Source organism: Streptococcus sp. 2_1_36FAA, assembly GCF_000161955.2.
GTDB classification, from domain to species: Bacteria; Bacillota; Bacilli; order Lactobacillales; family Streptococcaceae; genus Streptococcus; species Streptococcus gordonii.
In genome coordinates, this window is the sequence record NZ_KI391973.1 from 1 (window position 1) to 115,343 (window position 115,343).

Below are 115,343 nucleotides of genomic sequence, written 5' to 3' on the forward strand. Positions count from 1 at the left end.
CTTGTTAGAAATGAGTAGTTATTCAATTTTGAGTAGATTAGATACTCAATAGTTAAGTGACGATAGCCTAGGAGATACACCTGTACCCATGCCGAACACAGCAGTTAAGCCCTAGAACGCCGGAAGTAGTTGGGGGTTGCCCCCTGTGAGATATGGTAGTCGCTTAGCATTTATCCGGCATAGCTCAGTTGGTAGTAGCGCATGACTGTTAATCATGATGTCGTAGGTTCGAGTCCTACTGCCGGAGTTATATCTATAAGTAAGACAAGAAATTCTTGTCTTTTTATATTTATTGTGTTTTTACAATTTAACTTTTAAGTTCTTATTTAATAAAAAGCTTGAAGATTATTCTTCAAGCTTTTTATTGTTTATTAAAGAATGCTTCATAGAGGGCTTTAATAGCTGCTTTTTCTTGTTCAGAGTTTACTACGAGCATGATAGAAACTTCGCTAGATCCTTGAGAGATCATTTGAATATTAATTTTGCTGTCTGATAGAGCCTTTGTAGCAGTAGCAGTCAGACCGATATGGCTTTTCATTTGCTCACCTACAATCATGATGATTGACAAGCCGTGTTCGATTTCTGCATGATCTACTTCAATTTTTTGTGTAAGTTGACGGAGAATTTCTTCTTCTTTTATTGGGGTTAATTCCCTTTCTCTTAGAATGATTGATAAATCATCGATTCCTGTCGGCATGTGTTCCCAACGAATATTCAATTCTTCCAAGATTTGGAGAACTTTGCGACCGAAACCAACTTCACGGTTCATCAAATATTTTGACATGTTTATACTAACGAAGTTGGAATCTCCTGCAATACCAACAACAGGGATAGCTTTATCAGTATGATTTAGAATAATTTTTGTCCCGGGATGATTAGGGTTATTTGTATTTTTAATAACTAAAGGAATTTTACCACGGTAAGCTGGAATAAGTGCTTCATCATGAAGGACACTAAAACCTGCATATGCAAGTTCACGCATTTCACGATAGGTTAATTCTGGAATAGAGTCTGGTTCATGAATAATACCAGGATGGGCTGCAAAAATGCCATCTACATCAGTGAAGTTTTCATATAGATCAGCTTTAACTCCGGCAGCAATGATTGATCCTGTTATGTCTGAGCCACCTCTAGAGAAAGTACAGATTTGATTGTCTTTAGTTACACCAAAGAAACCAGGTATTACAAGTACTTCTTCAAAGTTGGTTAATTCTTCAATTTTATCATAGCTAGAAGGCAAAATTCTTGCGTTCCCAGGCTCGCTACTGACAAATATTCCTGCATCTCTAGGGTGAATATAACGGGCATTAAGGCCGTTTTTATTAAAGAATGCAGCAACTAGCTTGGCATTATTGTTCTCTCCAGCTGCTAAAAAACTATCATAAAGAAATAGATTATCTTCGATTGGTAGTGTGGCTAGATTTAAAATGCTCTTTGTTATTTTTTCAAGGACAACAGGTTTGAGCTCTAATTCTTCAATCATCTGAGCATATCGATTAATGATCCATTCTTGGTGTGGAGTGACATCGCCTTCTTCAACGTATGCTCGGTAATATTTGATTAGTGCGTCTGTAACCTTTGTATCAGATTCCTCTCGTTTTCCGGGTGCTGAAACAACTACAAACTTTCGATCGGAATCAGATTTTACAATATTTAAAACTTTTTCTAATTGAGTTGCAGAGGCAAGTGAACTACCACCAAATTTGACAACTTTCATATTTTCTCCTAAAGGGTTTTGTTATTATTCAGACAATTTGTAATATTGCTTCTTTACATTATAGCAAATATCAAGCATAGTGTCAGTTTTTTTAGGAATAAAAAGTAGAAAAGCCGAACTATTGCTTTATTCTTTCAGATTTTGTTTTGAGAAAATAAAATTTTGTGCTAGAATATTTTAAAAGCAACAATTTGATATTCAAAATATTTGCATATCAAATCAAATTGCAAAGATAGAATTTGGAGAAGTGATATGACATTTACAAATATTTTCTACGAAGTTCTGGACGAAGTAGCTATTCTTACCTTTAACCGACCAGAGGTTTCTAACGGATTTAATATTCCCATGTGCCAAGAAATTTTAGAAGCAATTTCATTGGCTGGGTCAGACGATAGTGTAAAAATTTTGCTTATCAAGGCAAATGGTAAGGTTTTTTCAGTTGGAGGAGATTTAGCAGAAATGCAACGTGCTGTTGATGCTGATGATATCCAATCCTTAGTGAAGATTGCTGAGTTAGTAAATGTTATTTCCTTTGAGATGAAGAAATTACCTAAGCCTGTCATCATGAGTGTCGATGGGCCTGTTGCAGGTGCTGCTGCTAATATGGTCGTTGCTGCTGATTTTTGTATTGCAAGTGAAAAAGCTCGATTTATTCAGGCTTTCGTTGGAGTTGGATTGGCTCCTGATGCGGGAGGATTGTATCTACTAACTCGTGCTATTGGTGTGACTCGTGCAACCCACCTTGTCATGACTGGTGAGGCTTTGACAGCTGAAAAAGCTTTGGAATACGGGATCCTTTATCGACTTTGTGAATCTGAAAAGTTGGAGAAAACGACAGAGCAATTAATCAAAAAACTAAAACGTGGTTCAGGAAATTCGTATAAGGCAATGAAAGAAATGATTTGGAAAAGTCAATTTTCTGATTGGGAAGAATATGCTGAATTGGAATTGCACTTACAAAAGTCGTTAGCTTTCACCGAAGATTTTAAAGAAGGGGTCTGTGCTTATTCAGAAAAGCGTCGTCCTAAATTTCAAGGAAAATAATATTCGTTTAATTGAAATTATATAAATTGAAAAAAAGTAAATCATTTTCAAAAAGAACTTGCAAAAATATTTGGACTTTGATATAATTTGATAGTCAAATGTTTTGATGCTTGAATATTTATAAAGGGGGATGGATGATTGAATTACCAATTAGTAAATGATTATTTGACGTCGATTTTTAATAATGTATTGGTGATTGAAGAGTCCAGTTTGCGGGGCAGTCGCTTCAATGACGTCTCTATCAAAGAAATGCATACGATTGATGTTATTGGCGAAACTCCCAATGCAACTCCTAGTGACATTTCTAGAGAGCTTATGGTGACTCTAGGAACTGTGACAACGAGCTTAAATAATCTAGAGCGAAAAGGGTATGTAGAACGAACTCGTTCTGATATTGATCGTCGTGTGGTTCATTTGAGTTTGACGAAAAGTGGTCGTCTTTTGTATCGTTTGCATCGACGTTTTCATCATTCAATGCTAGACAAGATTATTGCTGGTATGAGTAGGGATGAAATTCAAGTGATGCAAAAAGGCTTGAAAAACCTATATCAGTTTCTTGAGGATTTAAAATAATGAAATTTGCAAAAATCAGTCAAGTTGCTCATTATGCACCTGAGCAAGTCGTTACGAATGACGATTTAGCCCAAATCATGGATACAAGTGATGAATGGATTTCAAGTCGGACTGGAATCAGAAAGCGTCATATTTCTCATAATGAATCGACAAGCGATTTAGCGACAAGAGTTGCCTTAGATTTACTGAAAAAGTCAGGAATTTCTGCTCAAGATCTTGATTTTATCATCGTTGCTACTATTACGCCAGATTCATTGATGCCATCAACAGCGGCTCGCGTTCAGGCTAATATTGGGGCAAAGAAAGCTTTTGCATATGATTTAATAGCTGCTTGTAGTGGCTTTGTATTTGCTCTTTCGACAGCTGAAAAACTTATATCTTCAGGTGTTTATCAGAAGGGGTTGGTTATTGGAAGTGAAACCTTATCAAAGGTTGTAGATTGGTCTGATCGAGGCACTGCGGTCTTGTTTGGTGATGGTGCGGGAGGAGTCTTGCTGGAAAGCACTTCTGATCAACATTTTCTTGCAGAAATCCAGAAAACGGATGGTTCTCGTGGAGAAAGTCTCACCTCTTGCCAAATTGGTTTGCGATCGCCTTTTGCACAGACTGAGGATGATGAAAAATATTTGACTATGGATGGTAGGGCAATTTTTGATTTTGCTATTCGAGATGTTGCTCAGTCCATTAAAGATACGATTGAAGCTAGTCCGCTGGAAGTTGATGAAATAGATTATTTCTTGCTCCATCAGGCTAATGATCGTATTTTGAATAAAATAGCGAAAAAGCTTGGTGTTTCAAGAGATAAAATTCCAGCTAATATGATGGAATATGGAAATACAAGTGCAGCTAGTATCCCTATTTTACTATCTGAGTGTGTCGAGCAAGGCCTTGTTAAGCTAGATGGAAGTCAGAAAATTTTATTATCTGGTTTCGGTGGAGGTTTGACATGGGGAACACTTATTGTTACAATTTAGTTAATCATGTGGTTTTCACATATTAAAAATATTTTTATTTTAAAGGAGTCTATCATGGCAGTATTTGAAAAAGTACAAGAAATTATTGTAGAAGAACTTGGTAAAGAACCATCAGAAGTTACTCTTGAGTCAACTTTCGATGATCTTGAAGCAGATTCACTTGACTTGTTCCAAGTTATCTCAGAAATCGAAGATGCATTTGACATCCAAATCGAAACTGAAGAAGGTTTGAACACAGTTGGTGATTTGGTTGCTTATGTAGAAGAAAAAACTAAATAAGAAAAAGTAAATGGGGCTGAGAATACGTTCTCGCCCTCTTTTAAAGAAGACGAATTTGAGGTGGCAGTCTTGACTGTCTTTTATCTCTTCTAATGTTTAAGAGGAAACAATAGGCAGAGTAAAGATTCGATGAAGTCAAGATGGCCGGGGTGGAACGAAAAAGTCTGTTTAAATGATTTTTTATCCACTCCCTCTTGTTTAGGTAATAGTTTGACTGTCAAAGTATAGAAAACATTCGTTTTTAAGAGAATCAAGCTATTACTTAAGCAATGATAAAAGGAAGGTATTATGCAAACACGAATTACAGAATTACTAAATATTAAATATCCTATTTTCCAAGGTGGAATGGCTTGGGTAGCAGATGGAGACTTAGCTGGTGCTGTTTCTAAAGCAGGTGGTTTAGGAATTATCGGTGGAGGCAACGCTCCCAAAGAAGTTGTTAAAGCAAATATTGATAAGATTAAGTCTTTGACAGATAAGCCTTTTGGGGTGAATATCATGCTTTTATCACCTTTCGTTGATGATATTGTTGATTTAGTCATTGAAGAAGGCGTAAAAGTAGTGACAACTGGTGCAGGGAATCCAAGTCGGTATATGGCTCGTTTTCACGAAGCGGGTATTACGGTCATTCCAGTAGTGCCAAGTGTTGCTCTCGCTAAGAGGATGGAAAAAATTGGTGCAGATGCTGTTATTGCTGAGGGAATGGAAGCCGGAGGTCATATTGGGAAATTGACAACGATGGCCCTTACTCGGCAAGTTGTAGAAGCGGTCAATATCCCTGTTATTGCAGCTGGAGGTATTGCAGATGGTTCAGGTGCAGCTGCTGGCTTTATGTTAGGAGCAGAAGCAGTTCAATTAGGAACTCGCTTTGTGGTTGCTAAGGAATCAAATGCTCATCAAAATTATAAAGATATGATTTTGAAGGCGCGCGATATTGATACAACAATTTCAGCTCAGCATTTTGGTCATGCAGTCCGCGCTTTGAAAAATAAGCTGACAAGAGATTTTGAAAAAGCTGAAAAAGAAGCTTTCAAACAAGAAAATCCAGATTTAACAGTATTCGAAAATCTTGGTGCGGGTGCCTTAGCAAATGCAGTTGTCCGTGGAGATGTTGAGAATGGTTCAGTCATGTCAGGACAAATTGCTGGTTTGGTCAGCAAGGAAGAGACCGTTGAAGAAATTTTGAAAGATGTTTACTATGGTGCTGCTGAAAGAATTCAGCAAGAAGCTAAACGTTGGGCAGGAGTAACTAGAAATGACTAAAAAAGCCTTTCTATTCGCTGGTCAGGGGGCACAGTACCTTGGTATGGGACGTGAGCTCTATGATCAATATGACGTGGTGAAATCAACTTTTGAGGAAGCTAGTCAAATTTTAGACTATGATGTGCGTGATTTGATTGATAATGATGAAGAAAAACTGAATCAGACCCGCTATACCCAGCCAGCAATTTTGACTACGTCTCTGGCCATTTACCGTTTGTTAATTCAAGAAGGAATTCATCCTGATATGGTTGCTGGTCTTTCTTTAGGAGAATACTCTGCTTTAGTGGCTTCTGGAGCCTTAGATTTTCAAAGCGCTCTAGCTTTGGTTGCTAAACGCGGAGCCTTCATGGAAGAAGCAGCTCCAGCAGGTTCTGGTAAAATGGTGGCAGTTCTTAATGCTGATTTAGATCTGATAGAGAATGCATGTAAAAAGGCCAGTGCGCTTGGCGTAGTGTCTCCAGCTAACTATAATACACCTAGCCAGATTGTAATTGGTGGAGAGGCTGAAGCAGTGGATAAAGCTGTAGAGCTTTTGCAAGAAGCTGGGGTAAAGAGATTGATTCCACTCAACGTATCAGGACCTTTCCACACTGCTCTATTGAAACCTGCTAGTGATTTATTAGCTGAAGCTTTAGAAAATATCAATTTTTCTGACTTTAAAGTTCCTCTGGTAGGGAATACGGAAGCCAGTGTTATGGAAAAGGAACGAATCAAGGAGCTATTAACACGTCAAGTGATGGAGCCAGTTCGCTTTTATGATAGTATTGCCAGAATGCAAGAAGCTGGTGTAACTGAGTTTATCGAGATTGGTCCAGGAAAAGTTCTGTCTGGATTTGTAAAAAAGATTGACAAGTCAGCTACTATTTATCAAGTTGAAGATCAAGCTAGTTTGACACAACTTCTGGAAAAATGAGGAAACAATATGGAATTAAAAAATAAGAACGTATTGATTACAGGTTCCACTCGGGGAATTGGTCTTGCTATTGCCCATAAATTTGCTAGTCTTGGAGCTAATATTATTTTAAATGGACGTGGAGAAGTCTCAGAAAACGTCTTGGCAGAGTTTAAAGACTATCCAGTGAAGGTTTTTGCGGTTACTGGGGATGTTTCAGATAGTGCTGATGCAAAGCGCATGGTAGAAGAAGCAGCTCTAGCTTTGGGTTCAGTAGATGTTTTGGTTAATAATGCAGGAATTACTAAAGATAAACTCATGCTTAAATTAACTGAGGAAGATTTTGAACAAGTGCTAAAGGTTAATTTGACTGGTGCATTTAACATGACACAAGCTGTTTTAAAACCAATGACTAAGGCACGTCAGGGAGCTATTATCAATATGTCCAGCGTAGTCGGTTTGACAGGGAATATCGGCCAGGCAAACTATGCAGCCTCTAAAGCAGGCTTGATTGGTTTTTCTAAGTCAGTAGCTCGTGAGGTTGCGGCTCGAAATATTCGCGTCAATGTGATTGCTCCAGGATTTATTGAATCTGATATGACTGATGGTTTGCCAGAAAAAATTAAAGAAGCTTCTTTGGCTCAAATACCAATGAAACGTTTTGGTAATACTGAGGAAGTTGCAGATGTCGCAGTCTTTCTTGCCAGTCAGGAATATGTAACAGGTCAAGTGATCACTATTGATGGTGGCTTGACAATGCAATAATTTAGTAAAAGTATAGAATAAGTTTACTTAGAATGCGTCTTATTTGCAATTTTCTAAGTTTAAATCTTACCGTAAAAAGGAGTGTTGAGATGAAACTAAATCGTGTTGTAGTAACTGGCTACGGACTAACTTCCCCAATTGGGAACACACCAGAAGAATTTTGGACTAGCCTTAAGGAAGGAAAAATTGGTATTGGGCCAATCACTAAGTTTGACCACAGTGAATTTGCTGTTCATAATGCTGCTGAGGTTCAAGATTTTCCTTTTGATAAATACTTCATTAAAAAAGATACTAACCGTTTTGATAATTATTCACTATATGCTCTGTATGCTGCTGAGGAAGCTGTAAATCATGCAGGACTTGATGTGGAAGCTATTGATAAAGATCGTTTTGGTGTTATCGTTGCTTCAGGTATCGGTGGTATTAAGGAAATTGAAGATCAAGTTATCCGCTTGCATGAAAAAGGTCCAAAACGAGTGAAACCAATGACACTTCCAAAAGCCTTGCCAAATATGGCTTCTGGGAATGTTGCCATGCGCTTTGGTGCCAATGGTGTTTGTAAATCCATTAATACAGCGTGTGCCTCATCTAACGATGCAATTGGAGATGCCTTCCGTTCTATTAAATTTGGTTTCCAAGATGTGATGTTAGTTGGTGGTTCTGAAGCTTCTATCACTCCTTTTGCGATTGCTGGTTTCCAAGCATTGACAGCTTTGTCCACAACTGAAGACCCAACTCGTGCATCTATTCCATTTGATAAAGACAGAAATGGTTTTGTTATGGGTGAAGGATCTGGAATGTTGGTGTTGGAAAGTCTAGAACATGCTGAAAAACGTGGTGCAACAATCCTTGCTGAAGTTGTTGGTTATGGAAATACTTGTGATGCTCACCACATGACCTCACCACATCCGGAAGGACTTGGTGCGATTAAAGCTATTAAACTAGCATTAGAAGAAGCCGAAATCAAGCCTGAAGATGTGGCATATGTTAATGCTCACGGAACTTCTACTCCTGCCAATGAAAAAGGAGAGAGTGGTGCGATTGTATCTGTATTGGGTAAAGATGTCCCTGTTTCTTCTACTAAATCTTTTACAGGTCATTTACTTGGAGCAGCTGGAGCGGTGGAAGCTATTGCGACTATCGAAGCAATGCGCCATAGCTTTGTGCCAAAAACTGCAGGAACTCAAGAATTGTCTGATTACATTGAAGCCAATGTCATTTTTGGCCAAGGAAAAGAGCAGGAAATCCCTTATGCTATTTCCAATACATTTGGTTTTGGTGGACATAATGCTGTTCTTGCCTTTAAACGTTGGGAGGCATAATAACTTATGAATATCAATGAAATTAAAGACTTGATGGCACAGTTTGACCAATCAAGTTTGCGGGAATTTTCATATAAAAATCAACAAGATGAACTAACATTCAGTAAAAACGAAGGAAGAATTGTACCTCAAGAGGTTAATGCAAGTCCTCTTCCTACAGCTACACCAGTAGCTCCAATTGCTCCAGCTCCTCAGGCTGAAGTAGTTGTTGAACAGCAAGAAGTGCCTGCTGAAGCAGCACCGGAACCAATCGTGGCTGAAGGTGATGTCGTGGAAAGTCCTTTGGTTGGAGTAGCCTATTTAGCAGCCGGACCAGATAAACCTGCTTTTGTGAACGTAGGTGACCAAGTGAAAAAAGGGCAAACCTTGATGATTATCGAGGCTATGAAAGTAATGAACGAAGTACCTGCTCCTAAAGATGGTATTATCACGGAAGTTTTAGTTCAAAATGAAGAAATGGTTGAATTTGGGAAAGGTCTGGTACGCATTAAATGATCGATATCAATGCAATAAAAGAGGCGCTTCCGCATCGTTATCCAATGTTGTTGGTGGATCGTGTATTAGAAGTTAGCGAAGATGAGATTGTTGCTTTAAAAAATGTGACAATTAATGAACCATTCTTTAACGGACATTTTCCACAGTATCCAGTCATGCCGGGTGTTTTGATTATGGAAGCTTTGGCTCAGACTGCGGGGGTATTGGAATTATCTAAAGAAGAAAACAAAGGCAAATTAGTCTTTTATGCGGGAATGGATAAGGTCAAATTCAAGAAACAAGTTGTTCCAGGTGATCAGCTTATCATGACTGCTAAATTTGTGAAACGTCGTGGTACCATTGCGGTTGTTGAAGCTAAAGCAGAAGTAGATGGCAAACTTGCAGCTAGTGGTACCTTGACATTTGCTATTGGCCAATAGAAAAGGGAGATTTCACCATGTTTCGTAAAATATTGATTGCTAACCGTGGGGAAATTGCGGTCAGAATTATTCGTGCAGCTCGAGAATTGGGGATTGCTACAGTGGCAGTTTATTCAACAGCTGATAAAGAAGCACTTCATACCTTGTTGGCAGACGAAGCTATTTGTATTGGGCCTGCTAAGTCTACTGATTCCTATCTCAATATGAATGCTGTGCTTTCAGCAGCTGTTCTGACAGAAGCTGAAGCTATTCACCCTGGTTTTGGATTTTTGAGTGAAAATTCTAAGTTCGCAACCATGTGTGAGGAAGTTGGTGTGAAATTCATCGGTCCTTCTGGGGCAATCATGGATATGATGGGCGATAAGATTAATGCTCGTGCTCAAATGATTAAGGCTAATGTTCCAGTTATTCCTGGATCTGACGGAGAAGTTTTTACTGCTGAAGAGGCTTTAGAAGTTGCTGAAAAAATTGGCTACCCTGTTATGCTTAAGGCTTCTGCTGGAGGTGGCGGAAAGGGAATCCGTAAGGTTGAAAAGGCTGAAGATTTGGTAGCGGCTTTTGAGTCTGCTTCTAGCGAGGCTAAGGCTGCCTTTGGGAATGGCGCTATGTATATGGAGCGTGTTATTTATCCCGCTCGTCATATTGAAGTGCAGATTTTGGCCGACCAGCATGGACATGTCGTCCATCTGGGAGAGCGTGACTGCTCGCTTCAGCGTAATAACCAAAAGGTCTTAGAAGAAGCTCCATCAGTGGCTATCGGGAAGACTCTCCGTCAAAAGATTGGAGATGCGGCTGTACGAGCAGCTCAATCAGTGGGATATGAAAATGCTGGAACAATTGAGTTTCTCTATGATGAAAATAAAGGTGAATTCTACTTTATGGAAATGAACACTCGTGTTCAAGTAGAACACCCTGTAACAGAATTTGTGACTGGCGTAGATATTGTTAAGGAACAGATTCGCATTGCTGATGGCCAAGAACTTTCTTTCACGCAGGATGATATTGAAATTCGCGGTCATGCCATCGAATGCCGGATCAATGCTGAAAATCCAGCCTTTAATTTTGCCCCAAGTCCGGGTAAGATTTCAAACCTCTATTTGCCTAGTGGTGGGGTCGGTCTTCGTGTGGACTCAGCAGTTTATCCAGGCTATACCATTCCTCCTTACTATGATAGTATGATTGCTAAAATCATTGTTCATGGGGAAAATCGGTTTGACGCTTTGATGAAGATGCAACGTGCTCTTTATGAATTGGAAATCGATGGTGTATTAACCAACAGTGAGTTTCAGTTAGACTTGATTTCAGACTCTCAGGTTATTGCAGGGGATTATGATACAGCCTTTTTAATGGAGAAATTTCTCCCTGCTTACCAAGAAAGATTAAAAGAAGATAAATAAAACCTTTCATAAAGCGAAGGAAGCTAAGCTTTTGTAAAGGGAAACTGTAGTAATAAAGGAGTAAATGATGGCTTTATTCTCCAAAAAGGATAAATATATCCGGATTAATCCTAATCGTTCATATAGGGAACTGCCTCAACAAAAACCAGAGGTACCGGATGAGCTCTTTTCGAAATGTCCTGGTTGTAAGCATACCATTTACCAAAAAGATTTAGGGAGCGATCGTGTTTGTCCTAATTGTGGTTATACCTTCCGTATTACAGCACTTGAGCGACTTGCTTTAACTGTAGATGAAGATACCTTTGAAGAATTATTTACAGGCATTGAAACAAAAGATCCATTGAATTTTCCTAATTATAAGGACAAGTTGGCCCAAATGCGTGAAAAAACTGGCTTGGATGAAGCTGTGTTAACAGGAACTGCTTCCATTAAGGGACAGAAAACTGCTTTGGGAATAATGGACTCAAACTTTATCATGGCTTCCATGGGAAGTGTAGTTGGAGAAAAAATTACACGCTTGTTTGAATATGCAACTGAACTTCGCTTACCAGTAGTCTTGTTTACAGCTTCTGGAGGGGCACGTATGCAGGAAGGGATTATCAGTCTCATGCAGATGGCCAAAATTTCAGCGGCGGTACAAAGACATTCTAAAGCAGGTTTGTTTTATCTGACGATTTTGACAGACCCTACTACTGGTGGGGTAACAGCGTCATTTGCAATGGAAGGTGACATTATTTTAGCGGAACCTCAAAGTCTTGTTGGATTCGCTGGTCGTCGAGTTATTGAATCCACTGTTCGTGAAAATTTGCCAGACGGTTTTCAAAAGGCAGAATTTCTCTTGGAACATGGTTTTGTAGATGCTATTGTGAAACGAGCAAAATTAAGAGATAAGATTGCTAAATTGTTGGAATTTCATGGAGGGCAGCAATGACAAAGATTACTCGGATTGTAAGAGAAGCGAGAGATCAGACTCGGCTGACGGCTCTTGATTTTGCCAAGGCAATTTTTGATGATTTTATTCAATTGCATGGAGATCGCTCTTTTCGAGATGATGGAGCTGTGATTGGAGGCATCGGTAGCCTAGACGGCCGTCCAGTGACTGTTATTGGAATTCAAAAAGGGAAGAATCTTCAAGATAATCTAAAACGGAATTTCGGTCAACCTCATCCTGAGGGGTATCGTAAAGCTTTGCGCCTAATGAAGCAGGCAGAAAAATTTGGTCGCCCAATCGTTACTTTTATCAATACTGCTGGAGCTTATCCAGGTGTTGGAGCAGAAGAGCGTGGGCAAGGTGAAGCTATTGCTCGAAACCTGATGGAGATGAGTGATCTTAAAGTACCTATTATTGCCATTATTATTGGTGAAGGTGGTTCTGGAGGGGCCTTGGCTCTAGGAGTGGCTAATCGAGTTTGGATGTTAGAGAATTCAATTTATGCAGTCTTGAGTCCGGAAGGCTTTGCTTCTATCTTGTGGAAGGATGGCAGTAGAGCCATGGAAGCTGCTGAGTTAATGAAAATAACATCCCACGAACTCTTGCAAATGGAGATTGTTGATAAGGTAATTGAGGAAACGGGTTTAAGCAATCAGGATTTGATTACTTCTATCAAACAAGAACTTTTAGTTGAATTAGAACAACTTTCTTCATGGAGCGTGGAAGAATTGGTCGACCAACGTTATCAGCGTTTTAGAAAATATTAAGAAGTTTATTTGAAGGCCAGGATATTCTTGTCTTGGTCTCTTTTTACAAATAGTTAGTCTACAATCTATCTTTTTCACCTTAAATCGGATAGCTTGTGCTTAGAGAAGGAGAAGTCAAATGGAAAAAAATCGTTTGTACATTATCATTGCGGTCAGTAGCAGTAATAATTGGAAGTGTTTTGCCTTGGGGGACTGTAAATCTAGGTGGATTTGGTAGTTTAAGTGTTTCAGGAATTGAAGGGGATGGGAAAATTATTATAATTTTAGCCATCGGAGCTATTGTCTTAGCTATTCTTAAAGATCGTACTCAGCCTTTGATTAAAAACTTGGCTATGGGTGTCGTGGCTTTGGGAATTATTGAGACAGCTATTTCTATTTATGCCTTGTTTCGCTTAGGCGATATGAGTGCTAATTTTGGTTATGGTGGTTATGGTATCTCAGTTGGTATAGGTTTGTACTTGACTGCAATTGCTTCAATTGCAACATTTATTTTAGGATTGATGGCTTTTTCGGGAGGAAAGATTTCAAAAGAAACATTGACAGATGCAGCCAATGTAAGTAAGGAATTTGCTCAAACTGTTGGCCGTGTAACTTCTGCAACAGTAAAAACCGCTGTAAATGAAATCAAAAAAGAAACCGATCAGCCAAAAGATGCAGAAGCACCTGCTGTAGCTGAAGAAGCTAAACAAGTAGAAGCTGACGAAAATAAAGAAGAGCCTACAAAGCTAGTAACAGAAGAGGCAGTTGAAAAACAGGTTCAGTCTGAACCAAAAGTAGAAGAGGAAAGCCTAGATCCCGTCGTTTCCAATGAAGCAGCAGAAAGTGATAAAGAGTAATCTTCTATAAGAATTGCTAATGAAAAAGTCTTTTAGTAACCATAGAGGTGAAAAAATAAAAAAAGAAGCCAGAAGGCTTCTTTTTTTGTTTAAACTTTTGTTTGATCACGATAAATTTAGGTAAAAAATTTTAGTTTGAATTACTGCATTATATTCTCTTTATAGGACTTATATAAAATATATATTATACAAGCTGTAGAACCTATGTTAAGATAGTTGCTAATTAAAAGAAAAGAGGTCATTTATGTCAGAATTTACTATCCATACAATTGAGTCCGCACCTGCTGAAGTGAGGGAAGTCCTAGAAACTGTCCAAAAAGATAACGGGGGTTACATTCCTAATCTTATCGGTCTTTTGGCCAATGCGCCAACGGCTTTGGAAACATATCGGACGGTTGGAGCCATCAATCGCCGTAACAGCCTGACACCGACTGAGCGTGAAGTAGTGCAGATTACGGCTGCAGTTACCAACGGTTGTGCTTTCTGTGTAGCGGGTCATACAGCTTTTTCAATCAAGCAGATTCAAATGAATGATGATCTTTTGGAGGCTCTACGTAATCGTACTCCGATTGATACAGATCCGAAGCTAGATACCCTTGCTAAATTTACCATTGCTGTCATCAATACCAAGGGACGGGTCGGAGATGAGGCTTTGGCAGACTTCCTAGAAGCGGGTTATACGCATGAGAATGCTCTGGATGTAGTTCTGGGTGTTAGCCTTGCGACCCTCTGCAATTATGCCAATAATCTGGCCAACACGCCAATTAATCCGGAATTGCAGCCTTATGCCTAGTCTTTGAGGAGGTGGCAAATGACATTTTTTTCAGAAGAGTTTATCAACTGGTTGGATGACCACGCTGATCAGATTGACAAAGAATCCTGTGCAGCGGGTAACCAACTGATTGAGCGTATCGCTGCTGAAGGAGCCTTTCGGGTTGGCGTTCCAGAAGAGCTGGGAGGCCGAGGTGGCAATGATACGGATGTGATAGAAGTGCTCAAGGAGCTGGCTCATCATTCCTTGACTGCATCCTTTATCTCTTGGGGACAAAGGACCTTTATTGATAACGTCTTAAAGTCTGCTAATCCCTACTTTAGAGACCACTATTTGGAGGGGCTCCTGTCAGGGGAATATGCAGGTGCTACAGCCCTGTCCAATGCCGTTAAATTCTTGTCGGACCTAGAAGAGTTAAATGTGTCTATCGTGGAGGAAGACGGACAGCTTTATCTGAAAGGGCGTCTGCCTTGGGTAACCAATGCTCGCGCGGATCGCTTCCTCAGCATATTTGTTGCCGGTTTCGAAGACGGGAGCCACCAGCCGCTGGTTCTGGCTGTGCCGTCTGATGCAGAGAATTTCTCCCGTTCAGCGGATTTAGAGTTTGTATCTTTACAAGGGGGAAATACAGCTGCCCTGACCTTTAATCATGTGCCTTTGCAAGAGGAATGGATTCTTGCACAAGATGCCCAGGCCTTTTTGGCAGAAAATCGCCCAGCTTTTCTAGGTTATCAGTTTGGTTTGGCTCTTGGCCTAGCAGAGAAATCGCTGGAGGAGGTCGAAGCTAATCTGTCAGTCCGCTCTATTTTGAGAGAGGAGTGGGAGGAGCAAGTGGCTGCTCTGACTGAAATCCAGGACCAGCTCTATAGAGGTCTTCTCCAGCCTGCTTATTTTGTTGAGCGTCCTAAGGAGCTCTTCCAGCTGCGAATTGATATAGTTGATGTAGTGGCTCAAAGTCTGCTCTTGGAGCTACAGGCTAGTGGAGGCAGAGGATACTTGAGTAATTCGACTTCTGGGTTTATCCGACGTTGGAACGAAGGAGCTTTTCTTCCCATTGTCTCACCGAGTGCAGTCCAGCTGCGGCATATTTTAGAAGTTTCATAAAAATGATAGCAAATCAGTGACTGATTTATCAGTGGAATGGACATTAAGACGATGATGCAAAAGAGTCACTTTGTAAGCAATTAAAGCTGCTCTGGTTTCTTGAATAGTCTTGATGATTTGCTTATTTCTGACACTAACGTAGCCTTGTCATCTCAAAACAATTGCAAGGATCGACATAAGCTAACATTTTTAGTGACTCTTGCTCCATATTTCAAGTCTAGTAGGCTACCTTTTATTTATTTCCTATGTGAGCTAGATATATTTTGTGAAAGTAGTTAAGTTGCTATATATCCTTTCTGACTTTTGAGTTGTCGTCTATGTCTGTTTTTACGATACAGTCTCATTGCTGGTCAGAAAGATAAGAAAAAATCCAAGATGATACTCTTTGAAAATCTGTTTTTGATTTTCTCTGAGTTGATCTCGGATTTTTTTATTTTAGTAAAATAAGTCTGTACTTAGACCTAGTGATATAGGCAAAGTATCAGGAGAATCTGCTTTTATTTTGGTGAGATGACTTCTAATCCACCCATGTACGGACGCAGAACCTCTGGGATAGTCACAGAGCCATCTTCGTTTTGGTAATTTTCTAAGATAGCAGCCACTGTGCGTCCGACAGCCAGTCCAGAACCGTTGAGAGTATGAAGGAGTTTGACCTTACCATCTGCTTCGTCACGGTAGCGAATTTGAGCTCGACGAGCTTGGAAATCTTCTGTGTTAGAGCAACTAGAGATTTCACGGTAGGTGTTCTGAGCAGGAATCCAAACTTCCAAGTCGTAGGTTTTAGCAGCTGAGAAGCCCATATCTCCAGTACAGAGTGCTACAACTCGGTAAGGTAAATTCAGCTTTTGCAGGATGTTTTCAGCGTTGGCAGTCATCTTTTCCAGCTCTTGATAAGATTCTTCTGGCTTAGCAAATTTCACCATTTCAACCTTGTGGAATTGGTGCAGACGGATGAGACCGCGCGTGTCACGACCAGCAGAGCCAGCTTCAGAGCGGAATGATGGGCTCATAGCAGTGAAGTAGATTGGCAATTCTTTTCCATCTAAAATTTCGTCTCGATAGTAGTTGGTCAGTGGAACTTCAGCAGTCGGAATCAGAACGAAGTTGGTATCGCTTAGCTCAAACGTATCTTCTTTGAACTTAGGATACTGCCCAGTCCCAAACATGGAATCATGGTTTACCATATAAGGAGTGATGACTTCGGTATAGCCTTCTTTGCCATGCTCATCCAGCATGAAGTTATAGATAGCACGCTCAAGTCTTGCTCCCAAGCCCTTATAGAAGAGGAAGCGAGCACCAGTAACTTTTGCCCCGCGCTCCCAGTCTAAGATATCCAGATCTTCACCCAAATCCCAGTGAGCCTTAGCTTCAAAGTCAAATTGGCGCGGTGTACCCCAGCGACGTACTTCGACGTTTTCGTCCTCATCTGCTCCCACAGGAACACTTTCGTGTGGAATGTTAGGTAGAGTAGTAGTGAATTCAGTCAACTTAGCATCCAGTTCAGCCAAGGTTGCGTCTAAGTTCTTGACTTCAGCAGAGAGTTTTTGCATGGCAGCAATCTTGTCATCTGCATTTTCTTTGTTGCGTTTAGCTTGAGCAATCTCAGCAGAAACAGTATTGCGCTCTGCTTTGAGTTCTTCGACCTTTACCAATAAATCCCGGCGTTCTTTGTCAATGGTTTTCATTTGGTTAAGGGTAGCAGCGTCAACACCTCGCGTAGCTAATTTTTCAGCGACAGTATCAAAGTCAGTGCGGATACGTTTTAAATCTAACATAGGTACCTCCAAAAAATAAAAGCACTTTATGAAACTGTTGGAGCGGCAGGGCCGCGGTTCCATCCAACTTCACAAAAGTGCACTTGCTTAATTATTTATTTTTAAACTAACGGTAGAATTTCCTATTTTCTCCTTATCTGCTCACAGCCACCGCAGACTTTCTGAAAAGTGCCCAATAGTACTTATCCGTTTCGACTATTATACAGGATTTTCCGGAAAATGTAAATCCCAGGATGGGAAAAATCTTGACAGAGAAAGATAACTATGTTATCTTTAGATAAAGGTAACATAGTTATCTAAAGGAGTTCTTATGGTAAAACAAACAACGCGTGACCGTATGATTGAAAAGGCAAGCCAGCTTATCAGAGAGTATGGCTATCAGAATATCCCCCTAAGGAAACTGGCATCTCTGCTGGGGGTTACGACTGGTGCTTTCTACAAGGCTTTTGAGGATAAGGAGGAACTTTACTATCAGGTCTGTCTTTTGGAAAACCAGAAGCAGCTTAAGCGTTTAGAGGAGCAGTATCTAGATGGAGTCTCTGATCCTCTGGATTGCATTTGGCAAATAGGACTCTTTCTTTTATCGGAATACAAGACCAACAGTCAGATAATGGATTTTCTCTTTTTCAGCCCTGTAGCGACAGAGGCTTACCGGAAAGGTGAGCTTCTGGAAATCGGGAATAAGACAGTGGTTTATCTGGATCTGCTACCTATTGAGAGTCAGAAAGAGAAAAAGATTCTTTTGCTCAAGCTGGACACCTTCATCACAGGCTATGGTCATTTTATTGCTAAAGGCTTGGAGCCTTTTGATGAGGAAGTCTATCGCTCAATGTTCAATGATTTACTAGGAGGTTACAAACATGATTAAAAATCTCATTGTTTATGCACATCCCTATGAGAAAAGCTTTAACCATGCTATTTTAGAGCAGGTTCAAGATTTGTTGGAGAAGAAAGGTCAGACCTATGAATTGATCGATCTCTATGAGGATGGTTTTAATCCAGTCTATACCAAGGAAGAGCTAGCACTTTTTAATAAAGGGCAGGCACTTGACCCACTGGTTTTAAAATATCAGGAAGCTCTTGCGTCCTGTGACCGCCTTATCATGATTTTTCCTATCTGGTGGGCGGATATGCCAGCTATTGTCAAGGGCTTTGAAGATAAGGTCTTTTTGAAAAATAAGATTTACGAGGAGAGCAAAACTCGCCAGTTAGTTGGTCGTCTGACCAATATTAAAGAGGTGTTGGCTATTACTACCTCTGCAGCACCAACCTTCTATCTTAAGTATTTCTGTGGTGACGTCGTCAAGAAAGCCATGTTGGGACATACCTTTAAGTCTATCGGTGCTAGACAGCGCCGTTGGTTGAATTTCGGGAATATTTCTCAGTCTACAGCTGAAAAACGTCAAGATTTTTTAGAGAAATTGGCAGAAAAGATTTGAAGAGGTAGCTATCATGATTCGTTTTAGAAGGGCAGATGAACGAGATCTTGCTGCTGCGGTCTTGCATTGATAATGTCAGCTTACCCCACCCTATTATTTCAAATGGCTGAAATAGTGCATTCTCAGATTGTTTCACTTTTCAATTTTTTTTTGCTAGCTCCATTTTGCTGATATAAGCAACTTTTGTCTTAGTCGAAAATATAAAAAATAAGGTTGAAACTTTTTCAACCCTATTTTTTCTTCTTAAAGATTCCAGCAATTTTTTGTAACAGAGTCGGCAATCTAACCACCTTGTCGTTGCCGATATGCTCCCGAGCAATTTTGAGTATCTTGCCAGAGTCTTTGGAGGCAAAGAGAAATTTTCCTTTGTCAGTCCAGATTTCAAAGTGGCGGCTGACTTTCTTGCCAGAAACATTGGCGCCGATAGCAGTGATGCTAGTCCAAGGCAGCTGAATATAATCTTCTACATTGGCATCAGCATAAAACTCAAGAGCTGTCTCGCCGATTAAAAATTTCCCAACCTTACCGCCTAATCCGAGGTAGGAAACGCCAGTGGTATTAAATTCAACTGTTTTGTTTTGTGATTGCGCCATAATTGCTCCTTCAAAGTAAATCTCTTTCTATTATACCACAAGAAAAAGAAGGCCGAAACCTTCTTTTTGATTACATAATATTGAAGTAGTGAGCAACAATACCAACAATAAATAATGCAACGATGATAATGATTGGTGAAACTTTTTTCTTCAATAACCACATACAGAGGAATGTTAAGAGTAATCCTAGCAGTCCTGGTATTAAAGAATCAAGTTGACCTTGTAGGGTATTTTGTTTTACTGGTCCAAGGTTTACACCAGGGGCTCTGTTTAATATTTCAACTAATTTCTCTCCGGTTACAGGGCCGTTAGGAATTTCAACATAAGCTTTTGGATCTGTAAGAGTTGTAGATGGCAAGGCAATTTTGAAACCAATGTTGACCCATTGTTTTACAAGAACACCAATGATAAACATACCCAAGATAGAGGCACCTTTGGTAATATCTTGGAGGATACCACCAGACATATCTTTGGTGATTTCAGAACCAGCCTTGTAGCCCAATTCTTGTGTGTACCAGAGGAAAGCCATACGAATTGCATTCCAAAGAACAAAGAAAAGTAGTGGACCGATGATATTTCCTGATGCGGCTAGAGAAGCTCCTAGTGCTCCTAAAATTGGTCGTACAGTAAACCAGAAAACAGGGTCTCCGATACCAGCAAGAGGTCCCATCATACCAATCTTAACCCCTTGGATAGCTGCATCATCAATTGACGCACCGTTTGCTTTTTCTTCTTCAAGTGCAAGTGTTACACCAAGAATAGGAGCTGCAACATATGGGTGAGTGTTGAAGAATTCCAAGTGACGCTCAAGAGCTGCAGCCTGGTCTTCCTTTTTAGTGTACAATCTTTTAATTGCTGGGATTAGTGAATAAGCCCAACCCAAGTTTTGCATGCGTTCATAGTTCCAAGAACCTTGTAAGAAAGTAGAACGCCACCAAACTTTTTGACGATCTGATTTTGTTAATTGCAGTTTTTCAGTCATGATTCGTTTCTCCTTTCTTAGTAGTCCTCTAAAATATCGCCGATTGGGTCGTTAGATGAAGCGACTGCTACACCACCATTTCCACCTTTCTTAGAAAGGTTAATGTAAATAAGAGCAAGTGCAACACCGATTGTACCAAAAGCGATGAGAGATAAACCACTAACAGCAGCAAGAGCGAAACCAATAGCGAAGAAAGGCCATACTTCACGGGTTGCCATCATGTTGATAACCATAGCATAACCGACAGCTACGACCATGCTACCGCCTACTTCCATCCCTTCTTTGAGCCAAACTGGCATTGATTGAAGAGCTGCTTTTACTGATTCCGCAGGAATCAAAAGTAAAAGAATAGCAGGGACTGCAATACGTAACCCTTGGAGGAGGAGGGCAGTATAATGTGCTCTTTCAACACCACGAATATCTCCTTTTTTAGCAGCAGAATCAGCACCATGAACTAGGGCAACTGAAGCAGTACGGACAATCATGGTCAAAAAGAGACCAGCTACTGCAAGAGGAATAGCTGTGGCTGTAGCTACTGAGATATCATCTTTTGCACCACCGCTCTGCACTAAAATAATTGCAGATGCTACGGATGCAAGAGCTACATCGGGAGCTACAGCAGCGCCGATATTTGCCCAACCAAGAGCGATTAGCTGAAGTGAACCGCCTAGCATAACACCGACAGTTAAGTTACCTGTTACCAAACCAATCAAAGTACATGCAACAATTGGTTGGTGGAATTGGAATTGGTCCAAGATACCTTCAAGACCAGCAAGGAAGGCAACAAAGACCACTAAAACCATAGAAATAATAGACATGATTTATAATTATCCTTTCATGAGATATGAGGACGTAAAATAGTCAGGCAAAACCTAGAAAGAACTGAGAGGTGTAGCTTTGCTAAACTATCTGTCCAAATTTTATTCAATTAATGTATTATTGAACGTTTGCTTTTGTAATTAAGTCAAACAAATCTTTTTTAGAATCATTTGGTACTTTACGAACGTCAAATTCAACGCCAAGATCACGGAGTTTTTCGTAAGTAGCGACATCGTCCTTGTCCATTGATAGTACATTGTTAACCATTGTTTTACCTGTTGAGTGAGCCATAGAACCTACATTGAGAGTCTTGATTGGCACACCGCCTTCAATAGCACGAAGAGCGTCTTGAGGAGTTTCAAACAGGATCAGAGCATGAGTATTACCAAAGCGTGGGTCTTTTGAAACAGCAATCAGTTTGTCGATAGGCACAACGTTTGCTTTCACATTACCTGGTGCAGCTTGTTTGATTAACTCTTTGCGAAGTTCATCCTTAGCTACTGAGTCAGAAGCTACGATAATACGGTCAGCTTTTGAATCTGGTGTCCAAGCAGTTGCGACTTGTCCATGAAGCAAACGTGTATCAATACGTGCAAGATTGATTTTGAGCTTGCCATCACCGATGACAGTACCTTCTGGAATAGCAGCTTGAGCAGTTGCTGCAACAGGAGCGCTTGTAACTTCTTCTGCTGGATTCAATTCTTCAGGCAGAGCTTTCACACCTTCTTTTGCTTCTTTGATGATATTAGCTACTACGGCATCAACACCAGCGTTAGCATCCATCATTCTTTCTGTATATGCTTGAATCAACATTGGCAGATTCAAACCTGTAATAATAGCGAACTTGCGATCTGGATTTTCACCCATTACACGGCTAGCTTGGTTGAATGGAGAACCACTCCAAAGGTCAGCCAAGACTAAGACTTCATCGTCCGCATCAAACTGTGCCACAGCGTTATTGAATTTAGCATACAAATCATCAGGGCCTTCATTTGGCATAAAAGTAACAACTTGTACTTTTTCTTGTTCGCCAAAAATCATAGAACCTGATTGATGAATGCCAGCAGCAAATTCACCATGGCTTGCAATAATGATTCCAATACTCATTATTGACATTCCCCCTTATTAAAATGTTTGACCAAACTTTAAGAAAAGTTTAAGACAACCTTATTATAAAACGTTTTCAGGAAAAAAACAAGGGGGAGGCGCCAAAATGAATCAAATTCATTCAAGGAATAAAAGTACTCTAAAATATTGCTACAAGTACATTTTTTAATATTTAAATAGTAGAAAAATATAAAAATAAAAAACCAGTTTGAAAAAGATCGGTTAATATATGAATGAAGGTGGTAGAAAATGATAGATACGAAGGAGATGTACTGGGGTGGAAAGCTTATGAGATACTTATGGTATAATAGAGTGAATTACAATGAAAGTGTGGCATATTATGAAAACTCCTTTTATCAGTCGTGAAAAGCTAGCCGAGATTACGGCTCAGTTTCCAACCCCTTTCCATCTTTATGATGAGAAGGGAATTCGGGAAAGAGCGCGTGCCCTGCATGAGGCCTTTTCTTGGAATCCAGGCTTTAAAGAGTATTTTGCCGTTAAGGCCACTCCCAATCCTGCTATTTTAAAAATCCTCAAAGAAGAAGGTTGTGGGGTGGACTGTGCCAGCTATGTCGAACTGCTCATGAGTCAAAAGCTGGGCTTTGCTGGACAGGATATCATGTTTTCGTCCAATAACACACCAGCTGAGGAATTTCAGTTTGCGCGTGACCTTGGAGCGACTATCAATCTGGATGCCTATGAAGATGTGGCTTTTTTAAAGGAGGCTGCTGGTATTCCCAAGGTCATTTCTTGCCGTTACAACCCTGGCGGTGTCTTTGAGCTGGAAACCAGCATCATGGATAATCCAGAAGAAGCCAAGTTTGGTATGACTAAGGACCAGTTGATTCAGGCTTTCAAAGAGCTCAAGGAGCTGGGAGCTGAGAAGTTTGGGATCCATGCCCTCTTGGCCTCAAATACTGTCAGCAATGACTACTATCCTGAACTGGCCCGTCAGCTTTTTGAGCTGGCTGTGGAAGTAGTGGCTGAGACAGGAGTTGAGTTGGATTTTATCAATCTATCTGGTGGTGTCGGTATCAATTACCAACCTGAAGGTGAGAAAAATGACATTGCAGTCATCGGTCAAGGAGTTCGTCAGGCCTATGAAGCTATTCTGATACCTGCTGGCCTAGGAAAGGTCAAGATTTATACAGAGCTGGGTCGCTTTATGTTGGCACCTTTTGGCCTACTTGTTACCAAGGTTACCCATAAGAAGCAGACCTACCGAACCTATCTGGGGGTGGATGCCTCAGCGGTTAATCTGCTGCGTCCAGCTATGTATGGTTCTTATCACCACATTACCAATATGGATCGACCTGAGGGTGAGACGGAGATTGTGGATGTTGTCGGTAGTCTCTGTGAGAATAATGATAAATTTGCCATTAATCGTCCGCTGCCTATCAGCCAAATCGGTGATACACTCGTAATTCACGATACAGGTGCCCATGGCTTTTCAATGGGGTATCAGTACAATGCCAAACTTCGTTCCAGCGAAATTCTCTTGGAAGAAGATGGAAATGTTCGTATGATTCGTCGAGCTGAAAGACCAGAAGATTATTTTGCGACTCTCTATGGATTTGACTTTGAAAAATAAAGAAGATTTGGTATAATGAAAGCAACGCAAAAAAGGAAATAGGAGATTTATTTTATGAGTTTATTTTTAGCAATTTTGCTGATTATTCTTGCTTTTGCAGGTGGTGTATTTGCAGGAATGTATATCCTTCGTAAGCAAGTCGAAAAAGAATTTGCTGAAAATCCGCGTTTGAATGTGGAAGCAGTTCGTACTTTGCTTGGAGCAAGTGGACAGCGTCCAAGTGAGGCAAAAGTCCAACAAGTTTATCGCCAAATTATCAACCAACAGAAATCAGCTTTAGCTAACAGCAAAAAGAAAAAATAATCATTTGATTATTAAATATCAAAAGGGGATTTGGGCTGTAGGCCCAATCCCTTATTTAGAAAGAAGATTTTATGGATAATCGACCGATTGGTTTTCTAGATTCCGGAGTGGGCGGTTTGACGGTTGTACGTGAATTGATGCGACAGCTTCCCCACGAAGAAGTCATTTATATCGGGGATTCTGCTCGTGCTCCTTATGGACCAAGACCAGCTGAGCAAATCAGAGACTATACCTGGCAACTGGTCAATTTTCTTTTGACTAAAGATGTGAAAATGATAGTTATTGCTTGTAATACAGCGACAGCTGTTGTCTGGGAAGAGATTAAAGAAAAACTAGATATTCCAGTTTTAGGAGTAATTCTACCTGGGGCTTCTGCAGCAATAAAGTCAACTCATTCAGGAAAGATTGGAGTGATTGGGACACCAATGACAGTCACTTCAGATATCTATCGCAAGAAAATTGAAGCTTTGTCACCTGAGATGGAGGTTAGTAGCTTGGCTTGTCCTAAGTTTGTTCCTCTAGTTGAGTCAAATGAGCTAACGTCCAGTGTTACAAAAAAAGTTGTCTATGAGACCTTGCTTCCGTTAGCAGGGAAGGTGGACACGCTTGTTCTGGGTTGTACACATTATCCTCTCCTGAGATCTATTATTCAAAATGTGATGGGACCGGATGTTAAACTGATTGACAGTGGGGCAGAGTGTGTAAGGGATATCTCTGTTCTTTTAAACTACTTTGAAATTAATCGTAGCCGAGAAGAACAGACTTTGCAGCATCGTTTTTATACAACAGCCAGTGCTAAGAGTTTTGCTGAGATTGCTGAACATTGGCTTGGACAGAAGGTAAGCGTGGAGCATATAGATTTATGAGTGAAAAAATATACGAATATAAGGATGACCAAGACTGGTATATCACTAAGTGGAGCGAAACGGAATCTTTTAGTAATTTTTCGCAGGTATCAGCTGAGGCTTGCAAAATTTTAGAAGATTTGCAAGTAGCTCTGAATAAGGATGGACATAATTTCCCAATTGAAGTGACGATTTTACGTTACCATTCTGCATATCGCTTATTGGTCTTTTTAGTAGACCTTATCAATGAAGAGGCTAAAAGAAAGTTAGAACTGATCCAGCGTCAAGGGGCTTTACTTGTAGTGGAGTCAGGCCAACTTTTGTATGTCTATATACCTCAAGGCGGAGTTTCATTGACTGATTTTTTGGGAGCTAAAGAAGTCAAGGATACTCTTTTAATCGCTACTCGAAATGAAGGCAAAACGAAAGAGTTTCGAAAGTTATTTGGAAAATTGGGCTACAAGGTTGAGAATCTCAATGACTACCCCGACTTGCCAGAAGTGGCTGAAACAGGAATGACCTTTGAAGAAAATGCCCGGCTCAAGGCAGAAACCATTAGCCAGCTAACTGGGAAAATGGTTTTAGCTGATGATTCGGGTTTACAAGTTGATATTCTTGGAGGACTTCCTGGAGTCTGGTCCGCTCGCTTTGCTGGAGTAGGTGCAACCGATGCGGAGAATAATATTAAGCTCTTGCATGAGTTGGCTATGGTCTTTGAATTAAAGGATCGTGCAGCTCATTTTCATACAACATTGGTCGTGGCCAGTCCTGAAAAAGAAAGTTTAGTAGTTGAGGCTGACTGGCCTGGTTATATCAATTTTGAGCCAAAAGGAGAAAATGGCTTTGGTTATGATCCTCTCTTTTTGGTTGGTGAAACAGGCAAGACATCAGCTGAGCTGACAGTAGAAGAGAAGAATGAGCAATCTCATCGCGCTCAGGCAGTGAAAAAGTTAATGGAGGTATTTCCAGCATGGCAAAGCAAACAATCATTGTAATGAGTGACTCTCATGGTGATCGCTCAATTGTCGAGGAGATAAAAAATTATTACTTAGGTAAGGTAGACGGCATTTTCCACAATGGTGACTCTGAATTGCCAAGCGATGACCCTGTTTGGGAGGGGATTCACGTTGTTGCTGGCAATATGGACTTTTATGATGGCTATCCGGATCGACTAGTGACAGATTTGAATGGGACTCGTATAGCTCAAGCTCACGGTCATTTATTCCAAATTAACTTTTCTTTTCAAAAGCTAGATTTGTGGGCCCAAGAAGAAAATGCGGATATTTGTCTTTATGGCCACCTACATATCCCGGATGCTTGGATGGAAGGGAAGACTCTCTTTTTAAATCCAGGGTCTATCAGTCAACCCCGTGGTTTGATTACGGAGCGTCTTTATGCTAAGGTTGAAATTGAAGAAGATCGTTTCAGAGTGGATTATTTCACTCGTCAGCATCAACTATACCCAAGTTTGTCAAAGGAGTTTGCTAGATGATAGCCCAGGCATTTGAAGAATATCTTGTGAAACAAGAAGGTGCTTTTCTGACACCTGCTGAAAATTTAGCAGTGTTGGTAGACAGTCACAATGTTGATCACGCTATTTTGTTGTTGAGTCAGATGACCTATTCGCGAATTCCAGTTGTGACGGATGAAAAGAAATTTGTCGGGACTATTTCTCTGACAGATATCATGGCTTATCGGATGCAGCATGATCTTCCAGAAGAAGAATTTATGGCGATGGACATCGTTCACATGACTAAAACAAATGGCTTAACTGTAGGAGTTGATTACACGATTTCAGAAGTCTTGCATAAATTGATAGATGAGTCCTTCTTGCCTGTGGTAGGAGAAGATCAGCATTTTCATGGAATTATCACGAGAAAGTCGATTCTCAAAGCAGTTAATGCCCTTTTGCATGATTTTTCAAGCAGATATGAGATGAAAGCTAAATGAAAGAAGCAATCGACCAGTTTATACAGCAAAAACAGTTATCTAAAAATTCCAGGCTTGCTTATACCTACGATTTAGAACAATTCCTTGAACAAGTTGGAACAATAAATGATACTAGTCTGCGCCTCTATCAGTCTTCTTTGCAGCCTTTAAAGCTTTCTGTGCAAAAACGGAAATTATCAGCAGTTAACCAATTTTTGTATTTTCTCTATAATAAGAAATATATAGAACATTACTACAAATTAAGTATTCCCAAGGATCAGAAAGAAAGCTCTTCACAAGGTTCGCTCCTTGATTTATCAGTTTTTTGGCAGGAGAGTCAAGTTCCTCAGGGGCGTTTAATTGCCCTTCTGATTTTAGAAAATGGTCTTTTGCCGAGTGAAATTTTGCCTATAAAAGTCACGGATATCCAGTTTGATTTTCAGATTTTAAGTGTTGAGAAAGCGGGTCAAAAGAGGATTGTCCAACTTTCTTCCAAATTGACAGAAGAATTAAGTAGGATGGCTTCAGGGACCTATTTATTTGAAAAAAAAGGAAAACCTTATTCGAGACAGTGGGCCTTTCGTCAACTAGAGGCATTTTTATCAGAAAAAGGGCAGGCAGGTTTGTCTGCTCAGAGTTTGAGAGAACAATATATTTTGCGACAGTTGAAAGATAATCGAAGCCTGCATGATATCGCTCGTGATCTAGGGTTGAAAAGTATTACTACATTAGAAAAATATAGATAATGGATATAAAAATTAAAGATTTTGAGGGACCCCTGGATTTGCTACTCCATTTAGTTTCCAAGTACCAGATGGATATTTATGATGTTCCAATTACAGAGGTTATTGAACAATATTTAGCCTATGTTGCGACCTTGCAGGCCATGCGCCTGGAGGTGGCTGGGGAATATATGGTCATGGCTAGTCAGCTTATGCTTATTAAAAGTCGCAAACTTCTACCTAAAGTAGTGGATGATGCTGACTTAGAGGAAGATTTAGAACATGACCTGTTGAGTCAAATTGAGGAGTATCGTAAATTTAAACTTCTCGGTGAGAAAATGGCGGAGCAGCACGAAGAGCGGGCTCAATATTATTCTAAGCCTAAGATTGAATTAGTTTATGAAGATGCTGAGTTGGTGCATGACCGCTCAGCCATTGATTTGTTTTTGGCCTTTTCTGGCTTATTAGCTAAAAAAAGAGAAGAATTTCGTCATAGTCATACTACCATTGTCAAAGATGAATATAAGATTGAAGACATGATGGATGTGGTCTTGGAACGCTGTAAGAGTCAAAAAAAATTGGCCTTACAGGAGTTATTTACTGAGACCAAGGACATGAACGAGGTCATCACTCTCTTTTTAGCAACCTTGGAATTAGTGAAAGTACAGGAGATTCAATTGCTCCAAGAAGAAAATTTTGGAAGTATCTATCTAATTAGGAAGTAAACATGAGTAAGTTATCAGAAATAGAAGCGCTTCTTTTTGTGGCAGGGGAAGACGGCTTGAAAGTTCGGCAGATTGCTGAAATCCTGTCCATTCCTCCTACGGGAGTTAGCCAAAGTTTAGAAAAATTGGCAGCTAAGTACGAAGCCGATGCTGACTGTAGTCTGGCTTTACTTGAAACGTCGAATACTTATAAATTAGTTACCAAACAAGCTTTTGCAGAACTCCTGCGTGCTTATTCTAAATCGCCGATCAATCAGAGTCTGTCACGCGCTGCTTTAGAAACTCTGTCAATTATTGCTTATAAACAGCCAATCACTCGAGTAGAGATTGATGATATCCGTGGGGTTAATTCTAGCGGGGCGCTTGCTAAGTTATTGGCATTTGAGCTGGTTCGAGAAGATGGTAAAAAGGAGGTCCTTGGTCGTCCTAACCTTTATGTGACAACAGATTATTTCTTAGATTACATGGGAATCAACCATTTGGACGAATTACCAGTCGTGACAGATACAGAATTGGTAGCAGAAGAAAGCCAATTATTTGGTCAAGCGACCGAATCAGAGTTAGAATAAAATGGCTGAACTGTGTATCTTGTGAAAGGATGAAAGATGAGAATTAATAAATATATTGCCCATGCAGGAGTGGCTAGTCGCCGGAAAGCAGAAGAGCTGATTAAGCAAGGCCTTGTGACAATCAATGGCCAGGTGGTTCGAGAACTGGCAACCTTGGTTAAAACAGGTGACAAAGTCGAAGTAGAAGGGCAGCCTATCTATAATGAGGAAAAGGTCTACTACCTGTTAAATAAGCCTCGTGGAGTCATTTCTAGTGTGACAGATGACAAGGGACGTAAAACGGTGGTAGACTTGTTGCCTCAAGTCAAAGAACGGATTTATCCGGTTGGTCGTCTAGACTGGGATACTTCTGGACTTCTTATCCTGACTAATGATGGCGATTTTACAGATGAGATGATTCATCCACGTAATGAGATTGACAAGGTTTATGTCGCTCGTGTAAAAGGAATCGCCAACAAAGAAAATCTTCTCCCATTGACTCGTGGTGTAGAAATTGATGGTAAAAAGACCAAACCGGCAGTTTATGAAATCATAAAAGTCGATCCTGTCAAAAATCGGTCTGTTGTTCAGCTGACCATCCATGAGGGTCGGAATCATCAAGTGAAAAAGATGTTCCAAGCGGTCGGCTTAGAGGTAGATAAGCTGTCTCGGACGCGCTTCGGACATTTGGATCTGACAGGACTTCGACCAGGTGAATCTAGACGCCTCAATAAAAAAGAAATAAGCCAGCTTCATAATTTGGCTATTACAAAGGCTGGAAAATGATTAAAAAGCTTTTAATCGCTCCAGTTCGCTTTTACCAACGTTTTATTTCACCTGCATTTCCACCTTCCTGTCGTTTTCGGCCCACCTGCTCTAATTATATGATTGAGGCTATTCAGAAGCATGGAGCCAAAGGTGTCCTGATGGGTTTGGCGCGGATTTTTCGTTGCCATCCTTGGTCTCAGCCGGGAGAAGATCCCGTACCAGACCATTTTAGCCTGAAAAGAAACGATACAAGAAAACAGTCTCACTAGATACGTATAGTTCTTTATCTCTAATCGAAAGGCTCACCATTTTTTCTAGTGCTTTTAACCACTAGAGAAAATAGAGAGCCTTCATAATGCAAAAAAAAAAACAAGTCACACAGAGAGGCTGGGCATAGGGCTCCAGTCTCTCTGTTTTTTATAGACGAAGTTGGGAAACCTTTCTTGAGTAGGAGCTTCGTCTAGGTCTTCTAGGTAACTTTTTGATGATGGAGAATTTGTTTTCACTATCGTTTTATCAGGCCTATTCTTTGCAATCAAAAAGCTCTCTCAGGCCTATAGTTATTGATCCACTACAGAAATGAGAGAGCTAACATTATTTAGTAAGACTTTTTTGATAGACCGGTATTCCCTGAATGTGTCCTATCTTCTAGACCAAGTTTTGGGTAGGAAGAGCAGGAGCATTGGATAGATTTCCAGGCGTCCAGCAATCATAGCCAAGGACAAGAGAAATTTAGAAAGGGGACTGAAAATAGAAAAGCTCTCAGTTGTTCCGATCATCGGCCCGATGTTATTAAAACAGCTTAGTACTCCACTGACAACGGTCATAAAGTTATTATTATCAAAGCTCACAATAAAAATAAGTGCCGCAATAATCATCATATAGACAACCATGTACTTTAAGACCTTGTGCTGGGTATCTTTATCTAGTACATTTCCGTTGACATGTAAGGTCAATACCCGGTTTGGAGAAAGGGTTGATAGAATCTGATTTTTTGCAATCCTCGCCAAAATCATACAACGAATGACTTTAAATCCTCCGGCGGTAGAACCTGCAGACCCTCCGATACACATTAAAAGCAAGAGGATAAACTGTGAAAAGAGAGGCCAATCAACAGTGTTTCCAAAACCAAAACCTGTTGTAGTGATGGTGTTGGAGACTTGGAAGAATGACATTTCCAAGCTGTCAGCAATATTCCCATGGAAAATATGGAGGATATTGAAGGTGATGAGGAGAGTAGAAACCCCAACGATTGTCAAGTAACCTTTTAGCTCTTCATCAGCAAAGAAAGCTTTGAATTTTCTGATCAGGAAGAAATAGTAAAGGTTAAAGTTGACCCCAAAAGTCAAGACTCCAAAGCTAACAAGATAGGTAATCAGTGGACTGTTATAGTGGGCAATACCGTCATTATAAACGGTGAATCCACCTGTACCAGCTGTTCCCATACCAATAATGAAACTGTCAAATAAAGGCATTCCTGCTAGGAAATAAAGAAAAGTGAAAATAGCAAAAAGGGCCAAGTAGATGATGTAGAGAATCTGGGCAGTGTCTTTAAGTTTGGAGACGACCTTGCCAAAGACAGGACCTGGCACTTCAGCCTTCATGACTTCCAAGTGACCGTTCTTGGCATTATCCATAATAGCTAAGGCAAAGACCAACACTCCCATACCACCAATTAAGTGGGTAAAACTACGCCAGAAAAGTAGAGAGTGGGAGAGGACACCAACATCGTTGAGAATAGTGGCACCAGTTGTGGTAAATCCTGAGCTAACTTCAAAGAAAGCATCAATAATATTTGGAATTTGTCCAGAAAAGACAAAAGGTAGAGCCCCAAAGAAGGACCAAAGAATCCAACAGAGTGCAACAATCAAGACGCCTTCCTTAGCGTAGATGTGAGCGTCTTTGGGTTTAAAGAAAACACCAACTCCACCTAAAATTAGCAAAATACCAATTGTAAGACCCAAAGATAGAAAGACTTTAGCTGGCTCCTGATAGATGACAGCTATGACAACTGGCACTAAAAGCAGGCAGGCTTCAATCAGTAACAACTTAGAGAGGAGATAACGAATCATGGATTTATTCATCTGATTACTCCTCTAACAAGTCATAAATTTTGGTGATGTTTTGCAATAAGGTTGTGACAAGAATTTTGTCTCCAGCCTTAATTTGATCGTCACCAGTTGGGAAGATGGCTTTTCCTTGACGGATGATAGCAGCCAAAAGAACTCCTTTTTTCAGTTTCAGCTGAGACAAAGGTCGATTTGTCATCTTATTTTCTTCTTTAATCTGGAATTGTAGAGTTTCAATGCGACCGTTTGCAACATGGTGCAAGGCTTCTAAGCTAGAGAATTGTGCATTGTAGCGACCGCGGATAAAGTGCATAATGGTATCTACAGCAATTCCTTTTGGTGTAACGATACTAGCAAAATCTTGACTATCAATAATTTCTAGTAGACTCGTTCGATTGATTTTTGTAATATTTTTTTGAACACCGATGCTGTTTAGGAACATAGACGCAATAATATTTTCTTCATCGACACCTGTAAGAGTAGCAACTGCATCATAATTTGGCGCACTTTCTTCTAAAAGAATATCTTTGGCAGTACCGTCACCATGAACAACGTAAATATCAGGAAATTCCTGACTGAACCATTCAGCTCTTTGACGATTAATTTCTAAGACTTTAAGATCAATTTTACTATCTTTCAGAATGTTTAAAAGATAGTAGGCGATCTTACCTGCCCCGATAATCAGCAGGCTCTTAATAACACGTGGGCGGATGTAATGGTGGAAAGCCATAATTTCTGAGCGATTTCCGGTCATGAAGATCTTATCGTTTGCCTGGATCCTGACATCTCCATCAGGAATAGTCAGTTCATTATTCCGTTCAATAGCGCAGATAATGACATTTCCATATTGTTTCCGGAAGTCAGAAATAGTTGTCTGACACAAGGGACTATTGTCCTTTACCTTGAATTCCATTAAGGCCACACGTCCATTGGCAAAATGCTCAAAAGATAGGGCGTTAGGGAAGTCAATGATATTAGCAATTGAGCGTGCAGCCAATTGTTCAGGATTGACAACTAAAGAGAAGCCAAGAATATTTTTCTCCTTAAAGAAAGGATTGGAATATTCAGGATTGCGGACGCGGACAACAGTTTCTTTAGCTCCCATTTTCTTTGCTAAAACTGCGGAAACCATATTGACTTCGTCTTGTTCAGTCATAGAGATAAAAATATCGCAAGATTCAATATTTGCTTGCTCTAAAACTTTAAAATTAGCTCCATTTCCTAGAATACCAATAATATCGTAACGTTTGGTCAAGTGGTTGAGAACAGCCTCATCCTGCTCGATAAGAACCACATCATGATTCTCAGCAACAAGCGAGCGGCAAAGGGCGCTTCCGACTTTACCACCACCAACAAGAATAATCTTCATCTTATACCTCCGAGATATGTATCTATCATACTCTATTTTGCAAAAAATTTCATCTCTTTGCTTCAATGTAGTGGTTTTGCCTGGAATAAGAGAGGATTTTTTCTAGTTGTTCCTCTATCTGTTTGAGAAATTAAAGCTCTCTTTTTATATAATTTAGAAAAAATAAAAAAATCGTTCATTTTCAAGCTCTTTAAGTTGACATGTCAAAGGAAAATGATATACTAGAAAAGTGCTATCATTGATTTACCTCAAACCTGTTGTGATGTAAGTTAATGAAGCTTTAACCACGCTGTTTGCTGAGCTTGACTCCGGGCAGTGTGGCTATTTTTTTATACAAATGACGACTAGGAAAAGAGAAAGATGCTAGAAAATCACATTGTACTATTTGAACCTCAAATCCCACAAAATACTGGGAATATAGCTCGGACTTGTGCAGCAACAAATGCTCCCTTGCATATTATTAAGCCTATGGGCTTCCCTATTGATGACCGTAAGATGAAGCGAGCTGGTCTGGATTACTGGGATAAGCTGGATATTAGTTATTATGAGAGTCTGGAAGACTTTATGGAAAAAATGGATGGCCAGCTCTACTTGGTTTCAAAGTTTGCTGAAAAGGTCTATTCTGAAGAGGATTTTTCCAAGGAGGGCAAACATTATTTTATGTTTGGCCGTGAAGACAAAGGCCTGCCAGAAGAATTCATGCGTCAGCACCCAGAAAAAGCTCTACGTATTCCCATGAATGATCAGCATGTCAGAAGCCTTAATGTTTCAAATACAGTCTGTATGATTGTTTATGAAGCCCTGCGTCAGCAGAATTTTGTTGGCCTTGAACTGGTACATGAGTATGAAGCGGATAAGCTGAAATAATTTGTATTACATCAAACAAGGAACTTGCTATTGCAGGTTCTTTTTGGTATCATAAAAGAGTCTTCAGGGCAGGGTGAAATTCCCGACCGGCGGTAATTTTTGGACTGGAAATGTTTTTTCCTCAATGCCAAATCAAGTCCGCGAGCGCAAGCTGATGTGGTGAAATTCCACAACCGACAGTATAGTCTGGATGGGAGAAGACGAAGGGCATTGAATTTATTTTGCCATTTAATCTTTATTTAAGGGCTGAGCCTTATACTAAATAATCATTAGCTGACAAGCTTTTTTCGGTAGCCTTTCCAGCTTCTCTAATTTTTATAAATTGGAGGAACCTGTGATGACAAATACTCGTAAATTGGCGATTGTAGCAGTTTTATCTGCTCTATCATTTCTACTCATGCTTTATGAGATTCCTTTGATAACCGAGTTCTTAAAGTTGGATTTTTCAATTATTCCGATTTTACTGGCTTTGGTGGTCTTGGATTTCAAAAGCTCAATGGCTGTACTCTTAATTCGCTCGGCCTTAAAGCTGGCTTTGAATAATCATGGTATAGGCACTCTTATCGGTCTCCCCATGAATATATTGGCGGTCACTGTTTTTGTTTCTGCTTTTGCACTCTTATGGAAAAAGAGGAAGAGCTTGTCTGACTATGTGAAGGCCTCTCTGGTGGCAACGCTTGGTCTAACCGTCACTATGATCGTTTTAAATGTCATTTATGCAATTCCACTCTTTGCAAGGTTTGCAGGTTTTGATATTTACAAAACATACGGTCTTTCCAAGTATCTGCTAACCATGATTGTCCCTTTTAATCTATTAGAAGGAGTGATCTGGGCTGTTGTCTTTTGGCTAATTTACACACTTTTACAGCCTGTTCTAAAACGCTATGAAAAATAAACAATCTTATCTAACAAAGGGCACTTTTGCCCTTTTACTTTTCGTTATACTCGGTTATATGGTCAAGTTTTATCCTGACCAGCTGACTCATTTTGATAACCCCATTCAGACCTGGTTGCGGGGCGATTTACCTACAGCTTTGACAACTTTTTTTAAACTTGTAACCAGTGTGATTGATCCATTGGGGATTATCATTTGGGTTTCTGCCCTTGTCCTATTTTTCCTGTATAAAAAATGGAAATTAGAAGCTGCTTTACTAGCAGGAAATCTGGTCTTACATGGAATTTTAATCAAGTTGATCAAATTTGTTTACCAAAGAAGCAGGCCTTCTATCACACATTTAGTTGAAGAGGGAGGTTATTCTTTCCCGAGCGGGCATGCCATGGCGACAGCCATTGTACTTGGGACCTTGATTATAATTGTTCAGCAACGGGTTCAGAACCAGCATATTAAGCGCTTGGTACAAGCTTTGCTCCTACTCTATATTTTCACTGTTATGGCCTCCAGAGTCTATCTGGGCGTGCACTATCCGACAGATGTAATCGGAGGAGCTTTGATGGGATTTGCCATTCTTAATATCGAATTTCCCTTTTATGACAAGCTACGCTTTCAGTGGCGTTTCAAAGGGAAGCAGAAATAAATAGAGATGAGGAAGGTTGGCTTTGCCAGCCTTTTTGTCTTGACAAAGAAAGTCTCTTTCTTTAAGATAGGAGCAAACTAGATTAGGAGGTTAGCATGTCCAATTTAAATCAAGAACTCATCGATGCTGTTTTAGCATTAGTAGATAGCATTCCCTCTGGGCGCGTGGCGACCTATGGTCAGATTGCTCGTTTAATTGGTCGGCCAAAAAACGCCCGTTTGGTGGGAAAGATCCTCAGTCAGTCGGAGCTTTATGGCGGCAAGCATCCTTGCCACCGGGTAGTCAATGCGGCAGGGCGCCTTGCACCAGGCTGGGAAGAGCAAGCGCACTTGCTTTGGGCGGAGGGAATAGACTTGAAGGCCAATGGCCGTGTGGACCTCAAGCGTTATCAGTGGGAGCCATGATTTTCTTCTTTCTTGGTGAAAGAGGAAATTTTTGTTTCTAGGCTCCTTTTTGTGGTAGAATGGAAGGTATGAAATCTTACAATTCTTTGAATGATTATTATCGAAAACTTTTTGGAGAAAAGACTTTTAAGGTACCTATTGATGCGGGCTTTGACTGTCCCAATCGGGATGGTACGGTGGCGCATGGGGGCTGTACCTTCTGTACCGTTTCGGGCTCTGGTGATGCCATTGTGGCACCAGATGCGCCCATTCGCGAGCAGTTCTACAAGGAAATTGACTTTATGCACCGCAAGTGGCCGGATGTTCGCAAGTATCTGGTCTATTTTCAGAACTTCACTAATACTCATGAGAAGCTTGAAGTAATCCGTGAGCGCTATGAACAGGCCATTAACGAGCCGGGTGTCGTTGGACTCAATATCGGAACTCGGCCCGACTGTTTGCCTGATGAGACCATCGCCTACTTGGCTGACCTGTCTGAGCGTATGCATGTGACCGTGGAGCTGGGGCTTCAAACCACTTATGAGGAAACTTCAGATCTTATCAATCGTGCCCATTCTTATGAGCTTTATGTGGAGACGGTCCAGCGCGTTCGTAAGCTAGCTCCCAAGGCGGAGATTGTCTCTCACTTGATTAACGGTCTGCCGGGAGAGACCCATGAGATGATGCTGGAGAATGTTCGCCGCTGTGTGACGGACAATGACATTCAGGGGATTAAGCTTCACCTGCTTCACTTGATGACCAATACCCGCATGCAGCGGGATTATCACGAAGGGCGGCTGCAGCTACTCAGTCAGGAGGAGTATGTCTCTATCGTCTGCGACCAGCTGGAGATTATCCCCGAGCATATCGTCATCCACCGCATCACAGGCGATGCCCCGCGAGATATGTTGATTGGCCCTATGTGGAGCCTCAATAAATGGGAAGTTCTCAATGCCATCGAGGCAGAAATGCGCCGTCGTGGCAGCAAGCAAGGCTGTAAAGCAAAGGAGCAGAAATTCGTATGTTAAGACCTTTACAGATGGCACATGCCTTTTTGGCAGAAGTCGTGACCAAGGAAGATATCGTGGTGGATGCTACTATGGGCAACGGACATGACACCCTCTTTCTGGCTCAATTGGCCAAGCAGGTCTATGCTTTTGACATTCAGGAGCAGGCTGTGGAAAAGACCCGCCAGCGCTTGGCAGAAGCTGGCTTGGACAATGCTCAGCTAATCTTGGCTGGCCATGAGACTCTGGACCAATACACAGACCATTTCAAGGCAGCTATTTTTAATCTTGGCTACTTGCCTTCGGCGGACAAGTCTGTCATTACCCGTCCTGATACGACGCTGGAAGCTTTGGAAAAGGTCTGCCACGGCTTAGAAAAATGTGGCCGAGTAGCCATCATGATTTACTATGGACATGAAGGTGGTGAAGTTGAAAAAGATGCGGTGCTAGACTTCGTCAGTCAGCTGCCCCAGCAGGACTTCACCGTTGCCCTCTACAAGACAATCAATCAGATCAACAATCCTCCTTTTCTGGTCATGATTGAGAAGTTGAGAGAAGTGCTTGGCTAAACGCCTCAGGAGGCGTTTGGTCAAGTGCCTTTTTAATTTATTGACGATTTTATTTGGAAAAATGAGCAAAAAAGCAGTAAACCTTTGTGATTTACTGTTTTAAAAATTCAACTTTCTTTCTCTCAGTGTTCCTATAAAATTATAATAAACTCTTATCGAGTGTTTAAGTTTTATAAATATTTCTCAAGCTGATCTGTTGATTTCCCTTTTCCTTTGTTCTTCCACCAATCACTCAGGTCGACTAAGGATTGAGCGGCGGAAGGGATGAGGAGCAGGACATAGATATAGACGTACTGACTCTTGGTTTCCCAGAAGAAGTGGAAGAGACCGCCTCCCAAGAGAAAGATGAAAGGATAGAGGTCAAAAGGTGTCAGCTTTCCTCTAGTGACGAAAAAATTACGCAAGATAAAGAAACAGGACAGCAGATAGATGCTGGCTAGTAGGGTCAAGAGCAGGAAATTAACAATCTGATAACCGCTTCTTTCCTCATAAATGCTGCGCAGGACAGTTGGCTTCATATATTGCTGGCGCTCAATCTGCGGTCCGGTCCAAATGGACTGAAACGTCGGCTCAGTCCAGGTAGACTTGACTTTTTCATAGAAGAATCTCAGCGCATAAGCAGGATGCTTGCTGAAGTGAATCAAAATATTTTTCAAATCCCGAGTGGCCATTTCTGTAGCCAAATTTTCATTGTACTTGTTGCGCTTGAGAATCTTGGTATTGTAAGCATCATACCAGCCTCCCAAGGTCTGCCGATTAGGATCATCCCGTAGGCCCATAGTGATATAGGCGATTTTTGGGGTACCGACACCGATCTTTCCGCCAATCAGCTGTTCATAGTAGGCTGTCAAACCCTTGTTTGAAAAGACGATACCAACTACAATCAGGACGATAGCTAGTGGTTTTTTCCAAGACCATTTATAAAAGATGGACAGGAAGCAACATCCGATCAGCATGATGGCAAAGATGATATAGTTGTTGCGCAGGAGGCAGGCTAGACTGATGCTAGCAGCTCCCAACAAGGCATAGAGTAGGTTTCCTTTCTGGTCCAGCTTGATAAAAGCATAGAAACTGAGCAGACAGAAGAAGAGCCCAGGAATGGTGCCGTAGACAAAGAGAACGAAAAAGAGCTGTGGTAGAAAGAGAAAAGTCAGCAGAATGGTGTATTTCTGGATCATTTCTCTGGCATTGAGGAGGGCAGTAATCTTGTAAATCAAGAAATGACTGAGTAAAGTCCAGACGACATTCATGCTAAAGGCAAACTGAGTCGTCGGAGAAATAAAAGCATAAAGTCGCTCCAGAGTCATCAGTCCTAGCTGATGGGGATTGCGGTACATGTAGCTTCCGACGGTTGTCAGTGAGCTGTAATCTCCTCGATTAAAGGCCAGGGCTGCATTGAAAACGTGCTTAGCGTCAGCTCGGATCCGACCATCGTAGGCCGTTATCAGAAAAATCGCCGCTGCTATAAAGATGAGTGATAGGATCCAAAAAAGATGCTTGGTCTGAACCTTTTCTAGCAGAGGTCGGATTAAAAAGAGGCTGAAGAGAAAGAGCAGAAGGATAGGGTAGAAATACCAAGGATTGTCGACAAATTGAACTCCCTCAGAAATCCGTAAAGGGATGTATGTGTGGGACAGTAGAATCTGCCCTGACAGGAAAAGCAAGGCAATCGCAGTCATGGTCAGAATCAGGAAATAGCCCAAATTGAAAATGATATTTAAAAACTGCCTCATAAGGAGTTGCCTTCTACTTTGATGAAATAGCGGCCTTCTTCCAATTCAATCAACTCGACTGGCTGTGGATAAAAGCGGTCCATGACCTCTTTTTGGAGGATATCATCTTTAGGGCCTTGGGCTATAATTTCGCCTTCTTTTAGAAGTAGGACATGGTCTATAGCAGATGTAATTTCCTCTACATGGTGGGTGACATAGAGGATAGTTGGTGCTTGGTCCATTTGTGTAATCTTTTTGATTTGATTTAGCAGGCGCTCGCGAGCAAAGAGATCTAGTCCACTGGTTGCTTCATCTAAGATAAGTAGTTCTGGCTCTTCCATGAGACTGCGGGCAATCAGCAAGAGCTGCTTTTCCCCTTGAGACAGACTGGCGTAGCTCCGGCCAATTAAGTCTTGTCCGCCAATGGAGGTCAGCATTTCCCTAGCCTGGTTTAGTTCGGCTTGTCCATAAGCAGCATAGAGAATGCTACTTTTATACTTGCCTGTCAGGACGATTTCTTCGGCGGTGAGATGGCTAGGTAGGCGCTCCGCAATGAAGGAACCAACTACTCCAATCTTAGTTCGCAACTGAGGGATATCACCAGCACCAAATTCCGTACCAAGGACTGTCACTTTTCCTTGGGTCTTCCAATGCTCGGCCATAAGTAGGCGTAAGAGGGTTGACTTTCCTGATCCGTTAAGACCGAGGATGGCCCAATGTTCACCCTTATTCACCTGCCAGTTGAGATTTTTTAAGATAGTTTGGCCTTGTTTTGCCAAGCTTACATTTTCCAGCTTGATAATCTTTTCCATTTTTATTCTTTCTTTCATTAAATCCCCTCTATTATAACAAAATTTATGGTAAAATAACTGATAGGAGGAAAAGAATGTTTCATAAGAGCAAGTTATTTTTTTGGACAGTTGAAGTTTTACTAGCAACGCTTGTCTTTTTTCTGTGGAGAATGATGGGGGACTTGATTACTCCAGTGATCAGTGTTGTAAATACTATCTTAATCCCTTTTTTAATAGCAGGTTTTTTATATTATATTGCCAACCCTTTAGTGGTCTTTTTGGAAAAATACCTGAAATTAAATCGCGTATTAGGTGTCCTGTTGACTTTGACAATTTTATTTGGGTCTATTGTTTTAGCAGTTATCTACCTCCTGCCTATCTTAGTCACTCAGCTGACTAGCTTGATTAATTCGAGCCAAAATCTATATAGTTATGTCTATAGCTGGGTCAATGACTTAGCTCAAAATCCTGTATTCAAAAATCTCAATATCCAATCTACCCTGCAACAGCTGAATCTATCTTATATTGATATTCTGCGAAATATTCTAAACGGGGTAACTAACAGCTTGGGCAGTGTGGTATCAGCTGTAATCAATACTATCTTTATCATCATTATGACTCCAATTTTCCTTGTCTATTTCTTACTGGATGGTCATAAGCTCCTGCCAATGCTGGAACGCAGTATTCTAAAGCGAGACAAACTCAACATTTCTTCCTTGCTGAAGAATCTAAATGCTACAGTTTCACGATATATCAGCGGAATTTCTATTGATGCAGTGATTATCGGTTGCCTGGCCTACATTGGTTATAGCACTATCGGCATTAAATATGCTTTAGTATTTGCTATCTTCTCTAGCTTGGCTAACTTGATTCCTTATGTTGGACCAAGTATTGGTTTGATCCCAATGATTATCAGTCATGCCTTTACAGATCCAAAGAGAATGTTGATAGCAGTTATTTATATGCTGATTGTTCAGCAGATTGATGGGAATATCCTCTACCCTCGGATTGTAGGAGGGGTTATGAAAGTCCATCCGATTACTATCATGGTTCTCTTGCTCTTATCTAGTAACATCTATGGTATTATCGGAATGATTGTAGCTATTCCGACCTATTCCATCATCAAAGAAATTGTAAAATTCCTAGCTAACCTTTATGACAATCATAAAGAAGCTCAGGAGATTAAGAAGAATGAAGAATTTGGGATTATAAAAAAATAGGAGAAAGGAATCTTTCTCCTATTTTTTCTGAGGTTTTAGGATATAGAAGTACCTATATATCATAAATTGATAGGAATAGCCTGAGGGAAAAAGAATATCTTAAAGATATACCTTAAGAAATCAGAAAATATTCTTCTTGTTTTCTATTTGGAGGGCGATTCTAGAGCTAAACTTCTAACTACTAGTCTTCTATAAAATCTAGGTGCACGAAACTCAAAAATATGTTATAATCAGGATTAATTATAATTTTTTAGGAGAGGAAACTCATGGAAGACCCCAGCAGTCAGACCCTTTTGTTACAGTTTTTATTATTAGTCGTTTTAACCTTTTTAAATGCTTTCTTTTCCGCGGCAGAGATGGCCATGGTGTCACTCAATCGGGCGCGTGTTGAGCAGAAGGCAGAGGAAGGTGATAAAAAGTACATTCGTCTATTACAGGTTTTAGAAAATCCCAATAACTTTTTATCTACTATTCAGGTAGGTATTACCCTCATCAATATCTTATCAGGGGCCAGCTTTGCTGATACTCTCGGTCGTGTATTTTCAAGTTTGATGGGCAATTCTAAAACAGCGCATGCCATAGCGTCTTTTCTAGCTTTGGCCCTTTTGACCTATGTTTCTATTGTATTTGGTGAGCTTTATCCTAAGCGGATCGCACTCAATCTGAAGGATGATTTGGCTGTTCGAGCAGCTCCTTTTATCATCTTTTTGGGCAAGCTCGTCAGTCCCTTTGTCTGGCTTTTGTCGGCCTCAACTAATCTGTTAAGTCGCATTACGCCGATGAAGTTTGATGATGCGGACGAAAAGATGACCCGAGATGAGATTGAGTATATGCTGACCAATAGTGAGGAGACCTTGGATGCGGATGAGATTGAGATGCTACAGGGGATTTTCTCGCTGGATGAGCTGATGGCACGTGAACTGATGGTGCCCCGGACGGATGCCTTTATGGTCGATATTCAGGACGATACCAAAGAAATCATCGAAAGCATTCTCAAGCAGAGTTTCTCGCGGATTCCTGTCTATGATGGGGATAAGGACAATGTCATTGGGCTAATTCATACCAAGCGACTGCTTAATGAAGGATTCATCAATGGTTTTGACAATATCGTTCTGCGCAAGATCCTGCAGGAGCCGCTCTTTGTACCGGAGACTATGTTTGTCGATGATTTGCTCAAGGAGTTACGTAACACGCAAAATCAAATGGCGATTCTTTTGGATGAGTATGGCGGTATGGCTGGTCTGGTTACACTTGAGGATCTCTTGGAGGAGATTGTTGGCGAGATTGATGATGAGACCGACAAGGCCGAAATTGAAGTCCATGAAATCGGTGAGAATACTTACATTGTCTTAGGAACTATGACCCTCAATGACTTTAATGAATACTTTGAAGTTGAAATTGAAAGTGACGATGTGGATACGATCGCGGGTTACTACTTGACTGGTGTAGGAACTATTCCAGATCCAAAAGAACGCATCAGCTTTGAGGTGGAAAGTCAGAATAAGAAACTGATTTTAACCAATGACAAGGTTAAAAATGGCCGTGTCACCAAGGTTAAAGTAGAAATTTCTGAACAAGTAGTAGTAGATGAAGAAGCTACTAAATAGTTGCCTATGTGTAAATGAGACAGACTTTCGATAAAGAAGGTCTGTTTTTGATTGTCAAAATAGAAAAAAATAATAAACTTGCGCAAACAGTCTCAAGTTTCCATTTGCTCAACTTTTGTGATACGCTGCAAATAGAAAGACACGGTATTTTGTATGATGAAACGAGTAAAAATAATGTTCTTATCTCTGCTTTGCCTTTTTGTGCTAGCAATCGGAGCTAAGTTTTTCATGGACAGATGAAAGTGGACAATCTCTAGCGACACGGTTTTCAACTTTATGAAGAACAAATCGCGACCTACCTAAAAGAGCATTACAGCGGTATCAGTAAAATCGAATTTTCTCCGATTTTTAAAAGTGGGGGAAATGGAGAAGGTTTTGTCTATGCTCGTATAGTCCCAGTTGTTTATGATACCTATGGTAATAAAGTATATTTGCGCAATGATGGTGTTTTAAAGATGGGGGTGGCAGATTATGAAATGACAGCCGGAGTTGATTTAGATTTTAATGTCAATGACAGTTCGGAAATAATATATTTGCGTAATAATCAGAAAGAGTCTATTAGTGTAGAAAGTTACCAGAATCTACCAGATGAATTGAAATTGAATAAGGATGAAATTACTGATGAAAAGATGGAGGCTTTTTCTCGCGAAGGGCATTTAAAAGGAGCCAAAAAAAAATAGTCAAGGTAGCCCTAAGGTTGAGATTGTTTATAATCTAGAAATTCAACGAATTGATGAAAGAGAGTTGGATAAATGGAAGTAACACATAGGGATATTCAAACATTTAAGCTTTTTTCAAGAAATCTATAAGTCTTCCTTAAGCTTTGCTGGTTATACTATATTCATCTTAAAAGAAAAGAGGACAGTCCAATGACAATAAATAATCATAGCTCCCCAAACTTTTCACTTTTCCCCACTCAAGAAACATAAGTAGTAAAAAGCAAAAGCAAAAGTAGCAAATAAAACATTTTAAAAAAATTTTTTCATCTAAATCTCCTAAATTAAATAAATAAATCTAAAAGAGCTGGAAGTTTACAACTTCCAGCTCTTTTTCTTAGTTGTGCCTTTTGGCAAAATCAACAAAGCGAAATTTATCAAGTTTGTGTCTGCTGTCTGTGAACTGAAATTGTTGTCCGTTCGCCAAATAAACCTGAGATTTGACGGAAACGACATGGTTTTCTCTCTCAATATCGAGCAAAATTTTATCTCGACTGGTCGCATGATCAATGGTGATTTCCTTTTTAGCATAGTCGATGCTAAGTCCAAGATCATTTTCAATGAAATGATAGATAGAATGCTCTGCAATTTCTCTCGTCATCGTAGGAACAAGTTCTTTATCTAAATAATCAATATCAAGGACAGAAGCAACCTGGTCAACAACTCTTTGTCGAATGATTCGCCAAACCAAGCGATATTCTGGGAAACCAGTTAGCTTGGCAAGTTTTTTATCTACAGTTATTTTTTCTAGGCTGATGACATTGGTTTTAGAATCTAGTTTATTTTGTAGGACGAGTTCTTGGTAGCTAGTCAGATTGGAGATTGGGAAATTGATGTGTTCCTGTTTGATGATTTTGGATCCTTGTCCCTTAAATTTTTGGATTAATCCTTCTTTTTGAAGTTGCTCTAGAGCCTTTCGGACAGTATCACGGCTGACCTTATAAATCTGAGTTAATTCATTCTCACTAGGTAAAAATTCGCCAACGGAGTATTTCTCGCTCAAAATATCTTGCTCAATTAGTTTGAATAATTGTTGGTATTTTTTCATGATTAACCTACTTGTTTTGTTTTTATCATACAACTACTGAAATTTTAGCAAAAAATAAGGGGAAAATCAACGGACATCTTGCATACAACTTTGGTATCGTTTACAATTGGTGTTAGAAAGCAGTTAAGAAACTAACAAATAAATATAAGGAGAGTGCTGGTTTTCCAGCCAATAATCAAATGGGCAAATTTGAAAAAGAGGCGAAAGTCCTATTAGACGCCATTGGTGGTAAGGAAAATGTGTCTGCAGTAACCCACTGTGCCACTCGGATGCGTTTTGTACTTATTGATGAGAAAAAAGCTGATGTAAAAGCTATTGAAGAAATTGGAGCTGTCAAAGGGACCTTTACGAATGCAGGGCAATTCCAGGTTATTATTGGAAATGATGTGCCAATATTCTATAATGATTTTACAGCTGTCTCTGGAATTGAAGGTGTTTCAAAAGAAGCAGCTAAGGCTGCAGCTAAGATTAATCAAAATGCGGTTCAGCGCGTCATGACCATGCTAGCTGAGATTTTTACTCCAATTATTCCAGCGATTATCGTTGGTGGTTTGATTCTTGGCTTCCGTAATATCCTAGAAGGTGTGCAAATCCAAGCTTTTGGTCAAAAAGTCGTTGATGGTGTACTTCAGTTTACTAAAGATGGAGAGCCGATTTATAAAACGATTGTGGATGTATCAAAGTTTTGGGCTGGAGTAAACCACTTCCTTTGGTTGCCAGGTGAGGCGATTTTCCAATTCCTACCAGTCGGAATTGTTTGGTCCGTAAGTCGTAAGATGGGGACTAGCCAGATTCTTGGGATTGTTTTAGGAATCTGTTTGGTGTCTCCTCAGCTCTTGAACGCTTATTTAGTAGCAGGAACACCCCAATCAGAAATTGCTAAAAATTGGGTTTGGGATTTTGGATTCTTTACAGTGCAACGGATAGGCTACCAAGCTCAGGTTATTCCAGCTTTATTAGCAGGGCTTTCCTTGTCTTATTTGGAAATCTTTTGGAGAAAACGGATTCCAGAAGTTGTTTCCATGATTTTCGTACCTTTCCTCTCTCTCTTGCCAGCGATTATCTTGGCTCACACAGTTTTGGGGCCAATTGGTTGGACTTTAGGTCAATGGCTATCTACGATCGTTCTTGCAGGTCTAACTGGTCCTGTTAAATGGCTCTTTGGGGCTGTCTTTGGAGCTCTCTATGCGCCTTTTGTTATTACAGGTTTGCATCACATGACCAATGCGATTGACTCCCAGTTAGTGGCAGATGCGGGTGGTACTGGACTTTGGCCAATGATTGCTCTGTCAAATATTGCGCAAGGGTCAGCTGTTTTTGCTTATTATTGGATGAATCGTCATAATGAAAAGGAAGCACAGATTGCCCTTCCAGCTACGATTTCTGCTTATCTTGGCGTAACTGAGCCAGCTCTATTTGGGGTCAACGTAAAATATATCTATCCTTTTGTAGCTGGAATGATGGGGTCTTCCATTGCAGGTCTTTTATCTGTAAGCTTTAATGTGAAGGCAAATGCTATCGGAGTCGGTGGACTTCCAGGTATCTTGTCAATCCAACCTAAATATATGTTAGCCTTTGCTGCGATTATGCTAGTTGCAATCGCTGTTCCATTTGTACTGACCATGCTTTTCCGTCGCTTGGGTCTCTTTACCAAAGTAGAAGATGAAGCAGTCAAAACACCACAAGCTGAAGCACTGTCAGAAGCAAAACAATCTGCTCCTTTAGCTGACTTAGTTGAAATTTCAAGTCCCTTATCTGGCCAAGTGAAAGAACTTAGTCAAGCAACAGATCCTGTCTTTGCTCAAGGAGTTATGGGGCAAGGTGTCCTGATTGAACCGAGCCAAGGAGACTTGCTTGCTCCAGTAGACGGCGTTGTGTCTGTTCTATTTCCAACCAAACATGCTGTAGGTATCGTGTCTGATCAGGGTGTAGAAATGCTTATGCACATCGGTATGGATACGGTGAATCTTGAAGGTAAAGGTTTCACAGCTCATGTCAGTCAAGGAGATCGAGTAAAAGCTGGCGATAAATTAATCAGTTTTGACATTGATCTCATTAAAGATGCAGGTTATGTGACAGAAACTCCAGTCATCATTACCAATCAAGATCAATACCAAGCGGATGCATTGGGCAGTTTGCCACGCCAGATAGCAGTTGGGGACGCCCTGATGACAGCAACAAAAATTTAAGAATTACATGATGGAAGTTGGGCTTCTCTTATGAGACGGGGCTTCCAGACTCTTGAGGGTGGGATGAGAAATTCTATTCCTTTCAAGGAATGAAATATTCATCCCACCTCTTTTATATTCAAAAGAAGGAAAAACATGGCATTAGATAAAACAAAGGTAGTCTACCAAATTTATCCAAAATCTTTTAAAGACACGACGGGGAACGGAGTAGGAGATTTTCGCGGGATTATTGAAAAACTTCCCTATCTGAAAGAGCTGGGAGTGGACATGATCTGGCTCAATCCTTTCTATCCGAGTCCGCAGCGGGACAATGGTTATGATATTTCTGACTATACTGCTGTTGACCCTATCTTTGGAGATATGGCAGATTTTGAAGAGATGGTCAAGGTTGGCCAACAGTATGGAATTGACTTCATGCTGGACATGGTTCTTAACCACTGTTCAATTGAGCATGAGTGGTTCCAAAAGGCTCTGGCGGGGGATCCCTACTATCAGGACTTCTTTATCCTGCTGGATGAGCCGACGGACTGGCTGTCCAAGTTTGGTGGCAGTGCCTGGGCGCCATTTGGCGATACGGGCAAATACTATCTGCACCTTTTTGATATCACCCAAGCGGATCTCAATTGGCGCAATCCCAATGTTCGTCAAGAGCTTTTCAAGGTGGTGAATTTCTGGCGGGACAAGGGCGTTAAAGGCTTCCGCTTTGATGTGATCAACTTGATTGGTAAGGACGAGGTATTGGAGGACTGCCCAGAAAATGACGGCAAGCCAGCATACACGGACAAGCCAATCGTCCATGACTACCTTCACATGATGAATGCAGCAACCTTTGGGAAAGACAATTACTTTATGACGGTTGGTGAGATGAGCGCAACGACGATTGAAAATTGCATCCTTTACACTTCACCAGATCGGCAGGAGCTGTCTATGGCTTTTAATTTCCATCATCTCAAGGTGGACTATGAAGCCGGACAGAAGTGGACTCTTAAGGCTTTTGACTTTGAAGAGTTAAAACGTCTTTTCCATACTTGGGGCAAGGAAATGAGCGACCATGATGGCTGGTCAGCCCTCTTTTGGAACAACCATGATCAGCCGCGAGCTCTCAACCGCTTTGTCGATGTAGAGAATTTCCGCAATGAAGGGGCAACCATGTTGGCAGCTAGTATTCATCTGTCGCGCGGGACGCCTTATATCTACATGGGTGAAGAGATTGGCATGGTGGACCCTGACTATGACTCCATGGAAGATTATGTGGATGTCGAGTCTCTCAATGCTTACCAGAGTTTGCTTGCTGAAGGGCAATCGCCAGAAGCAGCCTTCAGGATTATCAAGGCTAAATCTCGTGATAATTCTCGGACTCCTATGCAGTGGGATGATTCAGCCAATGCGGGTTTTACAACTGGCACACCATGGCTAAAAGCTGGCAAATCCTATCCTATCATCAATGTGGAAAATGAAATCAAGGGACCGATCTTTAGCTTTTATCAGAAATTGATTGCCCTGCGTAAGGAACTGCCGATCATAGCAGAAGGTAGCTATCAGCCAGCCTATGAGGACAGTCCCCAGGTCTATGCCTTTGAGCGGGAGTGGCAAGGACAAAAACTATTAGTCCTGAACAACTTTTATAAGGATCCAATTACAGTGGATATCTTACCGGATTATCAAAATGGCCAGGTCCTTCTGTCCAACTATGGTAGAACTCAAAGTGATCATATTCTGACTTTGCAACCTTATGAAACTCTAGCTATTCTTGTTAATTAAAAATACTATTTTGCAGTGAGGAAAGCTGAATTCCAGATATCAGTTTTCTTCGCTGTTTTTAAATATTAACTGATTTAACAAAAACTGATAGGTAGGAACGAAAGAAAGTAAGAATTAAGGAAAGCGTTTGCGAAAATATTGTTTTTTCTATATAATATAAACAGTATAGTAATTAAGTTTCATTAGGAAAAGGAGAACTTTATGAAGAAACAAGCTTATCAAAAGCATCTTTTTTATTCAGCAGCAGTATTAAGTGCTTTTCTGCCTTTGCTTTCCTTGGCTGTTCCGGTCGGAGCTGAAGAGACGGAAAATTCTTCGAGTTCAGCTCCAGTAACTGTTGCAGATAGTTCAGCAGTCAGTGAGTCAACAGCTAGTAGTTCTGCAGAAAATACAAATTCTTCAGGAGATTCAAGAGCTGCGTCTGCTGAGGAAGCAGATAAAAAAGAAGAGACAGTTGCTGCACAAGCTGTATCAAGCACTGCAGAGACTGTTGCCAATCTAGGAACGATTCAAGGTGAATCGCAAGTATCTCCTTATCAGGATAAAGATGTCCGAGTTTCAAATGTTGTTGTTACAAAGACAGACCGTTATGGATTTTACGTTCAAGATGTGACACCTGATGGGAATAGCAAGACTTCAGATGCGATTTATGTTGTTTCCAAAGAACAAGTCGACGTTGGAGATAAATTAACTCTTGAAGGCCGAGTAAAAGAAGGCTACATGGAAGAGCTTAGCATTCGCCAAGGACAAACTTTTAACAAGCCAAGTGGCAGTTTGACCGTCACGATGCTGGAGGCTTCAACAGTTACTAAGGATGGTAAGGCTGACCTACCGACTCCTGTTGATATTGTAGATAAGATGCCTCAGGATACAGTAGATAATGATGTGAATAACTATCAGCCGGAAAATGAAGCTTTGGACTATTGGGAAAGTTTAGAAGGCATGTTAACGACAGTTAAAAAACCACATGTCTTAGGGCCACAGTATCGAGGAGATATTTATGTTTTACCTGAAGGTTACCAGGCTCTTCCCTTAAATAATATCGGTGGTGTCAATCTGCGTCCGAATGCCCAAAATACAGCGACCATCCCTGTCTACGTTGGAAATAAATTCATTGCCAAGGCCAAGGACTATTTCAACGGTGATGTGGTTGGAGTGGTTACCTATCGTGGCAAAATTTATAAACTAGATCCAACACAATTACCTGATTTAGTAGACGGAGGCCTGCAAAGACAGATTTCTCCCCTCTACCCTAGCGAAGACAAGCTAACGATAGCATCTTATAATATTGAGAATTTCTCTGCCAATACACAAAAAGGTGAAACACCTGACGAAAAGGTGACCAAAATCGCTAATTCCTTTATCAATGAAATTCACAGTCCAGATATTATCACGCTCATCGAGGTTCAAGATGATAACGGTAGCGTCAATGATGGAACGACCAGCGGTGTGAAGAGTGGTGAAAAACTAGCAGCTCGAATCAAGGAGTTGGGAGGTAAAAACTACAAATATACTGAAGTTGCACCTTTTGATGGCCAAGATGGTGGTAAACCTGGATCTAATATCCGTGTAGCCTTTCTTTATAACCCAGATCGTGTAAAACTAGTTGAAAAAGAAGCCGGTAAGAGTGATGAAGCAGCTAGCTTCTCAGGTGGCCATCTAGTTAAAAATCCAGCCCGGATCGATCCAACTAATCCTGCTTTTACTAAGGTTCGTAAATCTTTAGCAGCTGAATTTGAATTTAAGGGACAACATGTTGTCGTTATTGCCAACCACTTGAAATCCAAGCTAGGTGATGATGCTGTATATGGCTCAAACCAGCCGGCTGTTCAACATACCCAAGCTGCTCGGATCGAAGAGGCTAAAATCTTAAATAATTTTGTTCAAGAAGGGTTAAGACAAAATCCAAATCTTAAGTTTGTTCTGACTGGGGATTTCAATGACTTTGAATTCTCTGAAACCGCTAAAGCTATTGCAGGAAATGAACTCATTAACCTCATGCAGGAACATGATGCGGCTGACCGCTATTCTTACTTCTACCGCGGAAGCAACCAAAGCTTAGATAATATTTTCATCTCTAAGAACCTAGCTGGTAAAGCGATTTTTGCTCCTGTCCATATCAATGCTTCTTTCATGGAAGAACATGGCAGAGCTTCGGACCATGATCCAGTAGTGGTACAGTTAGACTTCTCAAATCAGACTAATCAGCCAGATACATCTTCATCATCTAGCTCGTCCAATCAGGGATCGAATCATACTGTCCCAAGCACTAGTAACAACCAAACAGATTCATCTAGTCGAGATAAGGGAGAAAGTTCAAGTCAAGCTTCTTCATCTGAGACAAGTCAATCCAAGCAGGTTGGTCACGAAGAAACAAATCAGAAGGATAAAACAACAACAGATAAGCATTCAGGCGGAAATAAAAAGAATTTGCCAGCTACAGGTGAACAAAGAGGCCATTGGGTAGCCTTTGGTTTCTTAGTCTTAATCTTTGCTTATCCATTATCTAGAAAATCAAAAAAGTCATCTAACCTAGAGTAAGCTCTAAACATCTTCGGCACTCATTCTTAGCTGAATAAGTATTTTAGACTGAATACAAAGTGACAAGTAGTAGTTCATCATATCAACTATGTCAGCCTCTTGAGCCTAAGTATCAGCTATTTAGGATAGACTCGCTATATCTTCTTATGGTAATCAGTGGATCAATAAGATGATCCAGTTTGCCATAAGTTTGATATAGCTTTTTATTTTGAGTTTGTTTGAAGACAGGTGCCTAGCAAAAGAGCTCTTTGTGAAAGCAATTTAGAAAATGCTTGAAAATCCAAGGAAATTATTTTATAATGAAGTGATAGTTTTGTTATAAAACGATCCTGTTGTTGTATTTTTTTTTTTTGGAAAAGGAGATGATAAAATGAATAAAAAAATCTTGATGATGATTTTTCTTCCCCTAACTCTACTATTCAGTTTATTTGTTACTCAAGGAAATAAGGTCTTTGCTACAGAACATGGAGATGTCATTACTCGGATGTATCTGACAGATAGCAAAGGAAACGAGCTCACTTCTTCTGATGTTGATCAGTGGCAAGAATTTCGTATTAATGTGGAGTTTAAATTACACAATAATGAAATAAAGGCAGGAGACACAACGGATGTTCAACTGCCGGATGTTGTTACTTTAGCAAGTACTGGTAGCTTTGACATAAAAGACCAAGATGGAAATGTTGTTGCCAAGGCAGTTGTAAATCAGCAAACAAAAGTAGTAACGATTACATATGAACCTTATGTTGAAACACATTCGGATGTAAAAGGAACCTTTTATTTTTATGTCCGTGCGGATCATAATGTGATTAAGAAAGCAAAAGAAGTACCAATTGATATCACAGTTGGAGGGAAACTTTTCCCAGCAGGTAAGATTAACTTCACTGGAATTGGTCAAGTTAAAAAAGAAGACTTAAACAAAGTTGGTTGGCAGGATGAAGCTGAGCCAACAATTGGACGCTATTCGATTTCAGTCAACAGAAGCGGAAAAGCTATGTCTGGTGTAAAAATAGCAGACGTTTTAAAAATCCCAAGTGCTACTTATAAACAAGATACTTTCCGAGTTTATAAGGGAGTTTGGGCCTTCCGCGATGGCGATTGGGTTTTAGATAACGCTGTAGACATTACAGGCCAAACTACTGTAAACTTTACTGATGATAATTTTTCTGTTCAATTACCAGATCTTTCGGCTAATGAAGGAATTCGGATTAATTACTCGGTTCAACTACCATATGCACCTTCAGATGGCGAAAACTTTTTAAATGCAGCTACTTTGACAACAACAAACGGAGTTGAAGACAGCCGCAATTCAACTTATACTTATTACCTAGGTCATGGCGAGGCAGAAGGCTACACTTATAAAATTCAAATTAAAAAAGTATCAGATGATGGTTCAGCTTTGCCAGGTGCTAAATTTGATATTATTCGTGATCGTTCTGGTCAAGTAGTTGCTCAAGTAGTGACAAACGACCAAGGTATTGCGGAAGTCACCAATCTCTTGAAAGATGATTACACAATTAGAGAGACAGAAGCCCCTGCTGGATATGAGTTGGCGGACGATGTTAAAGTAAGTCCGGATGACTTTGATAGCACTCTTAAAATAGCTTCAAAAACAATTGTTGATAGAAAACAATCTTCTGCATCTGCTCAGCTGATGGTTCAAAAAGTCATGATTGGTCGTGATCTAAATGGCGGCGAGTTCTTCTTCACCTTGTACGATAAGAATGGAGCTGAGATTGAGACTGTTAATAATGCGGCTGATGGCTCCATTAAATTCTCACCTTTAACTTTTACAAAAGCTGGAACTTATACTTACACAATCAGAGAAAAATCTGGCAATATCAGTGGGGTCGTATATGACTCATCTGTAATAACTGCTAAAATTAAAGTAAAAGCGGATAATCAAGGCAAGTTGGTGGCAAAAGTTAGCTATGACGATAACAAAAAACAGTTTACCAATACTTATGTCCCAGGTTCAACAACAGCTCAATTAAAAGTTAAGAAATTCTTAACAGGTCGTGACTTGAAAGATGGCGAGTTCTCATTTGAACTAAAAGATGCCAAAGGTAAGGTAGTTGAAACAGTTAAAAATAAGGCAGACGGAAGTGTAGATTTCAAGACTCTTGCCTTTACTAAAACTGGAACATACACGTATACAATTCGCGAAGTGAAGGGTGATGCAGAAGGCATTACTTATGACAACAGTGAAATTAAAGTGACGATTACGGTAACGAATGAGAATGGCAATCTTCTTTCAACAGTTTCTTATGAAGGAGGAAAAGATAGCTTTACCAACAGTTACCAACCACCGAAAAATCCTAAATCAAAAACTCCATCAAGCAAAGACAGTAAGAAAGAACTTCCAAATACAGGTTCGTCAGATAGCAAATTTATCTTTGTAGTAGGACTTGCAACGATTGTTCTCCTTGGTTTGGTTTGGAAGAAAAAACATAGTTAAGAAGAAAACATAAAGAGGGGCACCCCTCTTTTTTCTTGGAATAAAGAGGGAGAGAAGGTGGTTTGATTTTTATAATAGAAAATTTTAGCCTAGAACTTGAAAAGATTAGTTTCTTGAGTCGGAAATGAGAATAAAAGTTGAGGCTCATCTGTTGTAAGACAATGAAAATGAAACTGAAAAACAGTTTGTTTTCTAAAAAATAGGCAAATGAAGTCATTTTTAACATTAATCGTGTTATAATAAAAATAGTTATAAAACGTTTTCAGAGTGAAGAGGTTGTGTTATGGTTGAAGAGAAAAATGAAGAAACTGTTGATTATGGAAAGGTAACTGGCATGGTTCACTCTACCGAGAGTTTCGGTGCTGTAGATGGACCTGGTATCCGTTTTATTGTCTTTTTGCAGGGATGCCATATGCGCTGTCAGTATTGCCATAATCCAGACACATGGGAGATGGAAACCAACAAATCTCAGCTGCGGACCGTGGATGATGTCTTGCAAGAAGCTCTCCGTTATAAGGGCTTCTGGGGTAACAAAGGTGGCATCACTGTCAGTGGTGGAGAGGCTTTGTTGCAGATTGATTTTCTGATTGCCTTCTTTACCAAGGCTAAGGAGCTGGGTATCCACTGTACCTTGGATACATGTGCCCTACCTTTTAGAAATACGCCTCGCTACCTGAAAAAATTTGATAAGCTTATGGCAGTCACCGACCTTGTCCTGCTAGATATCAAGGAAATTAACGAAGAACAGCACAGAATCGTGACCAGCCAGACCAACAAGAATATCTTGGCTTGTGCCAAGTACTTGTCTGACATTGGAAAGCCAGTCTGGATCCGTCACGTCTTGGTGCCAGGATTAACTGACCGAGATGATGACTTGATTGAGCTAGGTAAATTTGTAAAGACGCTGAAGAATGTTGATAAGTTTGAAATTCTACCTTACCATACCATGGGTGAATTCAAATGGCGGGAGCTGGGCATCCCTTACAAGCTGGAAGGGGTTAAGCCTCCAACAGCTGATCGGGTCAAGAATGCCAAGGAACTCATGCAGACAGAGTCCTATACAGAGTATATGAATCGGGTGCATAATAGCTGATCTGTTTTGAGTATCAATAAAAGGACTGGTGAGTTGACCAGTCCTTTTTTCAAAAAATCTTCTTCTGTTTTTGTGAAATGATTGTAATTGTGGTAAAATAAATGCAATAAAGTTTATATAAAAAAGAGGTTTATCATGTCTAAAATTTTAGTTTTCGGTCACCAAAATCCTGACTCAGATGCTATCGGTTCATCTTACGCTTTTGCTTACTTGGCTCGTGAAGCTTATGGCTTGGATACAGAAGCTGTTGCATTGGGAGAGCCTAATGAAGAAACTGCCTTTGTTTTAGATTACTTTGGTGTAGCTGCACCGCGCGTGATTACATCTGCTAAGGCAGAGGGTGCTGAGCAGGTTATTCTGACAGACCACAATGAATTCCAACAGTCTGTGGCTGATATCGCTGAAGTTGAAGTTTATGGCGTGGTGGACCACCACCGTGTTGCTAACTTTGAAACAGCTAGTCCACTTTACATGCGTTTGGAGCCAGTTGGTTCTGCTTCATCTATTGTTTATCGTATGTTCAAAGAACATGGCGTAGCAGTTCCAAAAGAAATTGCAGGATTGATGCTGTCTGGTTTGATTTCTGATACTCTCTTGCTCAAGTCGCCAACAACTCATCCAACTGATAAGGTCATTGCACCAGAATTGGCTGAGCTGGCTGGTGTCAACTTGGAAGAGTATGGTTTGGCTATGCTTAAGGCAGGTACAAACTTGGCTAGCAAGTCTGCAGAAGAATTGATCGACATCGATGCGAAAACATTTGAGCTCAACGGAAACAATGTCCGTGTGGCACAGGTCAACACAGTTGATATTGCTGAAGTTTTGGAGCGTCAAGCAGAAATCGAAGCGGCTATTGAAAAAGCAATTGCTGACAATGGCTACTCTGACTTCGTCTTGATGATTACAGACATCATCAACTCAAACTCAGAAATTTTGGCTATCGGAAGCAACATGGATAAGGTTGAAGCAGCCTTCAACTTTGTTCTTGAAAACAACCATGCTTTCCTTGCAGGCGCTGTTTCTCGTAAGAAGCAAGTGGTGCCTCAACTGACAGAAAGTTTTAATGCTTAAAGAGCTCATTTGACAAAAAAATTACGAGAAGGGGCTATCCCCCTCATACCTAAAAGGAGTCTTGACTCCTTTTTTGATAGGTGAGAAAAATGAAGATTCAAGATTTACAAGACGGAGATTTGATTTTTACAGTCGGATCTTCAGAAATTGCAGCAGCCATCCGGGCAGCGACTGGCTCATACAGCCACGTGGCCATCTTTTTTAATGGTGAGATTTATCATGCAACCCATGAGAAGGGTGTTGTCAATCAAGATTTGTCTGATTTTTTACAGGATGACGATGTTTATGACGTGTATCGCTATCCAGCTATTGATGCAGATGCTGTCTTTAAAAAGGCCAGAATACATTTAGGAAAGCCTTACAATTTCGGCTTTTATCCTCAGTCTGATGGTTTTTACTGTTCGGAGTATATTGCAGAGATTTTGCCAATTTTTGATACGATTCCCATGCAATTTGGTGATGAGGAAAATCTAATTTCTGATTTTTGGCAGGAGTATTATCGAGAATTGGACTTAGATGTGCCTTTAAATCAGCCCGGAACGAATCCTAGCCAGTTGGCTCAGTCAAGCAAACTCATCTATAAAGGAGAACTCCATGATTAAAATTATCAACCCTAGCCGTTTGACGCGCCAGCCATTTTTTCAGGAGCTGATTGATTATTTGGATCAACATGAAGACGTTATTTTGCGGGAGATAAAGCGAGAATTTGTGGGTGTAGCCAATATTGATCGCTCAATTGAGGACTACATTAAGGCTGGCTACATCAAGCGGGAGAATAAGCGTTATTACCTGACGTTACCTCTTTTGGAAAGTCTGACTGACTTGCACTTGGACCAGGAAATCTTTATCCGTGATGACAGTCCTCTCTATCAGGAACTGTTGGAACAGCGTTTTGAGACCCAGCTTTCCAATCGCACCAATGCGGCTGTCTTGCTGGAAGAGACAGATTTTCAGCGGGATGAGCTGACTTTGGCTAATTATTTTTATAAAATGGAGCATCAATATCCGCTGTCTGAAGCACAAAAACCTCTCTATGCGATCTTGGGCGATGTCAATCCAGAGTATGCACTTAAGTATATGACGACCTTTCTTCTCAAATATGTCCGCAAGGATGAGCTCATGCAGAAGCGGCGGGACATTTTTGTCGATAGCCTCGTAATCTTGGGCTATATTCGGCAAAACGAAGCAGGTAAATACGAGCTAGAGGCTAGCTTTGACAAGGAAAAGTTGAGTTTTCGTTTGAACTGATATTTTAGAAGAATCAGAACTCTTGAGATTTAAAAATGAGAGATTTTTCAGTTTACAAGAAAAAACAAGGAAAACAGACAGGAGACAGCAAAACAGAAGCGAAAGGTCTTGTAGAAAAGACAATCTCCAAAGAAAAAGAAGTCGTTGAAGATGATAAAAGGTGCTGTTGAAGACGCAGTTTAAGGTATTAACACTAGCTTGAATAAATAATTGTAACCAAAAAGAGAGTTAAATGTTAACTCTCTTTTTATTGTTATAGATAGTTTTCTGCGATTTGATAGTCACCTGGATAGGCTACTTTTTGATCATGGACAATCTGATAAGCATCGGCCCCTTTACCGGCTAAAATAACAGCATCTCCTTCTTGTCCAGTAAGACTCATTGCTACCTTTATAGCCTCCGCACGATCAGCGATAATGGTGACATCGTGGGATATATAACTAGCTATTTCTTTGGCAATGGTTACAGGATCTTCGCGATTAGGGTCGTCAGCAGTCAGGATGACTTGAATCTCTGGGTGTTTATTAAGTAAGATTCCAAAATCCTTTCGTCTACTTTCCCCCTTGTTTCCAGTTGCTCCTAGAACAAGAACGGTCTGGCCCTTTTGATGTTCCTGGACTACATTGAGCAACTTGGTCAAACTGTCTCCATTATGAGCGTAATCAACAAAAACTTTAGCACCATTTTTTTGGGTCAGTACTTCCATTCGTCCCGGAACACGAGTCAGAGTAATTCCCTTTTGAATGTCTGTTAAGCTAGCACCTAGTCTAAGACAGGCGAGGCCCGCAGCTAGAGCATTTTCTTGATTGAAACGCCCGATAAGCTGAATGTCATATTTACCAGCTAGCTTGCCACTTACTTCAAAGTTAAAGGCTTGAGAATCTATGATGGTGTTGCTAGAGTTTTCTCCATAGAAATCATGTTCTATCGAAGAGACTTGCTCTTTCACGATTTGGAAATGATCCATGCCACTGTTAACAACCACTGCTCTGCTATTTTCCATCAAGAGCCGTTTATTGTAGAAGTAGTCTTCAAAAGTGGGATGTTCAATTGGCCCGATATGATCAGGACTGATATTGAGAAAAACACTGGCATCAAAGGTTAAACCATAAACACGTTTTTTTAGATAGGCTTGACTGGAAACTTCCATAATCAGATGAGTGCGGTCATTAGCTACAGCCTGGGCCATCATTTTAAATAAATCTAAGCTCTCTGGCGTTGTTAGGCTGGACTTGAAGAAGTTCTTGCCATCTAAGGTGGTATTCATGGTGGATAGGAGGGCTGGTCGGTGACTTTGCGATAGGATTTGGTAGGCAAAGTAAGCAGACGTTGTTTTTCCCTTGGTTCCTGTAAAGGCTAAAATTTTAAGTTTATCTTGCGGATTGCCATAAAACTCCATGGCAATCAAGCTCATAGCCTGCTTGATATCATTAACAACAAGTACTGGGATTCCTACTTCAAAATCGCTCTCACTGATATAAAACTTTAGACCAGACTCTACGGCACCTTCTAGGAATTCTTTTTTGAAATTTTCACCCTTAACAAAGAAGAGGGTCGTATTTGTCACATTACGGCTATCATAGCTGATTTTGTCAAAAGTCAGTCCACTATCATGAAAGAAGTAGTGGCCGTCTTTGATGATTTCACGAAAATTATGATCTTTTTTTAAAATATCTATTATTGTTTCAATTTTTATCATAATCTTATTGTAAACTTAATGGCTGGGTTTTACAAGAGGAAAGGAAAAGTTTATAATAGGATAAAAGCTATTAAATGATAAGATGAGGTTTGATCGTATGAGTCAAGAAACGACAAGTCAGCAGCAGCAGATGCTGCGGGGAACTGCTTGGCTGACTGCTGGAAACTTTATTAGCCGTCTTTTGGGGGCTATTTATATTATTCCTTGGTATATTTGGATGGGCAGGCATGGTGCGGAGGCTAATGGTCTTTTCACCATGGGCTACAACATTTATGCTTGGTTTTTGCTGATTTCAACAGCTGGAATTCCGGTGGCTGTAGCCAAGCAGGTGGCTAAATACAATACGATTGATCAAAGGGAGCATAGTTTTACTCTAATTAGAGAATTCCTCAAGTTCATGTTGTTGCTTGGTGCTGTTTTTGGAGTAATCATGTATCTTCTATCTCCACTCTTCGCCAGTTTGTCTGGTGGGGGGAAAGATTTGATTCCAATCATGCAAAGCCTCTCATGGGCGGTGCTGATTTTCCCTTCTATGAGTGTTATCCGAGGATTTTTCCAAGGCTTTAACAATTTAAAACCATATGCAATCAGTCAAGTGGCAGAGCAGTTGATTCGAATCATTTGGATGCTTCTTGCGACCTTCTTTATCATGAATTTCGGATCAAAAAATTATGTTTCTGCTGTTACCCAGTCAACCTTTGCAGCTTTTATTGGGATGGTTGCTAGTGTAGGAGTTTTGGCTTATTTCCTGTCCAAGGAAAATATGCTCCAAGCAATCTTCAAAAAATCACCAAGCGGAAATAGTATTGATACCAGAGCATTGCTTTGGGATACAATTCGTGAAGCCATTCCTTTTATTATCACTGGATCGGCTATCCAGCTTTTCCAAATTATTGACCAGATGACCTTCATCCATGTAATGAATTGGTTTACGGATTACACTAATACCCAGCTCTTAGTCATGTTTAGTTACTTCTCGGCTAATCCCAATAAGATAACTATGATTCTGATTGCTGTAGCGACTTCTATTGCGGGGGTTGGAATTCCACTTCTGACAGAGAATTATGTCAAGGGAGATTTTAAGGCTGCTGCTCGTTTGATTCAGGATAACCTGACCATGTTGCTCTTGTTTATCTTACCTGCAACGATTGGTGCCGTTCTGGTTGCTCGGCCTCTCTATACGGTCTTTTATGGTCAGCCAGATAAACTTGCTTTGGGACTTTTTGTATTTGCCCTTATACAGACAATTATTTTGAGCTTTTATACAGTGCTAGCTCCCATGATCCAAGCCCTCTTCCAAAACCGTAAGGCCATTGTTTATTTCTTATACGGTGTTGTGGTAAAGTTGATCTTACAAATTCCTCTGATTTGGCTTTTCAGAGCTTACGGGCCTCTGCTCTCAACGACAATTGGTCTGATTGTTCCAATCGTCTTTATGTATCGTGAAATTCGCGATATCACAGGACTTAATCCTCAAAACCTGATCAAACGTAGTTTACTGACTTGTATTTTAACGCTTTTAATGATAGTTGTCATTGCATTAGCTGATTTGCTTCTTGGTTTCTTTTTCCATCCAGCTGGACGTGTCTCAAGTATGATTTATTTGGTTCTAATTGGTGGAGTTGGTATTGCAGTTTATGGTGGCTTGGCCTTGCGTGTTCGTTTGCTTGATCGCTTCGTAGGAGAGGCAAAAGCAAGCAGTTTGAGAAGGAAATTCCATATTTCTTAAATGTTAATTCATAAGTATTTGCCCCGGCTATTTGAAGGTCGGGTTTTTTATATAGTTTCAGACTATATCTAGCTCTTGAAAAGAACAAAGCGCAGAACTTTCACAAGATGTTACAATAGAATAAGATTTACGAGATTGTGAGGAATAAGAAATGAGTCAAGCATTAAACTTGAATACCATACTGGCCCAAGCTGGGGTTAAAACAGATGAAGCAACCGGTGCCTTAACAACACCCCTGCATTTTTCAACGACCTACCAGCACCCTGAGTTTGGTCAATCAACTGGTTATGACTACACTCGGACCAAGAATCCAACGCGTGTTAGCCTGGAGGAGACTCTGGCTGCTATCGAAAGTGCTGATTATGCTCTTGCGACTAGTTCTGGTATGTCGGCTATTGTGCTGGCCTTTAGTGCTTTTCCAGTCGGAAGTAAGGTTTTGGCTGTTCGAGATCTCTATGGTGGCTCTTTCCGCTGGTTTGCCCAAGCTGAAGCAGAAGGCCGATTCACCTTTACCTATGCCAATACGGAAGAAGAGCTTCTGAACAAATTGACAGAAGATATAGATATTGTCTATATCGAGACACCAACCAATCCTCTTATGGTAGAGTTTGATATTGCACGTATTTCCCAAGTGGCTCATGAGAGTGGTGCAAGGGTAATAGTAGACAATACTTTTTACAGTCCCATTTACCAAAGACCGCTGGAGGATGGTGCTGATATTGTCCTGCACTCTGCGACCAAGTATCTAGGCGGGCATAATGATGTCTTGGCTGGAGCCGTTATGACTAATAACACGGATATCTATGATAAGCTTTTCTATAATTTGAATACAACTGGAGCGGTTCTTTCTCCATTCGACAGTTATTTACTTTTACGCGGTCTTAAGACACTGGCTCTCCGTATGGAGCGCTCTACTCAGAATGCCCAGGAAGTGGTTGCTTTTCTGAAGCAATCTCCTGCAGTAAAAGAGGTTCTCTATCCAGGCAAGGGTGGTATGATTTCCTTTAAGATTGTAGATGAAGAAAAGATCCCTCATCTACTAAATAGCCTGAAAGTCTTCACTTTTGCAGAAAGTTTGGGCGGAGTGGAGAGTTTGATTACCTACCCGACAACTCAAACTCATGCTGACATTCCAGTTGAAGTACGTCATTCTTATGGATTGACAGATGATTTGCTACGCCTGTCAATTGGGATTGAGGACAGCCGAGATTTAGTGGCTGATTTGCGAGCTGCCTTGGAGGACTAGTATGGGAAAATATAATTTTAAAACAGCCCCTAATCGTTTTGGTCATCATACTTATAAATGGAAAGAAGCTGAAGAGGATAGGGAGGTTCTTCCTGCCTGGATTGCGGACATGGATTTTGAAGTCCTGCCTGAAATTCAGCAGGCCATTCATGACTACGCAGATCACTTAGTCTATGGTTATACCTATGCTAGTGAGGAGTTGATCAATGCTGTTCTAGATTGGGAGAGGACGGAGCATGGCTACGCTTTTGACAGGGAGGCCTTGGTATTTATCGAAGGAGTAGTTCCTGCTATTTCGACGGCTATCCAAGCCTTTACCAAGAAAGGCGATGCCGTTCTAATCAACACTCCGGTTTACCCTCCTTTTGCTCGCTCTGTTAAGCTCAATAATCGCCAGCTGATTACCAATTCTTTGGTAGAGCAAGACGGCCTCTTTCAGATTGACTTTGAGCAGCTAGAGCGAGATATTGTAGACAATGAAGTCAAGATTTATGTTCTCTGCAATCCTCATAATCCTGGAGGGCGAGTTTGGGAACGGGAAGTGTTAGAAAAAATTGGCCGCCTCTGCCAAAAGTACAGTGTCATTCTGGTATCAGATGAAATTCATCAAGATTTGACATTGTTTGGGAATGAACACCAGTCCTTCAATACTGTTTCTCCTGACTTTAAGGACTTTAGCCTGATTTTATCCAGTGCAACTAAGACCTTTAATATTGCTGGAACTAAAAATTCCTATGCTGTGATTGAGAATCCCAGCCTGCGCCATCAGTTTAAAAAGCGTCAGCTGGCTAACAACCAGCATGAAATTTCAGGACTTGGTTTTGTAGCGACTGAAGCTGCTTATCGTTATGGGAAATCATGGTTGACAGAACTTAAGACAGTCTTAGAGGAGAATATCGATTTTGTGGTTGATTATTTTGCCAAAGAAGCCCCACGCCTGAAGGTTATGAAGCCCCAAGGAACCTATCTAATTTGGCTGGACTTTTCAGATTATGACCTGACTGATGACCAACTCTTCCAGTTGTTGCGAGAAGAGGCAAAGGTAGTCCTGAATCGAGGAAGCGACTTTGGTCAAGAAGGCAAGTACCATGCTCGACTGAATGTGGCTACACCAAAGGATATGGTTGTAGAAATTTGTAAACGTATTGGAGCTGTTTTGCCTAAGTAGTCGGTCTTAGCACAGGTTTGAAAATATTTTTAAATTAGTGATTTATTTATTGACAATCCTTGCAAAGAGGAGTATAGTAAGAATGGAAAATCGGTAGGTGAGGCTACCATAAGGATACGGATGACTACCGCAAAGCAGTGGAGACACTACTCGTTGGTCAACAGTCCTGATCGCCAAGGTCAAGACTAAGCTCATTTCATCGCCTTATGGAGTTAAAGCTTGAACGGTAGATGTTTACTTTATCTGTTGTAAAATAAAGTGAAAGACCTGACATGCAAACAACCCTGCCGAGAATTGGCGGGGTATTCTTTTTGTTGAAAATATTTCAAGTAGGCAAATAGTTGTTTACCTGCCTCTTAAGAAAAAGAAAGGAGACATGCGATGCAAATTGACGATCATCCGGAACCGCACATACACAGCCAATCGCTGATTTGTATCGTTCGGTCCTTATAAAGTGATTGGTCTCTGTGTATGAACTTGATTATTCATACATTAAGGAGAAACCAATGAAAACAGTAAAAGAAAGATTAGTTGCTGCTTTGCAGCTTCCTATGCAAGAAACCTTGGCCATCTACAAGACCGCCTTTCGTGGCCTGACTGAAGAGCAGGTAGAAGAAAATCGTGACCTCTATGGGGAAAATATCATCACAAAGGGGCAGGAAGACTCCATTCTAAAGAAAATTTACGAGTCTATTATTAACCCCTTTACAGTCATCTTATTAGTGATTGCTTTAGTCTCTTTGGTGACTAATGTCTGGCTGGCTAAGCCCGGAGAGGAAGATCCGACAACTTCCATCATTATTGTCGTTCTGGTTTTGATTTCTGGAGGCATTCGTTTTATTCAGGAATTGAGAAGTGACCGCGCCGCTAGCAATCTGTCTCGGCTGATTGTCAACACAGCTACGGTTGTTCGTGAAGGCTCAGAACAAGAACTTCCCATTGATGAGATTGTTGTAGGAGACATTGTCAAACTTAGTGCCGGAGACATGATTCCAGCAGATGTTTTGTTGCTGGAATCGCGAGATTTTTTCGTTCAGCAGTCTGGCCTGACAGGGGAGAGCGATGCAGTAGAAAAGGTCTGTTTGTCTAAGGCGGATGGGCAAAATCTTGATAGCCTTTTAGAAACAGAGTCATTGGCCTTTATGGGAACCAACGTTATTTCCGGAAGGGCAACAGCTCTGGTACTGGTGGTTGGTGACGATACCATGATGGGGGCCATTGAGCAGACGCTGAATACCTACGATGAGCCGACTTCTTTTGAGCGTGATATGAATAGCATTTCTTGGCTCTTGATTCGTCTGATGCTCGTTATGGTACCTGTTGTTTTCTTCATCAATGGACTGACAGATGGAGACTGGTTGGAAGCAGGAGTCTTTGCTCTCAGCGTTGGAGTTGGCTTGACTCCAGAAATGCTACCGATGATTATCACAGCCAGCCTAGCTAAAGGTTCTATTATCATGGCTCAGGAAAAGGTCGTGATCAAAAAATTGAATGCTATTCAAGATCTAGGAGCTATTGATATCCTCTGTACGGATAAGACGGGTACACTGACCCAAGACGAGATTGTCTTGGAATACCCTCTGGATATTCATGGTGATTTAGATTTGGCAGTGCTCCGTCGCGCTTTTCTCAATTCCTATTACCAAACTGGCCTTAAAAATCTCATGGATCGGGCCATTATCAATCGGACAGAGAAAGAAGCAGAAAAGCATGAGCTTGTTCGTGACTTAGACCAAACCTTTAAGAAAATTGATGAACTGCCCTTTGACTTTGAACGCCGTCGCATGAGTGTTATTGTCAAGGATGATGAAGATGTTATTAGCATGGTGACCAAGGGCGCCTTGGAGGAAATGCTGGCGATCTCTAGTTATGTGGAATACAAGAATCGGATTACGGAACTGACTGAGGAAATTCGTCAGGAAATCCTTGCGGAAGTGGCTCAACTCAATGAGCAAGGATTGCGCGTGCTAGGTGTTAGCTACAAGTCAGACCTAGAAGAAGATTATGACTATGAGGTCAAGGATGAGTCTGATATGATTTTGACGGGCTACCTGGCCTTTCTGGATCCGCCTAAGTCATCTGCGGCTCCAGCTATTGAAACCTTGGCTGAGTACGGTGTTGCCACTAAGATTTTGACAGGTGATAATGAAAAGGTTACTCAGGCAGTCTGTGAAAAGGTTGGCCTTGATGTAGAAAATATCTTGCTAGGCGTAGAGGTAGATGCTTTATCAGATGAGGAATTGAGCCAAGCGGTAGAGAATACAACGGTCTTTGCCAAGCTCTCTCCTGACCAAAAAGCTCGGATCATCCTTCAACTCAAAGCCAATGGACACAAGGTTGGCTACATGGGCGATGGCATCAATGATGCCCCTTCGATGAAAGTAGCAGATGTCGGTATTTCTGTTGATACAGCTGTCGATATAGCCAAGGAAACGGCAGATGTCATTCTACTGGATAAGGACCTCATGGTTCTGGAGAAAGGGTTGGTAGAGGGACGCAAGGTCTATGCCAACATGACTAAGTACATTAAGATGACGGTCAGTTCCAATTTTGGGAATATCTTTTCTCTCCTCTTTGCCAGCATCTTTTTGCCTTTTTTGCCGATGGCACCAGTTCACCTGATTGTTCTCAATCTGGTTTATGATCTGTCCTGTATAGCTTTGCCTTTCGATAACGTTGATAGTGAATTTCTCAAGAAACCACGGATTTGGTCTGCTAACTCTATTACCCGCTTTATGGCTTGGATTGGGCCTATCTCATCCATTTTTGATGTTTTGACTTACTTAGCCCTCTACTTTATCATTGTTCCTATGATAACAGGAAGCAGTTACCAAGCTGGCACTGAACAGGCGGCGACCTTTATCACTCTTTTTCAAACTGGGTGGTTTATTGAGTCTATGTGGACCCAAACTATGGTCATCTATATGCTACGCTCGCCTAAATTGCCTTTTGTGCAAAGTCGTCCTGCTTTGTCTGTCATTGTTACCACCATGGTGGCTGTTCTCTTTGTTACTTCCTTGCCATACAGCCTTTTTGCGTCTGTTCTCAAAACAGCTCCGCTCAATGGAGCATATTTCCTTTTCCTCCTATTGATTATTGTGCTTTACATGGTTAGTGTAACCTTTGTTAAACACTTGTATATCAAGCGTTATAAGGAATGGCTTTAGGACCAAGAAAATCTCTGAAAAGGTTTGCTTATGGCAAGCCTTTTCAATCTTTTTTTGATATAATAAGAAGAATAAATTGAAAGAAGGAAATCCAATCATGGGAAAACTTGAAGTTATCGCTCATCCACTAATTCAGCATAAATTGTCTATCTTGCGTCGTACAGATACCTCTACCAAGGCTTTTCGTGAATTAGTTGATGAAATCGCAATGCTCATGGGATATGAGGTCTTGCGCGATTTACCACTTGAAGATGTCGAAATTGAAACACCAATTACAAAAACAGTCCAAAAGCAGATTGCAGGGAAAAAATTAGCTATTGTACCAATCCTGAGGGCTGGTATTGGCATGGTCGATGGACTTCTAAGCTTGGTTCCAGCAGCGAAGGTCGGTCACATCGGAATGTATCGTGATGAAGAGACTTTGAAACCAGTTGAATACTTAGTGAAGTTACCAGAAGATATCGACCAACGTCAGATTTTTGTTGTCGATCCAATGCTAGCTACAGGTGGTTCTGCGATCTTGGCTGTGGATTCTCTCAAAAAACGTGGTGCTAGTCACATTACATTTGTATGCTTGGTTTCTGCACCTGAAGGAGTAAAAGCCTTGCAGGAAGCACACCCAGATGTGGATATTTTCACGGCTGCCTTGGATGACCATCTAAATGAACATGGTTATATCGTACCAGGATTGGGAGATGCCGGAGACCGCTTGTTCGGAACTAAATAAGATTTTGCTGAAGGGTTGTCCAAAATCCAAGAAATAGGAAGATGGAGTGGTTTTGAAGAGGCAAGCTTCTTAAGGTCAGTATACTTCCTAATCAATTCAAAAATTTGACCTTTATTGACCAAAGAGTTATAATGGATTCATACTTTGAATATTCTATTTCCTATTTGATAGAAAATCCAACTAACAGAAAGTGAGAAAACTATGATTCCTGTAGTTATTGAACAAACAAGCCGTGGGGAACGCTCGTATGATATTTACTCACGCCTATTAAAAGACCGCATCATCATGTTGACAGGTCCGGTAGAGGATAATATGGCTAATTCAGTCATTGCTCAGCTTCTTTTCTTGGATGCACAAGACAGTACCAAGGATATCTACCTTTATGTCAACACACCAGGTGGTTCAGTCTCAGCAGGCTTAGCGATTGTTGACACCATGAACTTTATTAAATCTGATGTCCAAACAATCGTTATGGGTATGGCTGCGAGCATGGGAACCATCATCGCATCAAGCGGTGCCAAAGGCAAACGTTTCATGCTTCCAAATGCTGAATATATGATTCACCAGCCAATGGGAGGAACTGGTGGTGGTACTCAGCAAACGGATATGGCTATTGCTGCGGAACACTTGTTGAAGACCCGGAAAACTTTAGAGCAAATTCTTGCCGATAATTCTGGTAAAACAGTTGAGCAAATTCATGCTGATGCAGAACGTGATTATTGGATGAGTGCTGAAGAAACTCTTGCTTATGGATTCATTGATGAGATTATGGCCAACAATAATTTGAGTTAATCCTATAAAATCAAATTGCCCCTAAGGGGCTTTTTTGATATAATCAGTAAGTAGTTCTAGTTTGGGAAGGATCGTTTATGTATCAAAAAGAAGAACGAGTTGGAATAATTGTTTATCTTTATTATAATCGTGACGTAAAAAAAGTTGCTGCATATGGAGATATAGTTTACCATTCTAAAAAACGTCGGTATCTTCAGCTCTATGTACCAAAAACGCAGGCAGAAGACTTGCAGAAGAAGCTGGGACAGGAAAAGTTTGTAAAAAAAGTTCGTGCTTGTCATATTCAGGAATTGGACAAAAACTTCGTTGGTAGTCTACATCGCCAAGAGGAAAACGTTATCATTTAAAAAGCGTTTGTTTTTATATTGACAATTTTCTGATAATTCGGTATATTCTTACTATATAGTTTTGAATACACATAAAGGAGAACATTTTGATGAAGAAAAAATTTGCATTAACTTTGGTTAGTCTTGCAAGTGTTGCATTGCTAGCAGCCTGTGGAGAGGTTTCTACAACAGGAAATTCTGGCTCTGCTTCAGGAACTGAGATTGGTAAGACACTTAAAATTGGTTTCAACTTTGAAGAAACTGGTGACGTTGCTTCATACGGAACCGCTGAACAAAAAGCTGCTAAGTTAGCTGTTGATGAAATCAATAAAGCTGGTGGAGTAGACGGCAAACAAATTGAAGTTACAGATAAGGATAATAAATCCGAGTTGAGTGAAGCTTCTACAGTTTCTACAAACTTGGTGACCCAGGCTAAAGTAAATGCCATCATTGGCCCTGCGACTTCAGGTGGTACTGGTGCGGCGATTACAAATGCTGCTAAAGCTTCTGTTCCTTTGATTACTCCAAGTGGTACTCAGGATGATTTGACAAAAGGTCAAGATTACTTGTTCCGTACAACTTTCATCGATAGTTTCCAAGGGAAAATTCTTAGCAAATATGTCACAGACAATTTGAAAGCTAAAAAAGTTGTTCTTTACTACGATAACTCAAGTGACTACGCAAAAGGAATCGCCAAGGCTTTCCAAGAAGAGTACAAGGGTGAAATCGTTGCAACTGAAACATTTGCCTCAAAAGATACTGACTTCCAAGCAGCTTTAACTAAATTCAAAGGTAAAGACTTTGATGCCCTTGTTGTTCCAGGTTACTACACTGAAGCTGGTAAAATCGTAAACCAAGCTCGTGGTATGGGAATTGACAAACCAATTGTTGGTGGAGATGGATTTAACAGTGAAGAGTTTATCTCACAAGCAACTCCAGCAGCTGCAACTAATGTCTACTATGTTTCTGGTTACTCAACTAGCGGAAACATGACAGCTAAAGCTAAGAAATTCTTGGAAGCATATAAAGCTAAGTATAATGAAGAACCATCAATGTTCTCTGCTCTTGCTTATGACTCTGTTTATATGGTAGCAGAAGCTTCTAAGGGTGCGAAAAACTCAGTTGATATCAAAGAAAACCTTGCTAAGTTGAAAGACTTCGAAGGGGTGACTGGTTCTATCACAATGGATAAAAATCATAACCCAGTTAAGTCAGCCTTGATGATTGGCTTGAAAGATGGTAAAGTTGATACTGTGGAAACAGTAAAACCAAACTAAGCAATTCAACTGAATTTCTAGAATCTTACAAAAGAAGGAAAAGGAATTGTATTTAAATCAGAATACAGTTCCTTTCTGCGGGTGAGGTGATGAATTCAATTTCTAGGATTGAGTTTGTCTCTTGCCCGATTTTATTATATTAGAAAGTGTGGTGTCTTATGCTCCAACAGCTTGTCAATGGTCTAATTCTAGGTAGTGTCTATGCACTGTTAGCCCTAGGTTACACCATGGTCTATGGTATTATTAAGCTCATTAATTTTGCCCATGGCGATATTTATATGATGGGTGCTTTTATGGGGTATTTCCTCATTAATTCATTGAAATTAAATTTCTTTTTGGCCTTGATTGTGGCTATGATTGGAACAGCTATTTTAGGGGTTGTCATTGAATTCTTGGCTTATCGCCCATTACGAAATTCGACTCGTATTGCAGCCTTAATTACAGCAATTGGGGTTTCCTTCCTTTTGGAATATCTCATGGTTTATTTTGTCGGTGCAAGTACCTTACCATTCCCTCAGGTAATTCCAACTGTTCGTTTTAACTTAGGACCTATTACAGTCTCAAATATTCAGTTGATGATTTTAGGGATTTCTATTTTCTTGATGTTGGCTTTGCAATTTATTGTACAAAAAACCAAGATGGGGAAAGCTATGAGGGCAGTTTCAGTAGATAGTGACGCTGCTCAACTAATGGGAATCAATGTCAACAGGACCATTAGTTTCACCTTTGCATTGGGTTCTGCACTAGCAGGGGCAGCAGGTGTTCTTATCGCTCTTTACTATAACTCATTAGAGCCATTAATGGGGATGACTCCAGGTATTAAGTCCTTTGTTGCTGCTGTTTTGGGTGGTATCGGAATTATTCCAGGGGCTGCCTTGGGTGGTTTTGTTATTGGTCTGTTAGAAACCTTTGCAACAGCCTTTGGTATGTCAGACTTCCGTGATGCGATTGTCTATGGTATTTTGATTATCATCTTGTTAATTCGTCCTGCGGGAATCCTTGGGAAAAACGTGAAAGAGAAGGTGTAAGGTATGAAGCAAAATCTGAAAGTAAATCTTCTATGGCTTGCTTTAATTCTTGCAGGCTTTGTCTTGATTACTGTTTTAGCTGGTGGAGGAATACTGAACGCCTTCCATTTGCAAATCTTAGAAGAAATCGGTATTAACATTATTCTAGCGGTTGGTCTCAACCTGATTGTTGGATTCTCAGGGCAATTTTCTCTAGGCCATGCTGGTTTCATGGCTATTGGAGCCTATGCAGTTGCGATCATTGGAACAAAATCTCCAACCTATCCTGCCTTTTTTGCTGCTATGATACTAGGGGCTTTCATTGCAGGACTTGTTGCCTTGGGAGTTGGGATTCCTACACTTCGACTAAAGGGAGACTACTTGGCCATTGCAACTCTTGGAGTATCTGAAATTATTCGTATCTTGATTGTGAATGGTGGAGAAGTTACTAATGGTGCTGCTGGTATTTTAAGTATTCCTGGCTTTACTAGCTGGCAGATGGTTTATTTCTTTGTTGTTATTACGACTTTGTTCACATTGAACTTCTTGCGGAGTCCTCTGGGGCGCAAAACCTTGTCTGTCCGTGAAGATGAGATTGCGGCAGAGTCTGTAGGTGTTAACACAACTAAGGCTAAAGTCGTTGCCTTTGTCTTTGGGGCGATAACTGCATCAATTGCAGGTGCTTTGAAGGCTGGTTTTATCGGAGCAGTTGTGCCTAAGGATTACTCTTTTACCAACACGATCAATGTCCTAATCATTGTTGTATTTGGTGGTTTAGGATCGATGACTGGAACAATTATCGCAGCAATTGTGTTAGGTGTCTTGAATATGCTCTTGCAAGAGTTCTCAAGCATTCGAATGATTATCTATTCACTCGCTCTTATCTTAGTTATGATCTTCCGTCCAGGTGGACTTCTAGGTACTTGGGAGCTGCAATTGTCGCGCTTTTTAAAAAAAGATAAGGAGGTCAAAGAATAATGGCACTTCTTGATGTAAAAAATTTAACGAAACATTTTGGTGGTCTGACAGCTGTTGGTGATGTGACTTTAGAGCTTAATGAAGGTGAATTAGTTGGACTTATCGGTCCGAATGGTGCTGGTAAAACAACACTCTTTAATTTATTGACGGGGGTATACGAGCCAAGTGAAGGGACGGTGACTTTAGATGGTCACTTGCTAAATGGCAAAGCTCCATATAAAATTGCATCGCTCGGACTTGGACGTACATTCCAAAACATCCGTCTCTTTAAAGATTTAACTGTTTTAGATAATGTCTTGATTGCTTTTGGGAATCACCACAAGCCGCATACTTTTGCATCCTTCTTCCGCCTACCAGCTTTCTATAAAAATGAAGAAGACTTGAAAAATAAGGCTTTGGATTTGCTGAAGATTTTTGACTTGGACAAGGAAGCTGAGACTTTGGCCAAAAACTTAGCTTATGGACAACAACGACGTCTAGAAATTGTTCGTGCTTTGGCTACCGAACCCAAAATTCTCTTTTTGGATGAGCCGGCTGCTGGTATGAACCCACAAGAAACAGCAGAATTGACCGAGCTAATCCGCCGTATCAAAAACGAATTCAACATTACCATTATGTTGATTGAGCATGATATGAGCTTGGTTATGGAAGTTACTGAACGAATCTATGTATTGGAATATGGCCGTTTGATTGCTCATGGCACACCTGATGAGATCAAGAGCAACGAACGAGTTATTGAAGCATATCTAGGAGGTGAAGCCTGATGACTATGTTAAAAGTTGAGAATTTATCAGTCCACTATGGCATGATTCAGGCTGTCCGTGATGTCAGCTTTGAAGTCAATGAAGGAGAAGTTGTTTCTTTGATTGGTGCTAATGGTGCTGGTAAAACAACCATCCTTCGGACGATTTCTGGCTTGGTTCGTCCGAGTGCTGGTAAAATTGAATTTTTAGGAAATGAAATCCAGAAGGTCCCTGCTCAGAAAATCGTAGCAGCTGGTCTTTCTCAGGTTCCAGAAGGTCGCCATGTCTTTCCAGGTTTGACAGTTATGGAGAATCTAGAAATGGGAGCCTTCCTCAAAACAAATCGAGAAGAAAATCAAGCCAACTTGAAGAAGGTCTTTTCTCGTTTCCCGCGCTTGGAAGAGCGTAAAAACCAAGATGCTGCAACTCTCTCTGGTGGAGAACAGCAGATGCTAGCGATGGGACGGGCCTTGATGTCTACTCCTAAACTACTTCTTTTGGATGAGCCTTCTATGGGATTGGCACCTATTTTCATTCAAGAAATTTTTGACATCATTCAAGATATCCAGAAACAAGGGACAACAGTTCTCCTTATTGAGCAAAATGCCAATAAAGCACTTTCTATTGCAAATCGTGGCTACGTACTTGAGACTGGTAAAATTGTTCTTTCCGGAACAGGTCAAGAACTCCTCGCCTCAGACGAAGTCCGCAAAGCATATCTAGGTGGTTAAAAAGGTCCAGTGGACCTTTTTAAGTTATAGATAAAGAAAACCAAGTTTTCATCAAGATGCCCGGGTGGATTGTTTCAGGTTGCAGATGGGAATTCGTGGCAGCGAGTTTTCTTCAAACTGTCTGGGAGACATTTTTAGGTTGTTGATAGAAAGTTACGAAAGTAACTTAACATTTTGAAAAGGTCCAATGGACCTTTTTAAGTTGCAGATAAAGAAAACCAAGTTTTCGTCAGAATTTCCGGTGGATTGTTTCAGGTTGAAGATCTTGGTTGTTAGGATAGAAATGACAGTAGATCTTTCCTATTCTGCTTTTTATTAATTTAATTTGAATAAGCAGGAGAAATCACAAAGTTTTGAAGAATACTCTTATATATTAGGGCGGATAGATTGATTATAAGATTATTTATATTTAAAAATGTGATTTTGAATAGAATGAGTCTTAAGCTTAAGCCAGATAATTTTTAGAAACTTGAGTAATTCTCCAGTAGTTTTTCATTGAGGTTCTTCCAATTTTGCCAATAGCTGGATTTTTCTTAATTTTGAAAAAGTAAGAAAAATGATGAAAGCGTTTGAAATTGCGAAAAAAAAACAGTATAATAAAAGAAAGAAAAAATAGAGGAGAGACTCTTATGGCAGTAAAAGATTTTATGACACGCAAAGTCGTTTATATTAGTCCTGATACGACGGTTGCTCACGCAGCAGATATTATGCGAGAGCAAGGTTTGCACAGATTGCCAGTTATTGAAAATGATAAATTGGTTGGTCTTGTGACAGAAGGGACAATTGCTGAAGCTAGCCCATCTAAAGCAACTAGTCTATCCATTTATGAGATGAACTACCTCCTCAACAAAACAAAGATTAAGGATGTCATGATTCGAAAGGTCATCACGGTATCCCAATATGCCAGTCTAGAAGATGCGATTTACCTGATGTTGAAAAATAAAGTCGGCATTCTTCCAGTCGTGGACAATGAGCAAGTTTATGGTGTGATAACGGATCGAGATATCTTTAAAGCCTTTTTAGAAGTATCTGGTTACGGAGAAGAAGGAGTTCGAGCGCGCTTTGTTACTGAAGATGAAGTCGGTGTTTTGGAACATATTGTTCGCTTATTGGTGGAAGAAAACCTGAACATTTCAAATACCGTTAATATACCGAGAAAAGATGGTAAAGTTGTCATTGAAGTTCAAATTGATGGCAAGGTGGATTTAGAAGCGCTCAAGAAAAAATTTGAAGACAATCAGATTCATGTGGATAGCATCGTTCATACAGAAGCGAAAGCCTTATAAAATATACAAAAGGACTGGGAATCATGTTCCCGGTCCTTTTGTATATTTTAGATTTACGCATCTTAACGTCTTAAAATTTTCTTTATGAGCTGAATGATTTTAAATTTAAGAGGATTAGGATAATAACGGAAAGTTCCCATTTTTCGAACTATGAAGCCGTTGAAGTTTTGTTTGAAGCGCAGAACACCGTCAGAACCATCGAAAATTCCCATAATGCCGAGGAAATTATAAAATGGAATGCCTCTCTTGATGCTCTCAGTCATAACGTATTCCTGCAGCAGGGCAGGAGCGTAGAATTTATTAAACTCAGGATAGGAGCCACTGAAAAGATAGGTTGCTTCCTGAGGGGTGTAGATAAAGAGGCTAGCAGCCAGAACTTGGTCTTGGTCGCCGTACTTGTCAATCAATTCTTGGGCTTCAGCTTTGCGGGTTTCAAAGCTGTCAAACTGACTGGAAAGCTCTCGCAACTGGTTTTGCTTCTTTTCAGATTGAGGATTGTTTTCCAAGTCCGTTTGTAGCTTTTGGATTTTCTGGCCCAGTTTCTCTTGATCTTTTTGTAAGTTCTGAAGATAGTCCTTGAAGTTAAGACTAGCTGTCATGAAGTCAGCCTGCTGTCCAAAGCTATCATAAAAATCTTGATAGTAGTCTAGTGGCTTGTCGTCATATTCCCGTCGGTCAGAAGTGGCAGCTGTGATGTCTTTAAAAATGCTGAGTTGGTCACGTTCCAGCCTTGTTAGCTTGATACCAAAGGTGTTAGCCTTTTTGACGGTCGCCTTGCCGTTTTTACTGAAGGACTTGAGCAAGTCTTTCTCCGTCAGACCAGCTAGGTCTTTGACATAATGCCAATCAGGCTCCCCGCCTGGATAGCCTGTCTGCAGGCCGTCAAAGTCAAAGCCCAAATCAGTCAGTTGCTGGATAAGCTCGACCTTTTCATCAGATGTGGGCTGGCCATTGCTGTCAAAAGTCTGATAAGTCTCATAGGGCTTGATGATGAGCTCTAGGGCACCTTCTTTTTTAGCATAGGCTTGCAAAGCTTGATAGAAGGGGGTCAGGTATTGAGCATTGGTAGAGACAGGACCGCAGTTGATTTCCATATGAAGGCCGCCAGTCATAGGCATGCTGTAGAGGACAGCTGACACCACTACCTTCCCTTGCGGGTCAGTGTAGCCGAGGTACTGGATACTGAAGCCACGCTTGCTCAGCAGCTCTGCCATTTCCACGGTCTGCATAAAGGAGCGTTGGGAGCTAGCTGAGGTATGCTGGATGAATTCTTCTTGGCTGAGAAGTTTAAAGGTCATAGGCTTCCTTTCTGTTAATGCTTGCTGCGCAGTTTCTTTCTGATAGTGTAGGCCAGATTGGAGAGGTGGTAAAGAGGATTAGTTGGCAGGTTGAACTCACCAGCGAATTCTTCAATGGTCGGATTGAACTTGGATTTAAAACTGTAGAGACCGCCCTTGAGATCATTTTCGATTCCGCCCATATTTTGCCAATCAGCTCCGCGCTCAAAAGCATGTTTGGCCGTTTCGTACCAAGTGATAATGGCTGGCTGGTAACGGCGGTACTCCTCGTCCATTCCGGCATAGATATTTTCAGAGGTCTTGCCGTATTCTAAGACCAAGGTGCCAGACAGGGGAACAACAGCAGCACCTTGGCTGATTTTGTCCTGCAAAAAGTCAATCTCTTCTTGAAGGCGTTTCTGTTCTTGCTGGTTATTCTCAATCTTGCCGGGCTTGGTTTTCTCGGTAAATTTCTCTGCTTCTTTAAGTGTCTTGGTCAGCTGAGCCTGCAAGTCTTCCAATCGTGCCTTTAGATCAATACTGGACAAGGTGATGTAGGAGTGGTTGGGATAAGTATCCAAGAGTTTTTGGTAATAGTCTTTGCCACGCAGGTGGATATTTTTCCTGTTTTCCGTTTTCTTCATCAGGCCTGAAAAGTCATCCAGTAATTCTGCTCCGCCAAATTGGATTTGAATGCCTTTGTTACGGGCTGTACGAATAGCCTGGCGAGTACTCTTAGAAAGCAGATCCTCGCTGAAATCTTCTTTATGGATATTGGCCTGCAAGCGAGGCTGGATGGTTTCGTCCAGAGACTCAGTCCGTCCGACCCAGACAGCTCCTGCTTGTTGCAGATCTTGAATCAACTCAATTGTCCCTGACTTGTCTTGCATTTCGCCGCCCATTTTGCTTTCTGCCAGAAAGAGGCTGGGGTCAAATTTGACAAAGAGCGCTTTTTTCTCCTTGGCAAATTTCTTGAGCGACGCCAAAACAAAGGTCAGTAGCTCCTTATCACTATAGTCCATGATGGGACCCCGAGGGATATAAAGCATGGTCATTCCCAAGGGCAGTGGTTTGATCAGGACACTGGCTACAGCAACCAAGTGGTCGTCTTTATAGAAGCCCAAGCGCTCATTAGCCCAGTTATCTTTGATCTGAGCCCAGGCTGAACTCTGCAGGAGATTGGCCTGGGGATGAGCCGTGACAAAATCGTCGTGTTCCTGAGCTGAAATTCCAATTTTGTAACTAAACATTATTTTAAAACCCACTCTCTAATGGCGTATGCTACGCCGGATTCGTCGTTTGATTTGGTGATATATTTGGCGATTTTCTTGAGTTCTTCCTTGCCGTTTTCCATGACAACAGGAGAGCCAACCGCTTCTAGCATGGCGCGGTCGTTTTCTTCATCGCCAATTGCCATGGTCTGCTCCTTGCTTAAGCCAAGTTTTTCAGCCAGATGCAGAACAGCAGCCCCTTTATTGACAGTCTTTTTGACAATTTCCAGATAGAAAGGAGCTGACTTAACTAGTGTATATTTTTCAGTTAATTCCGGTGGCAGTTTAGCAATAGCCGCATCCAAAATTTCCGGTTCATCAATATACATGCACTTAACGATTTCTTTATTGGCCATTTCTTCAGGTGTACGGTAGAAGATCGGCATGCTGACCAGATTGGACTCGTAAACAGTGTACTTGCCGATGTTTCGATTGGCTGTATAAATGCCGTCCTTGGTGATGGCATGCATATGGACACCTAATTTTCGTCCGAGTAGTTCGATATCCAGATAGTCGTCATAGGACAGTGTTTCTTTGATTAATTCTTGACCTGTGACAGTATCCTGTACCAGTCCACCGTTAAAAGTAATCACATAGTTGCCTGGCTGATTAAGCTCTAGCTCTTCGAGGAGTTTTTGAACACCGGCAATAGGACGTCCAGTTGCAATAACGATTTTGATACCAGTAGCCTTGGCATCCTGGATAGCACTGAAGACTTCTGGAGTGATTTCTTTTTTGTTGTTTAATAAGGTGCCATCAATATCGATGGCGACTAGTTGAATAGACATCTTATTCTCCGTAAATAAAGGTATCGTTTTTCATATAGCTTAGAAAAGCTTGGCTATTTTCATTGAACAAGCCAGCATCAGTTAACATTTCTTTAGGGAAATAGAAACGGTTGTCCCCTTGACGTGTACCCGCAAGAGACTGGACAATTGGAGAAAGGCTAGACAATTCTGCTAAACTACCGTCTTTTTGAATGATTTCAATCTGAGTACGTGGCTTTTCAACGTCTGGACGATAAAAATCATATGGAAGGTCAAAATTACGATGAATAGCAGTGTAATAATCTGGTTCAAAACCAACTTGTTTGACAAGCTGGCGTAGGACATCCAGATGTTTTTCATTTTCCTCTGAGAAAATCATGGATTTAAAAACTTTTCGGTTGACATATCGCTGAGCAAGGTCAGATAAGATGGTGTCAGGGCTGGTCATCCAGCTTTGGAAGTAGGTATTCATGACTCCATCATCCAAAGCTAAATAGTCTTGCAAACTAAATCTCTTTTCAAAGAAAGGCAGTAAATTGGGTGAAGTTAGTTTAAAGAAGTCCTTCTGATCTTCGTAAAGGAATTTGGCTCTTTTTAATAGATTTTGCAACAAAACTTCCATGGCTCGACTAGCTGGATGGAAATAAACCTGCATGTACATCTGATAACGACTGACCACATAATCCTCCACGGCATGCATACCATTACGTTGAAAGGCAATCCCGTTTTCAACTGGTCGTATGACCCGTAGAATTCTGGTTAAGTCAAATTGACCATAGGAAGCACCAGTATAAAAGGAGTCTCGTAAGAGATAGTCCATCCGGTCCACATCAATCTGACTGGAAATCAGCTGAACCACTTGCTTGTTAGGATAGGTATGGTTGATGACACTGGCCACTTTTTCAGGAAAATCTGGTGAAACCTGAGTCAATACACGATTAATTTCGGTTTCAGGACTTGTGATAATCTGGCGTGTGATTTCTTCATGATCGGTATCAAATAAACGCTCAAAGCTATGAGAGTAGGCTCCGTGTCCTACATCGTGTAGAAGAGCAGTGACCATTACCAAAAGAGACTCGTGATTGTCCCAGGTTTGAAGATATTTCTCATCGAAGATTTTGGTAATCCGTCGGGCGATTTCATAGGCCCCCAGACAATGCGAAAAACGGCTATGCTCACCACCATGGAAAGTGTAACCAGATGTTCCCAGTTGCTTGATGCGGCGTAGTCGTTGAAATTCTTTAGTATTAATTAAGTCGTAAATAACTTGGTGGTCCACATGGATATAGGTGTGAACTGGATCACGAAATACTTTTTCAATCATGCTTCTATTATAACACAAATGGCTTTGTAGAGAGTAGAAGAAGAAAAAACCGATAAAATTTGTTAAAATAGAAAGGAAAACGACTAGATTGAGAGATAAAACTTATGAAGATTCGGATGAAAAACCAGATTCAATTAGATGGTCAGACAGAATTAATTGATCAAATTTACGATGCTGAATGGACTCAAAAAGGTAATCATCATTACTTACTGTTTAAAAACGAGGAAGACGAGAAAGTGGTGCTTAAATTTCATGATACGGAATTGACCATGACCCGCTTTTCTAATCCTAAAACTCTGATGCGGTTCATCAAAGATGACAGAGCCTTGGTTGAGGTGCCTACTCCTATGGGGATACAGACCTTGATGACGGATACTCAACGATATCATCTGGATTTAGATAAGCAAATCATTTTTCTGGATTACCAGCTTAAAACACCTGATGGAGAACGATTATTTGCTGATTACCATATGGAAATTTCTTGGTTGTAAAAAATATGAAATATTTTCAAAGAAGCTAGAAGATTTTCTTGCGAAAAAAGAGAAATTTTGATACAATGATAAACAACTCAAGGGAGTAGCTAACGGAATAACCGTTACATGGTCGTCAATACGAAAGCAATTTCCGGCCTTGTATGAAATAGCGAGACTTGTTTAATAAACAGGTCTCTTTTTCTATTTTAAAGAGACCCTATAAAAAGGAGGAGACAATTTGTCTAAAGAACAGAAACGTCAAGCTTTCTATACTCAGGATCAAGACTTAGTCTTGCAAGAGATGGGAACGTCTAAAGAGGGATTGACCAGCAGTGAGGCTGCAAAACGCTTATCTGAATATGGTCGCAATGAATTGGATGAGGGTGAAAAGAAATCTCTCCTCGTGAAATTTATCGAGCAGTTCAAGGATTTGATGATTATTATCTTGATAGTAGCTGCTGTTCTTTCAGTTGTTACATCTGGTGGAGAAGATATTGCGGATGCCATTATTATCCTGGCCGTTGTTATCATCAACGCTGCCTTTGGTGTTTACCAAGAAGGTAAGGCTGAGGAAGCTATTGAGGCTCTCAAGTCTATGTCTAGTCCAGCAGCGCGTGTTCTTCGTGATGGTCATGTAGCCGAAGTGGATTCAAAAGAACTGGTCCCTGGTGATATCGTCATTTTAGAAGCTGGAGATGTTGTTCCTGCAGATTTGCGACTCTTTGAAGCCAACTCTCTTAAAATTGAGGAAGCTGCTCTGACAGGTGAATCTGTTCCTGTTGAAAAAGACTTGTCTGTAGAGCTTGCTGAAGATGCTGGTATCGGTGATCGTGTTAATATGGCCTTCCAAAACTCTAATGTCACTTATGGACGCGGGATTGGTGTGGTCGTAAACACTGGTATGTATACTGAAGTGGGTCATATCGCAGGTATGCTACAAAATGCCGATGAGACTGATACTCCACTCAAACAAAATCTAAATAACCTTTCTAAAGTTTTGACCTACGCTATCTTGGTGATTGCAGCAGTTACCTTTGTAGTTGGAGTCTTTATCCAAGGAAAAGATCCGCTCGGTGAGTTGATGACGTCTGTTGCGCTTGCCGTTGCAGCCATTCCTGAAGGGCTTCCTGCTATCGTAACCATCGTTCTGGCTCTAGGTACTCAAGTCTTGGCCAAACGAAACTCTATCGTTCGTAAGTTACCAGCGGTAGAAACACTTGGTTCAACAGAAATCATTGCTTCTGATAAGACTGGTACTCTTACCATGAATAAGATGACGGTTGAAAAAGTCTTCTACGATGCAGTCCTACATGACTCTTCTGATGACATTGAACTAGGTCTTGAAATGCCTCTTCTTCGTTCAGTTGTTTTGGCTAACGATACCAAGATTGATGCTGAAGGAAACCTGATTGGGGATCCAACTGAAACAGCCTTCATCCAGTATGCCTTGGACAAGGGTTACGATGTTAAAGGGTTCTTAGAGCAATATCCTCGTGTTGCTGAGTTGCCATTTGACTCAGACCGCAAGCTCATGTCAACTGTTCATCCACTTGCAGATGGTCGTTATCTTGTAGCGGTTAAGGGAGCTCCTGATCAACTCGTGAAACGTTGTGTTGCTCGTGATAAGGCCGGAGATATTGCAGCGATTGATGATGCAACTTCGCATCTAATTAAATCAAATAACTCAGAAATGGCTCACCAAGCCTTGCGTGTGCTGGCTGGTGCCTACAAGATTATTGACAGTATTCCAGAAAACATAACTTCTGAAGTACTTGAAAACAATTTGATTTTCACTGGTTTGATTGGGATGATTGACCCTGAGCGTCCAGAGGCAGCAGAAGCGGTTCGCGTGGCTAAGGAAGCTGGAATCCGTCCAATCATGATCACTGGTGACCACCAAGACACAGCTGAAGCGATTGCCAAGCGTCTAGGAATCATTGATGAAAATGATTCTGAAGACCATGTCTTGACAGGTGCTGAGCTCAACGAACTTTCAGATGAAGAATTCGAAAAAGTAGTTGGCCAATACTCTGTTTATGCGCGTGTATCTCCAGAACACAAGGTTCGTATCGTCAAAGCTTGGCAAAATCAAGGTAAGGTCGTAGCTATGACAGGTGATGGTGTCAATGACGCTCCTGCTCTGAAGACAGCGGATATTGGTATCGGTATGGGGATTACAGGTACAGAAGTATCTAAGGGTGCTTCTGATATGATCCTGGCGGATGATAACTTTGCGACCATTATCGTCGCAGTTGAAGAAGGGCGTAAGGTCTTCTCAAACATTCAAAAGACCATTCAATACCTTCTTTCTGCCAATACAGCTGAAGTGCTGACAATTTTCTTGGCAACCCTCTTTGGATGGGATGTCCTGCAGCCAGTTCACTTATTGTGGATTAACTTGGTAACAGATACCTTCCCAGCTATTGCTCTTGGTGTTGAGCCAGCTGAACCTGGTGTCATGACTCATAAGCCGCGTGGACGTAAGTCTAGCTTCTTCTCAGGTGGCGTCATGAGCTCCATCATCTATCAAGGATTGTTGCAAGGTGCTCTGGTGTTGGCAGTTTATGGCTATGCTATTGCCAATCCTGTACATATTGGCGATGTAAAAGCAATCCATGCAGATGCGCTTACAATGGCCTTTGCAACTCTGGGATTGATCCAGCTCTTCCATGCTTATAATGTGAAATCTGTTTACCAGTCTATTTTGACAGTTGGTCCATTCAAATCTAAGACCTTCAACTGGTCTATCTTGGTTTCCTTCATTTTACTAGCAGCAACGATTGTTATCGATCCATTAGAAAGCATCTTCCATGTAACCAAGCTTGACTTATCACAATGGGCGGTTGTTCTCTTGGGTAGCTTCTCTATGATTATCATTGTAGAGATTGTTAAGTTTGTTCAACGTAAAATGGGCTTAGATAAAAACGCGATTTAGAACTTGCTTTAATAATAAATATCATTGAGGGGGAATCGGAAAGGTTCCCTCTCTTTACATTGTATTTTGTTGCAATATACTTTGAGATAAAATCACGGAATGAGAAAATTTTTTTACATGATTTGTCCATGATGTAAGCCAATGTCAAAAAAATTTGCTAGATTTTAGCTATGAAAAGAGTAGAATGAAGCTAGAAAGATAGGAGAAGGATAATGGAAATTGGTAAAAAATTAAAAGAAGCGCGACAGCTGTCAGGTATGACACAGGAAAGTGTCGCAGAAGAATTAAATGTCTCAAGACAAACTATTTCAAATTGGGAAACAGAAAAATTCTATCCGGATATTTTATATGTTTTACAGCTAAGCGATTTGTATGAGGTTAGCTTGGATGAATTACTGAAAGGAGATGAGAGTATGATTCAGCACTTGGAAGAATCGACCGATACTGTCAAAAGCAATCGGAAAATTTTATTGGCCTGTTTATGTAATATTTGCCTATTGTTTCTCTTCTTTATTTTTATTATCCCTATCTCCAAAAGTTATCTGCTGACCTTCTTGGCGGTGGCGCTAGTCATCAGCACGACAGGTTATATCTTGGCTCAGATTATTCGGAAAATATAGGAGGTTTTATCATGACTTGGTATGTATGTACTCTGATTGGTTTGCTTGTGGTGACAAATGGACTGTTTGTCTATCAACTGTTTAAACTAATTGAACTAGATGCTTCTGTTCGTGGAATGAAACACCCCAAATTCTGGGCTTTCTTAACAGCTGGAGGACAAAGGGGAGAAGGCTTGATACTCTATCTCTTGAAACGGAATAAGGCCATTTTTTCCATGACAGCTGAAGAGAAAGAAGAGTTTGAAAGCAGAAAAAAACGTTTACTCTATTTACTGGGTTTAATCTTACTCTTTGCAATTTTTCTCTTTAGTAGTTTCATTGTCAGGTTTTAAAGGAAATTTTATTGACAAAATGGATAGAATCGCTCGAAAGGGCGATTTTTTATCTTTTCTAGATAATTGAAAAAAAGGCTTAAATCCGCTATAATAGGTAGGTTGAAAGGATTGGGCTATTCCGATGTAAAATAGAAGAAAAATGAACATTCACCATTATCCTAAATTGAGAGAAAGAGAAGAAAATGAATTTACAAGAAGAAATTAAGAAACGCCGTACCTTTGCCATCATCTCCCACCCGGACGCAGGTAAGACAACCATCACTGAGCAGTTGCTCTATTTTGGGGGAGAGATTCGTGAGGCTGGTACTGTAAAAGGGAAGAAGACAGGGACTTTTGCCAAGTCTGACTGGATGGATATCGAGAAACAACGTGGGATTTCGGTTACTTCATCTGTTATGCAGTTTGACTACGACGGAAAACGCGTCAACATCCTAGATACACCAGGGCACGAGGACTTCTCAGAAGACACCTATCGTACCTTGATGGCGGTGGATGCTGCGGTCATGGTCGTTGACTCTGCTAAGGGTATCGAGGCCCAAACCAAGAAATTGTTCGAGGTTGTGAAGCACCGTGGCATTCCAGTCTTTACCTTTATGAACAAGCTGGACCGTGACGGGCGTGAGCCACTGGACCTCTTACAAGAGCTGGAAGAAGTCTTGGGAATTGCTAGCTACCCTATGAACTGGCCAATCGGGATGGGGAAAGCCTTTGAAGGATTGTATGACCTCTATAACCAACGCTTGGAACTTTATAAAGGTGATGAACGTTTTGCTAGTCTAGAAGATGGGGATAAGCTTTTTGGTAGCAATCCTTTCTACGAGCAAGTGAAAGAGGATATTGAACTTCTAAATGAAGCAGGTAATGAGTTTTCTGAGGAAGCTATCCTTTCAGGTGAGCTGACACCAGTCTTCTTTGGGTCAGCCCTGACAAACTTTGGGGTGCAGACCTTCCTTGAGACTTTCCTTAAGTTTGCTCCAGAACCACATGGTCACAAGAAAACAGATGGAGAAATTGTGGATCCTTATGACAAGGATTTCTCAGGATTTGTCTTTAAAATCCAAGCCAACATGGACCCTCGTCACCGTGACCGTATCGCCTTTGTTCGGATCGTATCTGGTGAATTTGAGCGAGGTATGAGTGTCAATCTGCCTCGTATTGGGAAGAGCGCTAAACTATCGAATGTCACTCAGTTTATGGCGGAAAGTCGTGAGAATGTGACCAACGCTGTAGCAGGAGATATCATCGGGGTTTACGATACCGGTACTTATCAGGTTGGGGATACCCTGACTGTTGGAAAAAACAAGTTTGAATTTGAACCACTTCCAACCTTTACACCTGAGATTTTCATGAAGGTTTCAGCTAAGAATGTCATGAAGCAAAAATCCTTCCATAAGGGGATTGAGCAGCTGGTACAAGAGGGAGCCATTCAGCTTTATACCAATTACCAGACGGGCGAGTATATGCTGGGTGCTGTTGGTCAACTCCAGTTTGAAGTCTTTAAGCACCGGATGGAAGGCGAGTACAATGCTGAGGTGGTCATGACACCAATGGGCAAAAAGACTGTTCGTTGGATTTCTCCAGATGACCTGGACGAGCGTATGTCATCTAGTCGAAACATCCTGGCCAAAGACCGCTTTGACCAACCAGTCTTCCTTTTTGAAAACGACTTTGCCCTACGTTGGTTCGCGGACAAGTATCCGGATGTCAAGTTGGAAGAGAAGATGTAACGTACTAAGATTGCTTGGCTACATAGTAGTCTAAGCAATCTACGCCATGTCCTATGGGACCATGGCTAAGTACCTTACTAACTGCATTTGGCAAATAAAATCGATTTGCCAAACTCCGTGTCGTAACGCATTGTTTACCTGATTTAGGCTGATTCATTGACTGAATCTGAATCAAAAGTTGCTAATCAGTTGATGGCAATCGCTATGGTGATTGTCTAGCTATCTTACTAATTTTGGCGAGTAATTTGCCTCTATTTGTTTGATTTCATGTTGTAATTAATAGAAGGAATATAATTAGTGAAGTCAACTACATTGTGGATAATGAGGAAAAAGAAATTATATGGAAAATGCCTTTTAATCCATTAAAAGACAAGGCAGCTAAAGAATATATGATTAAAGAAAATGCAGAAATGCAATTATCTTACAATATAACAGAGCAGATAGGTGGACAGTTGAAGGCAGGGTTCACTTTACTTGATATATATGAAGATACGAATGGCTCTGGTAGGCTTCATGAACTGAATATTAAAACCTATATTGCAATTAAATCAGTTAAAAGATAGAAATGGGTAAATTAAAATTTAGGGGAAATTTATGAGTCGAAAAAAAGCGATCTTCCTTTATTTATTAGGGACCCTAGGTCAAATATGGCTTATATCTATTATAGTTTTTGTATTGCGTCATTTGGGAATGGTTGTAGATTATAGGACGCCAATGGGAATGCTTGCTATTGGCATAGGTGGCCTTTCCACTGCTCTATGGGGAACTATTATTGCAGTTAGATACAAAAAGTACAGTACGAAGAAAATATTAAAGGATTTTTTCGCTATAAAGCAAAACAGGGGCAGTTATTTATTTGCTATTGTGTTCTTGTTTTTGGATTTTTGCTATGTTGCATTTGATGGGGAATTAGCGTTTAATACGTGGTATATTCCTATTATCTTATTTCTTAAAGCAATCCTTTTTGGTGGAATTGAAGAAGTAGGGTGGAGATATGTTTTTCAACCAATTATGATGGAACGCCATAGTTATATTAGTTCAACTATATTTACTTTTGTTCCATGGGGAATATGGCATTTTTCTTATTTCTACATTGAAGGCACATTGCCGCAGGTACAGGCATTGGGATTTTTGCTTGGATTGTTGACTAATTGCTTTATTTTATCCGCATTATTTATAAAGACAAACAGTTTGTGGATATGTGTGATGACACATTCGGTAATAAATGTTTTCTCACAATTAGCGGTAGGTGGTAATCAAAATATATCTTATGCTTGTAGAATAATTATTATAGTAATGGCAACTGTTCTTTCGATTAGAGAGCAAAATAAAAATGACTAGCACTAAATTCTACTGGGCTCTGACTAGCCGCTTCACTAATCAACTTTTTAGGGTAATTTTAATTCATAACAATTTATATCGTAATAGATAAGATAGGCAAACTAGCCACTTTATCAATCGTACTGAGCAAGGAAGTTGTTTTGACATAGCATATTTGAATGCAAGAACAGTTTAGGGAGTTAGGCACTTGTTCTTAAAAATCATTCTAGATGTTAAGAAAGGAGTTTCATGTTTCTGGAAAGAAAACTAAAAGGTCAGGATGTCTGGATTAATATTGATTCTGATGATGTTAAGCAGACTGCGCAGATCTATCAAGATTATGAAATTGACAAAGAAACCATTGAGTATGCTCTGGATAAAAATGAACGGGCTCACATGGACTATAATCGCGAGAATGGTACAGTTGTCTTTATCTACAATGTCCTTAATCTAGCGACAGATAAGGAACATTATGAGACGATTCCGATGACCTTTGTGGCTCAGGAGGGGAGGCTCATTACTATCAGTAATCAGGACAATGCCTATGTTGTTGATATGATGAAGGCCTATACTGAGCGCCATGAGCCAGTATCGGTCTATAAATTTCTCTTTGCGAGTCTGGAGTTGATCTCCAATTCTTACTATCCAGTCGTTGAGCGGATGGACAAGCGTAAGGATGAAATTAATACTCTTCTGCGCCAGACAACTACTAAAAAGCATTTGTTTGCCCTGTCAGACTTGGAAACCTCAATGGTCTATTTAGTTGCTGCGGCTAAGCAGAACCGCATGCTTCTAGAGCATATCAAAAGCCATGGTATTTACCGCCGTTTTGACGATTTAGAAACTGAACAGTTTGAGGATGCAATGATTGAGGCTCGTCAGCTCGTTTCGATGACTGATCTGATTGCTCAAGTTCTCAGTCAGCTCTCTGGCTCCTACAATAATATCCTGAACAACAATCTGAATGACAATTTGACTGTCCTGACTATTATTTCAGTTCTTTTGGCAGTACTTGCAGTTATCACTGGTTTCTTTGGTATGAATGTTCCTTTGCCATTGTCTAATGATAAGAATGCCTGGATTTATATTGTTATCATTAGTCTAGTCATTTGGGGACTTTTGACCAAGCTGCTAAAATGGTTGGCTAATAAGAAGTAAATTTCTGAAATCAAATTATTTTTCTATAACAAGCACCGGGATGGTGCTTGTTTTTTTCTTGATTGCTAAAGAAAATAATTAGTACAGTTTGTCTTTGTTTAAAAAACTGTATTTCTATGTTAGAAAATATAACGTATTGTCAAGAAATCTTATTGCATAAAATTACATAATAAAGTATAATATAAAACAATTTAAAATAAGTGAGGGGTAGAAATATGGCAGAATACCTAAGCGATTTAAATTACAAAGGTAATGTATACCGATATATAGATTTGAAGAAAGCCTCGGCTTTGCTAGGAGGAGATATAAAAAAACTTCCTTATTCTATACGCATATTATTCGAAAGTGTCCTTCGTAAGGAAGATGGTATAGACGTTAAAAAAGATAACATTAATTCTTTGGTGCATTATCAAGCTAAATCACCAAGCGGAGAAGTTCCTTTTAAGCCTAGTCGAGTCATTCTCCAGGATTTTACAGGTGTCCCTGTCGTGGTGGATTTGGCCAGTATGCGTGATGCTATTGTTGGCCAGGGAGGTCAGGCCGATCAAATTAATCCAGAGATTCCGGTTGATTTAGTCATTGACCACAGTGTTCAGGTGGACTTTTATGGCTGTGACACAGCTCTGGAGGCCAATATGAACCAAGAGTTTCTCCGCAATAATGAGCGTTACGAATTTCTCAAGTGGGCAGAAAAATCGTTTGATAATTATCGAGCAGTTCCCCCTGCTACTGGGATAATCCATCAGGTCAATATCGAATTTCTCAGTGATGTCATCATTGAAAAGGATGGGCAACTCTATCCAGATAGTATGTTTGGGACGGACAGTCATACGACTATGATCAATGGTATTGGTGTTCTGGGCTGGGGTGTTGGTGGGATTGAGGCTGAGGCTGCCATGTTAGGTGAGGCTTCTTATTTCCCAGTTCCTGAGGTGATTGGTGTTCGTCTCTTGGGAAAGCTGCCTAAGATTGCGACAGCGACAGATTTGGCTTTAAAGGTCACGCAAATTTTGCGGCAGGAAAATGTTGTTGGTAAATTTGTCGAGTTCTTTGGGCCTGGCTTGTCTAATCTAAGTCTGGCTGACCGGGCTACAGTGGCCAATATGGCGCCAGAATACGGAGCTACCTGTGGTTATTTTCCGATAGATGAGGAAACGCTCAATTACATGCGTCTGACCAATCGGTCAGAAGATCATATTGAGCTGACCCGTCTCTATGCTCAAAAAAATTACCTTTTCTATGATGAAAAGGTTGAGCCAATTTATACCAAGGTAGTCGAAATTGATTTGTCCAGCATTGTGCCGAGCATCTCAGGGCCCAAGCGGCCCCAAGATTTGATTGAATTAACAGCTGCTAAAGAGGAGTTTCAAGCTAGTCTAGTCAGAGAAGCGGGGGTCCGAGGCTTTGGTCTAGATGAGAGCGAGCTAGAAAAGTCAGCAGTGGTTCAATTTTCTGATCATGAGGAGAAGATTAAGACGGGCCATGTGGCTATCGCTGCCATTACTAGCTGTACCAATACATCTAATCCCTATGTCCTGATGGCGGCGGGGCTTTTAGCCAAGAAAGCAGTCGAAAAAGGTTTACGGGTCTCAAAGACTGTCAAGACTTCTTTGGCTCCTGGCAGCAAGGTGGTCACAGGCTATCTCAAGAAGAGTGGTCTTCAGTCCTATCTGGATCAGCTTGGTTTCAATGTGGTCGGCTATGGCTGCACTACTTGTATTGGAAATTCAGGAAATCTCCGACCGGAAGTGGCTCAGGCAATTACAGATACTGACTTGCTGGCTAGTGCTGTTCTTTCAGGAAACCGGAATTTTGAAGGGCGGATCAATCCACTGGTCAAGGCCAATTTCCTAGCTAGTCCGCCCTTGGTGGTTGCCTATGCTTTGGCTGGAAATACCAATGTCGATCTGACTAGCGAGCCACTAGGATATGATCAAAAGGGGCAGCCTGTTTATTTGATGGATTTGATGCCAGAGCACGACTTGGTTGCAGACTATGTTCAAAAATATGTGACGCGCCAGCTTTTTGAAAAAGAATATGCCCATGTGTTTGACGACAATGAAAAATGGAATCAGATTCCGACAGCCTCTTCTCAAAATTATCAGTGGAATCAAGCTTCGACCTATATTCAAAATCCACCTTACTTTGATGGTTTAGCGGATGATTTAGCTATTCAGCCACTGAAAAATCTTGCAGTGCTGGCAAAATTTGGGGATACGGTCACGACAGACCATATCTCCCCAGCAGGAAATATTGCCAGAAACAGCCCAGCAGCTTCCTATTTGCTAGAACACGGAGTGGATTACCAAGAGTTTAATTCCTATGGTAGCCGTCGGGGTAATCACGAGGTCATGATGCGGGGGACTTTTGCCAATATTCGGATTAAAAATGAACTGGCAGATGGAAAGATTGGTGGTTACACAGATTATAAAGGAGAGTTGTTATCCATTTATGAGGCGGCCATGCGCTACAAGGAAGAGCAAATTGACACCATTGTCCTAGCTGGTAAAGACTATGGTATGGGGTCCAGTCGTGATTGGGCAGCTAAGGGAGCTAATCTTTTGGGTGTCAAGGTGGTGCTGGCAGAGAGTTTTGAGCGTATCCACCGGTCCAATCTGGTCATGATGGGGATTCTTCCTCTGCAGTATCTAGAGGGTGAAAATGCGGCTAGTCTAGGCTTAACAGGCAAGGAGACTTTCGACATTAATCTGCCACAGAACCCGCAAGTTGGCCAGCTGGTTGATGTGGTAGCTCGAAAAGGTGCTGAAGAAATAGCTTTTCAAGCTCGGCTGCGTTTTGATGCAGAGGCGGATATCCGTTACTACGAAAACGGAGGAATTTTGCCCATGGTCGTTAGAAAGAAATTAGAGGAGGTGTGAGCATGAGTCAGACGGACGGTTTGAAAGATACCATTGCCTGTGATACCAGGATTAGCCAGATTGTGGATGATTCTTTGTCTTATGCAGGCTACAATATCTCTGAATTGGTAGAGCACCATGCAAGCTTTGAAGAGGTGATTTATCTGCTGTGGCATTTGCATTTGCCAACTCAGATTGAGCTCAAGCATTTTGAAGAAGATCTGCGAGATAATTATGCCATTAGCGATGCGGTGGAGCAGTGCATCCTTATCCAGTCACGTAAGCACCTTCATCCCATGAGCGTCTTGCGCTCAACGGTCAGTCTTTTGGGTGTTTATAATGTCCATGCTGAGGAAACTTCTCTAGAAGCGACCTATGAGCAGAGCATCCAGCTTATGGCAAAGATGCCGACTATTATTGCGGCTTTTGCCAGACTGAGGTCAGGTCAGACTCCGGTAGAGCCGCGGGAGGATTTGGGCTTTGCGGCTAATTTCCTCTATATGCTCAAAGGACAAGAGGCTAGTGAGCTTGAAGTCAAAGCCTTTAACTGTGCCTTGGTGCTCCATGCTGATCATGAACTCAATGCATCAACCTTTGCGGCTCGTGTCTGCGCCTCAACCTTGACCGATATTTATTCCTGCGTGACAGCAGCTGTTGGAGCGCTCAAGGGCTCGCTTCATGGCGGTGCTAATGAATGTGTCTTTGATATGCTGAAAGAGATCAGAGAGGAAGGGAATTGCCAGGCCTATCTAGACCGCAAACTGGCCTCTCATGAGAAGATTATGGGTTTTGGTCATCGAGTTTATAAGACTCAGGATCCGCGTGAAAAATACCTGCGTCAAATGGCTAAGGACTTGACACAGGGGACCAAGGATGAGGTTTGGTATCAGCTTTCAGTGGAAATTGAAGCCTATATGAAGCATACCAAGCACCTGATACCGAATGTCGATTTTTATTCGGCTACGGTTTACCATGTGTTGGGCATTGACAGCAGTATCTACACCCTGATTTTTGCCATGAGCCGGGTGGCTGGCTGGATTGCTCATATTCAGGAACAGCGCAAGAACAATAAACTGATTCGTCCACGTTCTAACTATATTGGTGCTCAAGGTTTGGAGTATCTTCCCATTGGAAGGAGATAAAATGGCAGATAAGATTTTGTTTGAGAAAAGGCGGTTGCAGGTACCAGCTTCTCCTATTATTCCATACATCCAGGGTGATGGGATTGGGGTTGATATCTGGAAAAATGCCCAGCTGGTCTTTGATAAGGCTTTAGAAAAGGCTTATGGTGGCCAGAAAAAGGTTGTTTGGAAGGAAGTTTTGGCTGGGAAAAAAGCAGCAGACCAGACAGGTGACTGGCTACCGGACGAAACGTTGGCAACGATTAAGGATTGTCTGGTGGCTGTTAAGGGGCCGCTAGAAACCCCAATCGGAGAAGGACTTCGTTCCTTGAATGTGGCCTTGAGACAGGAATTGGACCTTTACGCCTGCCTGCGGCCAGTTCGTTATTTCAAGGGAGTTCCCAGTCCGCTCAAGCACCCAGAGAAGACAGATATCACGATTTTTCGGGAAAATACAGAAGACATCTATGCAGGGATTGAGTGGGAGAGTGGAACGACTGCAGTACAAAAAGTTATCGATTTCCTGCAGAAGGATATGCAGGTTGACAAGATTCGTTTCCCAGAAAGCTCTGCTATTGGGATCAAGCCTATTTCTAAGCAGGGAAGCGAGCGGCTGATACGGGCAGCCATTGACTACGCGTTAGCAAAAGGCCTAAGGCGTGTCACTCTGGTTCACAAGGGCAATATCCAGAAATTTACAGAGGGTGGTTTTCGGAAATGGGGCTATGAACTAGCTCAAAGAGAGTATTCGGATGAGTTGGCTTCTGGAAAACTAGTTATTCAGGATGTCATTGCAGATAATTTTTTGCAGCAGATTTTGCTCTATCCCGAGAAATTTGATGTTGTTGCCTTGACCAATTTAAATGGTGACTATGCCAGCGATGCCTTGGCTGCTCAGGTGGGCGGGATTGGTATTGCGCCAGGAGCCAATATTAATTTCGAGACTGGTTATGCTATTTTTGAAGCTACTCATGGGACGGCGCCAGATATAGCGGGTCAAAACAAGGCTAATCCTTCTTCTCTTCTCTTATCGGGGGCCATGCTCTTTGATTACATTGGTTGGTCAGAGGTCTCTCAGCTCCTGACTAAGGCTATTGAGAAGGCTCTCTTTGAGCAAAAAGTGACAGGCGATTTTGCCAGTCAGCTGGAAGGAGTAGCACACTTGACCACTAGTCAATTTGCTGAGGAGCTGGTAGCTAATATAGAAAAGTGTCCATAATGAAAAAAATGATGAAGAATCTGCCTATCTAGACAGTCTCTTCATCACTTTTTTGTCTTTTTCGATATTCCAGTCCCCAGCCGATGATCCAGCAAAAGACTAGCAGATAATTTTCAATCCAGCCCAGTAGATTCGCTTGATTCGCCTTTGCCAGATAGCCTAGCAGATGGTTGGTACCAAAGCCCAGCCCGCCCAGAATCAGTGCTAGCAAGGTCATACGCAGATAGAACCAATCATACTTTATGTTGGCGGCAATGGCTAAAGGCAGAATAGCCAGATTCCAGAAACCAATTTCCCGCTGCCAGTAGGGAGCTAGACCATAGATGGACTCATTGCCCAAGAGCTGGGGCTGGAATATCTGGATCATAGCCGCGCCCAGCATAGCTAAGATAAGTAAAATGAAAATCACTCGTAAAAATTTGTTCATACCTGTCTCCTTTCTTCTTTGTAGATTATAATGCTTTTGAAAATGATTTTCAAGTTTTCATTTTTTACAAAAGAAATCTCTAATAAAATATTTTACAGTCAAGTCCTATCTTTTTAACCTTATTTATGGTATACTAGATAGGTTGCAAAACTTACAGTTTTTCTATTCAGTGGGAACTAGCGACCGAGTCGGCGCTTTTTTAGTGCCTGGACTTGAGAGACCATATTTATGAAGAGAAGAGCGAATACTCTCAGAAAATCGAGATTTAGCAAGCGACATGTGCTTGGTATGTTTCGATAATTGAGTATCAAAAGCCTTATAAGGTGGCTTCGCACCGCCTTTAGAAAGAAGAAGAACATTGAAATTTAATGAATTACATTTATCTACTGAATTATTAGCAGAGATTGAAAAAGCTGGCTTTGTAGAAGCAAGCCCTATTCAAGAGCAGACGATTCCACTTGCTATGGCAGGTAAGGATGTTATTGGTCAGGCCCAGACAGGGACAGGAAAGACAGCAGCCTTTGGCTTTCCAACTTTGGAGAAGATTGATACAGATAATCCTGCTGTGCAAGCGTTGGTTATCGCTCCAACCCGCGAATTGGCCGTGCAGAGTCAGGAAGAGCTTTTCCGTTTTGGCCGCAGCAAGGGGGTCAAGGTGCGTTCTGTCTACGGTGGCTCCAGCATCGAAAAGCAAATCAAGGCCCTCAAATCAGGTGCTCATATCGTCGTAGGAACACCTGGGCGTCTCTTGGACTTGATCAAACGCAAGGCGCTTAAGTTGAACCAGATTGAAACTTTGATCTTGGACGAAGCGGATGAAATGCTTAACATGGGCTTTTTGGAAGATATTGAGTCGATCATTTCTCGTGTGCCAGAAGAACGTCAGACCTTGCTCTTTTCAGCGACCATGCCGGATGCTATCAAGCGTATCGGTGTCAAGTTTATGAAAGAGCCTGAGCATGTTAAGATTGCTGCTAAAGAGCTGACAACGGAGCTGGTGGATCAGTATTATATCCGTGTCAAAGAAAATGAAAAATTTGATACCATGACTCGCCTGATGGATGTGGAGCAGCCTGAGCTGTCAATCGTCTTTGGTCGGACCAAGCGCCGGGTGGATGAGCTGACTCGCGGTCTGAAAATCCGTGGTTTCCGAGCAGAGGGTATCCATGGTGATTTGGACCAAGGCAAGCGCCTTCGCGTCCTGCGCGACTTTAAAAACGGCAATTTGGATGTCTTGGTGGCGACAGATGTGGCAGCGCGTGGATTGGACATTTCTGGTGTGACCCACGTCTACAACTACGATATTCCGCAGGATCCAGAAAGCTATGTTCACCGGATTGGTCGGACTGGTCGTGCTGGTAAGTCAGGTCAGTCTATCACTTTTGTTGCGCCAAATGAAATGGGCTATTTGCAGATTATCGAAAATCTGACCAAGAAGCGCATGAAAGGCCTTAAGCCAGCGACTGCAGAGGAAGCTTTTCAAGCTAAGAAAAAAGTTGCTCTTAAGAAGATTGAACGTGATTTTGCGGATGAAAGCATCCGTTCTAACTTTGAGAAATTTGGCAAGGATGCTCGCAAGCTGGCAGCAGAATTCAGCCCAGAAGAGCTGGCTATGTATATCCTCAGCTTGACGGTGCAGGATCCAGATGCCCTTCCTGAAGTAGAAATTGCTCGTGAAAAACCATTGCCATTTAAACCGTCTGGCAGCGGCTTTGCCGGAAAAGGCAAGGGAAGTCGTGGCGGAAATGGCAACCGTCGCAACAATGACAATCGCCGTGACCGAGGTGGCCGTCGCGACCAATTTAAGAAAGGTCGTAAAGAAGAGCGTTTTGACAAAGAAAATCGCTACCGCAAGGATCACAAGAAGCCACGCAATACTTCTAGTGAAAAGAAAACCGGCTTTGTTATCCGTAATAAAGGTGATAAATAAACAATTGAAAGACTGCTAGTTAAAACTAGTGGTCTTTTTCTGTTCTAGAATTGTGAGATATCCTTGTAAAGAGTTTTTGTTTTTTGTAGTAAAAGACAAGCTCAAGTTTAACAAAGTAAAACATTTTTTAACAAAAATAACTAAATTTCATATTTTTATGTGTATTTTTTCAAAAAGTGTAGTATAATAGGCGTAGAAAGCCTACTCATATTAAGATAGGCATTACATTGAATACGGGTTAACCAATAATGTTGAAGATTAGGCGCTGCCATCTCATTTTAACAATAAACAAAAGGAGCAGGTAAATGAAGGAAGGTAGACATAGAATTATTCTGCAGGAGCTTGACCGGGCGGGTTTGGTATCAGTTAGGAAATTAAAGGATCTTTTGGATGTAACGGATATGACCATTCGTCGCGATTTAATTGATCTTGAGAAGCAAGGTTTTTTAGTTCGGGTTCATGGAGGGGCACATAAAAAAGTTAGAGATGGCTTAGTGGAAGTTCCCCATACTGAAAAAATCATGATCAACACGGAAGAAAAAGAAGCGATTGCTAAAAAATGTGCAGATCTCATTTCTTCAGGAGATACAATTTTTATCGGTTCAGGTACTACAACAGCTTTGATTGGAGATTTCCTTGATGATAAGACTGTTAATATTGTTACCAATTCCTTGCCAATCTTTGAAAAGTTAAAGGATAATCCTCACTATGATATCCTTTTGATTGGTGGTCGTTATCGGGTTAAAACGCAAACTTTTGTAGGACAATTTGCCGTTAATTTACTCAAAGAAATCAAGGTTTCTAAGGCTTTTATTGGGGCTAATGGAATTGATGGTCACAATATTACAACGGCTAATGAAGAAGAAGGAAATGCGGATGCTATTATCCTTAACAATGCGATTGAAAAATACATTGTCGCTGATAATAGCAAATTTGACAGTTATTCTTTCTACACTTTTTATCGCTTAGATGATGTAAATGCTATTGTAACGGATGACAATATTTCTCAGAGAATGAAAGATAAGTATCAATCTTATACAAAAGTTTTATAAAAACAAAAATGCCAAACTAGTGTTGGGCATTTTTTTGTGTTTCAATATAAGCCAATTTTTCTTGACGAGTTTTCTGTTTGAAGAGAGCTTCTGCTGACATGGCAGAAGATTTGTCAGGGTATTCTTCCTGATAAAGCAGTTTAACAGGCAGTCTGGCACGAGTATACTTTGCACCTTTTCCTGCATTGTGGACAGCCAAACGCTTTTGCACGTCCGTGCTATAACCGGTGTAGAGAGTACCATCAGTGCACTCTAAGACATACATATAGGCTTTAGTTCCCATGGTAGATCTCATATATTTCTGGAGTATAGCTACCGTCTTCCTCGTGCAGAATGAGAGGTGGTAGTATCTTTAAGCCGTCCCTTGAGCCATCTTTAATAGCTTCAATCAAAAGCATATTGGCTCCTTTACCTATCTTGGGATAGACAAATTGGATTCTTTTTGGTGCCAGGTTGTGAGCTTTCATAGTATCTAAGATATCTAAGAAGCGGTCGGGTCTGTGAACCATAGCAAGGCGCCCGTTTGACTTGAGAACTCGTTGGGCGACAGTGCAGATTTCTTCAAGATTAGTTGAAATCTCATGTCGGGCCAGAAGATAGTGCTCGCTTTCATTGAGATTGGAATGTTTGTCAACCTTGAAATAGGGAGGGTTACAAAAGATCATATCCACCTTACTACAAGGAATATAGTGAGGGAGATTTTTTAAATCATCGTGAATGACTTGCATTTGCTGGTCAAGTTGATTGAGCTGGATGGAGCGTTGCGCCATATCTGCCAGCCGTTCCTGGATCTCAACTGCAATAATCTTAGCCTGAGTGTGGGCACTGGCAAATAAGCCGACAGCGCCATTGCCGGCACAGAGGTCTACAATCAAGCCACTCTTGGGTAATTTTGGAAAGCGAGAGAGCAGAACACTATCAACAGAATAGCTGAAGACCTCTCGGTTTTGAATGATTTTAACGTCAGTAGAAAAGAGCTGATCCAGCCGTTCTCCTTCTTTTAATACTGCTTTTTTCATAGTGTTATTATAGCACGAGTCAAAGGACGAATTCAATCTTGAATAGAAAAAAGTTCTAACTAGAAAAATGTTAGAACTTTAATGAATATTTAGTAACTCTATCTTTAATTGCTGAATTGGCCATTAGAAGGCCGTTCATTTTTTTCTTGGAGGTAATTGACCAAGATAAAAATAAGGCTGAAGACCAAGGCCAGGATAAGGAAGATAGGGGTAGTTTGACTGGTCAAGGTTCCAATTTCGATAAAGGAACGAAGGAGGTAGGCTGTTCCGAAAAATCCTCCAATAGACCAGATGATGAGAAGAATTCTCCAAAGATTGAGCGGAATACAAGCGCGTGCTACAGAAAGAAAACCAATGGTTCCTAGTAAGTAGTAAGAGACTGTAGACATATCAAGAGAACTCCAGCCATTATAAGCACCGAAAATTCGGACAAATAGTACACTGAAGACAACCATGAGTCCGCTTGGCAGGGCTTTGAAAATTGCTTTTTTAAGGAACTTAGGCTCTACCGGACGGATATTGCGCTCGAATGTCAGCACAAATGGAGGGAATCCTTCGACAAATTGGTCAAAGAGAGTGATTTGCACTGGAATGAAAGGAAAGACAAGAAGCCATTCTTTATTTCCTAACAAGACACTGGCGATACAAATCATGGTCAAGATAAAGGAGTAGATGGTCTTCACCAAGAAAATAGGAGCGATACGGGCAATGTTATTTACCACGCGCCGACCTTCAAAAAGAATCTCAGGGACATCATTAAAATCTGAGTTGAGAAGAACGAGATTAGCAATCTGCCGTGTCGCAGGATCTCCTTCAGCCATAACAATTGAGCAGTCTGCTTCGCGCAGGGCTAGAATGTCGTTTACCCCGTCACCAGTCATGGCTGTTGTATGGCCTGCTTTTTTCAAAGTCTGAATAATGAGTTTTTTCTGGTGAGGAGACACACGGCCAAAGATAGCCGTTTCTTCAGCTGTAGCAATCAAGTCAGTATCTGAGACAGTTGAACAGTCAAGATAGTTTTGATAGTTCTCAAAGCCTGCCTTGGCGGCAATATTTGAAACAGTAATTGGATTATCACCAGAGATGATTTTCAGATTAACGTCTTGGGATCGCAGGTATTCGAGGGTATCAGCAGCCCCTTGCCGGATAGGATCTGTAATTTCTAAGACAGCCAGAACTTTAATCTGTTGTGGCAGAGTCATGTGCTGGTAGTTAAGTTTATCAGTGCTAGAAGCTAGAGCCAGAACCCGCGAGCCACGTTCTTGGGATTCTTGAACTGGTTTTAGATTTTGCTGATGGAGCAAGATTTCGGGTGCTCCTAGGAAGATAGTCCCAAAGGGTTCCATTTCCATAGCTCCCCATTTTCGATCACTGGAGAAGGGGATGGTATTGGAAGTTTGATATTTTGTTTGGGTTGAAGGAAATCTTTTACGAATGGCTTGAGCAGTAGGGTTTTTATCATCGCTGTTGGCCATATAGTTAGCTAAAATATTTGAGATGGTCTCTGCTGAAATAGATTCTGACAAGGGATAAACTTGCTCTACTTTCATCTTACCTTCAGTAATAGTTCCTGTTTTATCCAAGCATAAAGTATCCACATGAGCGAGGGTTTCAACTGAGTACATTTCTTGTACCAGGACCTTGCGCATTCCCAGCTTAATAACAGCTGTTAAGAGCGAAGTGATAGTCAACAGGGCAATTCCTTTTGGAAGCATACCCAACAGGGCTGTTGATGAATTGATAACAGAGTCTTTGACAGGAAGCTGTTTGATGAGTAAGGCTTCAAAAAAGAGAGCTAATCCGCAGGGGATGATGATTTTTCCGGTAAAAGCAGCGATTTTATTCAAAGAATCCAAGATGCGAGAGTTGAGTGGCTTAAGGGTTTTGGCTTCTAACATCAGTTTAGCAGCGTAGTTATTGGCCCCTACTTGAGATACCTGGGCTAAGACCTGTCCGCTGGCTAAAAAACTACCAGACAGCAATTGATCGCCAATTTCTTTGAGCACAAGATCACTTTCACCAGTAAGCATGGCTTCGTTGGCTTCTGCAAAGCCATCTAGTACAATAGCATCACTGGGAACCTGTTCTCCAGCTGACAACTGAATCACGTCCTCTAAAACGATTTCTTCAGGATTTATTTTTTCTTGCTGGCCATTTCGAATCACGCTGATCTTTTCTCTAGTCATAAGATTCAGCTTATCAATCATTCGTTTTGCCCGAAGTTCAGTCATAATACCGGTTAAGGCATTGAATGATATGACTGCAAAGAATACCATGTTACTCCAAGCTTGAACAAACGCCAGTGCAAGAGCAATAACAAAGTTTAGTGCGTTAAATAGTGTAAACACATTGCGTTTAATAATGTCCCAAGTGCTGGAGCTGGTTTTGGCTGTAAAATCATTTGTTAAGCCTTGTTGGATTTTTTCAGACACCTGGTCAGATGTTAAACCAGTAAAGTTTTTCATATTTTCCATGTCGCTATCATATCATTTTTTAGGGAAAATTTCTAATGGAATCCGCCTCCAACCAAAAATGAAAAACATTGCAGTTGATAGAAGGTTGAGGTATAATGGAAAAGTGAATGTATAGAAAGGTTTATGATTATGTTTTATACCTATTTAAGAGGATTAGTAATGTTTATTCTATGGGCTTTAAATGGAAATGCCCATTATCATAATTTGGATAAAATTCCTTCTAAGGATGAAAATTATATTTTAGTTGCGCCACACAGGACCTGGTGGGATCCTGTTTATATGGCTTTTGCAACCAAGCCAAAGCAATTCATCTTTATGGCAAAAAAAGAATTGTTTAAGAATCGTATTTTTGGCTGGTGGATTCGGATGTGTGGTGCCTTCCCTATTGACCGTGAAAATCCTGGACCTTCAGCTATCAAATACCCAGTTAATATGCTGAAAAAGAGCAATCGTTCCTTAATCATGTTTCCAAGTGGTAGTCGCCATTCAACAGATGTAAAGGGCGGTGTCGCTGTTATTGCCAGGATGGCAAAGGTTCGGATTATGCCCGCTATTTACGCTGGCCCCATGTCTCTTAAGGGACTAGCTTCTGGTCAACGGGTGGATATGAATTTTGGTAATCCAATTGATATTTCTGATATTAAGCGGATGGATGATGCAGGGATTGAAGAAGTAGCAAGACGGATTCAAGCTGAATTTGACCGGTTAGATGCTGAGGTAGTACCTTATCAAAAAGCTAAAGCGCCAAACATCTTATGGCGCGTATTGCGCTTGTTGGCCTTTGTCCCAGCAGCCATCATTGGTCTTTTAACCATTCTTTTTAGCTTCCTAGCTAGCTTCGTCTGGGATCCGGATAAACATAAAAAATAGGATTAGTTATCATTTTCTTTTAGGAGAAAGGAGAAGCTATGCCACTAGCCTTGTTGTCTTTTATCGTCCTATCGCTTTTTATGATTCATGAGTTTGATGAAATTATACTTGTCAAACCTTGGATCAAGCAGAATCAAGATCACCCTGATTATCAGAAGGAAATGTTTATCGCAGGAAAGTCAAGTTATCCTTCTGCCGAAAGCTTAGCCTTGATGATTGCTGAGGAATTTATTTTAGCTTTCCTCCTGCTCTTAGTAGCAATTCTCTGCCGATTTTCTGAGTTAGCCTTAGCAATTACTATCTGTCATACCTTGCATTTATTGGGTCACATTAGTCAGGTTATAAAATTTCGTTCTTTGGTTCCCGGTGGACTGACTGCAGTTCTAACCTTTCCAATCTTGTTAGTGATTTTAGCAGTCTATTTATCTCAGAATTCAGTTTCTTGGGTTTTACTGATTCTGCTCAGCATTCTAGTTATGCTAGCTCTCTTAGGTAATCTGCTTTTTCTACATAAACAGGCTCCAACCATTCATGCCTGGATTTATAGAATCAGTAAAAGGAATTAATAAGTATCTTAAAATGATCAAAAGTCAAGTTTACTTGGCTTTTTTTCTTCTTTTACGAATAAATAGGTGATACTTAATTTTGTTAAAGGAGAAATGATGATAGAAGATTTGATAGAAAAGGCAAAGCAATATAAAATTGCTCTAGGTATAGGCTTATTAGGAGCGATTGTAGCAGGCTTTATTTTACTACAGGGAAGAGACCAAGGGGGGACAGATGTCCAGCAATTGACAGAGCAAACTTCTTCCTCTAGCTCATATAAGGATGAAAAAAGTAACAAAAGCAATGAGATCAGTCAAACCGATACAGAAGATCAGTTGGTTACAGTTGATGTCAAGGGGGCGGTAAAAAAGCCGGGTGTCTATCAGTTGCAATCTAATAGTCGCGTTCATGATGCTTTAGAGAAGGCAGGTGGCATGACGGAAGAGGCTGACTTAAAATCCATCAATCAGGCTCAGAAACTAAGTGACGAGGCAGTAGTATATGTGGCCAAAGTAGGTGAAAATACTGTAGACGTTACAGCAAGTGCCCCTACAAGTGCAACATCGGGCACCGGTCAGACAAAATCAGCACTTGTCAATCTTAATACAGCAACAGAAGCAGACTTTCAAACTATTTCTGGTATCGGCCAAAAACGTGCTCAGGATATTATTGCTTACCGAGAAGCCAATGGCAGATTTAAGTCTGTAGATGATCTGAAAAATGTATCAGGTATTGGGGCCAAAACTCTAGAAAAATTAAAAGAATATGTCACAGTGGATTAAAAAACTTCCCCTTTCACCAATCTACTTGTGCTTTCTTTTGGTTTGGCTATACTTTGCTATTTATAGTGGTGAAAGGCTCGCTTATCTAGGTTTTTCCCTGCTTATAGCTCGCCTAATCTGGCATTATCCAAGAAAGAAATGGTTGCCAACTTTAGCTATTCTAATTGCTTTCTCTATTTTTTTTTATGCTAGACGTGAGTTGACGGAACAAGCTTTTCAGACTCAACCAGCTCCAGCAAGGCAAGTTCTTGTTTTACCAGATACAATTAAAGTGAATGGAGATTCCCTGTCTTTCCGTGGTAGAATGGACGGAAGACTTTATCAGCTCTACTACAAATTAGCAAGTCCAAGAGAGAAAAAATCATTCCAAAAACTAGCAGACTTGGTCACTTTAGAAATAGAAGCAGAGTTTAATCTAGCAGAAGGTCGGCGAAATTTTTCTGGTTTTGACTATCAGGCTTATTTAAAAAGTCAGGGAATATATCGGACAGTTAAAATCAGTAGGATTATGTCCAGTCACTCTGGTCAATCTATCAATCCATTTGATTGGCTGTCTGTTTGGCGTAGGAAGGCCTTGGTTTTCATTAAGACTACATTTCCAAGTCCAATGAGTCACTACATGACAGGACTCTTGTTTGGTGATTTGGATATTGAATTTGCAGAGATGAATGACTTGTACTCAAGTTTAGGAATTATCCATCTTTTTGCTTTATCAGGAATGCAGGTTGGCTTTTTTATGGATGCCTTTCGGAAAATTCTTTTGCGCATAGGCTTAAGGATGGAAACGGTAGATTGGTTGCAATTCCCGTTGTCCTTTATTTATGGAGGTTTGACAGGATTTTCTGTGTCAGTAGTGAGAAGTTTAGTGCAAAAATTATTGTCTCAATTTGGAGTGAGGCACTTGGATAATTTTGCGATGACCATAATGACCTTGATGTTTCTTATGCCGAGTTTTCTCCTGACAACAGGCGGAGTCCTATCTTGCGCTTATGCCTTTATCATCACTATGTTGGATTTTGAGGATTTTAGTGGCTTTCGTAAGGCCGTGCTAGAGAGTTTAAGTATCTCGTTAGGCATTTTACCGATTCTTATCTACTATTTTGCAGAATTCCAATCTTGGTCTATCCTCTTGACCTTCCTTTTTTCAATCGTCTTTGATACATTTATGTTACCTCTCTTGAGTCTAATTTTTCTCATTTCGCCTTTGTTTGCCTTCACTCAAGTTAATGTCTTCTTCCAATGGCTGGAAATGGTGGTTCGTTGGGTAGCTAGTTTGTCAACAAGGCCGATAATTTTAGGACAGCCAAATCTGCCTTTGCTTATTATTCTCCTGCTGGTCTTAGCCTTGCTCTATGACTTTAGAAAACAAAAAAAGATTAGGGTTTGTCTGAGTCTCTTAGCAATCTTACTATTTTTCCTAAGTAAATATCCTTTACAAAATGAAATCACAGTGGTAGATATTGGGCAGGGAGACAGTATATTTCTGAGGGATGTCAGAGGTAGGACTATCGTGATTGATACAGGAGGACGGGTGGAGATTGGAAAAAAAGAAGCTTGGCAAGAGCGCGTGAAAAAAAGTAATGCGGAAACGACCTTGATCCCATATCTAAAAAGTCGAGGAGTGGATCGATTGGATAAATTGGTCTTGACTCACACGGATACAGACCATATGGGAGATATGTTGGAGTTAGCTAAGCACTTTTCTATCCGAGAAATTTATGTTTCCAAAGGAAGTATGACTCAAGCTGATTTTGTAGATAAGTTAAAGAAGATGAAAGCTAAAGTTCATGTGGTTGAGGTGGGAGATCGGCTTCCTATTTTTGATTCGGCTCTTGAAGTGCTCTACCCGCTTACTCAAGGAGATGGAGGTAATGATGATTCAATTGTCTTGTATGGTGAATTTTACCGGACCAAGTTTCTTTTCACAGGAGATTTAGAAGCTCCAGGTGAAGGGCAGATGGTGACAGCCTATCCAGATTTAAGAGTAGATGTGCTCAAAGCTGGGCATCATGGTTCTAAAGGATCTTCTAGTCCAGAATTTTTAGAGCATATTAAGCCTAAGTTGGCCTTGATTTCAGCTGGTAAAAACAATCGCTACCAGCATCCGCATCAGGAAACTTTAGAAAGATTTGAAAAAATTCAAACTAAGATTTTACGAACAGATGAGCAGGGTGCTATTCGATTTAAAGGATGGAATTCTTGGCAGATAGAAACGGTTCGCTAGCCACTTAGGAATGAGATTGGACAGGCATTATCTTAAGCTGTGTGGTATAATATAGAGAACCAAAATAAGACAAACTAGGAGAAAGATTTCTTGTTAGCAATTGAGGCCATCAAAAATATAAAATTATCCAATTTACCTCCCCTTACTGTGTTAACAGGAGATGATTTGGGACAGTTCGAATTGCTGAAAGAACAGTTGTTGAAGCAAATTGAATTTAATGCAGCTGACTTGAATTATGCGCTATTTGATATGAAGGAAGCGGATTATCAGCAAGTGGAATTAGACTTGGTGAGTCTTCCTTTTTTCTCAGATGAAAAAATTATTATTCTAGATCATTTTATAGATATCACAACTGCTAAAAAGCGAAATTTATCAGATGATGAATTGAAGTCTTTTGAGGCGTATTTGGAGCATCCGGTTGAGACAACCAGGTTGATTCTTTTTGCAGAAGGTAAATTAGATAGCAAACGTAGAATTGTTAAGCTTTTAAAACGAGATGCGGAGATTTTTGAAGCATCAGAGCCGAAAGAACAGGATTTAAGGTCCTATTTTAGTAAAGTGGCTCAAACAGAGAATCTTCAGTTCGCTCCGACTGTGTTTGATCAACTCTTGATTAAATCGGGGTTTCAATTTAGCGAAATTAGTAAGAATTTATCTTTTTTAAAGGGATATAAGCCAGATGGTCAGATTGAGCTTGAAGATATTACAGAAGCTATTCCAAAGACCCTGCAGGATAATATCTTTGACTTGACTCAGTTAATCCTAAAGCAAAGGGTTGATGAAGCTCGAAGTCTTGTTAGTGATCTAAGGCTACAAGGAGAGGATGAAATCAAACTGATTGCTATCATGTTGGGGCAGTTTCGTATTTTTACTCAGGTCAAGATTTTGTCGGGAAATGGCAGGGCAGAAAGCCAGATTGTATCGGACTTATCTGATTATCTGGGACGCAAGGTCAATCCTTATCAAGTCAAGTTTGCCTTAAAGGATGCCCGCTCCTTGGATCTATCCTTTTTGAAAAAAACGATGACTTGCTTGATTGAAACAGATTATCAGATTAAATCTGGACTTTACGAAAAGGATTATCTATTTGATCTTGCATTGCTTAGGATTGCAACTGGAAATCTGTAAGCAAAATAGTTGAAAAAAAAACATGATTGCGTTATCATTTTCATAATAAATAAAGAAAAAGAGGTTTTGCAAATGGCAATTATTTTACCTGATCTTCCTTACGCTTATGATGCATTGGAGCCATATATCGATGAAGAAACTATGCACTTGCACCATGACAAGCACCATAATACTTATGTAACAAATGTCAATGCGGCACTTGCAAAACACCCTGAAATTGGCGAAGATTTAGAAAAATTATTGGCTGATGTCGAGTCTATTCCAGTTGATATCCGTCAAGCAGTTATCAACAATGGTGGTGGACACCTTAACCACGCTCTTTTCTGGGAATTGATGACAGCAGAAGAGACTGCTCCTTCTGCAGAATTGGCAGCTGACATTGATGCTACTTTTGGTTCATTTGAAGAGTTCCAAGCAGCTTTCACAGCTGCAGCAACAACTCGTTTTGGATCAGGCTGGGCTTGGTTGGTTGTTAATAAAGAAGGAAAATTAGAAGTGGTTTCAACTGCAAACCAAGATACTCCAATCTCAGAAGGTAAGACTCCAATCTTGGGCTTGGATGTTTGGGAACATGCTTACTATGTTAAATACCGTAATGTTCGTCCTGATTACATCAAAGCTTTCTTCTCAGTGATCAACTGGAATAAAGTTAACGAACTTTATGCAGCAGCTAAATAATAGAAACTAGGAGCGAATCACTTAGATTCGCTTTTTTAGTCACTTTTTTGCCTTTTAGACTTGTTATTTTTCTCATATTTTTTTATAATACTAAAAATTAGGAGAAAAAATTTGTCTAAAAAATATATAACAATTGCCGTTGCTGTCATTTCCAGCCTCTGCCTGATCGGTTTGTTTATCTTCTTTGCTATTGAGTGGAAGATGGCCTATGAAAAACAAAGTCGGATGAATGCTGAAGCTACAAGCTCTGCTAGTCATCAGAGTCAAAAAGAGAAAGAAGCGGCTATAGAAAAGCCAGAAGAAACCAAGCTTGTTCAAAAAAGTCCTGAAGAAAAGCAAAAGGTCATGGAGGCGGATGGGCCAACTATGGATGCTTTAGGTTTACGTTATGACTATGCCAATTTAGATTTGACTCAGGTAGTTCAGGCTTATTTAGCAGAAACGGGAATTGAACAATCGCAGATTGCCTTTTCTTATAAGGACTTGACGACAGGCCAAACATTTGCCGTGAATGATACTCAGCCTATGACAGCTGGCTCAACTTATAAACTACCACTCAATATGTTGGTAGTAGATGAAGTGGCTGAAGGAAAATTGTCTATGGAAGAGCGCTTTGATATTACCCAAACTCACTTTGAGTATCAAGGAGAGCATGATAATTATGTTGCAGCCTTTAATGGAGCTATGTCGATTCCTGATATGCAAGAGTATTCCTTGGTTTATTCTGAAAATACACCGGCTTATGCTTTGGCAGAGCGTCTGGGCGGGATGGACAAGGCTTATGAGATGTTCAGTCGTTATGGTCAGTCCAAGGGTGATCTGAAAACTATTAGTCGTGAAAATAATAAGACTACAACGGATTATTATATCCAAGTACTAGAATATCTTTCTAAAAATCAAGAGAAATATAAGGATATTCTTTACTATATTGGCGAATCCTTCCCTGGTGAATATTATAAGCGCTATCTACGCGATATTACTATTTATCAAAAGCCAGGATATGTTCGTGAAGCGCTAAATGTTGATGCTCTAGTTATGGAGGAGAAACCCTATATTGTAGCTCTCTATACGGCTTACTTAGGGGGCAGTACTGAATCTAGTGATGAAATCAGCGGACTTGGAATTGAGCAGGTGGGACAACTAGCCTATGTTATCAATGAATGGCATCGGGTTAATAAGAATTGATTGACAATGAATTATAAAATTTTAAAAGTATGCTTAGATACAGATCTGAGCATATTTTTTCTTATAATGAATGATACTTTAAATAGTATAAGTAAAACTCATAAAAGAATCTATTTAGAAAAACATCGAAATATCCTTGACGCTTAAAAGATAGAGGTGTATAATTCTATTTAGAAAATAATCAAAATAGTTTGGGAGAATGACTATGATTACTACACATATTATGATTTCCATGTTGCTTATTCTAGTGGCAGTCTTAGTTCCTGTTATTTATTTCAAAAAGAGCAAGCACATTTCTCTAGTAGTCTTTTTTTTAGGAGGAGTTGGTTTTTATTTATCGAGCCAAGTTCTTGAAAAAATCTTGCACTGGATTGTTTTACAGCCTCAGGCTGATGGGAGTATAGCTTTGCAAACGGAAAATCCTTGGCTATATGTCCTTTATGGTGTTGCTGTGGCAGCTATTTTTGAAGAAACAGCCCGATGGATCGTCTTTTATTTGTTACAAAAGAAGCGCCCGATGACAGTTAGCGATGGCCTGGCTTATGGCTTGGGGCATGGCGGTATTGAGGCTCTGTTTATTGGCATTGTCAGCCTCTTAAACTTTTGGATTATAGCTCAAGCAGTGACTCAGGGGAATGCGCAGTTAGTGACTAAAATTCCTCAAGCAACGATTGACTATATTAAGTCTCTGAGTGCTGGAAGCATCTATCTTTTGGTTTTTGAACGTATCGTGGCAGTAATCTGTCAAGTCTTACTAAGCTTTTGGGTTTGGAAGTCAGTCAAAGAAAAGTCCCTGATTTATTTTCTAGCTGCTCTAGGACTCCATGCTTTGATTGATCTAGCTCCTGCATTGGGACAGATTCAGTTGCTTTCACCTCTAGTTGTTGAAGCGATATTCTTTGTTGAAGTAGTTGGTCTAGCTTATCTGACCAAGAAAATAATGAAGGGTTATCTGAAAGAAGGTTCTTATCATGGGAATCAATCAAACACTTAAAGCCTTAGCGGATCCAGTCCGGAGAAATATTTTAGAAATGCTTAAACAGGGCCCTAAGTCGGCGGGAGAGATAGCTCAAGCTTTTGAGTTAACTCCTGCCACAGTGTCCTACCATTTATCGCAACTGAAAAAGGCTGGCATATTATTAGAAGAAAAAAAGAAAAACTTTATTTATTATAGTTTAGATATCACAGTTTTTGAGGAAATTTTAGTTTGGTTCCAATCTCTCGGAGGAGGAGGAAATGGAAATGAAAAAAAATAACAGACAAGAATTGATCCTGGCATCTGCTCTTATGTTACTACCTGTTTTATATGCTATCTATTTCTATCAAAGATTGCCAGAAAATATGGCTATTCATTTTGATTTGTCTGGGAGGGCTGATGCTTTCTTACCCAAATTTTTGGTAGTTTTTATTTTTCCTATTATAATGATGGTTCTTGAAGCAATTATTTATTGGTCGACAATGGTTAAAGATATAGTCAATAGCAACTTTAAACAGATCATCCGCTGGTTCATTCCCTTCATCTTTGTTTTGTTGTATATGGCTACAATTTATCGGAGCATAGATGAAAACTTTAATATTCGTAAAATAGTACTTATTATAGTTGCTTTCGTTTTACTGATTATAGGAAATTATTTGCCTAAAAAAGTACAAGAAAACAGACGACCCCTGAATAGAAAACTGGCTTATCTTTTTGTTGGAATAGGATTTTTATTGTTTGTAATTGCTATCTTCTGTTTGTAAGCAGAATACATAGATATATCTTTATTTGTAAGCGTATTTATGATATACTGTCATTATCAAATAAAAAAGGGTTATTATGATTAATAAGGAACATTATCAGTTTATCCGCCAGCATCCTGCATTTGAGAATTTTCCAGTAGAGTCTTTTGATAAATTAGCCATTGAAATTCAATTTCATAAGGTTTCGAAAGGTCAAATTATCTTTTTTTCTGGAGATCGGCGTGATCGCCTTTTCCTTCTCTATCAAGGATATGCTCGAATAGAACAGTATGATGCTACCGATACTTTTTCTTATACTGATTATATAAAAAAGGGGAATGTTTTCCCTTATGGTGGCATCTTCTTTGATGAGCGCTATCATTATACTGCAAGTGCTGTGACACAGGTGGAATATTTTAGTATTCCTATGAAATTATTTGAAGATTTTTCTAAGAAAAATGTGAATCAGCTGTTGTTTATTACGCAGAAACTATCCAGAATCTTGGAGTTTCAAGAATTACGCTTGCGAAATGTTGTTGCGGTCAGTGCAACAGACAGAGTTGTTCAGTCCCTTTCGATCTTATGTATGGATTTATGCAAAACAGGGGATGTTTTGCCATTTCCAATTAGTATGAAGGAGTTGGCTAAACTAGGAGCTACAACCCGTGAAACAGTTAACCAGGTTCTCAAAAGGTTGAGAGAAGAAGGACGTATCAGCTATGAGCACAAACAGTTGGTTTTTACTGATAGAGAATATTTTATGAAATATTTCAAAGAAAGTTAGTCTACTGGACCGACTTTCTTTTTTAGCAAAAACAAAGATTTTATCAAAAAAATAAATATTCGCAAAAATCATAAAATATACAAAATATGCAAAGAAAACGCTTCAAAACATAAAAATATCTAAAAAAAATCTAAAAGTGATAAAAATTTGGCATAGAGAGTGTCAGTTTTTTTGTGTAAGTGTTTTCAAAAAATGATAGAATAATATATGTAAACGGGCTTAGGAAAACCTAAACCGCAAAGAATAAGGAGGAAAGTAGATGTCTACACATCCAATTCATGTTTTCTCAGAAATTGGAAAACTGAAAAAAGTTATGTTACATAGACCTGGTAAAGAGTTGGAAAACTTGATGCCAGACTATCTTGAACGTCTGCTCTTTGATGATATTCCGTTTTTGGAAGATGCACAAAAAGAACACGACAACTTTGCTCAAGCGCTTCGCAATGAAGGTATTGAAGTGCTATATCTAGAAAAACTGGCTGCTGAGTCTTTGACTTCACCAGAAATTCGTGACCAATTTATCGAAGAATATCTTGATGAAGCAAATATCCGCGGACGCCAAACTAAAGTGGCTATTCGTGAGTTGCTTCAAGGTATTAAAGATAACCAAGAATTGGTTGAAAAAACAATGGCTGGTGTACAAAAAGCTGAATTACCAGAAATTCCAGAAGCAGCAAAAGGCTTGACTGACTTGGTAGAATCAGATTATCCATTCGCTATTGATCCAATGCCAAACCTTTACTTCACACGTGACCCATTTGCTACAATCGGTAATGCAGTATCACTTAACCACATGTATGCAGATACACGTAACCGCGAAACTTTGTATGGTAAATATATCTTCAAATACCACCCAGTTTACGGTGGAAATGTTGAACTTGTTTATAATCGCGAAGAAGATACTCGTATCGAAGGTGGAGATGAGTTGGTTCTTTCTAAAGATGTATTGGCAGTTGGTATCTCACAACGTACTGATGCTGCATCAATTGAAAAATTGTTGGTAAACATCTTCAAGAAAAACGTTGGCTTCAAGAAAGTATTGGCTTTCGAATTTGCTAATAACCGTAAATTCATGCACTTGGATACAGTCTTCACAATGGTAGACTACGATAAATTTACTATTCACCCAGAAATCCAAGGCAATCTTCGCGTCTTCACAGTAACTTATGAAAACGAACAATTGAAGATTGTTGAAGAAAAAGGAGATTTGGCAGAACTTCTTGCTGAAAACCTTGGTGTTGAAAAAGTAACATTGATTCCATGTGGAGATGGCAACGCTGTTGCTGCAGCACGTGAACAATGGAACGATGGTTCAAACACACTTACAATCGCTCCAGGTGTTGTTGTTGTATATGACCGCAATACAGTTACTAATAAGAAATTAGAAGAATACGGCTTACGTTTGATTAAGATCCGCGGAAGTGAATTGGTTCGCGGTCGTGGTGGACCTCGTTGTATGTCAATGCCATTCGAACGTGAAGAAATCTAAACGTTCAATATCTTAAGAAATTCTAATAGATAGAAAGAGGAAATAAAAGAATGACAAATTCAGTATTCCAAGGACGTAGCTTCCTTGCAGAAAAAGACTTTACCCGTGCAGAGTTAGAATACCTTATTGGTCTTTCAGCTCATTTGAAAGATTTGAAAAAACGTAACATTGAGCATCGTTACCTTGCTGGTAAAAATATTGCTCTCTTGTTTGAAAAAACATCTACTCGTACGCGTGCAGCCTTTACTACAGCAGCTATCGACCTTGGCGCACATCCAGAATATCTTGGTGCTAATGATATTCAGCTTGGTAAAAAAGAATCAACTGAAGATACAGCTAAAGTTTTGGGCCGTATGTTTGATGGTATTGAATTCCGTGGTTTCAGCCAACGTATGGTAGAAGAATTGGCAGAATTCTCAGGTGTTCCAGTTTGGAATGGTTTGACTGACGAATGGCACCCAACTCAAATGTTAGCTGACTACTTGACAGTTCAAGAAAACTTTGGTCGCCTAGAAGGCTTGACATTGGTATACTGTGGTGATGGACGTAACAACGTTGCTAATAGCTTACTAGTGACTGGTGCAATTCTTGGTGTTAATGTTCACATCTTCTCTCCAAAAGAACTCTTCCCAGAAAAAGAAATTGTTGAATTGGCAGAAGGATTTGCGAAAGAAAGTGGCGCTCACATCTTAATCACTGAAGATGCTGACGAAGCTGTGAAAGGTGCTGATGTACTTTACACTGACGTTTGGGTATCAATGGGTGAAGAAGACAAATTTGCAGAACGTGTCGCTCTTTTGAAACCATACCAAGTAAACATGGATTTGGTTAAGAAAGCTGATAACGAAGACTTGATTTTCTTGCACTGCTTGCCTGCTTTCCATGACACAAATACTGTTTATGGTAAGGATGTTGCTGAAAAATTTGGCGTAGAAGAAATGGAAGTAACTGACGAAGTATTCCGCAGTAAATATGCTCGTCATTTCGACCAAGCAGAAAACCGTATGCATACAATTAAAGCAGTTATGGCTGCAACTTTAGGTAATCTTTACATTCCAAAAGTATAACCTTAAAAACAATTAAACTGTAATACCAACAGCTATGAGGGCTGCGACTAATAGCTTTAGTCCGCCCTCATTTTTAATAGTCAAACAGTTTGTCTTTCTAAATTGAAAAATAAACTGGAGGACATTATTGTAATCAAAATTAAAACGCATTTACTTTGCGTTGAAGGAGAATTATATGGCAAATCGTAAAATCGTTGTAGCCTTGGGAGGAAATGCCATCCTTTCATCTGATCCGTCAGCAAAAGCCCAGCAGGAAGCCCTAGTTGAAACTGCCAAGCATTTGGTGAAACTGATTAAAAATGGAGATGACCTTATCATTACTCACGGGAATGGTCCTCAAGTAGGAAATCTCTTGTTACAACATTTAGCAGCTGATTCTGAAAAGAATCCTGCTTTTCCACTCGACTCTCTCGTAGCCATGACAGAAGGAAGCATTGGCTACTGGTTGCAAAATGCTTTGCAAAACGCTCTCTTGGATGAAGGAATTGACAAAAACGTTGCTTCAGTTGTAACACAAGTGGTTGTAGATAAGAACGACCCAGCTTTTGTTAACCTCAGCAAACCAATCGGACCTTTCTATTCAGAAGAAGAAGCAAAAGCAGAAGCTGAAAAGAGCGGAGCAACTTTCAAAGAAGACGCTGGACGTGGCTGGCGTAAAGTCGTTGCTTCACCAAAACCGGTTGACATTAAGGAAATCGACACAATTCGTACTCTTTTAAATGACGGCCAAGTAGTTGTAGCTGCTGGTGGTGGCGGTATTCCTGTCATTAAGGAAGATAACGGTCATCTTTCAGGAGTTGAAGCTGTTATCGATAAAGACTTTGCATCTCAACGTTTGGCTGAGTTAGTTGAAGCTGACCTCTTCATCGTGTTGACAGGAGTAGACTATGTCTTTGTAAACTACAATAAACCTGATCAAGAAAAATTAGAACATGTGAATGTTGCTCAGTTGGAAGAATATATCAAACAAGATCAATTTGCTCCAGGAAGTATGCTTCCAAAAGTTGAAGCAGCTATTGCCTTCGTTAACGGTCGTCCAGAGGGTAAAGCGGTTATTACTTCACTAGAAAATCTGGGTGCTTTGATTGAGTCTGAAAGCGGAACAATTATTCAAAAAGACTGAAATAGATTTTGAACTATAGACTAGTTTAAAAGATTTGCTCTAAAAAACACTGGTATTTTCCATGTCAATATGATAAAATATTGGTGATAAATAAACATTTTCTTGGATATTTATTCAAGAAGAGAGCCTGGTTTTTTGCACTTTGTTAGATTTTAGGAGGAGAAAACAATGAGTGAAGAAACAAAAAAAGGGTTTAGGATGCCTTCTTCCTATACCGTGTTGATTATTATCATTGCTGTTATGGCAGCACTAACTTGGATTATTCCGGCTGGTCAGTATGATGTCAACAAAGAAGGAAACCTGATTGCTGGAACATATAAAGAGGTTGCTTCTAACCCTCAAGGGATTTGGGATGTTCTCATGGCACCGATTCGTGCGATGCTTGGACACGAACCTACAAAGGCAGCGATTGACGTTTCCTTCTTTATCCTGATGGTAGGTGGTTTCCTTGGTGTTGTTAATGAAACTGGAACCTTAGATGTAGGGATTGCTTCTATCGTGAAGAAGTACAAAGGCCGTGAAAAAATGTTGATTGTCATCCTCATGCCTCTGTTTGCCCTTGGCGGTACAACTTATGGTATGGGTGAAGAAACCATGGCTTTCTACCCACTTCTTGTTCCTGTTATGATGGCGGTTGGTTTTGATAGTATTACAGCCGTAGCCATTATCTTACTTGGATCTCAAATTGGATGTTTGGCATCCACTCTAAATCCATTTGCAACAGTTATCGCTTCGGATACAGCAGGCGTGCCGACAGCAGATGGTATTGTGCTACGTCTTATCTTCTGGTTTGTAATGGTTGCAATGAGCACTTACTTTGTTTATCGTTATGCGGATAAGATTCAAAAAGATCCTACCAAATCTTTGGTATATAGCCAAAGAGAAGAAGATTTGAAACACTTCAATGTAACGGATAACGATGATGCACCTTCTGTCTTGAGTAAGAAACAAAAACATGTTTTATATCTCTTCATTGCAACATTTGTTATCATGGTTGCCAGCTTTATCCCTTGGACAGACCTTCATATCAATCTTTTTGAAAACTTTAATTCTTGGTTAACAGGTCTTCCTGTAATTGGTAAAATTATTGGTTCTTCAACTGGGGCTTTAGGTACTTGGTACTTCCCAGAAGGCGCAATGCTCTTTGCCTTTATGGGTATCTTGATTGGTATCGTTTATGGTCTTAAAGAAGACAAGATTATCTCAGCTTTCATGAATGGTGCTGCAGACTTGCTCAGTGTTGCCCTTATCGTTGCGATCGCGCGTGGTATCCAAGTTATCATGAACGATGGTATGATTACTGCGACTATCCTTCACTGGGGTGAACAAGGACTTAAGGGTCTGTCATCTCAACTATTCATTATCTTGACTTACATTTTCTACTTGCCAATGTCATTCTTAATCCCATCTTCATCTGGTCTTGCCAGTGCAACAATGGGTATCATGGCGCCTTTAGGAGAGTTTGTCAATGTTAAAGGAAGCTTGATTATCACTGCTTACCAATCTGCTTCAGGTGTTCTTAACTTGGTAGCACCAACTTCAGGTATCGTTATGGGAGCTCTTGCCCTTGGACGTATCAGCCTTGGTACTTGGTGGAAATTCATTGGTAAATTGATTGTAGCCATTATCGTTGTCAGCATTTTGTTGCTTCTCTTGGGTACCTTCATTCCAGCTATTGGTTAAGAGATGTGAGGTGCTTCCATGAAAAATTATCTAACAGAACAAGTAAAAAAAGAATTTCTCGAATCTTTGAAAACTCTTATTTCCTACCCATCTGTTCTTAATGAAAATGAAAATGGAACACCTTTTGGACAAGCTATTCAAGATGTCCTAGAAAAAACTTTAGAAATTTGTCGAGGAATAGGCTTTACAACCTATCTCGATCCTAAAGGTTATTATGGATATGCAGAAATCGGTCAGGGAGAAGAACTCCTGGCCGTTCTCTGTCATTTGGATGTTGTTCCATCAGGTGAAGAAGCAGATTGGCAAACACCGCCGTTTGTGGCAACTGAAAAAGATGGCTATCTCTTTGGACGCGGTGTTCAGGATGATAAAGGACCGTCAATGGCAGCTTTGTATGCTGTTAAAGCATTGCTAAATAGTGGTGTTCGCTTTAAAAAACGAGTGCGTTTTATTTTCGGGACAGATGAGGAGACACTCTGGCGTTGCATGGGTAGATACAATGAATTGGAAGAAAGGGCGACTCTTGGTTTCGCTCCTGATTCATCCTTCCCATTGACCTATGCTGAAAAGGGGCTTTTACAGGTCAAGTTGCATGGACCCGGGTCCGATTTTATCAAACTTGAAGCTGGTGATGCTTTTAATGTTGTACCAGCTAAAGCTAGTTACCAAGGCCCTTTCTTAGAGAAAGTAATTGCGGGTCTAAGAGCGACAGGCTTTGATTACGAAGTATCGGCTAATCAGGTGACGGTCCTTGGTGTTCCAAAACATGCTAAAGATGCTGCTGAGGGAGTCAATGCAATTGTTCGACTGGCTAAAGTACTCCAAGTTCTTGCTCCCCATCCTACTTTAGCTTTTATTGCTGAAGCGGTAGGAGAAGATGCAACAGGAGCCCACTTATTTGGACCAGTTTCGGATGAACCATCCGGAAGTTTATC

109 protein-coding genes, 1 tRNA gene, 1 rRNA gene and 2 riboswitches (1 of these 113 running past the window's edge) are annotated in these 115,343 nt (G+C 40.6%); of the genes, 91 read left to right on the forward strand and 20 right to left on the reverse strand.

Features of this window, described 5'->3' with window-relative positions; translation table 11 throughout:
* Positions 1-52 precede the first annotated feature (52 nt).
* Together rrf and HMPREF0847_RS00030 are read left to right on the forward strand one after the other, a co-directional pair.
* Positions 53-168 (forward strand): 5S ribosomal RNA (gene rrf, locus HMPREF0847_RS00025).
* Between the two features lie 5 nt (positions 169-173).
* Positions 174-247, forward strand: a tRNA-Asn gene (locus HMPREF0847_RS00030).
* A gap of 114 nt (positions 248-361) precedes the next feature.
* Here HMPREF0847_RS00030 and HMPREF0847_RS00035 read toward each other — a convergent pair.
* A complete protein-coding gene (locus HMPREF0847_RS00035; RefSeq protein ID WP_008809620.1) occupies positions 362-1,717 on the reverse strand; it encodes an aspartate kinase in 1,356 nt (451 codons plus the stop codon).
* Positions 1,718-1,969: 252 nt separating this feature from the next.
* Between HMPREF0847_RS00035 and HMPREF0847_RS00040 the strand changes: the two genes are divergently transcribed.
* From HMPREF0847_RS00040 to HMPREF0847_RS00115, 16 genes are all read left to right on the forward strand, one after another.
* Positions 1,970-2,761, forward strand: coding sequence for an enoyl-CoA hydratase (locus tag HMPREF0847_RS00040; protein ID WP_008809619.1), 792 nt, complete (start codon positions 1,970-1,972; stop codon positions 2,759-2,761).
* 138 nt (positions 2,762-2,899) lie between these two features.
* The gene (gene fabT / locus HMPREF0847_RS00045; protein WP_008809618.1) at positions 2,900-3,334 is read left to right on the forward strand and encodes a fatty acid biosynthesis transcriptional regulator FabT; all 435 of its coding nucleotides are present in this window, start codon (positions 2,900-2,902) and stop codon (positions 3,332-3,334) included.
* On the forward strand, positions 3,334-4,308 hold the full coding sequence (locus tag HMPREF0847_RS00050) for a beta-ketoacyl-ACP synthase III (protein WP_008809617.1): 975 nt from the start codon (positions 3,334-3,336) through the stop codon (positions 4,306-4,308). The genes fabT and HMPREF0847_RS00050 overlap by 1 nt, the downstream gene beginning before the upstream one ends.
* A 54-nt stretch (positions 4,309-4,362) precedes the next feature.
* The gene (locus tag HMPREF0847_RS00055) at positions 4,363-4,587 is read left to right on the forward strand and encodes an acyl carrier protein (protein ID WP_002893611.1); all 225 of its coding nucleotides are present in this window, start codon (positions 4,363-4,365) and stop codon (positions 4,585-4,587) included.
* Between the two features lie 288 nt (positions 4,588-4,875).
* Positions 4,876-5,850: an enoyl-[acyl-carrier-protein] reductase FabK gene (gene fabK, locus HMPREF0847_RS00060; RefSeq protein WP_008809616.1), complete on the forward strand. Its 975-nt coding sequence runs from the start codon at positions 4,876-4,878 to the stop codon at positions 5,848-5,850.
* Positions 5,843-6,763 carry an ACP S-malonyltransferase gene (gene fabD, locus HMPREF0847_RS00065; RefSeq protein ID WP_008809615.1) on the forward strand — a complete coding sequence of 307 codons (921 nt, stop codon included), beginning with the start codon at positions 5,843-5,845 and terminating at the stop codon, positions 6,761-6,763. The genes fabK and fabD overlap by 8 nt, the downstream gene beginning before the upstream one ends.
* A gap of 9 nt (positions 6,764-6,772) precedes the next feature.
* A complete protein-coding gene (fabG, locus tag HMPREF0847_RS00070) occupies positions 6,773-7,507 on the forward strand; it encodes a 3-oxoacyl-[acyl-carrier-protein] reductase (protein WP_008809614.1) in 735 nt (244 codons plus the stop codon).
* Positions 7,508-7,596: 89 nt separating this feature from the next.
* Positions 7,597-8,829, forward strand: a complete 1,233-nt coding sequence (gene fabF, locus HMPREF0847_RS00075; RefSeq protein WP_008809613.1) for a beta-ketoacyl-ACP synthase II — start codon at positions 7,597-7,599, stop codon at positions 8,827-8,829.
* A 6-nt stretch (positions 8,830-8,835) separates the two neighbouring features.
* On the forward strand, positions 8,836-9,324 hold the full coding sequence (gene accB / locus HMPREF0847_RS00080; protein WP_008809612.1) for an acetyl-CoA carboxylase biotin carboxyl carrier protein: 489 nt from the start codon (positions 8,836-8,838) through the stop codon (positions 9,322-9,324).
* Positions 9,321-9,743, forward strand: coding sequence for a 3-hydroxyacyl-ACP dehydratase FabZ (gene fabZ / locus HMPREF0847_RS00085; RefSeq protein ID WP_008809611.1), 423 nt, complete (start codon positions 9,321-9,323; stop codon positions 9,741-9,743). The genes accB and fabZ overlap by 4 nt, the downstream gene beginning before the upstream one ends.
* Positions 9,744-9,760: 17 nt before the next feature.
* Positions 9,761-11,140: an acetyl-CoA carboxylase biotin carboxylase subunit gene (locus tag HMPREF0847_RS00090; RefSeq protein ID WP_008809610.1), complete on the forward strand. Its 1,380-nt coding sequence runs from the start codon at positions 9,761-9,763 to the stop codon at positions 11,138-11,140.
* Positions 11,141-11,207: 67 nt separating this feature from the next.
* Complete coding sequence (gene accD / locus HMPREF0847_RS00095) at positions 11,208-12,071, forward strand: acetyl-CoA carboxylase, carboxyltransferase subunit beta (RefSeq protein ID WP_037622195.1); 864 nt, start codon at positions 11,208-11,210, stop codon at positions 12,069-12,071.
* Positions 12,068-12,838: an acetyl-CoA carboxylase carboxyl transferase subunit alpha gene (locus HMPREF0847_RS00100; RefSeq protein WP_012130742.1), complete on the forward strand. Its 771-nt coding sequence runs from the start codon at positions 12,068-12,070 to the stop codon at positions 12,836-12,838. The genes accD and HMPREF0847_RS00100 overlap by 4 nt, the downstream gene beginning before the upstream one ends.
* 95 nt (positions 12,839-12,933) lie before the next feature.
* Positions 12,934-13,674 carry a hypothetical protein gene (locus HMPREF0847_RS00105; RefSeq protein WP_020992567.1) on the forward strand — a complete coding sequence of 247 codons (741 nt, stop codon included), beginning with the start codon at positions 12,934-12,936 and terminating at the stop codon, positions 13,672-13,674.
* 244 nt (positions 13,675-13,918) lie between these two features.
* The gene (locus HMPREF0847_RS00110) at positions 13,919-14,467 is read left to right on the forward strand and encodes a carboxymuconolactone decarboxylase family protein (RefSeq protein ID WP_008809607.1); all 549 of its coding nucleotides are present in this window, start codon (positions 13,919-13,921) and stop codon (positions 14,465-14,467) included.
* Positions 14,468-14,485: 18 nt separating this feature from the next.
* Positions 14,486-15,550: an acyl-CoA dehydrogenase family protein gene (locus HMPREF0847_RS00115; RefSeq protein ID WP_008809606.1), complete on the forward strand. Its 1,065-nt coding sequence runs from the start codon at positions 14,486-14,488 to the stop codon at positions 15,548-15,550.
* 497 nt (positions 15,551-16,047) lie between these two features.
* Here the strand turns inward: HMPREF0847_RS00115 and serS are convergent, their stop codons facing one another.
* Positions 16,048-17,325 (reverse strand): serine--tRNA ligase, encoded by a 1,278-nt coding sequence (serS, locus tag HMPREF0847_RS00120; RefSeq protein ID WP_008809605.1) that lies wholly within the window; start codon positions 17,323-17,325, stop codon positions 16,048-16,050.
* A gap of 310 nt (positions 17,326-17,635) precedes the next feature.
* On the opposite strand from serS, the gene HMPREF0847_RS00125 reads away from it, so the two are divergent.
* Complete coding sequence (locus HMPREF0847_RS00125; RefSeq protein ID WP_008809604.1) at positions 17,636-18,193, forward strand: TetR/AcrR family transcriptional regulator; 558 nt, start codon at positions 17,636-17,638, stop codon at positions 18,191-18,193.
* A complete protein-coding gene (locus HMPREF0847_RS00130) occupies positions 18,186-18,764 on the forward strand; it encodes an NAD(P)H-dependent oxidoreductase (protein WP_008809603.1) in 579 nt (192 codons plus the stop codon). The genes HMPREF0847_RS00125 and HMPREF0847_RS00130 overlap by 8 nt, the downstream gene beginning before the upstream one ends.
* Positions 18,765-18,994: 230 nt before the next feature.
* Here HMPREF0847_RS00130 and HMPREF0847_RS00135 read toward each other — a convergent pair whose 3' ends face one another.
* The 4 genes from HMPREF0847_RS00135 to HMPREF0847_RS00150 form a co-directional block, all read right to left on the reverse strand.
* Positions 18,995-19,357 carry a DUF956 family protein gene (locus tag HMPREF0847_RS00135; RefSeq protein WP_002908911.1) on the reverse strand — a complete coding sequence of 121 codons (363 nt, stop codon included), beginning with the start codon at positions 19,355-19,357 and terminating at the stop codon, positions 18,995-18,997.
* Between the two features lie 70 nt (positions 19,358-19,427).
* Positions 19,428-20,339 carry a PTS system mannose/fructose/sorbose family transporter subunit IID gene (locus HMPREF0847_RS00140; protein ID WP_008809602.1) on the reverse strand — a complete coding sequence of 304 codons (912 nt, stop codon included), beginning with the start codon at positions 20,337-20,339 and terminating at the stop codon, positions 19,428-19,430.
* A 17-nt stretch (positions 20,340-20,356) separates the two neighbouring features.
* Entirely contained in the window at positions 20,357-21,157 is an 801-nt protein-coding gene (locus HMPREF0847_RS00145) for a PTS mannose/fructose/sorbose transporter subunit IIC (protein WP_008809601.1), read from the reverse strand.
* A 118-nt stretch (positions 21,158-21,275) separates the two neighbouring features.
* A complete protein-coding gene (locus tag HMPREF0847_RS00150; RefSeq protein WP_020992568.1) occupies positions 21,276-22,265 on the reverse strand; it encodes a PTS sugar transporter subunit IIB in 990 nt (329 codons plus the stop codon).
* Between the two features lie 340 nt (positions 22,266-22,605).
* Here HMPREF0847_RS00150 and HMPREF0847_RS00155 point away from each other — a divergent pair, with 340 nt between their 5' ends.
* The 11 genes from HMPREF0847_RS00155 to yidD all read left to right on the forward strand — a co-directional run bounded on the left by HMPREF0847_RS00155 (position 22,606) and on the right by yidD (position 29,965).
* Positions 22,606-23,856, forward strand: a complete 1,251-nt coding sequence (locus HMPREF0847_RS00155) for a diaminopimelate decarboxylase (protein ID WP_008809599.1) — start codon at positions 22,606-22,608, stop codon at positions 23,854-23,856.
* A 54-nt stretch (positions 23,857-23,910) separates the two neighbouring features.
* Entirely contained in the window at positions 23,911-24,159 is a 249-nt protein-coding gene (locus HMPREF0847_RS00160; RefSeq protein ID WP_008809598.1) for a YneF family protein, read from the forward strand.
* A 71-nt stretch (positions 24,160-24,230) separates the two neighbouring features.
* The gene (racE, locus tag HMPREF0847_RS00165) at positions 24,231-25,025 is read left to right on the forward strand and encodes a glutamate racemase (RefSeq protein ID WP_008809597.1); all 795 of its coding nucleotides are present in this window, start codon (positions 24,231-24,233) and stop codon (positions 25,023-25,025) included.
* Positions 25,022-25,999 carry a nucleoside-triphosphate diphosphatase gene (locus HMPREF0847_RS00170; RefSeq protein ID WP_008809596.1) on the forward strand — a complete coding sequence of 326 codons (978 nt, stop codon included), beginning with the start codon at positions 25,022-25,024 and terminating at the stop codon, positions 25,997-25,999. The genes racE and HMPREF0847_RS00170 overlap by 4 nt, the downstream gene beginning before the upstream one ends.
* Positions 25,975-26,496, forward strand: a complete 522-nt coding sequence (locus HMPREF0847_RS00175) for a metallophosphoesterase (RefSeq protein WP_008809595.1) — start codon at positions 25,975-25,977, stop codon at positions 26,494-26,496. The genes HMPREF0847_RS00170 and HMPREF0847_RS00175 overlap by 25 nt, the downstream gene beginning before the upstream one ends.
* On the forward strand, positions 26,493-26,954 hold the full coding sequence (gene cbpB, locus HMPREF0847_RS00180; RefSeq protein WP_008809594.1) for a cyclic-di-AMP-binding protein CbpB: 462 nt from the start codon (positions 26,493-26,495) through the stop codon (positions 26,952-26,954). The genes HMPREF0847_RS00175 and cbpB overlap by 4 nt, the downstream gene beginning before the upstream one ends.
* Positions 26,951-27,679, forward strand: a complete 729-nt coding sequence (gene xerD / locus HMPREF0847_RS00185) for a site-specific tyrosine recombinase XerD (protein WP_008809593.1) — start codon at positions 26,951-26,953, stop codon at positions 27,677-27,679. Before cbpB ends, xerD begins: the two co-directional genes overlap by 4 nt.
* Positions 27,679-28,380 (forward strand): segregation/condensation protein A, encoded by a 702-nt coding sequence (locus HMPREF0847_RS00190; RefSeq protein WP_008809592.1) that lies wholly within the window; start codon positions 27,679-27,681, stop codon positions 28,378-28,380. The genes xerD and HMPREF0847_RS00190 overlap by 1 nt, the downstream gene beginning before the upstream one ends.
* A 2-nt stretch (positions 28,381-28,382) precedes the next feature.
* Positions 28,383-28,949: an SMC-Scp complex subunit ScpB gene (gene scpB, locus HMPREF0847_RS00195; RefSeq protein ID WP_008809591.1), complete on the forward strand. Its 567-nt coding sequence runs from the start codon at positions 28,383-28,385 to the stop codon at positions 28,947-28,949.
* Positions 28,950-28,985: 36 nt separating this feature from the next.
* Positions 28,986-29,714, forward strand: a complete 729-nt coding sequence (locus HMPREF0847_RS00200) for a pseudouridine synthase (RefSeq protein ID WP_008809590.1) — start codon at positions 28,986-28,988, stop codon at positions 29,712-29,714.
* A complete protein-coding gene (gene yidD, locus HMPREF0847_RS00205) occupies positions 29,711-29,965 on the forward strand; it encodes a membrane protein insertion efficiency factor YidD (protein WP_008809589.1) in 255 nt (84 codons plus the stop codon). Before HMPREF0847_RS00200 ends, yidD begins: the two co-directional genes overlap by 4 nt.
* A gap of 372 nt (positions 29,966-30,337) precedes the next feature.
* Here yidD and HMPREF0847_RS00210 read toward each other — a convergent pair whose 3' ends face one another.
* Together HMPREF0847_RS00210 and trkA are read right to left on the reverse strand one after the other, a co-directional pair.
* On the reverse strand, positions 30,338-31,780 hold the full coding sequence (locus tag HMPREF0847_RS00210; protein WP_008809588.1) for a TrkH family potassium uptake protein: 1,443 nt from the start codon (positions 31,778-31,780) through the stop codon (positions 30,338-30,340).
* A gap of 4 nt (positions 31,781-31,784) precedes the next feature.
* A complete protein-coding gene (trkA, locus tag HMPREF0847_RS00215; RefSeq protein WP_008809587.1) occupies positions 31,785-33,134 on the reverse strand; it encodes a Trk system potassium transporter TrkA in 1,350 nt (449 codons plus the stop codon).
* Between the two features lie 360 nt (positions 33,135-33,494).
* Between trkA and HMPREF0847_RS00220 the strand changes: the two genes are divergently transcribed.
* The 6 genes from HMPREF0847_RS00220 to HMPREF0847_RS00245 all read left to right on the forward strand — a co-directional run bounded on the left by HMPREF0847_RS00220 (position 33,495) and on the right by HMPREF0847_RS00245 (position 37,495).
* The gene (locus HMPREF0847_RS00220; protein ID WP_008809586.1) at positions 33,495-34,001 is read left to right on the forward strand and encodes a tRNA (cytidine(34)-2'-O)-methyltransferase; all 507 of its coding nucleotides are present in this window, start codon (positions 33,495-33,497) and stop codon (positions 33,999-34,001) included.
* A gap of 55 nt (positions 34,002-34,056) precedes the next feature.
* Positions 34,057-34,207: riboswitch (FMN riboswitch) on the forward strand.
* A gap of 131 nt (positions 34,208-34,338) precedes the next feature.
* The gene (locus HMPREF0847_RS00225; RefSeq protein WP_020992571.1) at positions 34,339-34,896 is read left to right on the forward strand and encodes an ECF transporter S component; all 558 of its coding nucleotides are present in this window, start codon (positions 34,339-34,341) and stop codon (positions 34,894-34,896) included.
* Positions 34,886-35,536 carry a phosphatase PAP2 family protein gene (locus HMPREF0847_RS00230; RefSeq protein WP_008809584.1) on the forward strand — a complete coding sequence of 217 codons (651 nt, stop codon included), beginning with the start codon at positions 34,886-34,888 and terminating at the stop codon, positions 35,534-35,536. Before HMPREF0847_RS00225 ends, HMPREF0847_RS00230 begins: the two co-directional genes overlap by 11 nt.
* Before the next feature lie 95 nt (positions 35,537-35,631).
* Positions 35,632-35,940 carry an MGMT family protein gene (locus HMPREF0847_RS00235; protein ID WP_008809583.1) on the forward strand — a complete coding sequence of 103 codons (309 nt, stop codon included), beginning with the start codon at positions 35,632-35,634 and terminating at the stop codon, positions 35,938-35,940.
* 59 nt (positions 35,941-35,999) lie between these two features.
* Positions 36,000-36,947 (forward strand): TIGR01212 family radical SAM protein, encoded by a 948-nt coding sequence (locus HMPREF0847_RS00240; protein WP_020992572.1) that lies wholly within the window; start codon positions 36,000-36,002, stop codon positions 36,945-36,947.
* Positions 36,941-37,495, forward strand: coding sequence for a class I SAM-dependent methyltransferase (locus HMPREF0847_RS00245; RefSeq protein ID WP_008809581.1), 555 nt, complete (start codon positions 36,941-36,943; stop codon positions 37,493-37,495). The genes HMPREF0847_RS00240 and HMPREF0847_RS00245 overlap by 7 nt, the downstream gene beginning before the upstream one ends.
* Before the next feature lie 170 nt (positions 37,496-37,665).
* On the opposite strand, the gene HMPREF0847_RS00250 is transcribed toward HMPREF0847_RS00245, so the two are convergent.
* Together HMPREF0847_RS00250 and HMPREF0847_RS00255 are read right to left on the reverse strand one after the other, a co-directional pair.
* Positions 37,666-39,228 carry a beta-carotene 15,15'-monooxygenase gene (locus HMPREF0847_RS00250; RefSeq protein ID WP_008809580.1) on the reverse strand — a complete coding sequence of 521 codons (1,563 nt, stop codon included), beginning with the start codon at positions 39,226-39,228 and terminating at the stop codon, positions 37,666-37,668.
* Positions 39,225-40,019 carry an ABC transporter ATP-binding protein gene (locus HMPREF0847_RS00255; protein WP_008809579.1) on the reverse strand — a complete coding sequence of 265 codons (795 nt, stop codon included), beginning with the start codon at positions 40,017-40,019 and terminating at the stop codon, positions 39,225-39,227. Before HMPREF0847_RS00255 ends, HMPREF0847_RS00250 begins: the two co-directional genes overlap by 4 nt.
* A gap of 74 nt (positions 40,020-40,093) precedes the next feature.
* Between HMPREF0847_RS00255 and HMPREF0847_RS00260 the strand changes: the two genes are divergently transcribed.
* From HMPREF0847_RS00260 to HMPREF0847_RS11405, 3 genes are all read left to right on the forward strand, one after another.
* Positions 40,094-41,218, forward strand: coding sequence for an AI-2E family transporter (locus HMPREF0847_RS00260; protein WP_008809578.1), 1,125 nt, complete (start codon positions 40,094-40,096; stop codon positions 41,216-41,218).
* Positions 41,219-41,484: 266 nt separating this feature from the next.
* A complete protein-coding gene (locus tag HMPREF0847_RS00265; RefSeq protein WP_008809577.1) occupies positions 41,485-42,825 on the forward strand; it encodes a hemolysin family protein in 1,341 nt (446 codons plus the stop codon).
* Positions 42,826-43,286: 461 nt separating this feature from the next.
* Positions 43,287-43,505, forward strand: coding sequence for a hypothetical protein (locus HMPREF0847_RS11405; RefSeq protein WP_232205088.1), 219 nt, complete (start codon positions 43,287-43,289; stop codon positions 43,503-43,505).
* A gap of 373 nt (positions 43,506-43,878) precedes the next feature.
* Here the strand turns inward: HMPREF0847_RS11405 and treR are convergent, their stop codons facing one another.
* Positions 43,879-44,589, reverse strand: coding sequence for a trehalose operon repressor (gene treR, locus HMPREF0847_RS00275; RefSeq protein ID WP_008809574.1), 711 nt, complete (start codon positions 44,587-44,589; stop codon positions 43,879-43,881).
* A 179-nt stretch (positions 44,590-44,768) separates the two neighbouring features.
* On the opposite strand from treR, the gene treP reads away from it, so the two are divergent.
* The 9 genes from treP (at position 44,769) to HMPREF0847_RS11190 (ending at position 57,117) form a co-directional block, all read left to right on the forward strand.
* On the forward strand, positions 44,769-46,778 hold the full coding sequence (gene treP / locus HMPREF0847_RS00280; RefSeq protein WP_008809573.1) for a PTS system trehalose-specific EIIBC component: 2,010 nt from the start codon (positions 44,769-44,771) through the stop codon (positions 46,776-46,778).
* A gap of 135 nt (positions 46,779-46,913) precedes the next feature.
* The gene (treC, locus tag HMPREF0847_RS00285) at positions 46,914-48,539 is read left to right on the forward strand and encodes an alpha,alpha-phosphotrehalase (protein ID WP_008809572.1); all 1,626 of its coding nucleotides are present in this window, start codon (positions 46,914-46,916) and stop codon (positions 48,537-48,539) included.
* Between the two features lie 201 nt (positions 48,540-48,740).
* A complete protein-coding gene (locus tag HMPREF0847_RS00290; RefSeq protein WP_008809571.1) occupies positions 48,741-51,080 on the forward strand; it encodes an endonuclease/exonuclease/phosphatase family protein in 2,340 nt (779 codons plus the stop codon).
* A gap of 370 nt (positions 51,081-51,450) precedes the next feature.
* On the forward strand, positions 51,451-53,535 hold the full coding sequence (locus tag HMPREF0847_RS00295) for a Spy0128 family protein (protein WP_020992574.1): 2,085 nt from the start codon (positions 51,451-51,453) through the stop codon (positions 53,533-53,535).
* 283 nt (positions 53,536-53,818) lie between these two features.
* Positions 53,819-54,628, forward strand: a complete 810-nt coding sequence (pflA, locus tag HMPREF0847_RS00300) for a pyruvate formate-lyase-activating protein (RefSeq protein ID WP_008809569.1) — start codon at positions 53,819-53,821, stop codon at positions 54,626-54,628.
* 135 nt (positions 54,629-54,763) lie between these two features.
* Positions 54,764-55,699 carry a manganese-dependent inorganic pyrophosphatase gene (locus HMPREF0847_RS00305; RefSeq protein ID WP_002899779.1) on the forward strand — a complete coding sequence of 312 codons (936 nt, stop codon included), beginning with the start codon at positions 54,764-54,766 and terminating at the stop codon, positions 55,697-55,699.
* An 89-nt stretch (positions 55,700-55,788) separates the two neighbouring features.
* Positions 55,789-56,301 carry a YiiX/YebB-like N1pC/P60 family cysteine hydrolase gene (locus tag HMPREF0847_RS00310; protein ID WP_008809568.1) on the forward strand — a complete coding sequence of 171 codons (513 nt, stop codon included), beginning with the start codon at positions 55,789-55,791 and terminating at the stop codon, positions 56,299-56,301.
* Positions 56,294-56,947, forward strand: coding sequence for a DUF1803 domain-containing protein (locus tag HMPREF0847_RS00315; RefSeq protein WP_008809567.1), 654 nt, complete (start codon positions 56,294-56,296; stop codon positions 56,945-56,947). Before HMPREF0847_RS00310 ends, HMPREF0847_RS00315 begins: the two co-directional genes overlap by 8 nt.
* A 35-nt stretch (positions 56,948-56,982) precedes the next feature.
* On the forward strand, positions 56,983-57,117 hold the full coding sequence (locus HMPREF0847_RS11190) for a hypothetical protein (RefSeq protein ID WP_008809566.1): 135 nt from the start codon (positions 56,983-56,985) through the stop codon (positions 57,115-57,117).
* An 83-nt stretch (positions 57,118-57,200) separates the two neighbouring features.
* Here HMPREF0847_RS11190 and HMPREF0847_RS00320 read toward each other — a convergent pair whose 3' ends face one another.
* Positions 57,201-58,646, reverse strand: coding sequence for a UDP-N-acetylmuramoyl-L-alanyl-D-glutamate--L-lysine ligase (locus HMPREF0847_RS00320; RefSeq protein ID WP_008809565.1), 1,446 nt, complete (start codon positions 58,644-58,646; stop codon positions 57,201-57,203).
* A 97-nt stretch (positions 58,647-58,743) separates the two neighbouring features.
* On the opposite strand from HMPREF0847_RS00320, the gene HMPREF0847_RS00325 reads away from it, so the two are divergent.
* The 13 genes from HMPREF0847_RS00325 to HMPREF0847_RS00385 all read left to right on the forward strand — a co-directional run bounded on the left by HMPREF0847_RS00325 (position 58,744) and on the right by HMPREF0847_RS00385 (position 73,823).
* The gene (locus HMPREF0847_RS00325) at positions 58,744-60,375 is read left to right on the forward strand and encodes a putative polysaccharide biosynthesis protein (RefSeq protein ID WP_008809564.1); all 1,632 of its coding nucleotides are present in this window, start codon (positions 58,744-58,746) and stop codon (positions 60,373-60,375) included.
* Between the two features lie 151 nt (positions 60,376-60,526).
* A complete protein-coding gene (locus HMPREF0847_RS00330) occupies positions 60,527-61,621 on the forward strand; it encodes a cystathionine gamma-synthase (RefSeq protein WP_008809563.1) in 1,095 nt (364 codons plus the stop codon).
* Between the two features lies 1 nt (position 61,622).
* Positions 61,623-62,789 carry a MalY/PatB family protein gene (locus tag HMPREF0847_RS00335; RefSeq protein WP_008809562.1) on the forward strand — a complete coding sequence of 389 codons (1,167 nt, stop codon included), beginning with the start codon at positions 61,623-61,625 and terminating at the stop codon, positions 62,787-62,789.
* Positions 62,790-62,871: 82 nt separating this feature from the next.
* Positions 62,872-63,028, forward strand: a riboswitch (M-box (ykoK) riboswitch).
* Between the two features lie 267 nt (positions 63,029-63,295).
* Positions 63,296-65,956 (forward strand): magnesium-translocating P-type ATPase, encoded by a 2,661-nt coding sequence (mgtA, locus tag HMPREF0847_RS00340; protein WP_008809561.1) that lies wholly within the window; start codon positions 63,296-63,298, stop codon positions 65,954-65,956.
* Between the two features lie 97 nt (positions 65,957-66,053).
* Positions 66,054-66,683, forward strand: a complete 630-nt coding sequence (gene upp, locus HMPREF0847_RS00345; protein ID WP_008809560.1) for a uracil phosphoribosyltransferase — start codon at positions 66,054-66,056, stop codon at positions 66,681-66,683.
* A 174-nt stretch (positions 66,684-66,857) separates the two neighbouring features.
* The gene (locus tag HMPREF0847_RS00350) at positions 66,858-67,475 is read left to right on the forward strand and encodes an ATP-dependent Clp protease proteolytic subunit (protein WP_256262209.1); all 618 of its coding nucleotides are present in this window, start codon (positions 66,858-66,860) and stop codon (positions 67,473-67,475) included.
* Between the two features lie 77 nt (positions 67,476-67,552).
* A complete protein-coding gene (locus HMPREF0847_RS00355; protein ID WP_008809558.1) occupies positions 67,553-67,822 on the forward strand; it encodes a YlbG family protein in 270 nt (89 codons plus the stop codon).
* 89 nt (positions 67,823-67,911) lie between these two features.
* On the forward strand, positions 67,912-69,078 hold the full coding sequence (locus HMPREF0847_RS00360) for an ABC transporter substrate-binding protein (RefSeq protein ID WP_008809557.1): 1,167 nt from the start codon (positions 67,912-67,914) through the stop codon (positions 69,076-69,078).
* A gap of 158 nt (positions 69,079-69,236) precedes the next feature.
* A complete protein-coding gene (locus HMPREF0847_RS00365; RefSeq protein WP_008809556.1) occupies positions 69,237-70,106 on the forward strand; it encodes a branched-chain amino acid ABC transporter permease in 870 nt (289 codons plus the stop codon).
* Positions 70,107-70,109: 3 nt separating this feature from the next.
* The gene (locus tag HMPREF0847_RS00370; RefSeq protein ID WP_008809555.1) at positions 70,110-71,063 is read left to right on the forward strand and encodes a branched-chain amino acid ABC transporter permease; all 954 of its coding nucleotides are present in this window, start codon (positions 70,110-70,112) and stop codon (positions 71,061-71,063) included.
* A complete protein-coding gene (locus tag HMPREF0847_RS00375; RefSeq protein ID WP_008809554.1) occupies positions 71,063-71,827 on the forward strand; it encodes an ABC transporter ATP-binding protein in 765 nt (254 codons plus the stop codon). Before HMPREF0847_RS00370 ends, HMPREF0847_RS00375 begins: the two co-directional genes overlap by 1 nt.
* The gene (locus tag HMPREF0847_RS00380) at positions 71,827-72,537 is read left to right on the forward strand and encodes an ABC transporter ATP-binding protein (protein ID WP_008809553.1); all 711 of its coding nucleotides are present in this window, start codon (positions 71,827-71,829) and stop codon (positions 72,535-72,537) included. Before HMPREF0847_RS00375 ends, HMPREF0847_RS00380 begins: the two co-directional genes overlap by 1 nt.
* A gap of 629 nt (positions 72,538-73,166) precedes the next feature.
* Complete coding sequence (locus tag HMPREF0847_RS00385; protein ID WP_008809552.1) at positions 73,167-73,823, forward strand: CBS domain-containing protein; 657 nt, start codon at positions 73,167-73,169, stop codon at positions 73,821-73,823.
* 62 nt (positions 73,824-73,885) lie between these two features.
* On the opposite strand, the gene HMPREF0847_RS00390 is transcribed toward HMPREF0847_RS00385, so the two are convergent.
* From HMPREF0847_RS00390 to HMPREF0847_RS00405, 4 genes are read right to left on the reverse strand one after another with little or no spacing between them, the layout of a single operon-like run.
* Positions 73,886-75,121 carry an aminoacyltransferase gene (locus HMPREF0847_RS00390; RefSeq protein WP_008809551.1) on the reverse strand — a complete coding sequence of 412 codons (1,236 nt, stop codon included), beginning with the start codon at positions 75,119-75,121 and terminating at the stop codon, positions 73,886-73,888.
* Positions 75,122-75,135: 14 nt separating this feature from the next.
* Positions 75,136-76,350, reverse strand: coding sequence for an aminoacyltransferase (locus tag HMPREF0847_RS00395; RefSeq protein ID WP_020992575.1), 1,215 nt, complete (start codon positions 76,348-76,350; stop codon positions 75,136-75,138).
* Positions 76,350-77,159, reverse strand: coding sequence for a sugar-phosphatase (gene yidA, locus HMPREF0847_RS00400; RefSeq protein ID WP_008809549.1), 810 nt, complete (start codon positions 77,157-77,159; stop codon positions 76,350-76,352). The genes HMPREF0847_RS00395 and yidA overlap by 1 nt, the downstream gene beginning before the upstream one ends.
* A gap of 1 nt (position 77,160) precedes the next feature.
* Entirely contained in the window at positions 77,161-78,462 is a 1,302-nt protein-coding gene (locus HMPREF0847_RS00405) for an HD domain-containing protein (protein ID WP_020992576.1), read from the reverse strand.
* A 104-nt stretch (positions 78,463-78,566) separates the two neighbouring features.
* Between HMPREF0847_RS00405 and HMPREF0847_RS00410 the strand changes: the two genes are divergently transcribed.
* The 11 genes from HMPREF0847_RS00410 (at position 78,567) to icd (ending at position 92,228) form a co-directional block, all read left to right on the forward strand.
* Entirely contained in the window at positions 78,567-78,953 is a 387-nt protein-coding gene (locus HMPREF0847_RS00410; protein ID WP_008809547.1) for a DUF1934 domain-containing protein, read from the forward strand.
* Between the two features lie 220 nt (positions 78,954-79,173).
* On the forward strand, positions 79,174-81,870 hold the full coding sequence (locus HMPREF0847_RS00415) for a cation-translocating P-type ATPase (protein ID WP_008809546.1): 2,697 nt from the start codon (positions 79,174-79,176) through the stop codon (positions 81,868-81,870).
* A 212-nt stretch (positions 81,871-82,082) separates the two neighbouring features.
* Complete coding sequence (locus HMPREF0847_RS00420; protein WP_008809545.1) at positions 82,083-82,490, forward strand: helix-turn-helix transcriptional regulator; 408 nt, start codon at positions 82,083-82,085, stop codon at positions 82,488-82,490.
* Between the two features lie 11 nt (positions 82,491-82,501).
* On the forward strand, positions 82,502-82,822 hold the full coding sequence (locus tag HMPREF0847_RS00425) for a hypothetical protein (RefSeq protein WP_008809544.1): 321 nt from the start codon (positions 82,502-82,504) through the stop codon (positions 82,820-82,822).
* A 185-nt stretch (positions 82,823-83,007) separates the two neighbouring features.
* Entirely contained in the window at positions 83,008-84,552 is a 1,545-nt protein-coding gene (locus HMPREF0847_RS00430) for a peptide chain release factor 3 (protein ID WP_008809543.1), read from the forward strand.
* 314 nt (positions 84,553-84,866) lie between these two features.
* Positions 84,867-85,115 (forward strand): hypothetical protein, encoded by a 249-nt coding sequence (locus HMPREF0847_RS00435; RefSeq protein WP_008809542.1) that lies wholly within the window; start codon positions 84,867-84,869, stop codon positions 85,113-85,115.
* 31 nt (positions 85,116-85,146) lie between these two features.
* The gene (locus HMPREF0847_RS00440; protein WP_008809541.1) at positions 85,147-85,893 is read left to right on the forward strand and encodes a CPBP family intramembrane glutamic endopeptidase; all 747 of its coding nucleotides are present in this window, start codon (positions 85,147-85,149) and stop codon (positions 85,891-85,893) included.
* Between the two features lie 228 nt (positions 85,894-86,121).
* Complete coding sequence (locus tag HMPREF0847_RS00445; RefSeq protein ID WP_008809540.1) at positions 86,122-87,030, forward strand: magnesium transporter CorA family protein; 909 nt, start codon at positions 86,122-86,124, stop codon at positions 87,028-87,030.
* A gap of 215 nt (positions 87,031-87,245) precedes the next feature.
* The gene (gene acnA / locus HMPREF0847_RS00450; protein WP_020992577.1) at positions 87,246-89,909 is read left to right on the forward strand and encodes an aconitate hydratase AcnA; all 2,664 of its coding nucleotides are present in this window, start codon (positions 87,246-87,248) and stop codon (positions 89,907-89,909) included.
* 2 nt (positions 89,910-89,911) lie between these two features.
* Positions 89,912-91,030, forward strand: coding sequence for a citrate synthase (locus tag HMPREF0847_RS00455; protein ID WP_008809538.1), 1,119 nt, complete (start codon positions 89,912-89,914; stop codon positions 91,028-91,030).
* Entirely contained in the window at positions 91,017-92,228 is a 1,212-nt protein-coding gene (gene icd, locus HMPREF0847_RS00460; protein ID WP_037622204.1) for an NADP-dependent isocitrate dehydrogenase, read from the forward strand. The genes HMPREF0847_RS00455 and icd overlap by 14 nt, the downstream gene beginning before the upstream one ends.
* Before the next feature lie 28 nt (positions 92,229-92,256).
* Here the strand turns inward: icd and HMPREF0847_RS00465 are convergent, their stop codons facing one another.
* The gene (locus HMPREF0847_RS00465; RefSeq protein ID WP_008809536.1) at positions 92,257-92,655 is read right to left on the reverse strand and encodes a hypothetical protein; all 399 of its coding nucleotides are present in this window, start codon (positions 92,653-92,655) and stop codon (positions 92,257-92,259) included.
* Between the two features lie 358 nt (positions 92,656-93,013).
* Between HMPREF0847_RS00465 and HMPREF0847_RS00470 the strand changes: the two genes are divergently transcribed.
* Together HMPREF0847_RS00470 and HMPREF0847_RS00475 are read left to right on the forward strand one after the other, a co-directional pair.
* Positions 93,014-94,585 carry a DEAD/DEAH box helicase gene (locus tag HMPREF0847_RS00470; RefSeq protein ID WP_008809535.1) on the forward strand — a complete coding sequence of 524 codons (1,572 nt, stop codon included), beginning with the start codon at positions 93,014-93,016 and terminating at the stop codon, positions 94,583-94,585.
* A 305-nt stretch (positions 94,586-94,890) separates the two neighbouring features.
* Positions 94,891-95,637 carry a DeoR/GlpR family DNA-binding transcription regulator gene (locus HMPREF0847_RS00475; RefSeq protein WP_008809534.1) on the forward strand — a complete coding sequence of 249 codons (747 nt, stop codon included), beginning with the start codon at positions 94,891-94,893 and terminating at the stop codon, positions 95,635-95,637.
* Between the two features lie 16 nt (positions 95,638-95,653).
* On the opposite strand, the gene HMPREF0847_RS00480 is transcribed toward HMPREF0847_RS00475, so the two are convergent.
* The 3 genes from HMPREF0847_RS00480 to HMPREF0847_RS00490 all read right to left on the reverse strand — a co-directional run bounded on the left by HMPREF0847_RS00480 (position 95,654) and on the right by HMPREF0847_RS00490 (position 99,130).
* Positions 95,654-95,920, reverse strand: coding sequence for a GIY-YIG nuclease family protein (locus HMPREF0847_RS00480; protein ID WP_020992578.1), 267 nt, complete (start codon positions 95,918-95,920; stop codon positions 95,654-95,656).
* A complete protein-coding gene (locus HMPREF0847_RS00485) occupies positions 95,910-96,656 on the reverse strand; it encodes a tRNA1(Val) (adenine(37)-N6)-methyltransferase (protein ID WP_008809532.1) in 747 nt (248 codons plus the stop codon). The genes HMPREF0847_RS00480 and HMPREF0847_RS00485 overlap by 11 nt, the downstream gene beginning before the upstream one ends.
* Positions 96,657-96,760: 104 nt before the next feature.
* Positions 96,761-99,130 (reverse strand): cation-translocating P-type ATPase, encoded by a 2,370-nt coding sequence (locus HMPREF0847_RS00490; protein ID WP_020992579.1) that lies wholly within the window; start codon positions 99,128-99,130, stop codon positions 96,761-96,763.
* A gap of 129 nt (positions 99,131-99,259) precedes the next feature.
* Between HMPREF0847_RS00490 and HMPREF0847_RS00495 the strand changes: the two genes are divergently transcribed.
* The 16 genes from HMPREF0847_RS00495 to HMPREF0847_RS00570 all read left to right on the forward strand — a co-directional run.
* On the forward strand, positions 99,260-100,000 hold the full coding sequence (locus HMPREF0847_RS00495) for a lysophospholipid acyltransferase family protein (protein ID WP_008809530.1): 741 nt from the start codon (positions 99,260-99,262) through the stop codon (positions 99,998-100,000).
* Between the two features lie 38 nt (positions 100,001-100,038).
* Positions 100,039-100,566, forward strand: coding sequence for an HXXEE domain-containing protein (locus HMPREF0847_RS00500; protein WP_008809529.1), 528 nt, complete (start codon positions 100,039-100,041; stop codon positions 100,564-100,566).
* Positions 100,567-100,662: 96 nt separating this feature from the next.
* Entirely contained in the window at positions 100,663-101,328 is a 666-nt protein-coding gene (locus HMPREF0847_RS00505; RefSeq protein ID WP_020992581.1) for a helix-hairpin-helix domain-containing protein, read from the forward strand.
* Positions 101,312-103,552 (forward strand): DNA internalization-related competence protein ComEC/Rec2, encoded by a 2,241-nt coding sequence (locus tag HMPREF0847_RS00510; protein WP_008809527.1) that lies wholly within the window; start codon positions 101,312-101,314, stop codon positions 103,550-103,552. Before HMPREF0847_RS00505 ends, HMPREF0847_RS00510 begins: the two co-directional genes overlap by 17 nt.
* Before the next feature lie 90 nt (positions 103,553-103,642).
* Positions 103,643-104,680 (forward strand): DNA polymerase III subunit delta, encoded by a 1,038-nt coding sequence (gene holA, locus HMPREF0847_RS00515; RefSeq protein ID WP_008809526.1) that lies wholly within the window; start codon positions 103,643-103,645, stop codon positions 104,678-104,680.
* A 72-nt stretch (positions 104,681-104,752) separates the two neighbouring features.
* Positions 104,753-105,358 (forward strand): superoxide dismutase, encoded by a 606-nt coding sequence (locus tag HMPREF0847_RS00520; protein WP_008809525.1) that lies wholly within the window; start codon positions 104,753-104,755, stop codon positions 105,356-105,358.
* 111 nt (positions 105,359-105,469) lie between these two features.
* Positions 105,470-106,543, forward strand: a complete 1,074-nt coding sequence (locus tag HMPREF0847_RS00525) for a serine hydrolase (protein ID WP_008809524.1) — start codon at positions 105,470-105,472, stop codon at positions 106,541-106,543.
* Positions 106,544-106,748: 205 nt separating this feature from the next.
* Positions 106,749-107,537, forward strand: coding sequence for a YhfC family intramembrane metalloprotease (locus HMPREF0847_RS00530; protein ID WP_008809523.1), 789 nt, complete (start codon positions 106,749-106,751; stop codon positions 107,535-107,537).
* A complete protein-coding gene (locus HMPREF0847_RS00535; protein ID WP_008809522.1) occupies positions 107,515-107,799 on the forward strand; it encodes an autorepressor SdpR family transcription factor in 285 nt (94 codons plus the stop codon). The genes HMPREF0847_RS00530 and HMPREF0847_RS00535 overlap by 23 nt, the downstream gene beginning before the upstream one ends.
* Positions 107,786-108,283 carry a DUF1648 domain-containing protein gene (locus HMPREF0847_RS00540; protein WP_008809521.1) on the forward strand — a complete coding sequence of 166 codons (498 nt, stop codon included), beginning with the start codon at positions 107,786-107,788 and terminating at the stop codon, positions 108,281-108,283. The genes HMPREF0847_RS00535 and HMPREF0847_RS00540 overlap by 14 nt, the downstream gene beginning before the upstream one ends.
* A gap of 76 nt (positions 108,284-108,359) precedes the next feature.
* Positions 108,360-109,046: a Crp/Fnr family transcriptional regulator gene (locus HMPREF0847_RS00545; protein WP_008809520.1), complete on the forward strand. Its 687-nt coding sequence runs from the start codon at positions 108,360-108,362 to the stop codon at positions 109,044-109,046.
* Between the two features lie 259 nt (positions 109,047-109,305).
* A complete protein-coding gene (gene arcA, locus HMPREF0847_RS00550; RefSeq protein WP_008809519.1) occupies positions 109,306-110,535 on the forward strand; it encodes an arginine deiminase in 1,230 nt (409 codons plus the stop codon).
* Positions 110,536-110,585: 50 nt separating this feature from the next.
* Positions 110,586-111,602 (forward strand): ornithine carbamoyltransferase, encoded by a 1,017-nt coding sequence (gene argF / locus HMPREF0847_RS00555; protein WP_008809518.1) that lies wholly within the window; start codon positions 110,586-110,588, stop codon positions 111,600-111,602.
* Positions 111,603-111,777: 175 nt separating this feature from the next.
* Entirely contained in the window at positions 111,778-112,725 is a 948-nt protein-coding gene (gene arcC / locus HMPREF0847_RS00560; RefSeq protein ID WP_008809517.1) for a carbamate kinase, read from the forward strand.
* A gap of 168 nt (positions 112,726-112,893) precedes the next feature.
* On the forward strand, positions 112,894-114,408 hold the full coding sequence (locus HMPREF0847_RS00565) for a YfcC family protein (protein WP_008809516.1): 1,515 nt from the start codon (positions 112,894-112,896) through the stop codon (positions 114,406-114,408).
* 18 nt (positions 114,409-114,426) lie between these two features.
* On the forward strand, positions 114,427-115,343 hold the 5' portion of the coding sequence (locus tag HMPREF0847_RS00570; protein ID WP_008809515.1) for a dipeptidase. The gene runs 418 nt beyond the window's last position; the window shows 917 of its 1,335 coding nt (coding positions 1-917); the start codon lies at positions 114,427-114,429; its stop codon lies beyond the right edge, outside the window.

Excerpts from the sequence above, each read along its gene's own strand:
- HMPREF0847_RS00035 (WP_008809620.1), bottom strand. The coding sequence starts at position 1,717 with ATGAAAGTTGTCAAATTTGGTGGTAGTTCACTTGCCTCTGCAACTCAA.
- HMPREF0847_RS00040 (WP_008809619.1), top strand. The coding sequence starts at position 1,970 with ATGACATTTACAAATATTTTCTACGAAGTTCTGGACGAAGTAGCTATT.
- HMPREF0847_RS00050 (WP_008809617.1), top strand. The coding sequence starts at position 3,334 with ATGAAATTTGCAAAAATCAGTCAAGTTGCTCATTATGCACCTGAGCAA.
- HMPREF0847_RS00055 (WP_002893611.1), top strand. The coding sequence starts at position 4,363 with ATGGCAGTATTTGAAAAAGTACAAGAAATTATTGTAGAAGAACTTGGT.
- fabK (WP_008809616.1), top strand. The coding sequence starts at position 4,876 with ATGCAAACACGAATTACAGAATTACTAAATATTAAATATCCTATTTTC.
- fabD (WP_008809615.1), top strand. The coding sequence starts at position 5,843 with ATGACTAAAAAAGCCTTTCTATTCGCTGGTCAGGGGGCACAGTACCTT.
- fabG (WP_008809614.1), top strand. The coding sequence starts at position 6,773 with ATGGAATTAAAAAATAAGAACGTATTGATTACAGGTTCCACTCGGGGA.
- fabF (WP_008809613.1), top strand. The coding sequence starts at position 7,597 with ATGAAACTAAATCGTGTTGTAGTAACTGGCTACGGACTAACTTCCCCA.
- accB (WP_008809612.1), top strand. The coding sequence starts at position 8,836 with ATGAATATCAATGAAATTAAAGACTTGATGGCACAGTTTGACCAATCA.
- fabZ (WP_008809611.1), top strand. The coding sequence starts at position 9,321 with ATGATCGATATCAATGCAATAAAAGAGGCGCTTCCGCATCGTTATCCA.
- HMPREF0847_RS00090 (WP_008809610.1), top strand. The coding sequence starts at position 9,761 with ATGTTTCGTAAAATATTGATTGCTAACCGTGGGGAAATTGCGGTCAGA.
- accD (WP_037622195.1), top strand. The coding sequence starts at position 11,208 with ATGGCTTTATTCTCCAAAAAGGATAAATATATCCGGATTAATCCTAAT.
- HMPREF0847_RS00100 (WP_012130742.1), top strand. The coding sequence starts at position 12,068 with ATGACAAAGATTACTCGGATTGTAAGAGAAGCGAGAGATCAGACTCGG.
- HMPREF0847_RS00110 (WP_008809607.1), top strand. The coding sequence starts at position 13,919 with ATGTCAGAATTTACTATCCATACAATTGAGTCCGCACCTGCTGAAGTG.
- HMPREF0847_RS00115 (WP_008809606.1), top strand. The coding sequence starts at position 14,486 with ATGACATTTTTTTCAGAAGAGTTTATCAACTGGTTGGATGACCACGCT.
- serS (WP_008809605.1), bottom strand. The coding sequence starts at position 17,325 with ATGTTAGATTTAAAACGTATCCGCACTGACTTTGATACTGTCGCTGAA.
- HMPREF0847_RS00125 (WP_008809604.1), top strand. The coding sequence starts at position 17,636 with ATGGTAAAACAAACAACGCGTGACCGTATGATTGAAAAGGCAAGCCAG.
- HMPREF0847_RS00130 (WP_008809603.1), top strand. The coding sequence starts at position 18,186 with ATGATTAAAAATCTCATTGTTTATGCACATCCCTATGAGAAAAGCTTT.
- HMPREF0847_RS00135 (WP_002908911.1), bottom strand. The coding sequence starts at position 19,357 with ATGGCGCAATCACAAAACAAAACAGTTGAATTTAATACCACTGGCGTT.
- HMPREF0847_RS00140 (WP_008809602.1), bottom strand. The coding sequence starts at position 20,339 with ATGACTGAAAAACTGCAATTAACAAAATCAGATCGTCAAAAAGTTTGG.
- HMPREF0847_RS00145 (WP_008809601.1), bottom strand. The coding sequence starts at position 21,157 with ATGTCTATTATTTCTATGGTTTTAGTGGTCTTTGTTGCCTTCCTTGCT.
- HMPREF0847_RS00150 (WP_020992568.1), bottom strand. The coding sequence starts at position 22,265 with ATGAGTATTGGAATCATTATTGCAAGCCATGGTGAATTTGCTGCTGGC.
- HMPREF0847_RS00155 (WP_008809599.1), top strand. The coding sequence starts at position 22,606 with ATGAAAACTCCTTTTATCAGTCGTGAAAAGCTAGCCGAGATTACGGCT.
- HMPREF0847_RS00160 (WP_008809598.1), top strand. The coding sequence starts at position 23,911 with ATGAGTTTATTTTTAGCAATTTTGCTGATTATTCTTGCTTTTGCAGGT.
- racE (WP_008809597.1), top strand. The coding sequence starts at position 24,231 with ATGGATAATCGACCGATTGGTTTTCTAGATTCCGGAGTGGGCGGTTTG.
- HMPREF0847_RS00170 (WP_008809596.1), top strand. The coding sequence starts at position 25,022 with ATGAGTGAAAAAATATACGAATATAAGGATGACCAAGACTGGTATATC.
- HMPREF0847_RS00175 (WP_008809595.1), top strand. The coding sequence starts at position 25,975 with ATGGCAAAGCAAACAATCATTGTAATGAGTGACTCTCATGGTGATCGC.
- cbpB (WP_008809594.1), top strand. The coding sequence starts at position 26,493 with ATGATAGCCCAGGCATTTGAAGAATATCTTGTGAAACAAGAAGGTGCT.
- xerD (WP_008809593.1), top strand. The coding sequence starts at position 26,951 with ATGAAAGAAGCAATCGACCAGTTTATACAGCAAAAACAGTTATCTAAA.
- HMPREF0847_RS00190 (WP_008809592.1), top strand. The coding sequence starts at position 27,679 with ATGGATATAAAAATTAAAGATTTTGAGGGACCCCTGGATTTGCTACTC.
- scpB (WP_008809591.1), top strand. The coding sequence starts at position 28,383 with ATGAGTAAGTTATCAGAAATAGAAGCGCTTCTTTTTGTGGCAGGGGAA.
- HMPREF0847_RS00200 (WP_008809590.1), top strand. The coding sequence starts at position 28,986 with ATGAGAATTAATAAATATATTGCCCATGCAGGAGTGGCTAGTCGCCGG.
- yidD (WP_008809589.1), top strand. The coding sequence starts at position 29,711 with ATGATTAAAAAGCTTTTAATCGCTCCAGTTCGCTTTTACCAACGTTTT.
- HMPREF0847_RS00210 (WP_008809588.1), bottom strand. The coding sequence starts at position 31,780 with ATGAATAAATCCATGATTCGTTATCTCCTCTCTAAGTTGTTACTGATT.
- trkA (WP_008809587.1), bottom strand. The coding sequence starts at position 33,134 with ATGAAGATTATTCTTGTTGGTGGTGGTAAAGTCGGAAGCGCCCTTTGC.
- HMPREF0847_RS00220 (WP_008809586.1), top strand. The coding sequence starts at position 33,495 with ATGCTAGAAAATCACATTGTACTATTTGAACCTCAAATCCCACAAAAT.
- HMPREF0847_RS00225 (WP_020992571.1), top strand. The coding sequence starts at position 34,339 with ATGACAAATACTCGTAAATTGGCGATTGTAGCAGTTTTATCTGCTCTA.
- HMPREF0847_RS00230 (WP_008809584.1), top strand. The coding sequence starts at position 34,886 with ATGAAAAATAAACAATCTTATCTAACAAAGGGCACTTTTGCCCTTTTA.
- HMPREF0847_RS00235 (WP_008809583.1), top strand. The coding sequence starts at position 35,632 with ATGTCCAATTTAAATCAAGAACTCATCGATGCTGTTTTAGCATTAGTA.
- HMPREF0847_RS00240 (WP_020992572.1), top strand. The coding sequence starts at position 36,000 with ATGGAAGGTATGAAATCTTACAATTCTTTGAATGATTATTATCGAAAA.
- HMPREF0847_RS00245 (WP_008809581.1), top strand. The coding sequence starts at position 36,941 with ATGTTAAGACCTTTACAGATGGCACATGCCTTTTTGGCAGAAGTCGTG.
- HMPREF0847_RS00250 (WP_008809580.1), bottom strand. The coding sequence starts at position 39,228 with ATGAGGCAGTTTTTAAATATCATTTTCAATTTGGGCTATTTCCTGATT.
- HMPREF0847_RS00255 (WP_008809579.1), bottom strand. The coding sequence starts at position 40,019 with ATGGAAAAGATTATCAAGCTGGAAAATGTAAGCTTGGCAAAACAAGGC.
- HMPREF0847_RS00260 (WP_008809578.1), top strand. The coding sequence starts at position 40,094 with ATGTTTCATAAGAGCAAGTTATTTTTTTGGACAGTTGAAGTTTTACTA.
- HMPREF0847_RS00265 (WP_008809577.1), top strand. The coding sequence starts at position 41,485 with ATGGAAGACCCCAGCAGTCAGACCCTTTTGTTACAGTTTTTATTATTA.
- treR (WP_008809574.1), bottom strand. The coding sequence starts at position 44,589 with ATGAAAAAATACCAACAATTATTCAAACTAATTGAGCAAGATATTTTG.
- treP (WP_008809573.1), top strand. The coding sequence starts at position 44,769 with ATGGGCAAATTTGAAAAAGAGGCGAAAGTCCTATTAGACGCCATTGGT.
- treC (WP_008809572.1), top strand. The coding sequence starts at position 46,914 with ATGGCATTAGATAAAACAAAGGTAGTCTACCAAATTTATCCAAAATCT.
- HMPREF0847_RS00290 (WP_008809571.1), top strand. The coding sequence starts at position 48,741 with ATGAAGAAACAAGCTTATCAAAAGCATCTTTTTTATTCAGCAGCAGTA.
- HMPREF0847_RS00295 (WP_020992574.1), top strand. The coding sequence starts at position 51,451 with ATGAATAAAAAAATCTTGATGATGATTTTTCTTCCCCTAACTCTACTA.
- pflA (WP_008809569.1), top strand. The coding sequence starts at position 53,819 with ATGGTTGAAGAGAAAAATGAAGAAACTGTTGATTATGGAAAGGTAACT.
- HMPREF0847_RS00305 (WP_002899779.1), top strand. The coding sequence starts at position 54,764 with ATGTCTAAAATTTTAGTTTTCGGTCACCAAAATCCTGACTCAGATGCT.
- HMPREF0847_RS00310 (WP_008809568.1), top strand. The coding sequence starts at position 55,789 with ATGAAGATTCAAGATTTACAAGACGGAGATTTGATTTTTACAGTCGGA.
- HMPREF0847_RS00315 (WP_008809567.1), top strand. The coding sequence starts at position 56,294 with ATGATTAAAATTATCAACCCTAGCCGTTTGACGCGCCAGCCATTTTTT.
- HMPREF0847_RS11190 (WP_008809566.1), top strand. The coding sequence starts at position 56,983 with ATGAGAGATTTTTCAGTTTACAAGAAAAAACAAGGAAAACAGACAGGA.
- HMPREF0847_RS00320 (WP_008809565.1), bottom strand. The coding sequence starts at position 58,646 with ATGATAAAAATTGAAACAATAATAGATATTTTAAAAAAAGATCATAAT.
- HMPREF0847_RS00325 (WP_008809564.1), top strand. The coding sequence starts at position 58,744 with ATGAGTCAAGAAACGACAAGTCAGCAGCAGCAGATGCTGCGGGGAACT.
- HMPREF0847_RS00330 (WP_008809563.1), top strand. The coding sequence starts at position 60,527 with ATGAGTCAAGCATTAAACTTGAATACCATACTGGCCCAAGCTGGGGTT.
- HMPREF0847_RS00335 (WP_008809562.1), top strand. The coding sequence starts at position 61,623 with ATGGGAAAATATAATTTTAAAACAGCCCCTAATCGTTTTGGTCATCAT.
- mgtA (WP_008809561.1), top strand. The coding sequence starts at position 63,296 with ATGAAAACAGTAAAAGAAAGATTAGTTGCTGCTTTGCAGCTTCCTATG.
- upp (WP_008809560.1), top strand. The coding sequence starts at position 66,054 with ATGGGAAAACTTGAAGTTATCGCTCATCCACTAATTCAGCATAAATTG.
- HMPREF0847_RS00355 (WP_008809558.1), top strand. The coding sequence starts at position 67,553 with ATGTATCAAAAAGAAGAACGAGTTGGAATAATTGTTTATCTTTATTAT.
- HMPREF0847_RS00360 (WP_008809557.1), top strand. The coding sequence starts at position 67,912 with ATGAAGAAAAAATTTGCATTAACTTTGGTTAGTCTTGCAAGTGTTGCA.
- HMPREF0847_RS00365 (WP_008809556.1), top strand. The coding sequence starts at position 69,237 with ATGCTCCAACAGCTTGTCAATGGTCTAATTCTAGGTAGTGTCTATGCA.
- HMPREF0847_RS00370 (WP_008809555.1), top strand. The coding sequence starts at position 70,110 with ATGAAGCAAAATCTGAAAGTAAATCTTCTATGGCTTGCTTTAATTCTT.
- HMPREF0847_RS00375 (WP_008809554.1), top strand. The coding sequence starts at position 71,063 with ATGGCACTTCTTGATGTAAAAAATTTAACGAAACATTTTGGTGGTCTG.
- HMPREF0847_RS00380 (WP_008809553.1), top strand. The coding sequence starts at position 71,827 with ATGACTATGTTAAAAGTTGAGAATTTATCAGTCCACTATGGCATGATT.
- HMPREF0847_RS00385 (WP_008809552.1), top strand. The coding sequence starts at position 73,167 with ATGGCAGTAAAAGATTTTATGACACGCAAAGTCGTTTATATTAGTCCT.
- HMPREF0847_RS00390 (WP_008809551.1), bottom strand. The coding sequence starts at position 75,121 with ATGACCTTTAAACTTCTCAGCCAAGAAGAATTCATCCAGCATACCTCA.
- HMPREF0847_RS00395 (WP_020992575.1), bottom strand. The coding sequence starts at position 76,350 with ATGTTTAGTTACAAAATTGGAATTTCAGCTCAGGAACACGACGATTTT.
- yidA (WP_008809549.1), bottom strand. The coding sequence starts at position 77,159 with ATGTCTATTCAACTAGTCGCCATCGATATTGATGGCACCTTATTAAAC.
- HMPREF0847_RS00405 (WP_020992576.1), bottom strand. The coding sequence starts at position 78,462 with ATGATTGAAAAAGTATTTCGTGATCCAGTTCACACCTATATCCATGTG.
- HMPREF0847_RS00410 (WP_008809547.1), top strand. The coding sequence starts at position 78,567 with ATGAAGATTCGGATGAAAAACCAGATTCAATTAGATGGTCAGACAGAA.
- HMPREF0847_RS00420 (WP_008809545.1), top strand. The coding sequence starts at position 82,083 with ATGGAAATTGGTAAAAAATTAAAAGAAGCGCGACAGCTGTCAGGTATG.
- HMPREF0847_RS00425 (WP_008809544.1), top strand. The coding sequence starts at position 82,502 with ATGACTTGGTATGTATGTACTCTGATTGGTTTGCTTGTGGTGACAAAT.
- HMPREF0847_RS00430 (WP_008809543.1), top strand. The coding sequence starts at position 83,008 with ATGAATTTACAAGAAGAAATTAAGAAACGCCGTACCTTTGCCATCATC.
- HMPREF0847_RS00440 (WP_008809541.1), top strand. The coding sequence starts at position 85,147 with ATGAGTCGAAAAAAAGCGATCTTCCTTTATTTATTAGGGACCCTAGGT.
- HMPREF0847_RS00445 (WP_008809540.1), top strand. The coding sequence starts at position 86,122 with ATGTTTCTGGAAAGAAAACTAAAAGGTCAGGATGTCTGGATTAATATT.
- acnA (WP_020992577.1), top strand. The coding sequence starts at position 87,246 with ATGGCAGAATACCTAAGCGATTTAAATTACAAAGGTAATGTATACCGA.
- HMPREF0847_RS00455 (WP_008809538.1), top strand. The coding sequence starts at position 89,912 with ATGAGTCAGACGGACGGTTTGAAAGATACCATTGCCTGTGATACCAGG.
- HMPREF0847_RS00465 (WP_008809536.1), bottom strand. The coding sequence starts at position 92,655 with ATGAACAAATTTTTACGAGTGATTTTCATTTTACTTATCTTAGCTATG.
- HMPREF0847_RS00475 (WP_008809534.1), top strand. The coding sequence starts at position 94,891 with ATGAAGGAAGGTAGACATAGAATTATTCTGCAGGAGCTTGACCGGGCG.
- HMPREF0847_RS00480 (WP_020992578.1), bottom strand. The coding sequence starts at position 95,920 with ATGGGAACTAAAGCCTATATGTATGTCTTAGAGTGCACTGATGGTACT.
- HMPREF0847_RS00485 (WP_008809532.1), bottom strand. The coding sequence starts at position 96,656 with ATGAAAAAAGCAGTATTAAAAGAAGGAGAACGGCTGGATCAGCTCTTT.
- HMPREF0847_RS00490 (WP_020992579.1), bottom strand. The coding sequence starts at position 99,130 with ATGGAAAATATGAAAAACTTTACTGGTTTAACATCTGACCAGGTGTCT.
- HMPREF0847_RS00495 (WP_008809530.1), top strand. The coding sequence starts at position 99,260 with ATGTTTTATACCTATTTAAGAGGATTAGTAATGTTTATTCTATGGGCT.
- HMPREF0847_RS00500 (WP_008809529.1), top strand. The coding sequence starts at position 100,039 with ATGCCACTAGCCTTGTTGTCTTTTATCGTCCTATCGCTTTTTATGATT.
- HMPREF0847_RS00505 (WP_020992581.1), top strand. The coding sequence starts at position 100,663 with ATGATAGAAGATTTGATAGAAAAGGCAAAGCAATATAAAATTGCTCTA.
- HMPREF0847_RS00510 (WP_008809527.1), top strand. The coding sequence starts at position 101,312 with ATGTCACAGTGGATTAAAAAACTTCCCCTTTCACCAATCTACTTGTGC.
- HMPREF0847_RS00520 (WP_008809525.1), top strand. The coding sequence starts at position 104,753 with ATGGCAATTATTTTACCTGATCTTCCTTACGCTTATGATGCATTGGAG.
- HMPREF0847_RS00530 (WP_008809523.1), top strand. The coding sequence starts at position 106,749 with ATGATTACTACACATATTATGATTTCCATGTTGCTTATTCTAGTGGCA.
- HMPREF0847_RS00535 (WP_008809522.1), top strand. The coding sequence starts at position 107,515 with ATGGGAATCAATCAAACACTTAAAGCCTTAGCGGATCCAGTCCGGAGA.
- HMPREF0847_RS00540 (WP_008809521.1), top strand. The coding sequence starts at position 107,786 with ATGAAAAAAAATAACAGACAAGAATTGATCCTGGCATCTGCTCTTATG.
- HMPREF0847_RS00545 (WP_008809520.1), top strand. The coding sequence starts at position 108,360 with ATGATTAATAAGGAACATTATCAGTTTATCCGCCAGCATCCTGCATTT.
- arcA (WP_008809519.1), top strand. The coding sequence starts at position 109,306 with ATGTCTACACATCCAATTCATGTTTTCTCAGAAATTGGAAAACTGAAA.
- argF (WP_008809518.1), top strand. The coding sequence starts at position 110,586 with ATGACAAATTCAGTATTCCAAGGACGTAGCTTCCTTGCAGAAAAAGAC.
- arcC (WP_008809517.1), top strand. The coding sequence starts at position 111,778 with ATGGCAAATCGTAAAATCGTTGTAGCCTTGGGAGGAAATGCCATCCTT.
- HMPREF0847_RS00565 (WP_008809516.1), top strand. The coding sequence starts at position 112,894 with ATGAGTGAAGAAACAAAAAAAGGGTTTAGGATGCCTTCTTCCTATACC.